We start from the raw sequence: 111,414 nt of genomic DNA, 5'->3' as shown, positions 1-111,414 counted from the left end.
CAAGTCGCTGGTGGAGTTGGTCGATATTGCGCGGCGGCATGACCTGATCGAAGGGGAGAGCACCAAGACAGAGGTCGCCCAGATCGAGTTCGATGAGGAGCAGCAGAAAGAGCTGTCGCTTCTCAGGCACATAATTGACGGTATTCCATACCCGGTTTCCCTTCGCGCGCTCGATACCCGCGTTCTGTTCTGTAATCAGGCTGCGGTGGACTTTCTGGGCGTGCCGATGGAGGGGATTATCGGCAAACGGGTTGGTGAGATGGGGGAGTTTCTTGATCCCAATGAAGCGGAACTGCTGAAGAACAATCTGATTGCTGCCATCAGGGAAGGCGAGGCTTTTGAAATTGATGTAGAGGTAAGGTTGAAGCAGGGGCGTTGTGTGCTTCGCCACTGGGGAAAACCTTATCGGGATAAGAACGGAACGTTGATCGGTGCCGTCTGTGGCTCAATCAATATTACCGACCAGGATGACGTGGTAAGGAGCCTGCGTAATACTAATGCCCGCATTGAAGTGATCAGCCAGGGCAAGACCGAATACCTCAGAGGCATCGCGGAAGAAATCCAGGGACCTCTTCAGAATATCATTGCAATGATCAATCTGCGGCTGAGCCAGTCCGAGTCCGACCCGCTCAACAAGCCTCTGCTGGTAGCCCGCTCGGTATCTTCGAACCTTCTGCGCGTTCTGGATGATGTGCAACTGCTCTGCCGCGCAAAGGCCGGGCGTGTGCAGCTCATCAAGCAGGAGATCGATTTGCGAGAGCTGGTTGCACGGCAGTTGGATGCTGTCAGTGAGAAGGCCAGATCAAAGGGGTTGGAATTGAATTCCAACTTCGACCTGGCACTTCAGGCGAACGTCTGGTGTGATTCCCGGTGTCTCGAGCAAATCATCCAGATCTTGCTCGACAATGCGATCAGCTACACCGATGAAGGTTCCGTTCTTGTCCGGCTTAGCGCCAGGGGACAGGGCAAGGGATTGGTCGAGGTGCAATTTGAGGTGGTTGATACGGGCGTTGGTATTTCCGCATCGGATCAACGGAATCTCTTTGAGCCCTTCTCCTATGACATTGATGGCACGCGCATAGGGCAAGGAAGGTCAAGTCTGGGGCTTGCCTTGTGCAAGAGCCTGGTTTCGTTGATGGGTGGGAGCGTTTCTGCGCAGAGTCAATTGGGGGTTGGCACTGAGATTCGAGTAAGTCTGGTTGTTCCTGATGCTGCCCGCTAATCAAAAGACTGGATTGTTCCGGAGTTGTTCAGCAAGTGGAGGGCTCCGGCTCTGCTGCGAGAGCGTCGAGCGATGCCGCCAGTTGTTGATCAGGTGCGCCTGGGCCGGGAATGGAAGCTGTACTCGATTTAACTGACGTGTCACCCGAACATGCGCTTCAGGTCGTTATTTCATGGCGCGTACAACATGAAAAATGGGCGCTCCAGGCGCCCATGTCTCATCCAACCGAAAACTGCCGGGACGATGGATCAGCCCGGCACGTCCACAAGGTCAACGCCAGTCATCACACCAGATTGACCTGTACTCCCTGCTGTACCAGCAGCTCTGCATCCATTGTGGAGTACTGGTAGCTGATGTACGTGACGCCCTCCACCGTGATCGTGCCGCCTGTACCCCAAACCCCCGGCGTGATGCCATTGGACAACTTGTCCTCCAGCATGACGCTATCGCCGGCGTTGCCCTTGATCATCATTTGTACATCGCCATTGGTATGGAACAGATCCATGCTGCCTTGACCCAATACATCGCTCAGGGACAGTTTGAGCGTGTTGTTACCCGTGCCGGTGATGTCGACCACTTCGACCGAGCTCATCTTGTTGCCCAGTGCTGTCAGATCAAAAATTTGCCCGGCCCCGGTCAATTTCAGGATATCCGTCCCGTTGCCTCCGACTATCGAACCGGTGAAGCCGGTGAATACCGAGGTATCTGCTACAACGAAGGTGTCAATGCCAGCATTGCCGACATAGCTGAAGCTCTTGACGACTTCGTGAGTGCTTGGATCATGCACGACCGGCACGAAATCGACGGTCATCTGGCCGATACGGAAGCCGTCGGTTTCATTTGTCACCACGATCTTCATATAAGCCGCGGGCGCGCCAGTACCTGCCTTGAAGGCTATGCTGGCGCTATTGCTATTGGTGTGAGCCATATCCGCCAGGAGATTATTATTCGCATCGTAGAACTGGAATCGTACCTTGCCCAATTGTGCGTTATATAAGAAGGCCATGTTGAAGTTCTGGACTTCATACCTGAAGTCGATCTGTACCGTACCGTTGTTGGTGCCGTATCCGCCTATGATGAGGCCTTCAATATTTCCTACCTCTTGGCTCGTGTACGCGTTCATTGCGGCCAGCCCAGGAGTGGCCGTTATCTTGCCAATGGCAATCTGGGTTTCAGTGAATTTGTACGAGCCATATCCGCCGGTGAAAATATTGTCGACCACGCCAACCTGCTGAGCATGGGTATAAGCGGACATGCCCCCGGCGTTGCTTTCAATAGCAGCGTAAGCGGTGATCGCCCGGTAGGGCAGTGTAAATTCCACATAGCCAAGGCTGATATCTCGCGTCGTCAGCACATGCTCGGCACGCTGCAGGTCGGAAACCAGCAGCACCTTGTCTCCTGCTACGGAACCCTGCAAATTAACGGTCACTTTCTTGTCACTGATCGACAATGATTTTGGCGCAGCAGGAGCTGAGGCCCCCAGCGTGACCGCATGGGAGTCCGTAACGCCCACATTGCCAGCCCTGTCGACTACACGGGTCTGAATCGTCCAGCTCGCGCTATGGGCATTGTTGTCCTGAAAGGCCCAGTCAGTGCCATTCACCAACGCGTTCAGCCAGGTGGTGCCACCATCTGTGGAAACCTGGAGCCGTTCATCCCAGGAGAGGGCCGAACTGAGGTTTCCCTGCACCAGGCGTCCAGCACCACCATCATTGGTTATCAGGTCCGATTGGCTGAACCCCGTGTCCTTGGTCATGTAGGTGACCGTTGTCCGCTGCGTCGGCGCAATGCTGTCCACGAACATGATGCCCGGTTCGGACGGCACAGAGGCGTTACCGGCAGCATCCACCACGACGATGGTAATGGTGTGTTTGCCTTCGGCCATCGGCTCGGCTGGCGTATACGACCAGTTTCCATTCCGGTCCGCGACGACACTTCCAATCTGGATGCCGTTATCGCGGATGATCACACGCTCGCCTGGTTCGATGCCGCCGCCATTCAGAGTGGGTGTGGTGTCGGCGGTTACGTCGGGCACTTCGAGCGTCGGGCGATCTGGTGGCGTGATGTCGATGATGATGACCTCCGGCTCCGACGGTACCGATGCGTTGCCTGCCTGATCCATCACCACGATGGTAATGGCATGCTCGCCTTCGCTCATCGGTTCGGTCGGCGTGAATGACCAGCGACCACCGCCATCGACGATCGTGAAGCCGATCTCGATACCGTTGTCATAGACGATCACTCGCTCGCCGACCTGCAGACCGCTGCCACCGAGTGTTGGCGTGGTGTCGTTCGTGGCATCGACCAGGCTCAGCACCGGTTGGTCCGGCGCTGTGGTGTCGATCAGGACGACCCGTGGCACCGACGAAATGGAGACGTTGCCCGCGGCGTCCACTGCCTCCGCAGTCAGGCTGTGCTTGCCTTCACTCAGGGCTGGGGAGGGAGTGAAGGACCAGATGCCATTTGCATCGACGACGGCGGTACCGATTTTGTTGCCATTGTCACGGATGACGATGGTATCGCCGGCGGCGCCGGTGCCGCCCAGGGGTGGGTTCTTGTTGGTGGTGCCTGGCAGGGCATTGAGGGTCGGGGCATCCGGTGCGGTGGTATCGATCAGGACGATGCCTGGTGCCGACGGCGTGGAAACGTTTCCTGCAGCATCGGCAGCTTCTACGGTCAGGCGATGCTCGCCTTCCTCCAGCGCCGGGTTCGGGGTAAACGACCAGGTTCCGTCTTCGCGTACCACGGCGGAGCCAATTTCAGTGCCATTGTCGCGGATCACGACGGTATCGCCTGCCGTACCGGTGCCTCCCAGGATCGGGTTTTCATTGGTGGCGCCAGGCAGGGTATTGAGGGTCGGAGTCTCCGGGGCGGTGGTATCGATCAGGACGATACCTGGTGCCGACGGCAGGGAAACGTTGCCCGCCTCATCCACAGCCTCTGCCGTCAGGCTGTGTTCGCCTTCACCCAGTACGGGATTCGGGATGAACGACCAAGCGCCGTCTTCACCCACGATGGCGGTGCCGATCTCCTGGCCGTTGTCGCGGATGACAATGGTCTCGCCCGGCGTGCCGGTACCGACCAGGGTCGGGTTCTCGTTGGTCGCGTCCGGCAGGGGGGCGAGGGTCGGGGCATCTGGGGCGGTGGTGTCGACCAGGATGACGAAATCCTTGCTCTTGCTCACCAGCGTCGAACCGTTCATCAGCTCGACACTGACGGCGTGCGAGCCCTCGCTCAGCCCGCTGAGCCTGTAGCTCCAGTTTCCCGAGGCGTCGGTTGTGGCGTCGCCTTGCCAGACATTGTCGACATAGACCTTCACGATGCCCTTGGGCGCGGCCTTGCCGTGCAGTGTCGGGTTGACGTCATCCACCGGCTCACCGCTGGTGAAGGTGCCGACGATACGGCCCTCGCTGTCGTAGCCATGGGTGATGCTGGGTGGAGCGACAACGGTGACAACCCAGGGGCTGCTCATGGCGCTCACATTGCCCTGCGCATTCTCGGCCTGGGCCACCAGGTTGTGCGTGCCCAAGCCCATGTCCGCCTTGGGCGTGAAGCTCCAGACGCCCGCCGAGTCGGCCACAGTACTGCCCAGCAGGGTGGCGCCGTCGTAAATCTTCACTACGTGGCCCGCTTCAGCCGTCCCCCTGATTTCCGGACGTGTGTCGTCGGTCCAGCCATTCTGGCCCACGGGCCCTGTCATCACGCCTGCGCCATCCAATACCGTGGTAATCGACGGGGCCGCGACTCCCACGTTGATGATGAAGTTCTCGCTGACGGCGTCCTTGGCCCAACTGTTCAGTAACTCGGCCTTGATGGTGTGCGATCCGGAACTCAGCGTTTTCAGCGTGAAACTCCAGTTCCCCGAGGCATCCGCCGTGACATAGCCCTTGGCAAAATTGTCCACGTAGATCCTGACGTAGCCATTGGGGACAGTCTGGCCGTACAGCGTTGGCGTGGTGTCATCCACGGTTTCGCCGCTGAAGAAATTGCCGACGGTAGTGCCTGCGTCGTCATAGCCATGGGTGATGCTGATGGTTGGGAGCGTTGCGGTTGCCGCCATCTGCAGGGGCTCTGTTTGCAGCAAGCGGATATTGTCGCCGTGGGAGAGGTTTGAGGAAATTTCGGAACTCATTTGTGCTTACCAGAAGAGTGTAGAGAAATACCAAGTGATGCGCGCCCGCAGGCACGCTTGGTCTTGCTTCTGGCCAATGGATCTATTTGGGTATTGGCCACGACGGCGAACCCTATTGAGAAACAGGTTTTCGTGGCATTGCCCAACGACGTTTTAGCGATACGCGGAATGAAAGTGAGAGCTAAGTTCGCAATCAGCTCGGATGGATATAACCAGAATAGTCCTGCGTTAACGGTAGATTTGTCTGGCGGTGCTACGCGCTCCGATTAACTAAATCTCCAGAAATTAAATCTGTCTGAATATTACCTATCAATGGCCGAATACTGCTCGTTGAAAGTAGCGCTCCAGGTTCCGGTAGGCCGAAATCGCAGGAGCTGCGCTGCGGCCAGCGTGCTAGTTCCGGGCTCCGGGACGCAGTTTGGTCTGCTCAGCCCTTAACAAGAGTGAGGGGGAGGTGCTTGTCGCTACGCCTTGGTGGCCTTTTCGTTGTGGGTATCTTCTGACAGTGGTTGGGAATAGTCCTATGTCGAGTGGCGCGGGTAGGTTTTAGCCTACACGGGTTCAAATCGTAACTGTCCTGGCGAGTCCGCCGGCTCTTTCCTTGTTTGGGCTGTGACGGACACCCGGCGCCACGTCGAAAAGGTATTTCAGTGATGACGACCAAAGTTAGTGTTTCTGTAATTGGCAATTCCGCGGTCACATTAACGCGTGATCTTTCTCAGCAGTCCGATAAACCTGTTCGGATCCAGGCGATCAAGGGCAGCCAGTACGTTCTTGCTGCCGGCGATCATGGTTTTGCGCCTGACAATATTGTGGCCAAGCGCGTAGGAAAGAGCCTGCAGGTATCGTTCCAGGGCGAAGATCACGAAACCCCTCGACTCATCATCGAGGACTTCTTCGAGCATGAAGGCGAACTCGTTGGTCTGACTCAGGATGCTACTTATCATCAGTATATGGTGGCCGGTGCAGAGCGGGGGAGTGAGGTGGTCTTCCTGCCGGAAGGCGTTGCTTCGCCGCTTGCCTTGAGCGACGTGAGTACTGCCGGTATTGAACCGGGCTTGCTGAACACGCCTGACGACTTCTTCTCCACCTTTGCCCCTTGGCTTGGTGGTCTGGGTGGCTTGCTGGGGCTCGCTGCCGCAACGGGTGGCGGCGGCGGTGGTGGTGGCAGTACTAGCAATGACGCCAGATTGCCCGCTGAGCCGACGTCGCAGCCTCCCGTTCTCCCGACCACTCCGGGAGCGGTGAACATCAGCGATGCCTCAGGTCGCAGTAACCAACCGGTTCTGAGCGGAAGCGGTCGCCCAGGCGACATCGTGCAGATCCGTGATAATGGTGTGGCGATTGGCGAAGTGGTGATCGGCGAGTCGGGCGACTGGAGCTTTATGCCTCACCCTGCACTGGGCGATGGCGAGCATCGTCTTTCCGTCATCATCAGGGGCCCGGCGGGTAATGTCAGTGTCGAGTCCGATCCGGTTGTGCTGATTGTCGATACCGTTGCCCCGAATGCACCGACGCTCAACGACCTGCCAGCGGCTACCAATGGGAACCCTACCCTGGGCGGCACTGGCACGCCGGGTGAGACCATCATCATCCGTGACAATGGTGAAGTGATTGGCTCCGTCGTGGCCGGCGAGGATGGCACTTGGTCGTTCACGCCGAACCCGGCGCTTGGCGAAGGCGCACACCGCTTGACCGTGGAATCGGTGGACAAGGCGGGCAATGCCTCCGAGCCGTCGGCGCCGATTACCATCGAGGTCGACACTGAAGCGCCGGAAGCTCCTAGCCTGAACGAGCTGCCGGGTGCGTCCAACGCTAACCCGAATCTGAGTGGCTCCGGGAAGGCCGGCGAAACGATCGTCATCCGTGACAATGGCGAAGAAATCGGCACCGTTATCGTTAGCGAAGATGGTACCTGGTCGTTCACCCCGAAACCCGCGCTGGGTGAAGGCCAACACAGCCTGACCGTGGAGTCTGTCGACGCTGCGGGCAACATTTCCGAACCGTCAGCACCGAGTGTGATCGTGATCAGCACTGCCGCACCTGATGCTCCGACACTGAACGAGCTGCCGGGTGTTACCAACGAAAACCCGACCCTCAGCGGCTCCGCCACTCCGGGCGAGACCATTGTCATTCGCGATAATGGTGAAGAAATTGGCTCTGTCATGGTCGGCGAAGATGGCACCTGGGCGTTCACCCCGAACCCTGCGCTGGGGGAAGGTGAACACCGCTTGACCGCAGAGGCGCTGGACAAGGCGGGCAACACTTCCGAGCCGTCGGCGCCTAATATCATCGTGATCGACACTGCTGCTCCAGATGCACCGAGCTTCAACGAACTGCCGAGCGCCGCCAACGAAAACCCGACCCTCAGCGGCTCCGGTACTCCGGGTGACACCATCATCATCCGAGATAACGGCATCGAGATTGGCTCCGTGGCCATCGGCGAAGACGGCATCTGGTCATTCACTCCGGCTCCGGAACTGGGTGAGGGCGAGCACAGCCTGACCGTGGAGTCTGTGGATGCGGCAGGCAATGTGTCCGAGCTTTCGGACTCGCAGATCATTGTCATCGACACCGACGCACCGGCGGTTCCTGGTACGGTGCACATCAGCGATCTCTCAGGTAGTAACAATCAACCAATCCTGAGTGGCCATGGCCAGCCAGGCGACACTGCGCAGATCCTCGACAACGGCGTGGTGATTGGCGAAGCCGTGATCGATGAGAGCGGCGTATGGTCGTATATGCCGGAGCCTGCCTTGGTCGACGGTGATCACAGCTTGACCGTGGTGATCAAGGATCCGGCTGGTAACGTCAGTGTCGAATCCGACCCGGTTGAACTGGTGATCGACACAGTTGCCCCTGATGCTCCGGTGTTCAATTCCCTACCGGGCGCAACCAATACGCTTCCGACCTTGAGCGGCACTGGTACGCCTGGCGACACCGTTGTCATCCGTGACCGCGGCTTTGAAATCGGCAGTGTGGTGGTGCTGCTGGATGGCACCTGGTCATTCATCCCCGAACTGGGTGAAGGTGAGCACAGCCTGACCGTAGAAGCGGTCGATGCGGTTGGCAACGTGTCCGGACTTTCGGGCCCCCAGGTCGTTGTCATCGACACCGAGGCTCCGGCAACACCTGATGCGGTGAACATCAGTGATCTTTCGGGCAGTGATAACAAGCCAGTGATGAGTGGCCATGGCCAACCTGGCGACTCCGTACAGATCCTCGACAACGGCGCGGTGATTGGCGAAGCGGTCATCAATGAGTCCGGAGAGTGGGCATTTACCCCCGAGCAGGTGCTCGCGGAGGGTGAGCACAGTCTCAGTGTGATCCACAAGGACCCGGCTGGTAACGCCAGTGTCGAGTCCGATCCGGTTGAACTGGTGATTGTACCGGCTCCGCCTACCATTGATTCTTTTACCGATGATGTTGCCAACGCCACCGGAGTAATGTTCAGTGGCAGTCATACCAACGACACTACGCCAACATTTTCAGGCACTGCGTCGGCAAACAGTACGGTGGTTTTCAAGCGTAACGGCGAAGAAGTTGCACGCTTCTCGGCAGACGGCGAAGGCAAGTGGAGCTATACCCCAAGCGCCATGGCTGACGGTGAATATTGGTTTACTGTCACCTCAATCGATGCTGACAGTCGCGAGCTTACATCCGAAACCTTTAGCCTTACTGTGGATACCGTACCGCCGCCCTACGCACCCACGGTCGTGATCACGGATGACGTGGGTGAGGTCAAGGGCGCTGTATTGGATGGTGCGATCATTGATGATAATACGCCGACTTTCAGCGGGGCTGCGGTCCCAGGCACCACTATCCGTATTCTTGATGTAGAAAACTTTGAGACTCTTGGCGAAGCAAAAGTTAATGAGGACGGAACCTGGTCATTTACGCCAAGAACTCCGCTGGTTGACGGAAATTACAACTTCCTCGTTTATTCCATGGATGAGGCGGGTAATAGTAGCGCCATGACCCAGACCGTTTGGTTTACGGTTCAAACTCCAGTCGCTCATGCTTTCACAATTGTGGAGGAAGAGCCGAGCATTCCTGGTGTTAACTGGGTTCTTACCGAGAGTGATGGGGGTATTGAGACTTTACAATTGATTGGCGGAGAGCAACTTCTGGATGTTTCGGCACTGGTTGATTTGAACAAATCAATTGAGGTATTCGATATTTCCGGTAACGGTGATAACACATTGGAGTTGTCACTGGGCGATGTGCTGGGTCATGGCGCCATGGACTTGTTCCATACCAGCGGTGATGTCCAGATGATGGTCAAGGGTGATGCCGGCGACGTGGTCATCCTCGACGGCATGCTGGCGAATGACATCACTCCGGGTCAGTGGGCCAGCGGTAGTGCGGTGGAGGTAGAGGGGGTCATGTACACCAGCTTCCAGCACTCCACCATGGATGCAGAATTGCTGATTCAGCAGGGAGTACAGGTCAACCTGGTCTGACGATTGAGGTTGACCCTGAGAGGTATCGGGCTGGTTCGCCAGCCTGGTACTTCTCGCACATAAACAAGGGCGCCTCGAGCGCCCATTTTTTTGCCGCGCGGGCTGTTCGTGACGGACCGGCTTCGGCGGCATGGCGCGCATTACCGATCCGTCAGACCGGTGTGATGTCGCGTCCAACCGCTGAGCGAAGCCGATGAGCCAGCGTGTCAGGATTTAACAAGTATTTGTCGTGCTTCGTCAGACTCGCCGGGTTGGCTATCGCAACCATAGATCCGGATTCCCCGTTGGCCAACCTCCCCAGTCGGCGCCAGTTCTTTCCTGAGGGCGCGCGGCATTGCCGCACGGCCTGCTCGGTGTGCAGGTATTGCACGCATCGATGCGTGGAGGCCGAGGGAAGCGTTGCGTGCACGCCCATACCAGCAAGGACATAAACCTAGTGAGACCTATCAGAGCGTTCCTGTTATTGAGCGGCGGGTTGGCGTTTGCACCGCTTGCTTCTGCGGCCGAGGACGGCGAGTGGCACGTCACGGCGTCGACCTACGGTTGGTTCGCGGATACTACCAGCCGCGTCGATACGCCCTTTGGAGCGGCCAGAACCGAACTGAGCGCGTCGGATGCCGTGGACTCGCTCGAGGGGGCGCTCATGGGCTCGATAGCGGCCAGCAAGGGGAAGTGGTCGGTGGTGGGCGACCTGTTCTACCTGGATCTGTCGCTGAAGAACGACACGCCATACGGGCGCCTGTTCTCGGGGGTGACGACCCGTACAAGGCTGGTCTCGCTGGCGACCTTCGGGCTCTACAGCTTCTATCAGGGCGAGCGGCTGGCTCTGGATGCCGGCCTGGGTGCGCGATTGGTCTCCGGTGATCTGGATGTCACCTTCGAGGGCGTATCGCGACGGGATCGCGAATTCAGCGTGAGCGACACCTGGGTCGACCCCCTGGTTGCCGTTCGTGCGAGCGTGGAGATGAGTGAACGCTGGCGGATGGTGTTATGGCTGGATGGCGGGGGCTTCGAGATAGGGGATGCTTCGAAACGAACCTGGCAGGTTGCTTCGACCTTGACCTATGCGCTGAACGATAAATGGTCGCTCAGCGGCGGATACCGCCAGATCTATCTGGATCGCGAGACGGATGGAGCGCCCTACGACCTGCGCCTTTCCGGACCATTGGCGGGGCTGAGTTACCGCTTCTGAGGCGGGTCATCACCTGGGCCTGCGTGAGGCGCGTGGCACGCCCTGCCGGACCGTTGCCCGGCAGGGCGTGGCTGATCAGAGGACCGGCTTGACCGGCGGAGCCGTCCAGCGGCCGTCAAGTGCGTTGCTGTCTGGCCAGTACAGGCGCAGGTTCATGGAGAAGTTGCCTTGTGCCGGCGTGGGAAGCCAATTGCTCTCCTTGTCCCTGCCGGGTGATTCGCGCTGGATATACAGGTCCAGCGAACCATCGCTGCCGTACTTCAAGGTGTCACGATCGCCCAACGCGTACCGACCAATCGGATTCGCGCTGAAAACCTGCTGCTCGTTGTACATGGTGAGCGACCAGAAGGCCCGGACCGGTGGCAACTGCTCCTTGCTGAAATGCAGGGTGTAGCGACGATCGCTACGTAGCGGTTTGCCCTCGGCGTCGGTGAAGGCGGTGGGATAGGTGGCGTCTTCGATGACGTTGGCACCCAGTCCGGCGTAAGCCACGCCTGCGCGGTGCAGGTAGTCTGCGCCATAGGTGCCGATGGCCGTCATGTTGGTCCGCCAGCCATTGGCCACGCTACCGGAACTGCGAAACGCGCTCTTGATCTGCTTCAGGGCAGCCTCGGGCGCACTATCGAGCGCCTGCTGGATGGCGGGCGGCGCTTTGGCATAGGAGAAGGCCTGCCCTGGCACAATACCAATCCGCTTGAGACGATCGAGCATGGGGTAGTCATTGGCGTGGGGTGGGTTGTCTTTCATCAGATCGGTGAACAGTTCGAAGTAGGCGGCGGCGCTCATCTTCTCGATCTGGTCCGGCGGTGGTGTCTTGTCGAGATTGGGATTCGCAATCCCCTTGGGCGGCACGTAGGCGGTGCCTTCGGCGCTAAGTGGATAGGCGCGCATGGCGTTCTGGAAAGCATGCACTGCCGCGTAGTCCGCAGGGCCGTTGGTCTGTACCCGGCCAATCAGCAGCCCATTGGCGGTCGGGCTGCGGTATTCGGTGATGCCGGCGGGGAGAGTGCCCTGCCAGTGAGGGCCGACGATAGCGAACTTCTGCGCGGCGCTGCCGGTGGTGCGAGTGCCGGGGGAGGCGAAGACGTCTGTCCAGGCGTCCAGCCAGGGCATCAGGTAGTAGCGGTTCGCCGATTCAGGCACTTCGACCACCAGCGGCTCCTTGGCCACGTCGAAGCTCAGGGCGGAGTAGAGGGTGTCCGCGTTGGGCCGTACGACGACGGTGAAGCTCGGGTCCGGGAATGCGCGGGAGTGGGCCAGTTGGTTGATCGGGGCCTTGAGGCCGATGGGGCGTTCGACCTGGGTGCTGGCGTCCTTGGTCATCTTCATCAGCACAAGTGGATAGGCGTAGATATAGGCTTCGCGAGCGATCTCGCGGGCCTCGTCAGAACTCAGTGATTGCTCGGCTTGGGCGGCCAGCGGCAAGGCCAGGCCCAAGACTGCTACGGTTGCGAAAATGCGCATGCTTTCGTCCTAAGTACGTCAATCGGTTCTTGTATCAATCAAGGCGGCGAATGGCCGGTGGCTGCCATTTGCCGGTCAGGACTTCGGTCAGCGGCGAGTACATGCGCAGCATGACCTGGAGCCCGTCACTGGGTGCCGGCAGCCAGTTAGCCTCGAACTCCTTGCCCGGGGAGTCTTTCTGAATACGGATTTCCAGGGCGCCGTCGGCGGTGTACTGAAGCGGGGAGTGGCTGCCGAGGGAGAAACGCTCCAGGGGGTTGTCGACCTGGAAGCCGTCCTTGTCGTAAAGCGTCAGCGACCAGAAGGCCCCCACGGGTGGCAGTTGCCCTTTCTCGAAACGCAGGACGTAGGCATTCTTGCCGGTCAGAGGCTTGCCGTCGGCGTCGGTGATCGCATTGGAGTAGAGGGAGTCTTCGGGCAGGTTCGCGCCGAGCCCGGTCAGGGCGACCGCCGCCCGTCTGCGGTATTCGGTGCCGTAAGTGCCTAGTGAGTTGCTGCTGTTCCAGCCATTGCGCAATGTGCCGATCGAACCGCTGCGGATGGCCTGGACCATGTCGTCGAGCGCTTGCGGCGTGCTGCTGTTGATGAGCGTCAGTTGCTCGGCGCTCAGCGCGCTGGGGTTGAAGGATTTGCCGGGCTCCAGTCCAAGGCTTCGCATGCGCTGGAGGATGGGGTAGTCGTTGGCGTGGGGAGGGTACTTCCTGAGCAATTCAGCAAAGCGCGTGAGTACCTCCACGCCGGTCATGCGGTTGATCTGCTGAAGCGGAGGTGTCGTGTTGTCCACCGTCGGATCGACCAGAAGCCCACCAGGTGGTTGGTAGTTCTTTCCCCACTGGCTCAGGGGAGTGAGGCGGAATTCGTCCTGAACCTTGTGCACCGAGGCATAGTCGGCTGCACCGTTGGTCTGTGTGCGCCCGATGAGCCAGATGACTGGCGTCGGTGTGCGAATGAGCTCCACTCCCTCGGGCAGTGTTCCATTCCAGTCAGTGGCGGCGAGCGCAAAGTGGCCTGCCTTGCCGCTTGTGGTGCGGCTGCCGGGGACGGCGAATACATCGGTCCACATGTCCAGCATGGGTACGAGGTAGTAGCGCCCAGCGCTGTCGGGGACCGTCAGGACTTGTGGTTCCTTGCTGACATCCACCCAGGCCATGCTGTAGAGCGTGTCGAAATTGAAGCGGACCACTTCGCGGGAATGGCTGTCCGGGTAGGCGCGGTAATGCGCAAACTGATTGATGGGCGCGCGCTGCGGCACACTGGTGGCGTCGGGCACGTTGGTCATCTGCTGGCGCGTGATGTCCATCAGGATCAACGGGTAGGCGTATTGGTAGACATCCCGGACCAGCGCCCGGAAGGCTTCCGTCTGGTCCTCCTGAGCAGCCGTGGGAGCGGGCGTTGCAGCCTGGGTTGCGAGTGCGGGAAGCAGGGCCAGCCCACCCAGCAGTACGGCACGCGCGATCGTTGTGCGATGCTTGGAGTTATCGCGGAGGTTCATGGTCGCTCCTGATCTTGTTGTTCTGGTTTTTCCCCCAACGTGAATGGCGATGCCGCGTGGCGGCCGTGCGAGCGGACCATTCATGGCAAGGCGATATGTGTTGTGGCAGACCAATGGGGGAGTGGTGGCGTCAAGGTTGCCCGACGCAAAAGCGAGCCTATGCGACGCGCTAGGTGCTGATTTGACTTTATATGACAGAAAATTGATATTTCACGACTGGTTGCTACGCCCTGCCGTGTTCAGGACGGGAGGTCTGCTGATTGTGAATAGCGGCTGAACTTGACAGATAACGTCGCGGGATTATCAATTCGCGATATGGCTGCCACCGACATGAGGGGCTGCCGGATTCCACCAAGAGCCTGATAACAAGATGAATCCAACAGCAGGTTTTGTGCGGGCCTCTGCGCTGCATGGTCTGGCCGAGTTCGCTGCCAGCCAGCGTCTGAGTGCGCAGGAGCTGATCAGAGCGACCGGGCTGCCGGGAGATGTACTCGATCACCCGGAGAGCTTCATTCCTTACCGTAAATTTGCAGCGCTACTGGCCCTTGGGACGCAGCGCTCCGGTAATCCGCTGTTCAGCATGCGCTTCGGGCTGCATCAGGGGGTTGGCGCCCTGGGGCCGCTGCTCTACCTGATCCGCAACGCCGACAGTGTTGGCACCGCCATTCGGGAGTTGAGCCACTACTTTCATCTGCATGCCAGCGTCGCTCGGATTCGCCTGGAGGTGGAGGGTGAGCATGTGCTCTTCCATTACGATCCGGAGACTTCCAAGGACGTCATCAGCCACCGCCTGATCGTGGAGCTTGTCGTTGGGGCGGCGATGCAGTTGATGCGCACCATGCTCGGCAGCCGGTGGCAGCCGCGTGCCTTGCTACTGCAGGCCGCTCCGTTATGCGATGTACAGGCCTATACCCGTTTGTTGGGGCTGACACCCCAGTTCAACGCCAGCTGCAATGCCTGGATCTTTGATGCCCGTCTGTTGGAGACGCCGATCAGCTCGGGTGATCAGGAGTTGCACCGCTTGATCCAGCAGCACCTGGATTCCCTGGATCAGATGTCGATTCAGGAGCTCCCGGCACATGTGCGCCAGCTGTTGGGCAACCTACTGCCTAGCGGGCGGACTACCATCGAACAAATTGCGGACTTCATGGCACTCCACCCCCGCACCCTGCAACGTTATCTGGCGGACGAGGGTACGTCGTTCCAGGCGCTGCTCGATGAAACCCGCCAATCCATGGCGCAGCGCTATCTGGGGGATTCCACGCTCAGCCTGACTCAACTGGCGGCCATGCTGGGGTACTCGGAGTTGAGCGCGTTTTCGCGCGCCTTTCAGCGCTGGTTCGGCATGAGTCCGCGTGAGTGGCGTGCGCAGCAGTTCCCCGAGAGTAAGTCCCGACAGCGGCTGCGCACCCACCTGCTGCGTTCCCGCTGAGACGCTATCGAACTTGCGACTGTGATGCCGTGTCGATCCACTCCAGCACTTGATCGACAAGTGCTTGCCAGCCTGGCTCGCCCAGCACCCAGTGTCCGTGCCCGGGAAGCTCGCGGTACTCCAGGCGCTGACCATACCAGCGCGCCATGTGGCGGCTTACCGAGCGGGGAATGATGCGGTCGCTGGCGCCTGCCAGTGCCAGCATCGGACACGTGATGAGTTCCTTGCGGACATCATTGGAGCCTGACAGGTTGAGCACGCCGAAGCCCACTTCATAGGCCACTTTCCCCGATTCGGCGATCAGTAGGTCTCGGCACGCCGGGCGTTGCTCAGGCGGAAGGCGATTGAAGATCAGATAGTCCGCTTCCCAGTTGGACAGCCTGAATGTTCGCCGCCATAGCCCCCACCGGGAGAAGTGGCGGGCGAGCCCCGGCAGCATCGCGGGCCGGAGTGGGAATACCTGCCTGGGGGCCGCGCTGTTCACCAGTACCACTCCCCCAAGATCCAGGTGCTGGGCGGCAAGCTGGGCGAGCAGGCCGCCAAGCGAGTGGCCAACCAGGATCGGTCGCGTGAACTGGCGGGCTACCGTGAGGACTTCGTCGACATAGCTTTGCAGTGTCGCGCCGGCCAGCAATGTGTCCGACCCCTGCACCCGATGCCCTGGCAGGTCGAATGCCAGGCAGCGGTGCCCTCTGGCCTCGAAGGCCTGCTTCCAGTCATGCCAGACCGTATGGCGCGACCACATTCCGTGGATGAAGATGATGTCTGCTTTCATGGCTTGTTCTTTCCGCCGCGAATCCATCGAAAGTGCCCGCCGCGCCGATCGAGCGGGGCGGGCTCCATGAGTCCCCAGCGGGCTTCAAGCGCCGGTGAATTCCAGGTTTGGATCCTCGATGGACTGCTTCAGAAGCATGTGTCGGTCTTTCTCGACGTTATGCAGGACTCGCCACGGCAGGCCGCGCCCCTGTCGCGGGAGTACGGCGGCGCCTCGCTGGATGTAGCCGGATTTCATCGAGCCCAGGACGGTCTCGTCGTTACAGATTTCTCCCACGGGCGCACGCGGTACGACGACGGCGAAGTTGTTCTGCTTCATATGGTTGAAGAGGCGACAGAGAAAGTTCGCGGTCAGGTCTACCTTCAGCGTCCATGGCGCGTTGGTGTAGCCAAAGACGAAGCCCATGTTGGGGACGTCCTGAAGCATCGAGCCCTTGTAGGTCATCAGCTTGTCCAGGTGCTTCTGCTCGCCGTCCACCAGTAGCTCCATGCCGCCGCAGGTCTGCAGCGTCAGGCCGGTCGCGGTGACGATGATGTCTGCGAACAGCTCCTTGCCGGATTTGAGGCGGATGCCTGTCTCGGTGAAGCTGTCGATGTGATCGGTGACGATCGACGCCTTGCCGTCCCTCAGCACCTTGAACAGGTCGGCATCCGGAACGGCGCAAAGGCGTTCGTCCCATGGCTGGTAGCGCGGCGTGAAGTGGTGCATATCGACATGCCCGTCGAGTTGCTTGCGCACGCCGGAGAGCAACCAGTTGCGGACAGGTCCAGGCCAGCTCTTCGCCGCCTTGTAGATGAGTCGCTGCAGAAAGATGTTGCGTTTGCGGGCGAGGGAGAAGACCAGACTCTTGGGTAGAAAATGTTGGAGGAATGCCGACAGCTTGTCGTATCCGGGCACGCTGAAAACATAGCTGGGCGAGCGCTGGAGCATGGTGATGTGAGCGACCTGCGGCGCCATGGCCGGTATCAGGGTGACGGCGGTTGCGCCGCTGCCGATCACCACCACTCGCTTGCCACGGTAATCCAGGTCTTCCGGCCAGTGCTGTGGGTGCACGCGTACACCCTTGAACCGCTCTTCGCCAGGGAAGCTGGGCAGGTAGCCCTGGTCGTAGTCGTAGTAGCCGGTGCAACTGATCAGGTAGCGGCAGGTGAGGGAGATGGTGTTGCCGGTGTCCTCTTCCAGGCAAGTCACGGTCCAGCGCTGGCCTTGACTGGACCAGGCTGCCTTGGTGGTCTTCAGGCCGAACTGGATCTTCTTGTCGACGCCGTATTCCCGGGCCGTATCGGCGACGTAGCGTCGGATCGACGGGCCGTCTGCGAGCACCTTGAGCTCATGCCAGGGGCGAAAGGAATAGCCGAAACTGAACATGTCGGAATCGGATCGGATGCCCGGGTAGCGGAAAAGGTCCCAGGTGCCGCCAATGGCCTTGCGCCGCTCGATGATGGCGAGACTGGCATCGGGCATTTCCACGGCCATTCGGCAGGCGGTGCCGATTCCCGAAAGGCCGGCACCAATGATGAGGACGTCGTAGTGATTCTGCATGGGGCAATCTCGTTGGTTTTGTTATGTGGCCACGAGTATTGCGGAATGCGATGCATGAAATTTGACTGATCATGATCAGTGGTTGACATTTTGCGACAGCGATTTCACGAGGTGTCCCGTGCTGAACAGAGCACGCCTGAAGAGCGACGGCCGGGCCCGGAATGGCTTCGGGCCCGGCCGTCGGTTTGAGGCTCAGCGTACGCCTGAGGTGCGCAGTGCGGCGGGGGTATAGTCATTCACCGAGGCCGGAACGCCAAATTTCACCCAGCTCTTTTCTTCGTTCATCAAGCCGTACACACCGTAGCGACCGGAGACCAGGTCATAGAGCGCCTCGAAGGCGTACCAAGGGGTCTGCGCGTGGTATTCGTCCAGTAGCATGGCTTGACCGACCCGCCAGAGCTGGCCACGGCCGTCGTACAGTTCCGAGCCTGCGATGGTCCAGGAGTCCTCGTCCACGTAGAAACGGCGCTTGGCGTAGATGTGGCGCATGCCTTCCTTGAGCGTGCCTTCGACGACCCAGACGCGATGCAGCTCGTAACGCGCGAGATCCTGGTTGGTATGTCCGGCTTTCAGAATGTCCGCATACTTCACCTGCGGCGAGGCCAGCCGGTAGTTGTTATAGGGAATGTACATCTCCTTCTTGCCGACCAGTGTCCATGTGTAGCGGTCCGGGGAGCCGTTGTACATGTCGTAGTCATCGGAGGCACGAGTGCCGTCGGCATTGCTTCCGGGGCTGTCATACGCCACTTGCGGAGCCCTGCGCACCCGGCGCTGGCCAGGGTTGTACTGCCACGCCATGCGCGGTTCCTTCACCTGGTTGAGCGTGTCGTGAACCAGCAGGACGTTGCCGGCCAGGCGCGAGGGGGCGGTGGTCACCGACTTGAACATCAGCAGGATGTTTTCCGCCTGGTCCTTGACCAAGTCGGGAATGAAGGCCGGAAAGGCAACCTGGTCCTCCATCTGCACCAGGGTGTAATCGCCATTGCGTTGGGGGAAGGCGTTAGCCGATGCGCGGAATACGTTTCCACCCTTGTAGCGTGTGATGTGATTCCACACGACCTCCAGGCCGTTCTTTGGAAGGGGGAAGGCGATGACCCGGGAGTTGGTGAATCCCTGCAGGCCGTTTCCGCCTTCGATGAGGCTGACCTTCTCGGCGCTGGTGCGGATGGCGCCGTAGATGTCCTTGGGCATGCCCACCGTCCGGTGAGTAGCGTACACCGGCATGCGATAGCTCTCCGGGTAACGCTTGAACATGGCCAGCTGACCTTCGCTGAGACGCCCCTTGTACTGCTCGGCGTTGGCGGCGGTGATGATGAACAGCGGCTTTTCACTGGCGAACGGGTCGCTGAGGAAACCTTTGCCATCCACGGTGCCGGCGTCCTGCGGCAGGCCGCCGGTCCATTCGGGGATACTCCCGTCGGCGTTTGCGGATTTCTCCGCGCCCACGGGCGTCAGGGTGCTTCCGAGGCTGGACAGTTCCTGCGGCGTGGCGGCGGCGAACACACTGGCGCTCAACAGGGTAAGGGCGAACGCCCCGAGGATATGTTTGGTTGTTTTCATCAGTGACAATCTCTTAGAAGTTCACGCCGAAGCTGAGCGCCACGAAGTCGCGGTCGATCTGGTTGTTGTAATCACCGCCAAAGAAATTGGTGTACGACAGGCTGGCGGTGTAGGTACTGCGGTAATCGGCATCCAGGCCGAGACTGATGGCCTTGGCGCCTTCGTTGAAGGTGGGGCCATAGCCTTCCACGTCGTGTGACCAGGCGAGGTTGGGTTTCAGGTTGACGCCCGCGATGACATCGCTGTATTCGAGGATGCTGCGTGCGCGGTAGCCCCAGGAGGTGGCGGTGTAGAACCCGTCGTCATTGCTCGGGCTGTAAGGCCCGACTTCGTTGATACGGCCATAGCGCTGCTCGCTGCGGCTTTCCAGTCCGCCCAGGTGGGTCACTCCGAACTCACCTACCAGCGTCAGGCGGTCGGCACCGAGCACGCGCTCGAAGAAGTGCGTGAGGGTGGTCTGCAACTGGGTCATTTCCTTGCGCTTGTAGCCCCTGATGTCGGTGTCGGCGGTAGCGAGTGCCCCGTTGAGACCGCCTGCTGCCGCGGCGCCGATCACCTCGATGACCGGTGCATTGGTTTCATCAATGGCGTTAAAGATCAGCGGCATGTTGGGCCGATAGCTGACCTCTCCCGCCCACGCCGTGCCCGTGGGCAAGGTGGTCGCGAAGCTCAGGCCGTACAGCCGGATGTCCTCGGGGTAGTCCATGAAGTAGTGGCTATTGCCCAGCAGCGAGGTCTGGCTGAGCAACCCGGCGGGGCCGCCCGGCAGGGAGAGGGCTCGCTGGATGCTGGCAGCGTCGGGGGTTGTCATGCTCAGGTAGGGCAGGCGGCTATGGAAGTTCATCGCGTAGGCACCGTACTCGGTCTCGTCGCCCATCCAGCGCAGTGCCAGGCCCCATTGGCCGCTGTCGCGCGCGTCGTTGTCCTTGGCGCGCGGCACGATCAGACCTTCGGGAGCGAGGGTGACGTCCATCAAGTCGGCATAGGGCGTCAGCCCCTTGACTGCGGCCGGCGCCCCGACGGTGAAGTTGGTGTCGCACCCCGGTGCGAGCGCATCGGAGCCGAAGAAGGTGCCGCAGTTGTCCAACACGGTCTGTTGCCATTCGAGTTGGTAGAACATCTCGGCCGACAATTGTTCGGTAATGCCCTGGGACGCAAAGATCATGCTGACCGGCAGAAGGCCTTCCTTGATCTCGGCGCCGGGACGTCGGAGGGCGGATACGTCGACGGGGTTGATGCTGTTGATACTGTTGGCAATGAAGGTGCTTTCGCCCCAACTGACCACCTGTTTGCCCAGGCGTACGCTGCCCGGCTGACTGCCGATGGTGTAGTTCTGGTAAATGAACGCGTCGAGAAGCTGTGCCCCGGAAGACTTCGCACCTTCTTCGCGGCCCTTGTCGCTGATCTGCTTGAATGGGCGGCTTTCGTCCTTGAGTTCGAAGTCGTACCAGTACTTGCCGCGCAGGAACACGCCCGTATCGCCGTACTTCAGTTCAAGGTCATGGGTGCCCTTGAACAACTTGGAGAAGGTCTCTCCCTTCTTGAAGTTCAGGCGTCCGTCATCGTTGGCAGATGCTGTGCTGTTGCCGCCATTGGTGGCGCCAATCAGATCCTGGGAAGCGCTTTGCGTGGACCAACTGGCACCGATGGATAGCGAAGAGTCGAACTGACCTTCGATTTCGCCGATGTTGAAGTTGGCCGCCTGTGCCGTCGGGATGAAGTTGGCCAAGGCTGCAGCCAGGGGGAGGAGGCAAGGCTGAAAGCGTCCGAGCCCTATTGTTGTTGTCATTCGACTCTCCGTTGAGGTGGGGGGACCTGCCCCAACCTTAATCAGCCAGTCGATCCCTCCAAACAGACGAAGGTTGCGATTTTCCTTCCATACCAAAGTGTTAGGCGGGGAGGCGGATCCCCGTTCCCGCAGGTCTGCGCCCGGACAAACAGCCTGGTTTGCCACGACAGGTGGCCGTGCGCCGATGGCGAGCACCCGACGAAAAGGCCGAAAGGTAATAGCTGTCGTGATATGTCAACTATTGGTCGTGGAATGTCGATGAGCGAGATCGGCTCCAGGGCGACACTTTTGCCGCAGAGACTTGCCGATGAGGAAGCTCTTCGTTGTGTATTTGCCGAGATCACCAGCATGCCCAGCCTGTTTTCAGAATCACTGCTTTGCAATCCTCCTGCCGGAGTCACCGTTGTCCCGCCCGCCGTGCCTGGCTCTATACCCCGTCCGGCCTTGCTGCGGCGTCTGGCATGCGCGCAGAACCGACTGACCCTGAGTTTTACACCCGCCGGCTTTGGCAAGAGTGCGTTATACAGCGAGTGTGCACGCCTGGCGCCCAGCCGCATCCGGGTCGTCTGGCTGGAGCTTTCAGGGCTGGCGCTAACGCCAGCGGAGCTCACGACGCGGATTGCGGAGGCGCTGGGTATAGAAGTTGATCTGAATGAGCCGAAGGGGACCCTCTACCGATCGCTGGGACGGGTTGGTCAGCCGTTGTGGCTGGTACTGGATGATTATCCGCGTGATGCATGCCCAGAGCTGGACGCCTACCTTGAGGATCTGGTCGAGCGCACGCCACAGAGTGTGCGCTGGTGGATCAACGGGCGCCGCAGGCCAGCATGGAGCCTGCCGCGCCTGGTGCTGCAGGACGCGGTGCTGGAGCTTGATGCGCAGGACCTGGCCTTTGGTGCTGACGAGCTCAACAGCTTGCTGGAGGAGCATGACGTCGCCTTGTCGATCGAGTTGCGTGAGCGTTTGCTCGAGGCCTGCCAGGGGTGGCCCGCACTGATCCGTCTATTGCTGCGGGAGACTACGGCCCAGACGCTGGAAGAGCGCCTGAGCATTGGCACACCATTGCTGTTGAATTATCTGAAGCGCGAGGTCGTGCTTGAACCGACAGAGGACTGCGTGCCGCTGACGGCGTTGCAGCGCCGTCACCCGCAGTGGTTCGCCGAGTGGAGCACCGTTCGCGCGTCGCCCTTTCCGGTACCGCCGCCGTCGTTGAGTTCGCTGCTGAGTAAACGCGAACTGGTCATTCTGCAACTGATCGCTTCTGGCTGTTCCAACCGGGAAATCGCCGACCGGCTCTACCTGTCTGTGAACACGGTGAAGTCTCATGCCTGGAGCATCAACGGCAAGCTGGGGACTGAGCGGCGTACTCAAGCGGTTGCGCAGGCGAAGCTGCATGGCTTGCTGAATTGAAATAGCATCCGGCCGACGCTGGGCCTGTCGCTGAATCAGGAGGGCAAGGCAATCTTTCATGGCATGGAAGCTGCTTGGCTTGTCCGAATGCCGGCTTTTCGTCGCCGGCACCGGAGATTTCCCATGCGCTACCTGATGTTGATCCTTGCCTTCGCTGCCCTGGGCGGCTGCATGAATCCCAGTGACCTGGCCGACGGCACGGACTATTACCTGCGTGATTCGGGCTTCCTCGATCACAGCCAGACTCGCCGCACGTCGAACTGGCGCCTGCAGCAGGATTCCTTCATCTACATAGCCCAGGGGCCGTTCGTACCGCCCGGTCATCCCTATGCGCGGCCCAACGTGGTAGCGGAGGAGGCGTTCAAGGGCTTCGTCCAGTACTTCCCGCTGGTACGCCGGGCCAAGAGCCCACTAGGTCTCGAAGGGGCCATGCAGGAGGCGCGTGCGGCAGGCGCCAATTATCTGCTGTATACGCGCTTTGCCCGTGGAGAGGACAATGCCGGTACCTACGAGCAGTACGAAGACACCGATAATGCCGTGGGCCGTGACCGCAGCGTGATCCAGGTGATGTTGATCGAGACCGACAACCGCTACCTGGTGGACAGTGCGACCATCCGCAGCCGCGGCGGTTTTCTGACATTCTATGATGCCAGCCCCGAAGACCTGATCGGACGACCGCTGGAAGACTATGCCCGCAGCCTGCTGGGGGTGAAGACGCGAGAGGAGTACCAATGACTGATCCACAGACCCAATCGGACCGGGCCGGCAATCTGCTGGCGCAGATCCCCGCCAGCAAGGACAAGGGGCTGCCGCCGGTACATCTGTGGAATCCGGATTGCTGTGGCGATATCGACATGCGTATCGCCCGCGACGGCACCTGGTATTACCTGGGTACGCCAATTGGACGCAAGCCGATGGTGCGGTTGTTCTCCACCATTATTCGCCGCGATGGCGATGACTACTTCCTGATCACGCCGGTGGAGAAGTGCGGCATCACCGTCGATGACGCGCCTTTCGTCGCGGTCACCCTGGCTGTCGAGGGGGAGGGCGAACAGCAGGTACTGCGCTTCACCACCAACGTCGAGGACGAGGTGGTGGCCGACGCCGCGCATCCGATCCGTGTCGAGTTGGACTCGCAGACTCAGGAGCCGTCGCCCTACGTGCTGGTGCGTGTGAACCTGGAAGCGCTGATCCACCGCAACGTGTTCTATCAGTTGGTGGAGTTGGCAGTTCCGCGCATGATCGACGGCGTTGAATGGCTGGGTGTCTGGAGTTCGGGGGAGTTCTTCCCCATCGCGCCGCAGCCGTGACCTTTCGGTCGGAACCCGTCCGGTAGTTCGGTTATGTCTTCGCTACAACTTTTTCGAACCTGCAAAAAAAGGCTCCCGAGGGAGCCTTTTTTGTTATCGCCAACGCATTACATGTTGGGGTAGTTCGGGCCGCCGGTGCCCTCGGGGGCAACCCAGGTGATGTTCTGGGCCGGGTCCTTGATGTCGCAGGTCTTGCAGTGTACGCAGTTCTGGGCGTTGATCTGGAAGCGCTTGCTGCCGTCGTCGTTGCTTACCACTTCGTACACGCCGGCTGGGCAGTACCGCTGCGCAGGCTCGTCGTAGAGCGGCAGGTTCTTCGTGATCGGGGTGTTCGGGTCGGTCAGCTTCAGGTGGATCGGCTGGTCTTCCTCGTGATTGGTGTTGGACAGGAACACCGAGGAGAGCTTGTCGAAGCTGAGTTTGCCGTCCGGCTTCGGATAGTCGATCTTCGGCGCTTCGCTGGCCTTCTTCAGGGTCGCGTAGTCCGGCGTCGTATCGTGCAGGGTGAACGGAAGTTTGCCGCCGAAGATGTTCTGGTCGATAAAGTTGAACGCACCGCCACCGATGGCGCCGAACTTGTGCATTGCCGCGCCGAAGTTACGGCTGCGGAACAGCTCGTCGTACAGCCAGCTGCCTTTGAAGGCATCGACGTAGTTGTTCAGCACGTCACCGCCTTCGCGGCCGGCGAGCAGGGCTTCGGCCACGGAGTCGGCGGCCAGCATGCCGGACTTCATCGCGGTGTGGCTGCCCTTGATCTTGGCGAAGTTCAGGGTGCCCAGGTCGCAACCGATCAGTGCGCCGCCCGGGAAGACCATCTTCGGCAGCGAGTTCAGGCCGCCCTTGCAGATGGCGCGAGCGCCGTAAGCCACGCGCTTGCCGCCTTCCAGGTACTGCTTGATCACCGGGTGGTGCTTGTAGCGCTGGAACTCGTCGAACGGCGACAGGTGCGGGTTGGTGTAGGACAGGTCGATGATCAGGCCGACCACCACCTGGTTGTTTTCCAGGTGATAAAGGAAGGAGCCGCCCGGGTTGTCATCGTTCAGCGGCCAGCCGGCGGTGTGCACCACCAGGCCCTGCTCGTGCTTGGACGGATCGATATCCCAGATTTCCTTGATGCCGATGCCGTAGTGCTGGGCGTCGGCTTCGCTGTCGAGCTTGTACTTCTTGATCAGTTGTTTACCGATGTGGCCACGGCAGCCTTCGGCGAACAGGGTGTACTTGGCGCGCAGTTCCATGCCCGGGGTGTAGTAACCCTCTTTCGGATTGCCTTCGCGGTCGACGCCCAGGTCACCGGTGACAATGCCGCGCACCACGCCATTCTCGTCGATCAGCGCTTCCTGGGCGGCGAAGCCCGGGTAGATCTCGACGCCCAGGCCTTCGGCCTGCTGGGCCAGCCAGCGGCACAGGTTGCCCAGGGAGATGATGTAGTTGCCTTCGTTGTGCATGGTCTTGGGCACGAAGAAGTTCGGCACCTTGGCCGCCGCTTCCGGGCTCTTCAGCACATAGATGTCGTCGCGCTTGACGGGGGTGTTGAGCGGCGCTTCGAGTTCCTTCCAGTTGGGGAATAGCTCGTTCAGCGCGCGGGGCTCGAACACGGCGCCCGAGAGGATGTGGGCGCCCACTTCGGAACCCTTCTCGACCACACAGACGCTGATTTCCTGACCGGCGTCGGCGGCCTTCTGTTTCAGTCGGCATGCGGCGGACAGACCGGCAGGGCCGGCGCCGACGATGACGACGTCGAATTCCATAAATTCGCGTTCCACTATCGATCTCTCCTGAATCAAGGCTCTGGGCATTTTGTAGGTATTGGGATGGGCGTGCCCCCACCCAGTAAGAGCGGGGCGCATTATAGCTAGACCTGTTGCTATATCTAAACCCTTTATCGAGCGCAATACAAACGTTTGTTTGAATCGCGCGTAGCCCTGATAGAATCGGGGTCCGCGGCTTATGAAGGGGTATTTTCGTGTATTGACCCGCCCGGTCGATGCGGTCAAGATACCTGCGGTTTTGCGGTCGCGTTGCGCTGGATGTAGTCGCAGATGGCGTGCACTACCGGCCAGGCCTGTCTGGCGACATTCCTATTCACCGGAGAAAAACGAGGAATCCATGAAGGTTCTTGTAGCTGTCAAACGAGTGGTTGACTATAACGTCAAGGTCCGCGTCAAGGCGGACAACTCCGGCGTCGATCTCGCCAACGTCAAGATGTCCATGAACCCCTTCTGCGAAATCGCCGTGGAAGAGGCAGTACGCCTGAAAGAGAAAGGCGTCGCCACCGAGATCGTTGCGGTCTCCGTCGGCCCGACCGCTGCCCAGGAGCAACTGCGTACCGCGCTGGCTCTGGGTGCTGATCGCGCCATCCTCGTTGAAACCAACGAAGAACTGAGCTCCCTGGCCATTGCCAAGGCGCTGAAAGCCATTGTCGACAAAGAGCAGCCGCAGCTGGTGATCCTCGGCAAGCAGGCCATCGACAGCGACAACAACCAGACCGGCCAGATGCTGGCTGCGCTGACCGGCTACGCCCAGGGCACCTTCGCCTCCAAGGTCGAAGTCGCTGGTGACAAGGTCAACGTCACCCGTGAAATCGACGGCGGCCTGCAGACCGTTGCCCTGAACCTGCCGGCAATTGTCACCACCGACCTGCGCCTGAACGAGCCGCGCTACGCGTCGCTGCCGAACATCATGAAGGCGAAGAAGAAGCCGCTGGACGTGGTGACCCCGGACGCCCTGGGCGTTTCCACCGCTTCCACCGTGAAGACCGTGAAAGTCGAAGCTCCGGCTGCCCGTAGCGCTGGCATCAAGGTCAAGTCCGTTGCCGAACTGGTCGAGAAACTGAAGAACGAGGCGAAAGTAATCTGATGGCTATCCTGGTAATCGCTGAGCACAACAACGGCGCACTGGGCGCTGCCACCCTGAACACCGTCGCTGCCGCGCAGAAGATCGGTGGTGATGTCGTTGTTCTGGTCGCTGGCCAGAATGTCGGTGGCGTGGCCGAAGCCGCTGCCAAGATCGCCGGTGTTTCCAAGGTACTGGTCGCCGACAACGCTGCCTACGCTCATCAGCTGCCGGAGAATGTGGCTCCGCTGATCGCTGAGCTGGGCAAGGGTTACAGCCACGTGCTGGCTGCCGCCACCACCAACGGCAAGAACTTCCTGCCGCGCGTTGCCGCCCTGCTGGACGTCGACCAGATTTCCGAGATCACCGACGTGGTTAGCGCCGACACCTTCAAGCGCCCGATCTACGCCGGTAACGCCATCGCGACCGTGCAGTCCTCGGCTGCCGTCAAGGTTATCACCGTGCGTGGCACCGGCTTCGACGCCGTCGCTGCCGAAGGTGGTTCCGCCGCTGTTGAAGCCGTTTCCGGCCCGGCTGACGCCGGCAAGTCTGCCTTCGTCGGCGAAGAGCTGGCCAAGTCCGACCGTCCGGAACTGACCGCTGCCAAGATCGTCGTTTCCGGCGGGCGCGGCATGGGCAATGGCGACAACTTCAAGATCCTCTACGCCCTGGCCGACAAGCTGGGCGCTGCCGTCGGTGCTTCCCGTGCTGCCGTGGATGCTGGCTTCGTGCCGAACGACATGCAGGTCGGCCAGACCGGCAAGATCGTCGCTCCGCAGCTGTACGTGGCGGTCGGCATCTCCGGCGCCATCCAGCACCTGGCGGGCATGAAGGACTCGAAAGTGATCGTTGCGATCAACAAGGACGAAGAGGCGCCGATCTTCCAGGTCGCCGACTACGGCCTGGTTGCCGATCTGTTCGAAGCTGTACCGGAGCTGGAAAAGGCCGTCTGAGCCCGATCCGCTTGCTGAAGGAACCCGCCCCTTGTGGCGGGTTCTTTCATTTCAGGTCCCTGATTTTCCTCGGGAAATGATCATTTCGCCGCGCTGACGACCCATTGGTCACGAATCTTTGCCGAGAAGTCCACGGGTGAAGGTGTCTCATCTACAATGCGCGACGTCTCCAGTTCCTGAATGTGTTCAATCGACACCTGGCTACCGAGGTTTTCATGATCATCAAACCGCGCGTGCGTGGCTTCATCTGCGTCACTACCCACCCGACCGGCTGTGAAGCCAACGTCAAGGAACAGATCGAGTACGTCGAGGCGCACGGCCCCATCGCCAACGGTCCGAAGAAGGTCCTGGTCATCGGTTCCTCCACCGGCTACGGCCTTGCCGCGCGCATCAGCGCTGCCTTCGGTGCCGGCGCCGACACCCTGGGCGTGTTCTTCGAGCGCCCCGGCAGCGAGACCAAGGCAGGCACCGCCGGCTGGTACAACTCGGCTGCCTTCGAGAAGTTCGCCAAGGCCAAGGGCCTGTACGCGCGCAGCATCAACGGCGATGCTTTCTCCGATGAGGTGAAGCAAGTCACCATCGACACCATCAAGCGGGACCTGGGCAAGGTCGATCTGGTCGTCTACAGCCTGGCCGCTCCGCGCCGTACCCATCCGAAGACCGGCGAGGTCTTCAATTCCGTGCTCAAGCCGGTCGGCAAGGCCGTCAACTTCCGGGGTCTGGATACCGACAAGGAAGTGATCAAGGAAAGCGTGATGGAGCCGGCTACTGTCGAGGAAATCGCCAACACCGTTGCGGTGATGGGCGGTGAAGACTGGCAGATGTGGATCGACGCCCTGCAGGAGGCCGGTGTACTGGCCGACGGCGCCAAGACCACCGCCTTCACCTACCTGGGCGAAGAGATCACCCACGACCTGTACTGGAATGGCTCCATCGGCGCCGCCAAGAAGGACCTGGACCAGAAAGTCCTGGGTATTCGCGAGAAGCTGGCTGCCACTGGCGGTGACGCTCGCGTCTCCGTGCTGAAGGCCGTGGTCACCCAGGCCAGCTCTGCCATCCCGATGATGCCGCTGTACCTGTCGCTGCTGTTCAAGGTGATGAAGGAGAAGGGCACCCACGAAGGCTGCATCGAGCAGGTCGACGGCCTGTTCCGCGAGAGCCTGTACGGCGCCGAGCCGCACCTGGATGCCGATGGCCGCCTGCGCGCCGACTACAAGGAGCTGCAGCCGGACGTGCAGGACACCGTGAAGGATCTGTGGGACAAGGTGACCAACGAGAACCTCTACCAGCTGACCGATTTCACTGGCTACAAGTCCGAGTTCCTGCGTCTGTTCGGCTTCGAGATCGCCGGCGTGGACTACGAGCAGGACGTCAACCCGGACGTGCAGATTCCGAACCTGATCCAGCTCTGAGTTCGACGCTCGTTAAAAACAGAAACGGCGCCCTGAGGCGCCGTTTCTGTTTTCCTGCGGGGCTTAGTGCGCCGCGGAGACGGGCGTGTGGTTCTGCTGGAGAAAGTCCAGGTAGAGGCGAGCGGTTTCCTCCGGACGTTCGATCATCGGCACGTGGCCGCAATCACGCAGGATTGCCACGCTGGGCTTCTTCAGAAGCGGCTTCATCACGTCGATGCTGGAAATATCCAGCACGCGGTCGCGGTCGCCCCACAGCAGCAGGGTCGGCGCGGTGATCTTCGGCAGCTCCGGCTCCAGTGGAATGTAGCGTTCGCGCAGTTGCTGGAAGATCATGCCGTTGAAAGCACTGCGCTCCAGCGCGCGCTCGGCAAGATAATCCCGCAGCCGCAATGGTACTGGCGGCTTCTGTACGAAGACGAAATCCAGAAGGGCCGGGAAGTCGTCCACCGAGCGCACGACCAGCGGGTTGTTCTCGCCCTTGAGCAGGCGTTCGAACAGCTCGCTCTGGTGCGGTGCGGTTACCCCGGCGTTGTCGAACAGGCCGACTGACAGCACTTCCTGCGGATGCCGCGCAGCCAGCAGGGCGGCAATGTGCCCGCCCATGGAGTTGCCCACCACATGGAAGCGGCCGATACCCAGCTCGCGCATGAAGTCGGCCAGGCGCTCGGCCTGGGTGCCGACGTCGTAGCTGATGTTCGCGGGCTTGCTGCTGTCACCGAAGCCCGGTAGGTCGACGGCGATGACGTGATAATCCTTTGTGAGGAAACGGGCGAAGCGCGGCCAGTTGCTCTTGTCGGCCCCGAAACCGTGGATCAGCAGAATGGTCTGCGCCTTTTCCGGTCCGCCCTCGTAATAGGTGATGTCCAGGTCGTCGACCTGAAGGCTGTTGGTCGAGAGCCTGGCGTGTGCGCTTTCGACGTATTGTGCCGTGGCCAGCAGGGTGGAGGGGAACGCATACAGGACGCCAGCGGCGACGGCTATCAACAGGAGAAGGGCCAGAAGGGCTTTCTTCATGAGAAGTCCTTATTACCAAATCGGGTCGGTGTGCTTTACGCTAGCATTTTGCGGCTCTAAGCATGGCCGTTCTTTCTTCTGGCGAGCGAGACTACCGATGCCTGATTGCTCCACGATGATCCGTGCGGCGCTGTTGCTGGTGACTTTCTCCATTCCCATGGCTGGTGTGGCGGCTGGCAAGTGCGAGCGCCTGGTGGCCACCGGCAATCCCGAGTACCCGCCTTACCTGTGGCGCGATCCGGCGCAGCCGGAGCGATTGATCGGCGCCAATGCCGATCTGCTGGAGCAGATCGGCAAGGCCGTCGGCGTCAACGTCCGGGTGATCTATTCGGGCTCCTGGGCGCGGGCCCAGGAAGAGGCGCGGCTGGGGCGAGTGGACCTGATCGCCGGCGCCTTCCTTACGCCCGAGCGTCTGGAAACCATGGACTACATCCATCCGGCCTTCCTCACCACCGACAATGTGGTGTGGATGCGCAAGGATGCGGTGTCTCCCTACAAGAGTCGGGACGACCTGAAAGGTCTGAAGGGCGGCACCCTGGTGAATAACAGCTTCGGTCCGGACTTCGACGCCTTCGCCAAGCAGGAGCTGACCCTGGAAGAGGTGCCCAGCCTGACCCAGGCGTTCCAGAAACTGTTGCTCAAGCGTTCTGATTACGTGATCTACGAGCACTATCCCGGCCTCGCCGTCGCCGATACCCTCGGCATGGCCGATGACCTGCAGCCGCTGGAACCGCCGATCTCCAGCGAAGGTCTGTACCTGACGGTTGCGCACAACTCGGCCTGCAATGACCCGTGGCTGCGCGGACAACTGGCTAAAAAGATGACAGAATTGACGGCCGCCGGAGTTCCGCAGCGCCTGCTGCAGGACAACCTGGCCCGCTGGAAGGCGCAGCAGTTGCAGCCTGCCGGCACTCCCACCCAGTAGGACAACAGATTTCGTGATCAATCGACGGATGATGGTCGCCGGCCTGGCTTTGTTTGCATTGGCCGGCTGTGCGACGAACGACCCGGCACCCAACGAGCAGATGCGCCTCACCGAGCAGGCGCTGGAACAGGCAAAGGCCGTGGGTGCGACCGATGATGTGGCCGAGTTCAAGCTCGCCGAAGACAAGTACCAGGCGGCCAAGGGTGCCCTGGCGGTTGGCTCGCACAAGAAGGCCCGGCAACTGGCCGAACAGGCCGAGCTCGATGCCCGCCTGGCCGAAGCCAAGGAACTGACGCGCAAGAGCGCCGAGCAACTGGCTGAACAGAGCAAGAGCATCAACCGACTGCGTAAACAGTTGGGAGAAGTGCAATGACTCCCGCACAACTGTTGCGCCGTGGTTCCTCGTGGGCGGGGGCGCTGGGCGCCCTGGCGCTGCTGGCCGGTTGCGCCAACAGCCACCTCAGCGACAAGTCTCTGGAGCAGGCCCGCAGCCAGTTTCAGGCGGTGAAGGAAGATACGTCCGTGCTGCGCAGCGCGCCCAAGGACGTGATCCGCGCCGGCGAGTCGCTGGCCCGTGCCGAGCGCCTGTCCAACTACTGGGGCAGCAGCGATGACGTGCTGCAGTATTCCTACCTCAGCCAGCGCTACAGCGAGATCGCCCGCGAGCACAGCAACCTGGCATTGAACCAGGAACGCCTCGGCAAGCAGCAGATGGAGCGCGAGCGCCTGCAATTGGCAATGCGCGAAGCGCGCCTGCTCAACGTGCAGGAGCAGAGCAAGTGGCTCGAGCAGCAGATGGTCAGCCTCGCGACCAATGAAACCGAGCGCGGCCTGGTGTTGACTCTGGGCGACGTGCTGTTCGACAGCGGCGAAGCGGACCTGAAGCCTGCGGCCAACCGCACCGTGCTCAAGCTGGTGCAGTTCCTCCAGCTCAACCCGCGGCGGGTGGTCCGTATCGAGGGTTACACCGACGCCGAAGGTGAGCGCGAACAGAACCTGCAACTGTCCAGGGATCGCGCCCAGGCCGTGGCAGATGCGCTGACTGACCTGGGTGTGGACGAGAAGCGCGTCCAGGTGCAGGGCTATGGCGAGGCCTATCCAGTCGCGGACAACGCCTCGTCCCTGGGGCGTGCGCAGAACCGTCGCGTGGAAATCGTCTTCTCCGACGAGAAGGGCCAACTCGGCGCCGAACGCTGATTCCCCGCGCAATATCTCGACACAGGAAAACCCCGGCAGCCTCGGCTCCGGGGTTTTTCGTTAGGGGGATCTCGAAATCTTTCGAGTGGCAGCTTGGCGAAAATGACCAGGTGCGACTAATCCCCTCAGGGGAGCTGCAAACGAGAGAACGTGATGTCATCGGAAAAGAAGCTTTTCAATGTAATCGTGGCGGATCCGCAGCCGATGATCGGTTGGGGTCTGGAGCGCTATCTGCTGGAGCGCGAACTGGCGCAGGTGAAGGCCTTCGTGAGCGACACCGACAGCCTGCTGGATGTACTGGCTGCTCATCCGGAGGTTGATTTGGCCATCGTCGAGCTGGCGCTGCCCGGCGCCCGTGGGCGTGACGGCGTGCACCTGATCGAATGGCTGCAACGCCATCATCCGGATGTCCCTGTACTGGTCTATTCGGTGATGGGGGCGCCGCTGCTGGCGAGCGCTGCGGTGAAATGTGGTGCGGTGGGCTACGTCTGCAAGCGCAACCCGTTATCCCTGCTGGACGAAGCCATCGCCCGGATACGCAAGGGCGAGACCTACATCGACCCGATGCTGCGGCCACCGCGCCATACGGGTAAGCCGCTGAGTCCGACCGAGGTTGATATCATCCGCCGACTGGCCCATGGCGCCACGGTGGGCGAGATCGCCGAGCGCACCAACCGCAGTGTCTCCACCATCAGCACACACAAGCGCAACGCCATGCAGAAGCTCGGCCTCACCACTGATGCACAATTGGTGGTGGCGGGGCTGCTGGACTGGCTCGGGGAGATCTGAGCGGGCAGGGCGGCGCAACTGTATCGGACGGAATGTTTCGGACTGTTCTGGAACAGTTTGTACTTTTTGGCTACTGTTTCGGTTCAATGCCCGAGAGATGGCCGTCATGTCCAATCTGCTGTTGTATCAGCGCATCGCCCAGCAACTGGCGGAAGACATCCGTCGAGGTGTCTACCAGCCGGGCGAGCGTGTGCCATCCGTGCGCAAGCTGAGCACACAGCTCAATGTCAGCCATGCCACGGTGCTCCAGGCCTATGCCACCCTTGAAGACCAGGGGCTGATCCGTGCGCGTCCGCAGTCCGGCTTCTATGTGCACCGCACGCCGGCGCTGACCGCCTCGACGCCGGACATCGCCCGCGTCGAGCGGCCCGGCCTGGTCACCCGCAGCAGCATCATCAACCAGGTGCTCGCCGAGGCACGCCGTGAAGGTGTGTTCCCGCTGGGCGCTGCCGTGCCGCATGTGGACTACCTCCCGGTCCGCGCGCTGCACCAGCAGTTGGCCAAGGTCACACGGTTCTCCAGCCCGCGGGCCTTCAGCTACATGTTCAGCCCCGGCTACGAGCCGCTGCGTCGCCAGGTGGCGATCCGCATGCGCGATGCCGGCGTGGTGGTTGATCCGACCCAAGTGACCATCACCCATGGCTGCGTGGATGCCATCCATATGGCCTTGCGCGTGATGACCCGCCCGGGCGACCTGATCGCTACCGAGTCGCCGAGCTACTATGGCCTGCTGCAACTGGCCGACATCCTCGGCCTGAAGGTCATCGAGATTCCCAGCGACCCGCTGACCGGCATCAGCCTGGAAGCCCTGCAACTGGCCGCCAACCAGTGGCCGATCAAGGCGCTGGTCCTGACCGCGCGCCTGAGCAACCCGCTGGGCGGTACCATCCCGGAAGACCGGCAGAAAGCGCTGCTCAAACTCACCGCCGAGCACAACATCGGCGTGATCGAGGACGATATCTACGGCGAGCTGATGTTCGACCAGGGGCAGACCAAATCGCTCAAGGCCCACGACCGTGACGGCCGCGTGGTCTACTGCTCGAGCTTTTCCAAGACGATTTCCCCCGGCGTGCGCATTGGCTGGATCATCACCGAGCGCTACCAGGAGGAGATCCGCCGCCTGCAGACCTTCACCACGCATTCGGCCTGCACCGTCACCCAGATGGGCGTGGCGGCGTACCTGGAGAACGGCGGCTATGACCGGCACCTGCGCTACATCCGCCAGGAGTACCGCAAGAACATGACCGCCTACCAGTTGGCGGTGCAGCAGTACTTCCCCGAAGGCACGCAGATGACCCGGCCGAAGGGCGGCTTCATCCTCTGGGTCAGCCTGCCGGCGAAGGTGAATACCAAGGAACTGCACGTGCGCGCGCTGGAGCAGGGCATCAGCATCGCGCCGGGGCTGATCTTCAGTAACACCGAGCAGTTCAACAACTGCCTGCGCCTGACCTGCGGCATCCCGTGGGACCGTGAGGCGGAGCGGGCGATCATGACCCTCGGCATGCTGGCCAACCAACTGTGCCAGGAGGAGCTGATCGCAGCCTGACAGTTGTTCGGTGTATCCGCACAGCGTGTGCCATGGACATACGACCGCGAACGGTCGTGCGGCCCGTGACGTTTTCGTCGGTGGAATCGACCCGTTTGCTTCGGGTTTCTCGTCCAAGGATGAATGAATCCTCGACGAGACCGACGCCGTGCCGCTCGACAGTCAGCCCTTCCTGCCATCAGGCCCCTGGAAATCCAGTGCTGCGCCGGCCTGCGCGACATCGGCGATACCGGATGGCTGGCGCACTGCCTGCAGACACCCGTACCGACACGGATCGAGAGCGTTGAAGATATCCACCAGGGATGAAAGCGACGCGGCATTGCTGCGGCGTTACCGACAAGGCGACGCCGAGGCCTTCGGTGAGCTCTATGCTCGCCATCGCCTCGGCCTCTTCCGCTTCCTCTGCGGGCTGTGCGGCGACCACGCCCAGGCCGAGGAAGTTTTTCAGGAAACCTGGCTGAGCCTGATCCGCAGCGACAGCCAGCCGCTGGGCGCCGCCAGCTTCAAGACCTGGCTGTACCAGATTGGCCGTAACCGTCTGATCGATCACTGGCGCAAGCTGGGGCGGCACCAGGGCCGCCAGGAAAGTTTCGACGAGCAACTGCACGGCGAGGCGCTGGCGGGCGAGAGTGTCGATCCTGAGCGCGAGCTCAGTCTGTCCCGCGACCAGCAGCGTCTGCAGGGGGCTCTGGAGGCGCTGCCGGAGGAACAGCGCGAGGTATTTCTGCTGCGCACCCACGGTGACCTCGAGTTGAACGAGATTGCCGAGCTGACGCGAACCCCGGCTGAAACGGTGAAGAGTCGGCTCCGCTATGCGATGCAGAAACTACGTCGGTTGTTGTCCGATCCGTCGGTGACCGAGGAGGTGAACCCATGAACCGCGATTCGCATGAGCAGGAACTGCTCGAGCACTATCGCCGGCATAGCGACGAGCAGCCGTCGGCGCAGCTGGACGCGCGAATCCTCGCCGCCGCCCGTGCTGCCGTGAAGGAGAGGCAGCCCGGTTTCGCCCAGCGCCTGCACCACTGGCTGCTGGGCGCCGGCAGCCGACAGCGCTGGGGCGTCGCCGTCGCTGGCCTGGCGACCCTGGGGATTGGCCTGAGCCTGACCCTTCGCACCTTCGAGGAGGCGCCGAATCGCTTCGATGCGCCCGTCGCGCCGGCGATGATGCGCGCGCCAGCTCCCGCGCCTGTCATGGCGCCACCGGCCGCTCCGGCTGCCGCACCCTATGCGGCGGAACCGAGCATGGCTGCGCCGCCGATGGACAGTGCCGCGAACGGCGCGGCGCCTGACGAGCTCGCCAAGCCTGCGCCGATGAGCAAGAAAATGGCGGTGGAGAGTGCGAAGGCAGAGGCTCGCGCGCTGACTGACGCCCCGTTGCAGGCTGACGGGAAGGCCCAGGGGATGTTGCAAGCATTCGCAGAGCCGAGCGACGAGCCGCGCGCCAGCCTGCTGCGTCTTCGGGACTTGCAGGACAAGGGGCGGAAGGAGGAGGCTGAACGTGTGCGAGCGAGTCTCCGGCAGCGCTTTCCGACCCTGGAAATCGACAAGGCTCTGAAGGAACTGCCTGACAAGCCTTGATCAATGACAGGCCGGGTTCAGTGCCGGTCTGTCAGACTTGTCCTCAGTAATGCCTTGTCATGGCAAGACTCTTGCTCTGCCACGCAGCACGCGCCAGCATTGCGCGGTTTTTCTGACGGTCCGCTCCATGAAGAAGTCCCGAATCCTTGTCATTGCCAGTCTGTCCCTGCTGCTTGCCGCCTGTGGCGATGAGCACAAGGACAAGGCTGCCACTCCGGCTACCGCTCCAGTTCCGGCGCCCAGCCCGGCCGCCGCACCCGCAGCGGTGACTCCGGCACCGGCGCCGAAACCGGCCGCTGAGCAGCCACGTGAGTCGGAGGCCAAGCCGGCAGCGGCCAAGGTGGTCGCGTCCCCCAAGGCTCCTGCGGTCGAGGCGTCCATCAAGCCCGAAGCCAAGGCACCCTCGAAGACACCGGCGCAGGTGAAGAAGCCAGTCGATCCCGTCGTCAAGCAACCCTTGCCGCCGGTGAAACTTGACCTGCGTCTGCCTAAGGAAATGGTCCACCAGCTGGAGCCGGACAGATCGGTGACCGAGCTGGAAGACAAGCCGTTGCTGCCGCAGATGTTCGGCGAGAAGACCGGAGAAAGTCCGTTCCAAGTGGGTGGCCGGCTGATTCAGCGCGAGCCCAACGAGCGCGAAACCGGTGACGACAGTTGGCATTCGGACATCCGTGGTGCCGAGCTGCAGTTCAAGTTCCGAAATTAGACGTCCGGACATCCTGTAGGAGCGCGCCGTGCTTGCGATCGTGTGCGAGGCGCACTCCTACAGAAAGTTCTTCCGGGCTTAGAAGCGGTGTACGCCCCCGCGAATCGCCTCGAACAGTGTCCCGTCCAGTGGCCGGTAGACCGCTTCGCCGGGCAGTCGCACGAACAGCGCTTCGCTGACGGCTGACGGGTCGTAGGCGTTGCGCTTGAGGTCGGTCTTCTTGTACTTGAAGGTCCCGGTGGTCTCCACCTGGGCCAGCAGGCGCAGGAACAGGGGTACGGCGTAGGCCGGCAGCTCACGATCCAGGTGTGCTGCCAATTGCGCGGCGTCGAAGTTGGCGTCGTCGGCGAGGCGCAGCGCGGCCATGCCGCAGCGGCCGTTGGTGCCGGGAATCTCCACGCCGTAGACCACCGCATCTTCCACGCCGGGGAAAGCACCCAGGGCGTTTTCCACCTCGGTGGTGGAAACGTTCTCGCCCTTCCAGCGGAAGGTGTCGCCCAGGCGGTCGACGAACTGGGTGTGCTTGAAGCCGATGTCGCGCATCAGATCGCCGGTGTTGAACCAGGTATCGCCTTCCTTGAACACGTTGCGATAGATCACCGCCTCGCTCTTGGCCGGATCGGTGTAGCCATCGAACGGCCACTTGTCGCTGATCTCGCTGATCAGCAGGCCGGCCTCGCCCTTGTCGACCTTCTCCATGAAGCCCTTGGCGTTGCGCACCGGCTGGTCGTTCTCCAGGTCATAGCGCACGATCGCGTAGGTTGCTGGCGAGAAGCCCACTGTATTGTCGAAGTTGAATACATTGGTGAAGCCGATATTGCCTTCGCTGGAGGCGTAGAACTCGGTGATGCGCTCGATGCCGAAGCGCTCCTTGAACTCGTTCCAGATCGACGGACGCAGCCCGTTGCCGATCATGCAGGTCAGGCTGTTGCCACGTTCTTCCGCGCACTGCGGCTGGTTGAGGAGGTAGCGGCATAGCTCGCCGATATAGCCGAAGCAGGTCGCCTGGTAGGTCTGTACGTCCTTCCAGAAGGCGCTGGCGGAGAACTTGCGGCGCAGGGCGATGGCCGCGCCCCCGGCCAGCACGGCGCTCCAGCAGACGGTCACGGCGTTGTTGTGGTAGCAGGGCAGGGTCAGGTAGAGCACATCGCTGTTGGTCAGCCCGAGCCCGGAATGGCCGAAGCCGCCATAGGCCTTGATCCACTTGCCGTGGCTCATGATCGAGGCTTTCGGCAGGCCGGTGGTGCCGGAGGTGTAGATGTAGAAACACGCGTCCTTGAGGCGTACCCGCGCGGTTTCCGGCAGGTTGTTCGAATCCTGCTCCTGGGCCAGGCGCATCAGACTGTGCCAGCCGGCTGGCGGCTGCGCGGAGTCATCGTCGTCGGCGATCCAGTAGCAGTGACCGCCGCTGTTCTCCAGGGCCGGCCGGACGTCTTCGAAGGCCTCGCGCAGCTCCTCGCCGACCACGAAATGGCTGGGCTTGACCAGGTTGAGGCTGTGGCTGAGCACCTGGCCGCGCTGGGTGGTGTTCACCAGCGCGCCGATGGCGCCGAGCTTGGCCAGGGCGGCGAGCACTACCATGAGTTCGGCACGGTTCTCCAGCATCACCGCGACCACGCTGGCGTGGCCGACGCCCTCGGCCTGGAAGGCCCGCGCCAGGCGGTTGGCCCAGCCGTTGAAGAGGGCGTAGGACAGTCGCCGGCGTTCATCGATCAGTGCGGGACTGTCCGGGTAGAGGCGCGCGGCGCGTTCCAGCGCCCAGCCCAGGGATAGGTTCTTCTCGCGGTTGCGGATGCCGGTGTAGTACAGGCCGCGCAGCATGCGGGGCACGCGGCCCAGGGTAGCCGGCAGGTGGGCGAGAAATCGGGTCGGGGTGATGATATCGGCATGAGACATTGACGCGTGCCCTTGTTGTCATTGTTGTCCGTGGCGTGCAGACATTTCTGCGCGACTCTAGGTCGCTCCCTGACGCTCGGCTATGGCCCTGGTGCGCACGGCGCAAGTCAGATCGGCAAACCTGCCGATAAGCGTTCATCGCAGTCTAGGGAAGGTTGGACTGACGGCCAGGGCGGGATTGTGTCGATTGGTAAGCGGCGCGGGCGGCTGCAGGAGAGGGGCAGGGCGGGCCGGTGCGGTGATCCGCCCTGCAGTGTCGCGTCAGTCGAGGAACAGGTCGGGCACCAGGCTGCCGCCGTTCGGGTCGAAGCGGTAGTGCTCGAAGTCGGTCTGGCCCTGTTCGCGCAGGATGTCCTCGTCGATCAGCAGGCGGCCGCTGATGGCACGTTCGCTGCTGGAGAGGATGGCGTAGGCGGCGTCGGCCATGATCGCCGGCGTGCGTGCGCGCTTGAAGGCATCACGGCTGCCCAGTTCGAACTCGATGGCGGCGGTGGCGATCATCGTCTTCGGCCACAGGGCGTTGACGCTGATGCCGTACTTCTTGAACTCCTCGTGCATGCCCAGGGTGAGCATGCTCATGCCGTACTTGGTGACGGTGTAGGGACCGTGCTGGGCGAACCACTTGCCGGCCAGGTTGATCGGCGGCGAGAGGCTGAGGATGTGGCCCTTGCTGGCTTTCAGGTAGGGCAGCGCGGCCTGGCTGCAGACCATCACGGCGCGGGTGTTGATCTGGTACATCAGGTCGAAGCGCTTGGGCTCCAGGCGCTCCACGCCCACCAGCTTGATGGCACCGGCGTTGTTCACCACCGCGTCGATCCCGCCGAAGTGTTCGGCGGCGCGGGCCATGGCGTCGCGTACGGCATTCTCGTCGCGCACGTCCAGTTGCAGGGCCAGCGCCTTGCCGCCCGCGGCCTCGACTTCCTCGGCGACGCTGAAGATGGTGCCCTCGAGTTTCGGGTGGGGCTCGGCGCTCTTGGCGGCGATGACGATATTGGCGCCGTCGCGAGCGGCGCGCAGGGCGATCTCGCGGCCGATGCCACGGCTGGCGCCGGTGATGAAGAGGGTTTTGCCGGTCAGGGACATGATTGGGGCTCCGTGTTCTTGTGGTCTTGTTCTGACGGATGGGGCTTGTAGGCGCGAGCTTGCTCGCGAACCCGGGCCCCGCAGCGGGGAGTGTTCGCGAGCAAGCTCGCTCCCACGAAATAGCGAAAAGCGGTTCAGGCGGACTCCAGCGCTTCAACCTCCACCAGCAACTGTCGGGATTTCACCTGTTCGCCCTTGCTCACCTGCACGCGGCGGATCACGCCGTCGACGCCGGCCTTGAGCGGGTGCTCCATCTTCATCGCTTCGAGCACCAGCAGTAGCTGGCCCTTGCTGACCCGCGTGCCTTCGGCCACCAGCACGTCGACGATGGCGCCATCCATCGGTGCCTTCACGGTGCCGGAGCCGGCGCCGGCGGCGATGCCAGCCGGTTCGTGGGTGACGTCCAGCAGCTCCAGGTTGCCGTCTGCGCCGTACAGCCAGAGGTGTGCGCCTTCACGATGGAAGGGCAGGCGGCGGCGGATGCCGTCGGCTTCCAGGATGGCGTCTCCGTTCTCCTCGCCCAGCAGGCGCAGGGTGATCTCGCTGTCGCCGATGCGGGCCAGCAGCGTCGGCCGGGGACCATGCTCGCGGACGTGCAGTTCGACGACGAATTTCTCCTCGCCGTGCTTGAGCGCGAAGCGCCACGGCGCGCTGCCTGCACTGCGCCAGCCGGACAGACCCGGCTGGTGCGCACGGTCACTGGCCGAAGCCTGGTAGAGCAGGGCGGCGGCGCAGGCCAGTTCCAGCGCTTGCGGCTGGCGCGGGGCCAGGCTCGGGTCGCCGGCGAACTGCTCGCCGATGAACGCAGTGGTGGCCTTGCCGGCAGCGAACTCCGGGTGCTTGAGCAGATTGGCGAGGAACCGCTGGTTGCCGGTCACGCCCAGCAGCACGCAGTCCTCGACGGCGCGGACCAGCTTGCGCCGGGCCTCGTCGCGGGTGGCGCCATAGGCGATGACCTTGGCCAGCATCGGGTCGTAGAACGGTGTCACTGGCTGGCCTTCGCGCAGGCCGTGGTCGATGCGGATGCCGTCCAGCTGCGGCGGCGTCCAGCGCAGCACCTGGCCGGTCTGCGGGAGGAAACCATGGCCGGCGTCCTCGGCGTACAGGCGCACTTCGATGGCGTGGCCCTTGAGCTGAATCTGCTCCTGAGTCAGTGGCAGCGGGTGGCCTTCGGCGACGCGGATCTGCCAGGCCACCAGGTCCTGGCCGGTGACCAGTTCGGTGACCGGGTGCTCCACCTGCAGGCGGGTGTTCATTTCCAGGAAGTAGAAGGCGCCGCTGGCATCGAGCAGGAACTCCACCGTGCCGGCGCCCAGGTAGTTCACCGAGGCAGCGGCCTTCACCGCGGCCTCGCCCATGGCGGCGCGCAGTTCCTCGTTCAGCACCGGGCAGGGCGCTTCCTCGATGACCTTCTGGTGGCGGCGCTGCACCGAGCAATCGCGCTCGCCGAGGTAGACGATGTGGCCGTGGCTGTCGCCGAACACCTGGATCTCCACGTGGCGTGGCTGCACCACGGCTTTCTCCAGGATCAGCTCGCCGCTGCCGAAGGCGTTCTGCGCTTCCGAACGCGCGGTGCGCAGCTGTTCGGCGAGGTCTTCGCTGCGGGTCACCAGGCGCATGCCGCGCCCGCCACCGCCGGCGCTGGCCTTGATCATCAGCGGGTAGCCGATGCGCTGCGCTTCGCGGGTCAGCGTGGCGTCGTCCTGCTCGGCGCCTTCGTAGCCGGGAATACAGGGTACGCCGGCTTCGAGCATGGCGATCTTCGACAGGCGCTTGCTGCCCATCAGGTGGATGGCTTCCACGCCGGGGCCGATGAAGGCGATGCCGGCGGCCTCGCAGGCGCGGGCGAAGTCGGCGTTCTCCGAGAGGAAACCGTAGCCGGGGTGGACGGCGCCGGCGCCGGTGCGCTTCGCCGCGTCGAGTATCGCTTCCGGCTTCAGGTAGGACTGGCCCACCGGGGCTGCGCCGATGCACACGGCCTCGTCGGCCAGTTGCACGTGGCGGGCGTTGGCGTCGGCCTCGCTGTACACGGCCACGGTGCGGTAGCCCAGGTCGTGGGCGGTGCGGATCACCCGGCAGGCGATCTCGCCACGGTTGGCAATCAGGATCTTGTCGAAGCTGGGCATGGTGGCTATTTCCCTCTCCCCAGCCCTCTCCCTGAAAGGAGAGGGGGTTGTCTGGCGTGCGCGCTGAATCACTGCGCCCAGTTCGGTTTGCGTTTCTGCACGAAGGCCAGGGTGCCTTCGGCGCCTTCCGCGCCAGTCACCGCGGCGGCGAACTGGCGGGCCGCGTCGTCCAGCAGCGGGCCGAGTGCGTCGGTCTCGGTGGCCAGTAGCAGGGCCTTGGTGGCGGCGTTGGCGCCGGGAGCGCAGCGGCGGACCTGGTCGAGGCTTTCTGCCAACTGCTCGCCAAGGCTCTCGGCGCTGTCAGCACAGACATGCACCAGGCCCAGGCGCAGCGCCTCGCGGCCATCGAAGCGGGCGGCAGTAAGGGCCAGGCGGCGTGCCTGGGTCAGGCCGATGCGCTTCACCACGAAGGGCGCGATCTGCGCCGGCAGGATGCCGAGGCTGGTTTCCGGCAGGCCGAACTGCGCGTCCACCGCCGCCAGGGCGATGTCCGAGACGCAAGCGAGACCGAAGCCGCCGCCGAGCACCGCGCCTTCCAGCACGGCGACCAGCACCTGGGGCTGCGCCTGGGCTTCCTCCAGCAGGCCACCGAAGGCGCGGTTCAGCGCGGCGTAGGCGTCGGGACCGGCGGCGCGGGCGCCGGCCATGTCCTTGATGTCGCCGCCGGCGCAGAAGTGCCCGCCAGCGCCGCGCAGGACGATGGCGCGCACCGCGCGGTCGTCGCGCACGGCGGCGAACACCGCGCGCAGTTCGCTGACCATCGCCAGGCTCATGGCGTTGCGGCTGTCCGGGCGGTTCAGGGTGACGTGCAGCACGCCGCTGTCCCGTTCCAGCAGCAGGGTTTCGCAGTTCGGCAGGGTCATGGTCTCAGCCCTTCTTCTTGCCCGGCAGGGTGCCCATCAGCTTGCAGATGATGCCCAGCATGATTTCGTCCGCGCCGCCGCCGATGGACACCAGGCGAGTGTCTCGATAGGCGCGGGCAATCGGGTTTTCCCACATGAAGCCCTGGCCGCCCCAGTACTGCAGGCAGGCGTCGGTGACTTCGCGGGCCAGGCGGCCGACCTTGAGCTTGGCCATGGAGGCCAGGCGGGTCACGTCCTTGCCGCGGATGTACTGCTCGGTGGCCTGGTAGGTGAGGGCGCGCAGGCACTCGATCTCGGTCATCAGCTCGGCCATGCGGAAGTGGATGACCTGGTTGTCGATCAGCGCCTGGCCGAAGGTCTTGCGCTCCTTGCAGTAGTCGATGGTGGCGTTGACGCAGTACTCCAGGCCCTTGATCCCGCTGGCGGCGCCGAACAGGCGTTCTTCCTGGAACTGCAGCATCTGCATCATGAAGCCCGCGCCCTCGGCGCCGATGCGGTTGCGCTGTGGGACGCGCACGTCGTCGAAGAACACCTGGGCGGTCTCCGAGCTGCGCATGCCCAGCTTGTCCAGGTGCGGGCTGACGCTGATGCCCTTGGACTTCATCGGCACCATGATCAGCGACTTGTTGACGTGGGGCTTGTCGTCGGAGGTGTTGGCCAGCAGGCAGATGAAGTCGGCAGACGGCGAGTTGGTGATCCACATCTTGCTGCCATTGATGATGTAGTCGTCGCCATCCTTGCGCGCGGTAGTCTTGAGGCCCGCCACGTCGGAGCCGGCGCCGACTTCCGAGACGCCGATGCAGCCGACCATCTCGCCGGCAATGGCCGGGCGGAGGAACTCCTCGCGCAGCTCGTCGGAGCCGAAGCGCGCCAGGGCCGGGGTGCACATGTCGGTCTGCACGCCCAGGGCCATGGGCACGCCGCCGCAATGGATGGTGCCGAACTCTTCGGCGGCCACCACCGAGTAGCTGTAGTCCAGGCCCATGCCGCCGAATTTCTCCGGCTTGGAGATGCCCAGCAGGCCCAGGTCGCCGGCTTTCTTGAAGACCTCATGGATCGGGAAGCGCCCGGCCTTTTCCCACTCGTCGACGTAAGGATTGATCTCGCGTTCGACGAAGTTGCGGACGGTGCGGCGGAGTTCTTCGTGTTCCTGGGTGAAGATCATTGTTGTTGTTCTCCTTTAGCCTGAGTTGTTCCCTTGCCCTCTCCCCAACCTTCTCCCTGAAGGGAGAGTGGGCTGTTCGGCGCGGGCTGGAAATTCGCTTTACGCCGGGTTGCTTTGGCTCCCTCTCCCTTCAGGGAGAGGGCGGGGGGAGAGGGGCTCTTGCCCGCCTTCCCGTCAGAACCTCGCTACCCCAAAACTATTTCCCTTCAGCGGCCGCACGGCCGCCTCCGCGCAGATGTCCAGCAGGTAGCCGAGCAGCACGCGGGTGTCGCGCGGATCGATCAGCCCGTCGTCCCACAGGCTCGCCGTGCCGTAGAGCGCGGTGGACTGGGCGTCGAGCTTCTGCGCGGTCATCTGTTCGAGCATGTCGAGCATCTTCGGGTCGGGTTCCTTACCCTCCTTGGCGTGCTTCTCCTCGGTGACGATGCGCAGCACCTTGCCGGCCTGTGCGCCGCCCATCACGGCGGTGCGGCTGTTGGGCCAGGCGAAGATGAAGCGCGGGTCCAGCCCGCGGCCGCACATGGCGTAGTTGCCGGCGCCGTAGGAGCCGCCGACCACCAGGGTGAGCTTGGGCACGGTGGCGTTGGCCACCGCCTGGATCATCTTCGAACCGTGCTTGATCACGCCCAGGCGCTCGGATTCGGTGCCGACCATGAAGCCGGTGGTGTTATGCAGGAACAGGATCGGCGTGTTGCTCTGCTCGCACAGCTGGATGAACTGCGCCGCCTTGGCCGCGCCCTGCGGGGTGATCGGGCCGTTGTTGCCGATCAGGCCGCAGGCATGGCCTTCGATGTGCAGGTGGCCGCAGACGGTCTGGCTGTCGAATGAGTGCTTGAAGTCGAGGAAGCGCGAGCCATCGGCGATGCGCGCAACGATCTCGCGCACGTCATAGGGCTTCTTCGGGTCCGCCGGAACCACGCCGAGCAGCTCCTCGGCCGGGTGCAGCGGGGCGTCCCAATCCGTCTTCGGGCGCGCCGGCAGCTGGGCATTCCACGGCAGCGAGGCGAGGATCTCGCGGGCCAGGCGCACGCCATCGGCGTCGTTCTCCGCGAGGTACTCGGCCGTGCCGGCGACCTCGGCGTGCAGTTCGGCGCCACCCAATTCTTCATCGGTGGCGATTTCGCCGGTGGCGGCCTTGAGCAGCGGCGGGCCGGCGAGGAACATCTTGGCCTTGCCGCGCACCACCACCACGTAGTCCGACAGCCCCGGCTGATAGGCGCCACCCGCGGTGGACGAACCGTGCACCACGGTGACCTGCGGAATACCCATCGCCGACATGCGCGCCTGGTTGGCGAAGCCGCGCGCGCCCTCGACGAAGATGTCCGCCGCATAGTTCAGGTTGGCGCCGCCGCTCTCGGTCAGCGCTACCACCGGCAGCTTGTTCTCGAAGGCGATCTGCTGCAGGCGCAGGGTCTTCTTCAGGCCGGTGGGGGAGATGGTCCCGCCCTTGATCGCGCTGTTGCTGGCGGTCACCAGGCAGCGCACCCCGGCGATGTAGCCGATGCCCGAGATGATGCCGCCGCCGGCCTGGGTGCCGTCCTTGTCGTCGTGCAGCTTGTAGCCGGCCAGCGAGGCGATTTCGAGGAACGGCGCACCGGGGTCCAGCAGCAGGTTCAGGCGTTCGCGCGGCAGCAACTGGCCGCGCTTGTCGAACTTGGGCTTGGCCTCGGCGGCCTTGTCCAGCACCTTCTGTTCGACCTCGCGGAAACTCGCCACGGCAGCCAGCATGGCCTCGCGGTTGCGGGCGAAGTCCTCGCCCTGGGGATCGACTTCGGATTGGATGACCGGCATCGCTTACTCCTGATCCTTCAGTACATCGGGCAGGTAGGCACGGTGGAAGCCGTTGTAGGAACGGCTCTGCCCCGGCTTGCCCTTCGCCAGCGGGAAGGCGCGGCTGCCCTGGCTGGCGCCGCCGTCGATGCGGATGGTATTGCCGCTGATGAAGGCAGCGCCGGGGGAGAGCAGGAAGACGATGGCGGCGGAAACCTCCGATTCGGTACCGATGCGTTTGAGCGGCACGTGCTCGCGCAGGGTCGGGATCACCGCCTTGAACGCGCCTTCGTAGGTGTCCATGCCGCTGGACGCGACCCAGCCCGGCGCCACGGCGTTGACCCGCACGCCCGCGTGGCCCCACTCGATGGCGGCGGTCTTGGTGAAGTTCTCCATGCCGGCGCGGGCGGCGCCGGAGTGACCCATGCCGGGCATGCCGCCCCACATGTCGGCGAGCATGTTGACGATGCTGCCGCCGGTCTTGCTCAGGCTCTGGTTGAACACTTCGCGAGCCATGAGGAAGCCGCCGACCAGGTTGGTGCGCACCACGGCCTCGAAGCCCTTGAGGTTGATCGAGGCGAGCGGCGCGGGGTATTGCCCGCCGGCGTTGTTGACCAGATGATGGATCGGCCCGCGCTCGGCGATGACCTGCGCCACCAGCGCCTTCACCGCATCCTCGTCGCGGATGTCGCAGCTGTGCCAGCTGGCGCTGCCGCCGTCTTCGATGATTTCGCCGGCGCTCTTCTCCAGCTTCTCCGCCTTGCGCCCGACCAGCACCACGTGGGCGCCGAGTGCCGCCAACTCATGGGCGGTGCAGCGACCGATGCCGCTGCCGCCGCCGGTGACGATAATGGTCTGGCCGTCGAACAGACCGGGTTTGAAGATCGAGTCGTAGCTCATTGTTGTTGTCGTCCTACTGGCTCAGTTCATCGGCGATGTGCTGCGGCACCGCCACCGGGAATTCCAGCAACTGCTGGGCGAAGGCCTTGCCCTGCGGGTCGATGCGCAGGCTGGCGACACCGCCGCCGCCCAGGGCGTTCTCCAGCAGGAAATTCAGGCTGTGGGTGCCCGGCAGGTGCCAGCGGCTGACGCGGCCGAGCTGCGGGTCGAGCACGTGCTGCATCCATTCGGCTACCGAGCCTTCGCTCAGCGCCTCGGCGATCCATGGCAGGTACTCGGCCTTGCGTGCCATGACGCCGATGTTGCTGTGGTTGCCCTTGTCGCCAGAGCGGGCCACGGCCAGTTTCACCAGCGGCACGCTGGCCTGGGCCGGGCCAGTGGCCGCCGACACGGGGGTGTCGTCGGCCAGTGCGGACGGGTCGAAGCGATCGAGGGCGGGCAGAGTGACGCGCTGGCGCTGGCCATCGATCTCCACGGCCAGCTCGCAGCTGTCCTTGTCGATCAGGAAGGAGAACAGGCGAATCACCGGGTACACGGTGGGGCGGCCGCCGACGATGCCGGTCAGCCCCGGCGCCATGCCGGTGGCGGCCTGGGCGATCTCGCGGGAGAACAGCACCAGGGCTTCCTTGCGGCTGTGGCGCACGGCGAGCTTCACCACGATCTCGCGGTTGTCGCTGCGACGCCCGTGCGGACCGTAGGTGGCCTCGCTGCCGAGCAGTTCGATGCTGACCTCGCGGTACGGGCCCCAGCCACGTTCCATGAGGATTTCCTCGGTCTTGGCGATGATCGCCCGGCTGACCCGCTCGGCCTTCTTCACGGCGTCGATGCCGGCGATCAGGCAACTGGCGGTGCAGCGGAATCCATCCGGGTAGGTCGCGCTGACCTTGTACTGCCCGCTTGGCGGCAGGCCGCGGGCGCCGCTGACGGCCACGCGGTTGTCACCCACCGGGGCGAGTTCGACCTGGGTGAAGTCGCAGACCACGTCGGGCAGCAGGTAGGCGCGCGGATCACCGATCTCGTAGAGCATCTGCTCGCCCACCGACAGCGGTGTCACCAGCCCGCCGGTGCCCTGCGGCTTGGTCACGACGAAGTCGCCGCTGGCCTCTACTTCGATGACGGGAAAACCGATGTGCTCGTAGTCCGGCACGCTTTCCCAGTCGGTGAAGTTGCCGCCGGTGCACTGCGCGCCGCATTCGATGATGTGCCCGGCCAGTGCGGCCTGGGCCAGCTTGTCGTAGTCGTTCCAGGCCCAGCCGAATTCATGCACCAGGGCGGCGCTGACGACCGCGCTGTCGACCACGCGACCGGTGATGACGATATCGGCGCCAGCCTTCAATGCTTCCACTATGCCGGGAGCGCCGAGGTAGGCGTTGACCGACACGCACATCGGCGGCATCGGCGCGCCTGAGAACATCTCGCGGATGCCGGCCTTGGCCAGTTCGCCCAGGCGCGGCTGCAAATTGTCGCCATGCACCACGGCGATCTTCAGCGCTACGCCGGCCTTCTCGCAGGCCGCGGCGAGGGCGCTGGCGCAGGCCTGCGGGTTCACGCCGCCGGCGTTGCTGATCACGCGCACCTGTTTCGCCGCAAGGTCGCCCAGCAGCGGTGTCATCACCTCGACGAAATCGGTGGCGTAGCCTGCCTCGGGATTCTTCAGGCGGGCGCCGGCCATGATCGACATGGTGATCTCGGCGAGGTAGTCGAATACCAGGTAATCCATTTCCGCGCCGCGCACCAGTTGGGCGGCGGCGGTGGACGTGTCGCCCCAGAAGGCGGAGGCGCAGCCGATACGTACGGTTCTAGTCATTGTTCTGCCCGTGACGCTGAGTGATGGATCGACATTACCAAGCAAGCGCTTGGTTGAAAAGCCCCGAAAGTACGACAACCCCAACCATTGGATGGCCAAGCGCTTGCTTGGTTGGGGTTCGCGGGCTTACATTTCGTCAGACAACACAAGCACTTGCAGGGCGTTTCGATGAATCGCCCTGAGCAGATCGGCCGATGAGGCCAATGGGGAGAGAACAGCGTGGATGACCGCAAAGCTCGCGAAGTCATGCTGGAGCTGGTCGGGACCGGACAGATCACCGACCCGGAAAGCGCCCGCGGCAAGCTGTTGCACACGGCCGCGCACCTGTTCCGCAGCAAGGGCTACGAACGCACCACGGTGCGTGACCTGGCCGGCGCGGTGGGGATCCAGTCCGGCAGCATCTTCCACCACTTCAAGAGCAAGGACGAGATCCTGCGCTCGGTGATGGAGGAAACCATCCTCTACAACACCGCCCTGATGCGCGCTGCGCTGGCCGATGCCACGACACTGCGCGAGCGCCTGCTGGCGCTGATTCGCTGCGAGCTGCAGTCGATCACCGGCGGTACGGGCGAGGCGATGGCAGTGCTGGTCTACGAATGGCGCTCGCTGTCCGAAGAAGGCCAGGCCTACATCCTCAGCCTGCGCGACATTTACGAGCAGATGTGGCTGGAAGTGCTGGAAGAGGCGCGGGTTGCCGGTTTCAGCCAGGGCGATCCGTTCATCCTGCGGCGTTTTCTTACCGGGGCGCTGTCCTGGTCCATCACCTGGTTCCGCCCGCAAGGCAGTCTGACGCTGGACGAGCTGGCTGAGCAGGCATTGCTGCTGGTGATGCGCGAATAAGTTCGCCGTGGGCGGGAAACCGATCGCGGACTCCGTCCGCGATCGCTCAAGGCAGGTGCCGCGCTGATCAGATAATCCGCAGCGGATAACTGAACAGCAGCAGGTGCAGGCAGTTCACTGAGGCATGCAGCAGCACCGCCACAGCCAGCCTGCCGCTGAAGTGGAAGGCCAGGCCGTAACCCAGGCCGGCGATACCCGCAACCACGGCGAACAGCGGATTGATCGGCCAGTGCACCATGCCGAACAGCACACTCGCGGCCGTCACCCCGGCGATGGCGCCGAAGCGGCGCACCAGTTCGCTCTGCAGCAGGCCGCGGAAGAAGGCTTCCTCGGTCAGCGAGATCACGCAGACGTTGACCAGCATCCACAGCCAGAAACCGGGCGGCCATTTCGGGTTCCAGACCACCAGGCCACCGGCCACCGCGACCAGCGGCACGGCGAACAGCGTGGTGACGATGACGATGGCGGCGAAGTCCGGCGAGCGTCTTTCCGTCGGTACCGGGTCGCGGCGCAGCCACCAGGCGAGCAGCGTGGCGCCCACCAGTGCCTTGTCCCAGGACAGGTGCAGGGCATAGACGGGGGCGTCCGGGCTGAGCTGGCGCACCGGCCATAGCGTCCACGAGGTAGTGCCCGGCAGCAGGTGCGCGGCCAGGGCGACACTGAGTACGAGGCAGACGAGCCACCAGAGCAGGCGCGGCAGGCGATGCTCGCCGTAGAGGGTCCAGGCGACGTAGACGGCGCCGATCAGCAACCCCAGCGGCTGGACGAATCCCAGCGCGAATCCGCAGAGCAACAACACGCTTGGCAGCAGCGGCAGGAGTTTCCTGAGCATTCTTTCCTCCATCAAGGGAGGCGCAGTCTAGGCAATTTCGACCGCCGCTGGCCATCGCCGTGGCCAGTTTTTGACTGAAGCGTCAGTCAGTTAGGCAATTCTCACCGCTTGTCATCGGCTTCCTTGGCATCCATTTCGACATTGCGTTCGTGGATTCGCTTGAGCTGTTCCTCGGTGAGCGGGAGCTTTTTTGCGGTATCGCGCAGCATCATCAGTGCGCCGACGATGGAGCCCAGAGCTAGGGCGATGATCAACCAGGCATACCAGGGCATGGTCCCGTCTCCGACAGTGGTAAAGGAAAATCACGATACGCTGTGATTCAGACCTTGTCAGGCGCGTGGCGGTTCAGACTGTTCGTTTCAGGGAGGTCGCTGTCGTCCTTGAGCCTCACCCCACTCACCCGCAGGCGCAGCGCCTGCTGCAGCAGATGGGCGAGCTTGTATGCGGCCAGCGCGTACGGCAGGCCTTGTGGGCGGACGTTGGAGAGGCAGTTGCGCTCGCTGTCCATACGCCCCACACGCGGCTGCCAGGTGAGGTAGAGGCCGAGGCTGTCCGGCGAGCTGAGGCCGGGGCGTTCGCCGATCAGGACCAGCGCGAGTTTCGCCCCCAGCGCTTCGCCGATGCCGTCGCCAATGGCTACGCGGCCCTGCTCTGCGAGTACCACGGGCGTGTGCTGCCAGTCGGTGACGAAGCGCTCGCGCAGCGCGCTCAGCAAAGGCAGCGCGTGCTGCTGGACGGCGAAGGAGGAGAGGCCGTCGGCGATCACGATGACCAACTCGACCGTGGCCTGCTCACCTTTGAGGTGCCACTGGCAGTCCGGGTGCAGCGCGCGCCCCAGGTCCGGGCGCAGCAGATAGGTCTGGCGGTCCGGCGCCTCGCTGCGCGCACGCAGGACACGGAAGCCCTCGTGGGCCAGTGACTGCTGCAGCGCCTCGAAGTCCAGGGGGTGATGCACCGCGTCGCGCGCCTGCGCGTGGGCCAGGCCGAACTTGAGCACCTCGCGGGTCGGCAGGCTCGAGCCGACGCGGCCCAGCGCGATGCGCGCGGTGGTGTGCGCGCGCAGTTCGTCCCAGGGGTCGTTCTGGATCAGGTCCATGCGTTCCGGTTCCTCAGAAGGCCCGCAGCAGATCGTGGCCGGGGCCGATGGAGCGCAACTGGCCGGAGGGTTCGGTGATCGCCATCTTCGCCAGCCAGGCATCGAATTCCGGGGCGCGCTTCAGGCCCAGGGTGCTGCGCAGGTAGAGCGCGTCGTGGAAGGAGGTGCTCTGGTAGTTGAGCATGATGTCGTCGGCGCCGGGGATGCCCATGATGAAGGTGATGCCCGCCGCGCCCAGCAGGGTCAGCAGGCTGTCCATGTCGTCCTGGTCGGCTTCGGCATGATTGGTGTAGCAGACGTCGCAGCCCATAGGCACGCCCAGCAGCTTGGCGCAGAAGTGGTCCTCCAGCCCGGCGCGGATGATCTGCTTGCCGTCATACAGGTATTCCGGGCCGATGAATCCGACCACGCTATTGGTCAGCAGCGGCCGGAACTCGCGGGCCACGGCATAGGCGCGGGCTTCGCAGGTCTGCTGGTCGACCCCGTGATGACCGTTGGCTGAAAGCGCGCTGCCCTGGCCGGTCTCGAAGTACATGACGTTGTCGCCCAGGGTGCCGCGATTGAGCGACAGCGCCGCCTCGTGTGCCTCGCGCAGCAGGGCGAGGTCGATGCCGAAGCTCTCGTTGGTCTTCTGCGTACCGGCGATGGACTGGAACACCAGGTCGATCGGCGCGCCCGCCTCGATGGCCTGGATCTGCGAGGTGACGTGGGTGAGCACGCAGCTCTGCATGGGAATCTCGAAGCGCTGGCGCAGCTCGTCCATCATCCGCCACAGCTGCATCAGGGTGGCCTGCGAGTCGCTCGCCGGGTTGATGCCCACGACCGCATCACCGGCCCCGTAGAGCAGGCCGTCGAGCATGCTCGCGGCGATACCGCGCACGTCGTCCGTGGGATGGTTCGGCTGCAGGCGTACCGAGAGGTGGCCGGGCAGGCCGATGGTGTTGCGAAAGCGCGTGACCACGTGGCACTTCTTTGCCACCAGGATCAGGTCCTGATTGCGCATCAGCTTGCACACCGCGGCGGCCATCTCCGGCGTGATGCCCTTGGCGGCACGGGTGAGCGCGGCGCTGTCGGTGCTGTCCAGCAGCAGCCAGTCGCGGAAGTCGCCGACGCTGAGATGGCTGATCGGCGCGAAGGCGGCAGCGTCGTGGCCGTCGATGATCAGCCGGGTGACTTCGTCCTGCTCGTAGGGAATCAGCGCCTCGTCGAGGAAGCGCTTGAGCGGCACGTCGGCGAGGGCGATCTTCGCTGCCATGCGCTCTTCGTAGCTGTTGGCGGCCAGGCCCGCGAGGGCGTCGCCGGAGCGCGCCGGACTAGCCTTGGCGAGCAGGGTCTTCAGGTCGGCAAAGTGGTAGGTCAGGTGACCGATGGTAGTCTCGTACGGCATGCGAACATCCCGGTGACTGCACGCCGGCCGCGAAAACCGGCGCGCAGTGGGTGGCTGTCAGGCTCCTGTCAGCATAGCGTCCGCCGGGGCGCTGGCGCGATGGGCGGCGGTGAGCTGGAAGTAGACGAAGCCGGCGGCCATGAATGCCAGGAAGATCCCGGCGATCTGCAGGTTGAACCACACCATCGCTGCCAGGCACAGCACAGCCAGCGCCAGGGCAATGCCCGGCACCAGAGGGAAGCCCGGCGCGCGGAAGCTGCGTTCCAGGTCGGGCTCGCTGCGGCGCAGCTTGAACAGGCTGAGCATGCTCATGATGTACATGACGATGGCGCCGAATACGCTCATGGTGATCATCGCCGCGGTGAGGCTCATGCCTTGCAGGGCGATCAGGCCGTCGCTGTAGATCGCCGCGATGCCGACCAGCCCACCGGCGATGATGGCCCGGTGGGGCGTCTGGAAGCGCGAGAGTTTTGCCAGACCGCGCGGCAGGTAGCCGGCGCGGGCCAGCGCGAAGAACTGCCGCGAGTAGCCCAGGATGATGCCGTGGAAGCTGGCCACCAGGCCGAACAGGCCGATCCACACCAGCATGTGCAGCCAGCCGGAGTTCTCGCCTACCACCATCTTCATCGCCTGTGGCAGCGGGTCGTTGATGCCCGAGAGGGCCTTCCAGTCGCCCGCGCCGCCGGCGAACAGCATCACGCCGATGGCCAGCACCACGAGGGTCAGGATGCCGCTGACGTAAGCCTTGGGAATGGTGCGTTTCGGGTCCTTGGCTTCCTCGGCGGCCATGGCTGCGCCCTCGATGGCGAGGAAGAACCAGATGGCGAAGGGAATCGCTGCAAAGATGCCGCCGACGGCCGCGCCGCCGAAGCTGTCGGAGCCGGCCCAGCCATTGAGCACGAAGTTGCTGAAGCTGAAGCCCGGCGCCACCACGCCCATGAACACCAGCAGTTCAGCCACGGCGAGCACGGTCACCACCAGTTCGAAGGTCGCGGCGATGCTCACGCCGAGGATGTTCAGGGTCATGAAGATCAGGTACGCGCCGACTGCCGCGTGCTTGGGGTCGAGGGAAGGGAACTGCACGTTGAGGTAGGCGCCGATGGCCATGGCGATGGCCGGCGGGGCGAAGACGAACTCGATCAGCGTGGCGAGCCCGGCCACCAGCCCGCCTTTCTCGCCGAAGGCGCGGCGGCTGTAGGCGAAGGGCCCGCCCGCGTGGGGAATGGCGGTGGTCAACTCGGTGAAACTGAAGATGAAGCAGGTGTACATGGTCGCCACGAGCAGCGTGGTGACCAGGAATCCGAGGGTGCCGGCTACGCCCCAGCCATAGCTCCAGCCGAAATATTCACCGGAAATCACCAGGCCCACGGCGATACCCCAGAGATGCAAGGTGCCGAGGGTGGGTTTGAGTTGCGTGCTCATGCGAGGTCTCCAGGACAGAGGATGAAAGACACGACCCCGGCGTTCGTGCAGTGGTCGTGCCATTCGCCGGAACTCGGTCGCAAAGTGCCAGTTCGCGTCGTTTCGTGAACATTCGCCACCTGATTGCCTGCTTCGAGGCGGTGCGGCGGCGTTTCGCACGTCCCGTTCGGGTGCATCGCATCGGCGCTTGTTGCAGCGCGATGACCGCTCCGTGAAGCTTCCTGGCCGCGCGACGGCTGTCACAGGATGGCAATCTGCCGCTGGTCTACTGGCGCCCATCCCAGCGACCGGAGATTCGCCGATGACCACCCGCGCCCTGCACGAGCTGTTGCGCCAGGTAGCGCCCTTGGCACCGGAACTGAGCATCAGTGACGTGGCTGAACGCTTCCTCGACGCCGAGCACCGTTCCTTCCTCTCGCTGCCGGTGGTGGACGCCACCGGGATGCCGCTGGGACTGGTCAGCCGCAACGGCCTGCAGGACATCTTCATGCAGCGTTTCGGCCGGGACCTCTGGGGGCGCCGCCCGGCCAGCGACGTGATGAACGCGCAGCCGCTGAAGGTGCGCGCCGACCTCAGCCTCGAAGAGGCGTCGCAGCAGGTCACCGCGCAACTGAGCTACCCGATCACCGAGGATTTCGTCCTGGTGGACGAACAGGGACGCTACCTCGGCCTCGGCACGGTGCTCGACCTGCTAAAGGCCATGGAACAGCGGGTCGCCCAGCGCAACCGCGTGCTCAACAAGACCCTGCAGGACCTGCGCGAATCCCAGGCGCAACTGGTGCAGTCGGAGAAGATGGCCTCCCTCGGCCAGATGGTGGCCGGCGTCGCCCATGAACTGAATACCCCGCTGGGCTACGTGAAGAACAACGTCGCGCTGCTGCGCGAGCTGCTGGTCCCGCTGCTTGGCCTGACCGAAGCGCAGAGCCTGCTCAACGAGTGCCTGGACGATCCGGCCTGCGAACCCGGGCAACTCACTCGCGCCCGTGCTGCCTTCGAACAGGCCCGCGACGAGGCTGCGCTGGAGCAACTGGTGGGCGATCTCGACCAGCTGTTCGGCGACACCGACTTCGGCCTGGCGCAGATCGGCGAACTGGTCGGCGGCCTGAAGGACTTCGCCCGACTGGACCGCGCCCGCAGCGAGGAAGTCGATCTCAACGACTGCGTCCGCAGTGCACTGCTGATCGCTCGCAACAGCATCAAGGAAAAGGCCGAGGTCGCCACCCAGCTCGGCGTGCTGCCCAAGGTCGCCTGCGCCGCCAGCCAGATCAACCAGGTGTTGCTCAACCTGCTGACCAACGCTGGCCAGGCCATGGAGACGTTCGGCCTGATCCAGGTGAAATCCTGGGCGGACGAAACCCACGTGCACCTCTCGGTCCAGGACAACGGCAAGGGCATGGACGAGGCAGTGCGCGCGCGCATCTTCGATCCCTTCTTCACTACCAAGCCCGTGGGGCAGGGCACGGGCCTTGGCCTGTCGATCAGCTACAAGATCGTCCAGGACCACGGCGGCCGCATCCGCGTAGCGTCCGAACCCGGGCGCGGTACGCGATTCCTCATCAGCCTGCCGATCCAGCAGGCCAGCGAACTGAAACGGAGCGCCTGAACATGAGCCAGCCTGTCCGCATCCTCTTCGTCGACGACGAGGAACGCATCCTGCGCAGCCTCGCGATGCAGTTCCGCCGTCACTACGACGTGCTGGTGGAGACCGATCCGCACAGGGCCCTGCAGCGCCTGCGCGAGGAGCGCATCGATATCCTCGTCAGCGACCAGCGCATGCCGCAGATGACCGGCGCCGAGCTGCTGGCCGAGGCCCAGGAGATCGCCCCGGATACGCTGCGCATCCTCCTCACCGGGTATTCCGACCTGGACGCCGCGGTGGATGCGCTCAACAGCGGCGGCATCTTCCGCTACCTGACCAAGCCCTGGGACCCGCAGGAAATGGCCTTCACCCTGCGCCAGGCGGCCGAGATCGCCCACCGCCAGGCCCCGGCCGAACCCATCGATACCAAGGCGATCAGCCGCGTCGTCGCGCCGCTCAACGTACTGCTGCTGGACGAGGACACCGAAACCCTGGCCTGCGTCGGCGAGTTCTGCAGCGCCGGCACCCACCAGCTGCACCGTGCGCGCAACCTGGCCGAGGCCATCGTGCGGCTGAACAGCGAGCCGATCGACATCCTGATCAGCGACCTGAAGCTCGCCGGCGAGGACACCGCACCGCTGCTCAAGTCCCTGGCCCAGGCCCACCCGCGCCTGCTGAGCATCGTCGTCACGCCGTTCCGTGACACCCAGGACCTGCTGGCACTGATCAACCAGGCGCAGATCTTCCGCTACCTGCCCAAGCCGATGCGCCGCGGGCTGTTCGAGAAGGGCCTGAAGGCCGCCGCAGAGCAGGCACTGCTGTGGCGCGCGCAGCCCGAACAGAAGGTCGCACGCATCGCCGAGGTGCCGCGCGAGGAGCGCGAGCGGGAGAAGGTCGGCAGCCTGCTGGGCATGCTCGGCCGCCTGCGCGAGCGGCTGAGTGCCTGATCGCCGCCGGCGACGCAGCATTCCTGCCGGGCGGGCTACGGAAGTCGGCGCGTTTCTGCGACAATGCGCGCCGATTTTTTCGAACCCCGCGAGAGAGCCCATGTCCGCCTGCCAGACCCCGATCATCGTCGCCCTGGATTTCCCCACCCGTGAAGCCGCGCTGGCGCTGGCTGACCAGCTCGATCCGAAGCTGTGCCGGGTGAAGGTGGGCAAGGAGCTGTTCACCAGCTGCGCCGCCGGTATCGTCGAGACCCTGAACAGCCGCGGTTTCGAAGTCTTCCTCGACCTCAAATTCCACGACATCCCCAACACCACGGCGATGGCCGTGCGCGCCGCCGCCGAAATGGGTGTGTGGATGGTCAACGTGCACTGCTCCGGCGGCCTGCGCATGATGAGCGCCTGCCGTGAGACCCTGGACGCCTTCAACGGCCCGTCGCCGCTGCTGATCGGCGTGACCGTGCTGACCAGCATGGAGCGCGAGGACCTGGCCGGTATCGGCCTGGATGTCGAGCCCCAGGAGCAGGTGCTGCGGCTTGCCAGTCTCGCCCAAAAAGCTGGCATGGACGGCCTGGTCTGTTCCGCCCAGGAGGCGCCGGCGTTGAAGGCCGCGCACCCGGCGCTGCAACTGGTCACCCCCGGCATCCGCCCCGCCGGCAGCGCCCAGGACGACCAGCGCCGCATCCTTACCCCGCGCCAGGCGCTGGACAATGGCTCCGACTACCTGGTAATCGGCCGCCCGATCAGCCAGGCCGCCGACCCGGCGAAGGCCCTGGCCGAGATCGCCGCCAGCCTGGCCTGAGGCGCTTCTCCGTACTGAGACGCCGCCCCTAAAAAAAGCCCGCATCGCTGCGGGCTTTTTGGTTTCTGCTTTTCGTAGGAGCGAGCAAGCTCGCTCCGCCATTGCGCGTCGGTCGTTTAATCAGTTCGCTTGCACTACTGGTTCCCGACCAGTCCAACGCTCACGCAACACGTCGTACACCCAGTTGAACACCAGCGCGTAGGGCAGGAAGAACAGCACCAGGCCGATGTCGAGGATGAAGGCCTGCAGCAGGCTCACCGACAGCCACCAGGCGGCCAGCGGCACCAGCAGGATGATCAGGCCCAGTTCGAACAGCGAGGCGTGCAGCACGCGCACCGACAAGGTCCGGCTGAAGCCCATGCGGTTCTGCGCGCGGTCGAAGGCGGCGTTGAACAGCATGTTCCACACAGTGGCGATGGCCGAGAACATCAGGGTCATGGCGCCCATGTGGCCCAGCGGTTTGTCCATCAGCCAGGCCAGGGTCGGTGCGCAGATGACGACCGCCAGCAGTTCGAAAAGGCCGGCGTGGAACATCCGCTCTTTCAGGGTTTTAGTGGGAGTCATGGGGTATCTCCAGGCATCAAGCTCTCAATTCACGAGAAGGCCGACTCCGTCGGTCCGGCGCCATTATCATCGGTCGACCGGCTGGATATAAGTTGGATACCATCGGCTTAACCGATGGAAGAGGGCGCCGTGATGCAATATTCCCCCGAGTCCCTGCAGGCGTTCGCCGAGGCTGCCTGCCTGGGGTCGTTCAGTGCTGCCGCGCGCAAGCTGGGCAAGAGCCAGTCCACCGTCAGCGAGGCCATCGCCCGCCTGGAGATCGACCTCGGCCTGACCCTGTTCGACCGCAGGAGCCGCCAGCCACAACTGACCGAGGCCGGCCATGTGCTGCTCGGGCGCGTGGAGGAAGTGCTGATGGCCAACGACCGCCTCGGCCAGCTCGCCCATCAGCTCGTCGGCGGATTGGAGTCGCGGGTGACCCTGGCGATGTCGGACACCTACCAGTCCGCCGAATTCGAGGCGCGGCTGGCGGAGATCGACGCGCGCTACCCGGACCTCGAGTTCGAATGGCTGATCGCCGAGGACAGTGACGTGCTCGACCTGGTCGTCCAGGGGCGTGCCAGCCTGGGGTTGCTCGCGGCGCAGAAGGATTACCCGCCGGACATCAGCTCGGCGACCCTGAGCGAACAGGCCGAGTTCGGCCTGTTCGTCAGTCGCGATCATCCGCTGGCTGGCCGTGCGCAGGTGGAACGCGAGGACCTGCTGGCCTATCGTGCGTTGCGCCTGAATACCTACCTGGACGACGCCGCGCCAATGCTTGGCGGCCGCTGCTGGAGCGCCCCGAACTACCTGCTGTTGCTGGACATGGCGGTACTGGGCTTCGGCTGGATCGAACTGCCCAGTTGGATGGTCGGTCGCTTCGCCAGCGGTCGCATGCAGGAGCTGACGGTCGCTGGCTGGCCGCGGCGGGTGGCGGTTGACGTGATCTGGTCGCGGCAGCGCAGGCTGGGGCCGGCCTCAAGCTGGTTGATGGAGCGTCTGCTGGGGCGCTGAGGCGCTCTGGATCGCAGCGCTACATCACAGATTCCGGACTAAATGTGTCGAAGCCTTTGATGCTCCCTCCTGGACCAGTAGGATCGGAGTTTTCCGGGGAAGAGAGGGTCAGGATGCACGCCAAGCTGGAGAATTGTCTGAAGGCAGTCGATCAGGTTCTGCTCGGCAAGGATGTGCAGGTGAGGCTGGCGATGACCTGCCTGCTGGCCCGTGGTCACCTGCTCATCGAAGACCTGCCCGGCATGGGCAAGACCACCCTGAGCCACGCCCTGGCGCGGGTGCTGGGACTGAGCTTCCAGCGTATCCAGTTCACCTCCGACCTGCTGCCCGGCGATGTGCTGGGCACCTCGGTGTTCGACAAGGACACCGGGCAGTTCGTCTTCCACCCGGGGCCGATCTTCTCCGAGCTGGTGCTGGCCGACGAGATCAACCGCGCCACGCCCAAGAGCCAGAGCGCGCTGCTCGAAGCCATGGAGGAGGGCCAGGTGACCATCGAGGGCGCGACTCGCCCGCTGCCCGAGCCCTTCTTCGTCATCGCCACGCAGAACCCGGTGACCCAGGGCGGCACCTTCGCGTTGCCCGAGTCCCAGCTCGATCGTTTCCTCATGCGCCTGTCCCTGGGCTACCCCGGTCGGGCCGCCGAGAAAGCGTTGCTGCTGGGCGAGGCGCGCCGCGACCTGCTGCCGCGGCTGGAGCCGATGCTCGATCCGAAGGAGCTGCAGGCGCTGCAGGGCGAAGTGCTGGCGGTGCGCGCCAGTGATGCCCTGGTGGATTACGTGCTGCGCCTGGTGGAAGCCACGCGGACCCAGCCGGCCTTCGCTCTCGGCCTGTCGCCGCGCGGCAGCCTGGCGCTGCTGGCAGCGGCTCGGGCCTGGGCACTGCTGGCTGGGCGTGACTACGTGATTCCCGAGGATGTGCAGGCCGTCCTGCCGTCCGTGGCGGGGCACCGCCTGCGTGACCAGGCCGACCCGGCCGGGCATGGCGGCGGTGCGTTGGTGCAACAACTGCTGCGCTCGGTCCCGGCGCTCTGATGTCGTTCCTGCCCGCCTGGGTCAGGCCCCGCTGGCAGGGCTGGATCGCCCGGCGGATTCCGCCGGCCGCGACCCAGCAACTCAATCAGCGGCGCATTTTCATCATCCCGACACGCCAGGGCCTCGCGTTTGGCGTCGCCCTGCTGCTGATGCTGCTCACCGCGATCAACTACCAGAACAGCCTGGCCTACGGCCTGACCTTCCTGCTGCTGTCGCTGTTCATCGTGGCCATCCTGCACACCTACCGTAATCTCGGTGGCCTGCGTCTGACGGCGTTGGGCGCGCAGCCGGTCTTCGTTGGCGAGCAGGCCGTGTTCCGCGTGCGACTGGAAGGCGAGGGGCGCGCGCGTCAGGCGGTTGGTATTGGCTGGGACGCCGAGCAATTGCAGTTTGCCGATGTCCTGTCCGATGGCGCCCAGGAAGTGCTGCTGGCGCTGACCGCGGAGCGTCGCGGATGGCTGCGACCCGGGCGATTGCGGGTGGAGAGTCGATTTCCGCTGGGCCTGCTGGTGGCCTGGAGTTGGCTGGACCTGCAGCAGTCGGCGTTGGTCTATCCCCGCCCGCTGCCGGGCGATCTGCCTCTGGAAAGCGGTTCGGCCGAGGTTGATGACGAAGGTGTGCGGCCCAGCGGCCGGGGTGTGGATGATTTCCAGGGGCTGCGTCCCTACCAGCCGGGTGACTCGCGGCGGCGCCTGCACTGGAAGGCCTACTCACGTGGCCAGGGCCTGTTGGTGAAGGATTTTGCTGCGCTGAGTGGGCGCAATGTATGGCTGGAATTCAACGCGCTTGGCGGCGATGCCGAGGCGCGTCTGTCACGGCTGTGTCATTGGGTGCTGGAGCTGTCGCAGCGCCAGGAACCGTTCGGCCTGCGGCTGCCTGACGGGCAGATTCCGGTCGCTGAAGGCGACGCCCACCGCGAGGCCTGCCTGCGTGCGCTGGCGCTGCATGGGGTGCGCTCATGAACAGCGCCGCGACCCTTGCCGCCCAGCCTATTCCCAGGGTGGCGCTGACCTGGCTGCTGGTGGCCCAGGCCGTGGTGATCATTCCTCATCTGGAGCACCTGCCGATCTGGATCGTGGTCCTCTGGCTGGGTTGTGCGCTCTGGCGTGTGCAGGTCTACCGCATGCGGGCGAGTTTCCCCAGCGGCGTCGCCAAGCTCGGGCTGGTAGCAGTCGCCGGCTTGGGCGTGTGGTTGTCGCGGGGTTCGGTGATCGGACTGGATGCCGGTGTCGTTCTGCTGATCGCCGCTTTCGTCATCAAGCTGGTGGAGCTGCGAACGCGGCGAGACGCCTGGGTACTGATTCTGTTGGGCTTCTTCGCGGTGACCACCAGCTACCTGTTCCAGGACGACATCATCGCCGCAGCGTTCAGCCTGCTGCCGGTGCTGGCCCTGCTGGCGGCCGCGATCGGCCTGCAGCAGAGCGGCTTCGCCGCACGTCCCATGCCCACCCTGCGCCTGGCCGGTGGTCTGCTGCTGCAGGCGTTGCCACTGATGCTCCTGATGTTCCTGCTGTTCCCGCGAATGGGGCCGCTGTGGTCGCTGCCGATGCCCGGAGATCAGGCCGTCACCGGGCTGAGCGACTCGATGGCACCGGGGGACATGGTTTCGCTGAGCCAATCGCCAGCCCTGGCGTTTCGCGTGAGCTTCGACGGCCAGCCTCCACCGCATTCGCAGCTGTACTGGCGGGCCCTGACACTGGAGCGTTTCGATGGTGTGCGCTGGGCGACAGCCTTTCAGCGTGGCGATGTCCCACCCCAATGGCGTGAGCACGGCGAAGCCGTGGAGTACCAGGTGATCATGGAGCCTAACGGCCGGCCCTGGCTGTTCGCCCTGGACGTCGCGCGGAGTTCACTGGGCGACGCACGGTTGATGAGCGATTTCCACCTGGAGCGTCGCGCACCGGTACGCCAGGCGCTGATGTACCGTGCCACCTCCTGGCCGCAGGCCCTGCTCGAGCCCACCGATGGCGCCCGCGCGAAGCGGGTGAATCTGGCGCTGCCCAGGGCAGGAAACCCGCAGGCGCGTGCCTGGGCGCAGGAGCTGCGCGAACGGTATCCGCAGCCCGGCGATCTGGTCCAGGCGATGCTGCGGCACTTCCGCGAGCAGCCCTTCCGCTACACCCTGCGGCCACCGGAAACGGGGCCGGAGCGCATCGACGGTTTTCTCTTCAGCACGCGGGCCGGTTTCTGCGAGCACTATGCCGGTGCGATGGCCTTCGTCCTGCGCTCGGCCGGCATCCCGGCGCGTGTGGTCACCGGCTATCAGGGGGGCGAGACCAGCGCTTCGGGGAGCTATCTGAGCGTGCGCCAGTTCGATGCCCATGCCTGGGTCGAATACTGGCAGGATGGCGCAGGCTGGACGCGAGTGGATCCCACTGGTGCGGTGTCGCCCGAGCGTATCGAACAGGGACTGGAAGCGGCCATGAGCAGCGAGGGGAGCTTCCTCGAGCAGGACCCGTTCTCGCCGCTGCGCTATCGCAACATTTCGATCATCAACGATCTGCGCGCTGCCTGGGATAACCTCAACTACGGCTGGCAGGCCTCGGTGCTTGGGTACCAGGGCGAGCAGCAGGGCGACCTGTTGCGACGCTGGTTCGGCGATCTCGACCGGCAGTGGCTGGGCGCCTTGCTGGTCGGCGGCGGCGCGGTGCTGCTGGGCCTGCTGGCGCTGCTGCTGTTCAAGCCCTGGCGGCGCCCCCTTGACCCGCAGTTGCGCAGTTTTCAGCGCTTCGAGCGGTTGCTGGCGCCGCTGGGTGTGCGCCGCGAGCCGGGCGAGGGCGCGCGCGACTTCTGCCGGCGGGCGATCAAGGTCCTGCCGGCCCATGCGCAGGCTATCCGCGGTTACCTGGATGCTTTCGAGCAGCAGCGCTATGGCGGCGCGGCAGTCTCGTCGGCAGAGCTGCACGCGCGTCTGGTTCGCCTGCGCCGTGAGTTGCCCTGGCGGCTGCGGTTCTCGCGCGGAAACGGAACGTGACATCGCGACCCTTGCCGCTGCGTCGGCGGGGGCTACCCTGATATTTCACCCCCTGGAGTGGAGCCTGCCGTGACCTCCTTCTGCGATTACCTGGTAAGCCATCTGATCGAGCAGGAGGTCGCGTTGTTCTCCGCATCCTCCCGTCTGAAGGCCGAGTCTGATCCTGAGGCGCTGCACGATCTGCGCATTGCCGTGCGCCGCCTGCGCAGCCTGCTGCACCCGGTGCGGGGCATGCCCGGCATCGATGAGCTGGAGCAGTCGCTGGGCGAGATGGGCCGGCTCAGCGGTCCGCTGCGCGACCTGGAGGTGCTGCTGCCGGTGCTGGAAGCCGAAGGCTACGAGCGCGCTGCCGCGCTGCGTCGACCGGCGCTGATTTCCGGCTACGCCACGTTGCTCGCCAGTCCGCAGTGGGAGCGGCTGATGATGCGCCTGGATGGCTGGCCGCAGTTGTGGCGTACTTCCGAGCGGCACGGCGTGCTGAAGGGGTTGCACGGCAAGGTGGAAAAGCGCCTGGCCAGGGAGTGGCAGAAGCTGCGCGATGCCCTGAAGGACCCGGCCCACGACCGCCATCGTCTGCGCCTGCTGATCAAGCGCGTGCGCTATTCGCTGGAGGCCTATCCGAAGGAGTCCGCCGTGCCCCAGCGTCTCCTCGTGCCGCTCAAGGATGCGCAATCGGCGCTGGGCGACTGGCATGACTACGAACAATGGCTGATCCGCAGCGAGCGCGAGCTCGACCTGATGCCGCTGCAACCGCACTGGAACGCCCGCCACGACCTGGCCGAACGCCTCGCCGACGAGAGCCTGCAGGTCCTGGAAAAGGCGCTGCATAGAGCCCATTGATAACAAGGCATTTGCTGCAAGGGACAAGGCTTTGGATGGTTTGCCGGGGCTGCCGGTGCCCCTAAGATCGCAACCAGTTCCATTTTCCAGCCAGTAGCCCCAAGGAAGTCGACCATGTCCTTCAGCGAAATGCTCCAGGCAGTGCGCACCGCGCCGCTGTCCATCGTCATCCCCGTCAGCTGGGCCCAGGGCCGGGCGAGTTTCGGCGGCCTGGTGGCGGCGCTCGCCTACGAGGCCATGACGGCCGTGGCCGAGGCAGGGCGGCCGGTGCGTTCGCTGGCGATCACCTTCGTAGGTCCGATCGAGGTTGAAGTGCCGGTGAGCTTCGAGGCGGAGGTGCTGCGCGAAGGGAAGTCGGTCAGCCAGGTATTCTGCCGTGCCGTGCAGAACGGACAGGTCGTGCTGCTGGCCCAGGGCAGCTTCGGGGTGGCGCGGGAGTCCAGTGTTCGCATGGATGGCCTTCCGCCGCCGGCGTTCAAGGCCATCGAGGACTGCCAGGAACTGCCTTACATCCGCAAGCTGATGCCGGCTTTTACCCAGAACATCGCCATGCGCTGGGCGGTGGGGCATATGCCGTTCTCGTCCAGCCGCGAGCGCGAGATGGGCGGCTGGATGCGCTTCCGTGGGGATGACGTGGGCGATGAGCCGATGGAGATCAGCCACCTGCTGGCGCTGATCGATGCCTGGCCACCCGCCAACCTGCCGCACCTGAAATCCCCGGCGCCGTCCAGTTCGCTGACCTGGACCGTGGAATTCGTCCAGCCGCTGCCGTCGATGCCGGCCGACGGCTGGTGCCAGTACCTGGCAACCATCGAACATGCCCGCGATGGCTATGGCCATATCGCGGCGCAGACCTGGTCGGCCGATGGCCAGCTCCTGGCGATCGGTCGGCAGACCGTGACCATCTTCGGCTAGCGAAACTCCAGCTAGAGGCCGGGCGCGGTTTCCGTGCGGTTGCGCCCGCCGGCCTTGGCCCGGTAGAGCGCGCGGTCCGCGCGGGCGAGCAGGTCTTCAAGGCGCAGTTCGCCCTCGCGTCGGGCGGCCACGCCGATGCTCAGGGTCAGGCGGACGCGATTACCGTCCTCGCTGGTGAAGGACAGCGCCTGCACACTGTGGCGTACCCGCTCGGCGACCTGCAGCGCCTGCTGCAGGTCGGTCTCCGGGAGGATCGCGGCGAACTCCTCGCCACCCAGGCGACCAAGCAGGTCCACCTCGCGCAGGCCCTGCGTCAGCTCCTTTGCCACGGCCTGCAGCACCGCGTCGCCGAACGCATGGCCGTGGGTATCGTTGATCGGCTTGAAGAAGTCGATGTCCAGCATCAGCGCCGCGCACTGGCGGTCATAGCGCTGCGCGCTCTTGAGCAGGGCGACGCCGCGTTTGACGAAAGCGTGGCGGTTCTGCAGGCCGGTCAGCGGGTCGGTGGTGGCGAGCAGGCGTAGCTCCTGCTCCATGGTCTTGCGCTGATTGATGTCGAAGCTCCACACCAGCGAGGCGGGGCGGCCGTCCACCTCCATCTTGCGTGCCCAGACGATTGCCCAGTACGCCGGATTACCGGCCAGGCGGGTCTCCCAGCTGTCCAGTTGGCCGTTGTCGGCCAGGGACTGGCGAAAGCGCGACTCCTCGTCGGGGTCGTCGAACAGCCGGTGCAGGGTGAAGGGTTCGTCCGGGTGGATGCCGGTACGTTGCAGCAGGCGCGGGCTGACGTAGTGGGCGCGGGAGTCCTCGTCGCTGAGCAGCGCCACGTCGCTGGGGCTGGTGTCGAGGATGTAGCGCAGCAGTGCCTTGCGTTCGCTCAGTTCCTGGGTGCGCTGTTCGACGCGCTGTTCCAGGGACTGGTTGAGGTCATGCAGGCGCTGGGTCAGCAGCAGTTTGCGGCGTGAGTTGGCGATTACCCGCAGGGCCAGCAGGACGCTGCACAGGCCGAGGCCGAAGAGCACCCAGGCCAGCCGGTTGAAGGCGCGCTGCAAGTCCTGGCGCTCCGCGTCCATGTAGTTGGTCAGGGCGATGTTGGTGGCGACCACCAGTTCGTGGGCAGGTTCGAGCAGCGGTGGCAACTCGCGCAGCATCTCGCCGGCGAGGGCCTTCGCCGCTGCCGGCTGGCCCCAGGGGGCGCGCGTGAGCCAGGCATCGCTCAGGCGCTGGATCGTCTCCAGGGTTGCCTGCACTTCCGGGCGTGGCACGACCAGATAGCCGTAGACCGGCGTGTTGCGCAGCGGCGGCAGGAGGCTGGCGAGCACTTCGATGCGGGTCGCCAGGACGTCGCTGTCGCTTTCGCCAGCGAGCACCTGCCGTGCGCTGTTCAGCGAGCGTTCCAGCTCGGCACGCAACTGATAGGCCTGCCACAGCTCGCTGTGGGCATCGGGGTGGGCCAACTGTCGGACGTGCTGGTGCACCATCAGCAGCGCCGCGCCGGCGCCGGCGGTCAGCGCCGCGATCAGGCCGCTGAGGATGATGACGGTCAGGCGGCGATAGCGGCGCCTGGGCGGTCTCGGTGGCACGGCGATCACTCCAGGATAATGCGGCTTACCTGCCAGACGGTGCGGTTGAAGTAGACCTGGGTGCGCAGTTCCGGGTGATCGAGCATCGGGTAGATGACGAACAATGGGCCGCGTTCGGCGATACCAATGGTTTGGCCGTCGCGAGCATAGGCGAGGATCGGATCAAAGGCGTCGAGGTCGCTCAGTGGAATCAGGGCGGAGTAGTCGTTCAGCGCCTCCACCCGCAGGCGCTGGGTGTCGCCGCGTTCGAAGCCGGCGAGCAGGGCGCTCAGGCGAACGCCCTGCCAGGCATAAACATGAGACTCCTCCGGGAGCATGGCGCGTCGCTCGGTCTGCGGCAGCGCCTGCAGGTCGCGAAGGCTGAAGTGGCGCAGGAACTGGGGCTGGCCCTTGACTGCGATGGTCAGCACGGTGCGCTCGGCCGCCTTTTCCGGGGCTGAGTACGCGGACGTGACAAGAAACAGGCAGGTCAAAGTGCCAATAAAATGACGAAAAGCCGACATCTCAACAGCTCGTGACGAAATCTCGACGATTATATCGGCGAACCTGCCGGGTACTTGAATGGCCGAATTGCCGCGCCCGCACTTCAGCGCCTGCGATTGCGCCATGCGCGCCACCAGGCGCCGCTCAGGAGGAAGCGCGGGAAGGTGACGAACTGCTCAGCGAGCAACCGCGTCACGGCATCCTTGCGGTCGCTGAAGGGCTCGGGTGCCTGCTCCTCGAGTTTGTGTCCACGGCCCTGGATGGCCAACGAGGCGACCATGCCGATGACGCCCAGCAGGATCGCCGACAGGCTCAGGTCGAGGAGTCCGTCGAGCAGCGTCAGGGCGCCTAGGATGAACAGCGGCACGGCGATGATGTGCAGCGCCAGGTTGGTCGGGTTGCGGTGGTTGGCGGCGTAGCCCTGCCACTGCCAGGCGAGGAGAGTGGGGTGACGTTTGCCCATGAGGGAAGCTCCCGAGACTGAGAAGCCCGCCTGAGCGCAGGCGAGCGCGATATCAGCAGTCTAGGTGGAGCCCCGAAGCCTGTGCCAATGGGCACAGGCTATGCGGGCGATAGGGATTACAGGCGCAGCTGGCGGATGGCGCGGCTCAGTTCGCCGGCGAGGTCCGCCAACTGGTGGCTGGTGCCGGCCGAGTCGACGGTCTGCTGCACGGTGTGCTCGGTGACATCGCGGATGCCCACGACCGAGCGGGTCATTTCCTCGGCCACCTGGCTCTGCTGCTCGGCGGCCACGGCAATCTGGGTGTTGCTCTCGCGCATCAACGCCACCGCCGAGGCAATTGCCGCCAGGGCTTCGCCTGCTTCCCGGGCTTCCTCGACGCAGCCGTCGGCCTTGATCGAGCTTTCCTGCATGAACTCCACGGCGTCGCGGGTGCCGGACTGCAGCGCGTTGATCATCTGGGTGATTTCGTCGGTGGAGTCCTGGACCCGCTTGGCGAGGTTGCGGACTTCATCGGCGACCACGGCGAAGCCGCGGCCCATCTCGCCGGCGCGCGCGGCTTCGATGGCGGCGTTGAGGGCAAGCAGGTTGGTTTGCTCGGCGATACCGTGGATCACGCTGACCACGCTGCTGATCTTGTGGCTGTCCTGGGCCAGCTGCTGGATCATCTCGGCGGTCTGCTGCACGCCCTGGGACAGCCCGGCGATGGACTGGCCGACGCGGCCGACGACCTGCTGACCATTCCCGGCGAGGCGATCGGCTTCCTGCGACTGGTCACGGGTGTCGGCCGCGTGCTGGGCGATGTGGTGAACAGTGGTGGACATCTCGTTGATGGCGGTGGCGGCCTGGTCGGTCTCGCTCTGCTGGCCGAGCATGCCCTGGCGCACCTGGCCCATGCTGGTGGCGAGGCTGCGTGCGCCTTCGTCGAGGCGGCCGGCGGCCTGGGCAACGGTGCCCACCACCCGCTGGTAACCGGCCTGCATGGCGTTGAAGGCCGTGGCCATCTGGCCGACTTCGTCGCGGCTTTCCAGCGGTACGCGGGCGGACAGGTCGCCACTCTTCTCCACGTGCAGCATCACGTCACGCAGGGTCAGCAGGTGAGTGAGGATGAAACGGATCAACAGCTGCGAGGCGGCCAGCAGGGCCAGCATCAGCACCAGCACGGCGCCGGCGAAGGGCAGGGCGCGGTCCTCGAAGACACTCCAGAAATCGGCGCCGTGGGCGAGCACCGCGACACGTTGGCCATTGCCGATGTCCTGCACGTAAGCGCCTGCCAGGGCGCCATTGCGGGTCTGGGCACCCTGCAGGTCGACCCAGCCGTTGGCGCGGGCGAGGGTGGACGCATCGATGCCGGCAATCTGCGGCGCGCTGCCGCTGGCGAAGCTGACGAGGTTCGAAGCGGTCGGCAGTGCCGCGCCCGCCGGCCAGCCCTTGAGCAGCTGCGCCTGGGCTTCGGCACCCTGGCGTGCCTGCTGGTTGCGCCCGTCGAGCTCCTGGTGCATGGCAAACAGCACCAGCAGCAAGGTGGTGACGAAGGCGACCGCGTTGACGGCCCAGAATTTGTACTTGAGGGAAATATCGCGGATCCAGGCGGCCATAAATCTCTTCTTGTCGGTCGAATAATGGCGAGGCGCCATCATTGTCATGAAAAGGGTGACGGTGGCCATTGATGGGAATCAAGCCACCTGCTGCTCCCGACTTATCGGCCGATGAAGGGCAATCTTGAGAGCCGGTTCAAATTTCCGGCAGGTCAAAGAACCGTCGCGCGCACGCGGTGGTGTGAGCCGCTACCTGCTCTGGTCTCTCGCCTCGGTGTTGTGCCACGCAGGCGAGCACTTCGGGCAGGTAGGCCGGGTGGTTGCGGCCGCTCTTGGGCTTCGGTCGCAGCGTGCGCGGCAGGAGGTAAGGGGCGTCGCTTTCCAGCATCAGCCGGCCTTGGGGAATCTCCTGCACCAGTTCCTGCAGGTGGGTGCCGCGGCGCTCGTCGCAGATCCAGCCGGTGATGCCGATGTGCAGGTCGAGGTCGAGGTAGGAATAGAGAGTGCGACGCTCTCCGGTGAAGCAATGCACCACGGCGGCAGGCAACTGGTCGCGGAACCCCTTGAGAATCGCCAGCAGGCGCTCGCCCGCGTCGCGCTCGTGGATGAACACCGGCAATTGCAGTTCAACCGCCAGGCCTAGCTGTTCTTCGAAAGCCTTCTCCTGTTGCGGACGTGGCGAAAAGTCGCGGTTGAAGTCCAGTCCGCATTCGCCCACGGCCTTTACCCGGTCCTCCGCCAGAAGACTGCGCAGCACCTTGGCGCTCCCGCTGTTCCAGTGGCTGGCTTCGTGCGGGTGAACGCCAGCGGTGCAGTAAAGACGCTGTTCTTCATCCAGTTGCCGGCACAGTCCCAGGGCCTGTTCGCTGTCGTCCAGGCTGGTTCCGGTGAGCACCATCTGCACGACGCCGGCCTCGATTGCGCGAGCGAGTACAGCTTCACGTTCCGAGGCAAAGCTCGGGTGGGTGAGGTTGACGCCGATGTCGATCAGTTGCATGGTTCTTCCCTTGGTTCGGGCGAGCAGCATAGCAGAACCTCTGTTTTTCCATAAAAACCCTTTTAAAACAGATAGTTGAAGCCACTTCTGAAAGTGCTTCCGGAATTTTGGGTTGGCATTCGGCCCGTGCTGTGAGAGTCTCGCGCGCCCTCGGCGGCCGGGAACTCGCGGCCAAAACCGTGCTCTGACTGGGCCGGTGCCGTGTGCAACCCCCCTGGAGAGCTGGATGACGCGACTGTTGCTGCTACTGCTGTGCCTTGTGGCCCTGACGCCACTGCCGGCGGCTGCGCGCCTGACAGCCCAGCCGGAAAGCTGGGAACAGGAAAGCAGCGACGCCCGCGATCTCGCCTCCATCCGCTCCGGTGGCACCCTCCGCGTTCTGGTCAACCAGAGCCGCAACAGCTCCGGCGAAATCAAGGGCGAACCCATCGGTATCGAATATCGCCGACTGCGGGCCTTCGAGCAGTACCTCAACGACAGCGCTCCGGGGCGCAAGCCGCTCACCATCAAGTTCATTCCCAAAGCCAAGGATCAGTTGCTCGGTGCGCTGCAGCGCGGCGAAGGCGATCTGGTCGCGCCGGGGGAAGTCCTGTTGGCCCGCGATGGCCAGAACGTCAGCCCCAGCCTGCCGTGGAAAGCCGACGTGCCGCTGGTGCTGGTCACCAAACAGGGCAACCGCAAGTTCGTGCGCCTGGAGCAGCTCGCCGGCCGCACCATCACCCTGCCGGCCGGCAGCGCCGCTGGCGAGGCTGTGCGCAAGGTCAACGAGCGCCTGGCGCAGAAGCGACTGGCGCCGCTGGTGCTGGAGTGGACCGATTCCTCTCTGGCCGTGGAAGACGTGCTGGAGATGGTCCAGGCTGGCATCTTCAACTACACCGTGGTCGAGCAGCCCATCGCCGAGCGCTGGAGCAAGGTCTTCACCAAGCTGCGCGTCGATCGTCATCTGGTGCTGGACAACAGCGAGCCGATGGCCTGGTACGTGCGACGTGATGCACCGATGCTGCGCGCCAGCGTCAACCGCTTCCTCAAGGACTACCGCGCTCCGGCCGATCAGGACGTCGCCTTCCAGCGTCTCTACCGCCGCGCCTATCAGGTTCGCAATCCGCTGGTGGTCCCCGACCGCAAGCGCCTGGAAGCCGTGCGCCCCACGCTGCAGCGCTTCGCCGAGCAGAGCAAGGTGGACTGGCTCGCCTTGGCCGCGGTCGCCTTCAAGGAATCCAATCTCAATGCCGGCGCGCGCGGCGCCGGTGGCGCCAGCGGCCTGATGCAGATCACCCCGGCGGCGGCTCGCGCCGTGGGCGTGGATACCGTGCACCAGAAGGAGAACAATGTGCAGGCGGCCAGCCGATACATGGCCATGCTGCGCAAGCGTTTCTTCGCCAGTCCGCGCATCAACGAACGGGACCGCATGGCCTTCGTTCTTGCTGCCTACAATGCCGGTCCCGAGCGGGTGCAAAGCCTGCGCGCGGAGGCCAAGCGCCAGGGCCTGAACCCCAACCAGTGGTTCTTCCAGGTGGAGCGCGTGGCGGCCGAGCAGATGGGCATGGGCGTGGTGAACTATGTCAGCAGCGTCAACAAGTACTATCTTGCATATCAGCGGGAACGTGATGGCCTCGAGCCACGTGAGAGCGTGGCGGCAATCAAGAAGTAATCAGTTTTTTCGATAGTAATCAGCGCGATTTTGCGCTTTTGATATCGGAAAAATTGGATATATTGGTCGCCAAGCAACCACGGTTGTCACCCACTTCCTACGCAAACCCGCTCTCATACGAGCTGCCCACAAGGACGCATCATGAACTCGCTGATCAAATCCATCCTGACCACCAACGCTGGCGCTGGTATTGCTGTCCTGCGCATCACCACCGGCCTGACCTTCATGGCTCACGGCTCGCAGAAGCTCTTCGGCGCCTTCGGTGGCCCGGGCCTGCAGGGTATGGCGGGCTGGCTGGAATCCCTCGGCGTGACCCCGGGCTACCTGATGGCCACCCTGGCCGGTAGCGCTGAATTCTTCGGAGGCCTGGCCCTGGTACTCGGCCTGCTGGTGCGCCTGGCGAGCATCCCGCTGATCGTCGCCATGCTGGTTGCGGTGTTCAGCGTGCACCTGGCCAACGGCTTCTTCATCACTGCCAACGGCTTCGAGTACGCCTTCACCCTGATCATGATCAGTGTTGCGCTGCTGATCAGCGGCGCCGGCCCGTTCTCCCTGGACCGCAAGCTGTCCAGCTGATCGCTGACCCGGTTACGAAAAAGGGCGGACACCTGCGGTGTCCGCCCTTTTTGTTTGGCGACGTGTATCAGTGGAGCGCAGCTCAGTGGAAGAGGAACTGCACGCCGCCGTTGATCAAGCCGCCGCCCACCAGCAGGAAGACGAAGAGGCCGGCGCCCAGCAGCAGCGGTTTGGGGCCCTCCTTGCGCAGGTCACCCAGGCGCGTTGCCAGGCCGAGGGCAGCCATCGCCATGCCCAGCATCACGTCGTCCAGTTGCTGCAGCGGGGCCAGCCAGCTTTCCGGGACCCAGCCCAGCGAGCGCAGACCGGTCACCAGCAGGAAGAACACGGCGAACCCGGGGATGTGCAGCTTGCGGCGCGTACCCGGCTCGGCGGCTTCGGCACAGCCAACGCGGCCGAGAATCAGCAGGGCCGGGGCCAGCAGAAGGACACGCAGCATCTTGCTGATCAACGCGGCATCGGCGGCCGCCGGGTCCATGGCGCGTCCGGCGGCGACTACCTGGGCGACCTCGTGGATGGTCGACCCGGTGAACACACCAAAGGCCTGCTCGCTGCCGAACAGATGGGGCAGTGCGGCATAGATCATCGGGTGAAGCAGCATCGCCAGGGTGCCGAACAGCACCACGGTAGCCACTGCGACGGCGGTGTGTTCTGCGCGGGCCTTGAGTACCGGGCTGCTCGCCATCACCGCTGCCGCGCCGCAGATGGCGCTGCCGGCGCCGATCAGCAGGGCGCTTTCGCGCGGCAGCTTGAGCCAGCGTTCGCCGATCCACCAGGCGACGGTCAGGGTGCTGGCAACCATCAGTACGTCGATGATCAGGGCGGCCGGGCCGAGGGCGGCGATGTCCTGGAAGGTCAGGCGCAGGCCATACAGCACCACGCCCAGACGCAGCAGTTGCTGGCGCGAGAGGTCGATGCCGGGACGGATGCTGCCGAAGCGGGCCAGACCCAGGTTGCCGGCCAGCAGGCCGATCAGGATTGCCAGGGTCAGGCTGCCGAGCCCCAGATGCTGCAGGGCGGGGATTTCCATGAGCTGGCGGGAGCCGAAGGCGATGGCCAGGCAGAGCAGGGCGCCGGGAAGGTAATAGGGCAGGCGGCGGAGGGCGTTCATTGCAGGCTCCTTGTGTAAGGTGAAGCCATGGTGCCGCGAGCCTGCTTAGTGTAAAAACGGATTGTTCTTATTGGGTTGACCGGTTTTATCGATATGGGGCCACGCATCACCCTTCGCCAACTGGCGACTTTCACCGCCATCGCCGAACTGGGCAACGTGACCCAGGCGGCGGCGCGCATAGCGCTGTCGCAGTCCGCCGCCAGCCAGGCCCTGCAGGAACTCGAGCGCGCCCTCGGCACGCGCTTGTTCGACCGCAGCGGCAAGCGCCTGGCGCTGAACGACAACGGTCGCGCCTTTTACCCCAAGGCCAGTGCGCTGCTGGCACAGAGCGCGGAGCTGGAGAGCCTGTTCGAGTCGGCGCCGGTGCAGCTGAGTCTCGGCGCCAGTCGCAGCATTGGCGGCTATCTGCTGCCGCAGGTGATGGCGGGCTTCCTTGCGGAGCTGCCCGAAAGCCACCTGCAGCTACAGGTGGCCAATAGCGGCGGCGTGATCGAGGCGCTGGCCGAATTCAGACTGGACGTAGCCTTCATCGAGGCGCCGATCCAGCATCCGCAGATCCAGCTGACACCCTGGATGGCGGACGAGCTGCTGTTGGTGGTGGCGCCGGACCACCCCCTGGCAGTGGCCGATCGCATCTCCCTGGAGGATCTGGCGGCGGCGCGCTGGGTGCTGCGGGAGGCTGGTTCGGGCACGCGAGTGACGTTCGAGCAGCAGGTGCTGCCGCGTCTGGGCAGCGTCAACGCGCCCCTGGAGGTCAGCAACGCCGAGGCGATCAAGCAGCTGGTGGGCAGCGGTTTTGGTATCGGCTGCCTGTCGCAGCGCGTGGTACAGGCGGAACTGGAGCGAGGCGAGCTGGTGCGTCTGGACAATCCGCTGGGGCCGTTGCGGCGAACCTTCTTCCGCGCACTTCACATCGACAAGTACCCAACGGCGGGACTGCGCCGCTTTCTCGATTATGCCGAGGGCTGGGCAGTTCGCTCAGGCGCCCTGTAGCGGCCACTCGCCGATGGAGCGGTAGCGGACGCCGGTGGGGCTGTTCTCCGAGCTGAACAGCGTAACGGCCTGCGCTGGCAGCAGGAAGGAGGCACTGGCGGCCGGCGTGTGACGGGCGTGGCGGGCGAGGGTGATGTGCGGATGGAACGGACGATGCTCGACTTCGAATCCACCCGCACGCAGCTCCTCTCGCAGGGCGTGCACCAATTCGTGCAGGGCAGCGGGCACGGCGCGCGGGGCCAGGTGCAGGATGCCGTTGTTCCAGCGTGCGACGTGATCCAGCTCCAGGCTGAATCCCTGGCGCGGCAGGCGTTCGCCGATGTCGCGCAGCTCCGCCTTGCGGCCGCGCGGTACCGAACCCAGAAAGGCCAGGGTCAGGTGAAGGTTGGCTTGGGCGACAGGCTGGCCGTCGAGGTGCAGGCCGTCGCGCCAGGTGCAGATCTGCGCCGCCAGTTCCGGCGGGCAGGGCAGGGCGAAGAACAGCCGCAGAGGGGGTGTAGTCATCGACTGAAGTCTCCTTGACAGCGTTGCCGGGGCTTCTCTAGGATGCCGCACAGCGCCGATTTAAGTAGCAACTTGCGGGGCGCGGATGCAGCGATGGCTGACATCGAAATACCGCTAAAGCGCTGGTTCGGTGTGCCTCTCGCCGCGTCCAGCAGGACCCCTGAGGCGGAGACGTGACACCATGACCTGTCCCAACCCGCAAGTACGCCTGGCCCCGATCACCACTGGCCTGGTTCGCCGCAATCCGAAGATTCTCCTGGGCGGCAATCATCAGCCCACCCTTGTCCGTTACCTCGATGGCTGGCCCAAGCGCTGGAACGGCTCGCGCACCTTACTGATCCAGTTCGCCGAGACTTTTGCCGATCTCAAGCGCTTTCCGAGCGACAGCTTCGACTTTGCGGTGGTCCAGTCGCCGGTGGCCGAGCAACTCGAATCGGCCATTCACGAGCTGACCCGCGTCGCCCGGCAGGGCCTGATCACCCGGCGCCCATCGTCGTTCTGATCGTGTGGGGGTGAGCAAGCTCGCTCTGACAAGGAAAGTCATTCGCTGGCTGGCGTTCAGGGATAGTCGATTTCCACCACAAACCACAGTTTCTCGCCGGAGGGGCTGCGCACCATCACCTCGGCGTCCAGCTCCTTGCCCACCAGGGCGCGGGCGAGTGGCGAGTCGATGCTGATGTGGTTGTTGCGCAAATCCAGTTCATCGGGGCCTACGATGCGGTAGCGAGCCTGTTCGCCATCCTCGTCTTCCAGGGTGACCCAGGCACCGAAGTAGACCTTGTTCGGATCGGCCGGGCGCTCGCTGACTACCTTGCAGTTCTCCAGGCGTTTGCGCAGGAAGCGCACGCGGCTGTCGATTTCCCTCAGCATCTTCTTGCCGTAGGTGTACTCGGCGTTCTCCGAGCGGTCGCCCTGTGCTGCGGCCTCGCTGACCGATTGGGTCACCTGCGGCCGGCGCACATTCCACAGTTCATGCAGTTCGGCGCGCAGGCGCGCCTCGCCTTCGGGGGTGATCAACGGGGTACCGGCGGGGCGGGGCGGACGATAACGGCTCATGGCATCCAGTGCGGCGAGAGTGATTGGGGCAGTCTACCCGATCAGCCCTCGCGCAGCAGGCGCAATGGACTCACGCTGAGCGCACGGCGTGTGCCGAGCAGCCCGGCGCCCCCCACCAGCAGCGCACCCAGGACTGGCAGCGCCAGCAACCAGGGATGCGGGCTCCACGGCAGATCGAAGACCAGCCGGTAGAGCAGGTAGCTGATCAGCTCGCAGCCCAGCGCTGCCAACAGGCCGCTGACCGCGCCGAGCAGGGCGAACTCGCTGCGTCGTGTGCGCATCAGCAGGCGGCGTTCGGCGCCCAGGGCGCGCAGCAAGGCACCTTGCCGCAGGCGTTCGTCGAGGGTCGCCTGCAGGCCGGCGAACAGCACCACGAAGCCGGCGGCGAGGACAAAGACCAGCACGTATTCCACGGCCAGGGTGACCTGATCGAGGATGCTGCGCAGTTGTGCCAGCAAGGCATCTACCGGCAGCAGCGTGACGGTGGGGTAGGCGCGGGCCAGTTCGATCAGTTGGCGTTCCTGGCTGGCTGGCAGGTAGAAGCTGGTCAGGTAGGTCACCGGCAGGTCGGTTAGGGTGCCGGGTTCGAAGACCATGAAGAAGTTGGGCTGAAAATTGTCCCACTTCACCGAGCGCAGGCTGCGGATCTGCGCTTCGCGGGTCTGCCCGGCGACGGTGAAGCTGAGGTGGTCGCTAACCTTCAGGCCGAGGTTGCCGGCGAGCTTCTCTTCCACTGAGACGCCTGGCAGCTCGTTCTTCTCGCCAGCCTTCCACCAGTCGCCGGCGACAATCTGGTTGCCTGCTGGCAGGCGTGCTGACCAGGTCAGGCCGAGGTCGCGATGCAGGGCGCGTTCGCTGCGGACATCCTCGTTCATGGCATGGACGGGCTTGCCGTTCACTGCTACCAGCCGGCCGGGCACCATCGGGTAGAGGTCTTCGGCGTTGGGCGACAGCGCTTTTACGCGCTGCTCGAAGCCGGCTTTCTCCGCCGGCAGGATGTTCAGCGCGAAGTGGTTCGGTGCGTTGGGTGGCAGTTGCGAATGCCAGGTGTCCAGCAGTTCGCCGCGCAGCAGGGCGATCAGTGCCATGGCCAGCAGGATCAGGCCGAAGGCCAGGCTCTGTCCGGCGGCGGCCAGCGGGTAGCGCAGCAGCTGGCCAAGACCCAATCGCCACGGCAGGCTGGCGCCCTGGAGTGCGCTGCGCAAGCCGCGCAGTGCCAGCAGCAGAATGAAGCCGAGAATGACGGCCGCGATGGCGCCGCCGCCGAGCAGGGCGAGGGTAAGTTTCAGGTCGAGACTGAGCCGCCACATGATCAGGCCGAGGGCGAGCAGCGCGCAGCCATAGGCGGCCCAGGTGCGCATGGGCACCGGCAGGAGATCGCTGCGCAGGACGCGCAGCGGCGGCACGCGACCGAGCGCAGCCAGTGGCGGCAGGGCGAAGCCAGCCAGCGCGACGAGTCCGGTCGCCATGCCGGCCAGTGCGGGGACGATGCCGGCCTCGGGGATTTCCGGCGGCAGCAGGTTGCCCAGCAGGCGCATCAAGCCGAGCTGCGCGAGCCAGCCGAGAAAGGCACCGCAGACGCTGGCGACCAGTCCCAGTGCGAGCAACTGGCTGCCGTACAGCAGCAGCGCTTCGCGGCGCGACAGGCCCAGGCAGCGAAGCAGTGCGCTGGCGTCGAAGCGGCGGGTGGCGAAGCGGTTGGCGGAGAGTGCCACCGCCACGCCAGCGAGCAGCACCGCGGCGAGGCTGGCGAGATTCAGATAGCGCTCGGCACGCCCCAGGGCGTCGCCGATTTGCCGGTTGCCGTGGTGGGCGTCCTGCAGTTCCTGGTTGGCAGAAAGGTTGCCCTGGGTCGCCTGTCGGTAGGTTTGCAGCGCCTCGTGCGGACCGCCCCAGAGGTCGCGATAGCGCACACGGCTGCCGGGCTGCACCACGCCGGTGGCGTCCAGGTCCTGCAGGCTCATCATCACCCGCGGGGTAAGGCTGTAGAAGTCGCCGGCGCGGTCCGGTTCGTAGGTCAGCACGCGGGCGATGCGCAGGGATTTGCGACCGATGTCGATGCTGTCGCCGATCTTCAGGTCGAGGCTGGCCAGCAGGCGTGATTCGACCCAGATGTCGCCCGGCGCCGGGCGACCGCCTTCGACTTCCGGCTGCAAGGGAGCAGGCGCACTCTTCAGTTCGCCGCGCAGGGGGTAGCTGTCACCGACGGCCTTCACGCTGCTCAGTTGGATACCGTTGTCGGTGGCCACCACGCTGGAAAACTCGACGCTTTGTGCGTGCTGCAGGCCAAGTTTGAGCCCGCTGTCGATCTGTTCCGGGCGCGGCGGTTGGGTGCCGGTGAGCACCAGGTCCGCGCCGAGGAACTCGGCAGCGCGCACCAGCATCGCGCCGTTCAGTCGCGCACTGAAATAGCCGATGGCGGAGCTGGCCGCGACCGCCACCAGCAGGGCGAAGAACAGCACGCGCAGTTCGCCGCTGCGGCCTTCGCGCCACAGCTGGCGCAGGGACAGGCGGAACAGGTTGGGCAGCGACAGTGGTTTCATCGGCTCTCGTCCGTCAAGGTTCGACGTGGTCGATCAGGTGGCCGCTTTCCAGGCGGATGTGACGCTGGCAGCGGTGGGCGAGGCGTTCGTCGTGGGTCACCAGGACGAGGGTAGTGCCGCGCTCGCGGTTCAGCTCGAAGAGCAGGTCGCTGATGCGCTCGCCGGTGTGGGTGTCGAGGTTGCCGGTGGGTTCGTCGGCAAACAGCACGTCCGGCTCGGCGGCGAAGGCGCGGGCGATGGCAACCCGTTGCTGTTCGCCACCGGAGAGTTGGCGCGGGTAGTGGGTCAGGCGCTGGCCGAGACCGACCCGCTCGAGCAGTTCGCGGGCCCGTTGCCCGGCATCCTTTCGGCCGTCGAGCTCCAGCGGCAGCATGACGTTCTCCAGTGCAGTGAGGCTGTCGAGCAACTGGAACGACTGGAAGACGAAGCCGACATGGGCGGCACGTACGCGCGCGCGCTGGTCTTCATCAAGGCTGCCGAGGGTGTGGCCGAGCAGGACGATCTCGCCGCCGCTGGGCAGGTCGAGCCCGGCGAGCAGGCCGAGGAGGGTGGATTTGCCCGAGCCGGAACTGCCGACGATGGCGAGGCTGTCACCGCGGGCGAGGTCGAGGGAGAGGTCGTGCAGGATGGTTAGCTTGCCTTCCGCGCTGGAAACAACCTTGCTAAGGTTTCGCGCGGTGAGAATGCGTTCGCTCATGGAGAATCCGATGCGTGCATGGCTAATGGGCGGCTGCCTGGCGTTGCTTCTGATCACGCAGCAGGCCGCGGCGCAGACGCTGTTGGTCGTCGGCGATAGTATCAGCGCCGGTTTGGGGCTGGATACCAGCCTGGGGTGGGTCAGCTTGCTGGACAAGCGTCTGAAGGAGCAGGGATTCGACTACACGGTGGTGAATGCGTCGATTTCTGGCGACACCACGGCGGGAGGCCTCGCGCGGCTGCCGGCGCTGCTTTCGGAGCAGAAACCGACGCTGGTGGTGATCGAGTTGGGCGGCAACGATGGCCTGCGCGGAATGGCGCCGGCGCAATTGCAACAGAATCTTAGCGCGATGGTTCAGCAGTCGCGTGAGTCGGGCGCCAAGGTGGTCCTGCTCGGCATGCGCCTGCCGCCCAACTATGGGCAGCGCTACACCGACGCGTTCGCCAAGGTGTTCGAGAGCGTGGCGAGCGAGCAGAAAATTGCCTTGGTGCCGTTCTTCCTTGAAGGAGTGGGTGGCGTGCAGGGCATGATGCAGGCTGACGGAATCCATCCGGCTGTGGTGGCGCAGCCTAAGCTGCTCGACAACGTGTGGCCGACGCTCAAACCTCTGCTGTAATAGCCTGTAGCTGCGAGAAACCACAGAATCGAGGCTTCCACGCGCCCGGCCTTTCGGCTATGTTTGCGCACCCTTCTGGAACCCCCTATGTCGCGCCCCGCCTGGACCCTCTTCGCCTATCAACTGATCGAGCCCGATGAGCAGCTGGATCTGTTCGCCTGCCGCGAGGTTCGGGTACATCTCGTTGCGCGCCAGCTGGAGCTGGGAACCCCGGCCGATCGTACGCTGTGCGGCAGCCTGCTGCCGGCGCAGCCGTTGTGGCGCGGAGCAGAGAAGCCGCTGCTGCGCGATCGGCGTATTTGCGCGGCCTGCCTGAAACAACTGGACGAGGAAAAGCGCGGCGCACGGAGCTCCTGGCTCGTCTGATATCTCCCGTTGACGGGGCTTGCGGTGTTAAACTGATCACCCTTTGCTCATTGCCCACGTCAAGGATCCTCGGATGTTGTCGCGCGTCATTGCCGCCTGCTCGCTGTCCCTCGCCGCGCTGCTCTCGGCCGGCCCCGTTTCCGCCATTGAATTGCCGCTGCCGGCGCCGGGTGACGATATCGTCGGCCAGGTCCAGGTGATCAAGGCCAAGTACGAAGATACCTTCGCCGATCTCGGCGAAAAATACGGCCTCGGCTACTCCGAGATGATTGCCGCCAACCCGGGCGTCGATGCCTGGCTGCCGGGCGTGGGCACCGAGATCATCATTCCGACTCGCTTCGTCCTGCCGGCTGGCCCGCGTGAGGGTGTAGTGATCAACCTCGCCGAGTACCGCCTGTACTACTTCCCCAAGGACAAGAACGTCGTCTACACCTACGCGCTGGGTATCGGTCGTGAGGGTTGGGGCTCGCCGGTCGGTAGCACGACCGTTATCGCCAAGACCAAGGACCCGGCCTGGTATCCGCCGGCGTCGATTCGTGCCGAGCACGCCGCCGATGGTGACCCGCTGCCGAGCGTGGTTCCGCCGGGTCCGGACAACCCGCTGGGTCCGTACAAGATGAGCCTGGGCTTTCATGGCTACCTGATCCACGGCTCGAACAAGAAGTTCGGCATCGGTACCCGTACCAGCCACGGTTGCTTCCGCATGTACAACTGGGACGTGACCCAACTGTTCTCGATGATTCCGGTGGGCACCAAGGTGCGCATCATCAACGAGCCGTACAAGTTCGGTCGCAGCGAGGGCAAGATCTACCTCGAAGCCCACGCACCGATCGATGACAATGGCGATCCGTCCGTGGTCGACAAGCACACCGCGGTGATCAATGCCCTGCTCAAGCGCGAAGACATCGCCAGCCAGATGCAGATGGATTGGAACGTGGTGCGCGAAGTAGTCGCCGCCGAAGACGGCCTGCCGGTTGCCATTGCCCAGCCGCAGCAGGTGCAGCAGGGTGGTTCGGTCGCTGCTACCGTCGACCAGGACGCCGCGCCACTTCAGTAATACGCAGGGCACCATCAGAAAGCCCGCCGACCATTACCGGTCGAGCGGGCTTTTTGTTGCCAGCGTACTTTGCCGAGGGCAAGTTGCAGGCATAAAAAAACCGACCCCGAAGGGTCGGTTTTTTCGAACAGATCCGAAGATCTATTACTTGCGGCTGGCTTTGTCCAGCATACGCAGGGCGCGCTCGTTAGCCTCGTCAGCGGTCTGCTGGGCTTTCTGAGCAGCGGCCAGAGCTTCGTCAGCCTTGCGATAGGCTTCATCGGCACGGGCTTGAGCGCGAGCAGCGGCGTCTTCAGTAGCGGTCAGACGTGCTTCGGTTTCTTTCGAGTGGCTGCTGCAACCGGTGGCCAGAACAGCAGCCAGAGCCAGAGCAGAGAATTTCAGAACGTTGTTCATCGTGTTCCCCTTAAGGTGGACATTTCCATTAAAAGCAATCTCCCATGACTGGGAAATTAGCCGGACTACATAGTACTCATTACTTGTAGTAAGTAAACTGACCAAGCGCAAGTACGGCACTTTTTTTTCATGTTACGCACGCTCTTCGCAGTTGTCCGAGGCCGATTTGGGCAAAAACTGTCCAATCTGGCAAAGGAGTGTTTCCAACAGGTGTCAGGCGAGGTCTGGGACGGCTTTGCGGCCTGTGGAACCAAGCTGTCAGATGACTGTCGACAATGGTCGGAGAACTGTTTAATCGCCGTTGTGCATTTGTCGTACTGACAACTTGCAACTCGGTCGAAACGGGTGAAGAAAGTGTGAAGCGGAAAACGAAAAAGCCCGGCTAATTGCTTAGCCGGGCTTTTTCATGAATCTGGCGGTGAGGGAGGGATTCGAACCCTCGATACGATTTCTCGTATACACACTTTCCAGGCGTGCTCCTTCAACCGCTCGGACACCTCACCAGATTTCTCGACAGCGCTGTGTCTGTCGAGGCGCGCACTTTACTCAAAGGTTTCTTCCTTGGCAAATGTTTTTTGAAAATTTTTTCCAAGGGATTCATCGGCTTAAGGAGCACGGGCTGGATCGCGGGTACACTGGCGCCATCTGATCCTCGAGAAAGCGCATGGCCAGCTGGGACATCTTCTGCAGCGTAGTCGACAACTACGGCGATATCGGCGTCACCTGGCGGCTGGCTCGCCAGCTGGCGAGCGAACACGCGCAGCAGGTGCGGCTATGGGTGGATGATCTGGCGGCCTTCGTGCGCATCTGCCCGGGCGCCGATGCGGCCGCCAATGTGCAGCGGCAGTCCGGCGTGGAAGTGCGCGTCTGGCCGAGGCGCTGGCAGGCGACTGCTGCTGCCGACGTGGTGATCGAGGCCTTCGCCTGCAAGATGCCAGCCGCTTATATAGAAGCGATGGGGCAACGCCGAACACCATCGCTGTGGCTGAACCTGGAATACCTCAGTGCCGAGCCGTGGGTGGAGTCCTGCCACGGATTGCCGTCGATGCAGGCCAGCGGCTTGCAGAAGTACTTCTATTTCCCGGGTTTCACGCCGGCGACTGGAGGTTTGCTGCGTGAGGGTGATCTGATCGCCCGGCGCGATGCCTTCCAGGCAGACCCGGCATCCAGTCTTCGCTTCCTCGACCGTCTCGGTGTGCAACCGCTCGCCCATGAGCGACGCATCTCGCTGTTCGCCTATGAAAACGACGCAATGGGTGGCTGGCTCGACGCACTGGCCGGCAGTACCGCTGCCACCTTGTTGCTGGTTCCGGAGGGCAGGGTGCTCGCGGACGTCGAACGCTGGGTCGGGAAGCGTCTGGCGGTAGGAGAGTCTTACCAGCGCGAGTCGCTGCGCTTGCAGGTGCTGCCGTTCGTTCGTCAGGAGGACTACGACCTGTTGCTGTGGAGCTGTGATTTCAACGCGGTGCGCGGCGAGGACTCCTTCGTGCGGGCGCAGTGGGCGGGGCGGCCATTCGTCTGGCATATCTACCAGCAGGAGGAGGACGTCCACCTGGAGAAGCTGGAGGCCTTCCTGGCGCTCTTCGTTGAGGGATTGGACAAGACGCTGAGTTCGGATCTGCAAGCGTTCTGGATGGCCTGGAACGGACGGGGTGACACGGTTGAAACCTGGCGAACGTTGGAAAGACGCTTGCCGGAGTGGTCGGCGGGGATTGGCGATTGGCAGCGCCGATTGAGCGAACAAACCGATCTTGCTGCGGGGCTGGTGCGTTTTTATACAAATTGGCTATGATATGGCCCCTGATTTTTGTCTCCAATCCAATCGGATAATCGTATGAAAACCGCACAAGAGTTCCGCGCTGGCCAGGTTGCCAACATCAATGGCGCCCCCTGGGTCATCCAGAAGGCCGAGTTCAACAAATCCGGCCGTAACTCCGCGGTCGTCAAGATGAAGCTGAAGAACCTGCTGACTGGTGCTGGCACCGAGACCGTGTTCAAGGCCGACGACAAGCTGGAGCCGATCATCCTCGATCGCAAGGAAGTTACCTACTCCTACTTCGCGGACCCGCTGTATGTCTTCATGGACACCGAGTTCAACCAGTACGAGATCGAGAAAGACGACCTGGAAGGCGTGCTGACCTTCATCGAAGACGGCATGACCGACGTCTGCGAAGCGGTCTTCTACAACGAGAAAGTCATCTCCGTTGAACTGCCGACCACCATCGTTCGCGAAATCGTCTACACCGAGCCGGCTGTCCGTGGCGACACCTCCGGTAAAGTGATGAAGACCGCTCGCCTGAAGAACGGTGCTGAAGTCCAGGTTTCCGCGTTCTGCGAAATCGGCGACTCGATCGAGATCGATACCCGCACCGGCGAGTACAAGTCCCGCGTCAAGGCCTGAGCCTGATACGAGACAGAAAAAAGCCCGGCTGATGCCGGGCTTTTTCGTTTCTGCCGTTCTGAAAGATGAGCGCTGAATCAGACGCTGACGTTCAGGCGCACATCGATGTTGCCGCGGGTGGCGTTGGAGTAGGGGCAGACCTGGTGGGCCTTGGCGACCAGCTCTTCGGCCTCGGCCTGGTCCAGCCCTGGCAGGTTGATGTTCAGTTCCACTTCCAGGCCGAAGCCGCCGGGGATCTGGCCGATGCCGACCTTGCCGGTGATCGAGGCGTCCGCCGGGATCTGTTTCTTGCTCTGACTGGCGACGAACTTGATGGCGCCGATGAAGCAGGCCGAGTAGCCGGCGGCGAACAGCTGTTCCGGGTTGGTGGCTTCGCCGCCCGCGCCTCCCAGCTCGCGCGGAGTGCTCAGTTTCACGTCGAGGATGCCGTCCGAGGAGACGGCGCGGCCATCACGGCCTCCGGTGGCGGTAGCGGTGGCGGTGTAGAGGGCTTTGATGGTTTGCATGGTGGTCTCCGATTAGGTGTCAGGTAGGTCTGGTTGGGAATGTCTTGCTGCTTAATGTTTTGTGCGCTAAGCAGTTCGTGAGGAGAAAGTTAGTTCTATTTAATTTAGTGCGCAAGATAATTATTGGAAGATTTCTGACTAAGGAACCCGCAGCTTTGGCATAAGCGCCGGATTACGGGGCTTGTAGATGTCCGCGCAGGTCCACGAGCTCCTCCTGGAGGCGCTTCAGACTGTCCAACGTTAGACCGCTACTGGCCAGGATGCAGGCTGGGATGCTCTCCGCCTGTCGGCGCAGCTCACGACCTTTGTCGGTCAGGCGCAACTGCACCACGCGCTCGTCCGCCTGGCTGCGGGTGCGGGTGATCAGGCCCTCGGCCTCCAGACGCTTGAGCAAGGGGGTGAGCGAACCGGGGTCGGTGAGCATGCGCGAGCTGATCTCGCCCACGGTGATGCCGTCCTCCTCCCACAGCACCAGCATGGCGATGTACTGCGGGTAGGTGAGGCCAAGCTCCTGCAGTAATGGCTTGTAGACCTTGGTCATCTGCAGGGAAGTGGAGTAGAGGGCGAAGCACAGCTGGTTATCCAGCTTGAGGGCTTCGCAGGAGGGTTCTTGCTGAGTCATGGCGTGCTCCTGGCTGGGCGCTCGAAGCGAAGAGGTGATTGCGCATTAATTTAGCGCGATGGTTAATTCTTGAACAGCGCTTCCGCAAGGGCCGCATCCCACGGCGGCGGGAAACCGAAGCGTTCCAGCAGGAATGCCAGCAGGCGTTCGCTGCGCGGGTGGGTGCCGCGCTCCAGCCGCAGCGCATGGATGACGCCAGGCTCGGGTTCGGGAAGACCGTTCTCGCAAAACAGCGGCAACAGCTGGCCGTTGATCAGGTACTCGCTGCACAGCCAGGTGGGCAGGTGGGCCAGACCGATCCCTTGCAGCGCGCCTTCCACCAGCGTTTCGGCATTGTTCGCGGTCATGCGCAGCCGGCGCGGGCGAAGGTGCTGCAGCTTGCCGTCGATGAGGAAGCGCCAGGCCAGCGGCGGCGCCAGGCCCTCCCAGTCGAGGCCGATGTGCTCCGGCAGCTCCAGCGGAGAGGCCGGCCTTCCCTGTTGCTGCAGGTAGCCTGGGCTTGCGCAGACGATCCGCCGCATGGGCGCCAGGCGCGTGGCGACCAGACGACTGTCGGGCAGTGTGCCGATGCGCAGGACCAGGTCGACCTGGCCGAGGTTCTCCCCGCGGGTGTCGGTGAAGCTGTCGATCAGCCGCAGTTGCACGTCCAGGCCGGGATTGGCCGTGAGGAAGTCGGCCAGCGCCGGGGCAAGATGGCGGCGGCCGAAGGGTACCGGTGCGTCGATGCGGATCAGGCCTTCTGGCGCAGTGCTCAGGGACACCGCTTCTGCTCGCGCCTGGCGCAGCTCGCCGACGATCCGCCGCGCCCGTTCGGCGTAGGCCAGGCCAGCGGGTGTGGCACGCACGTGGTGGGTGCTGCGCACCAGCAGGGTCGAACCCAAACCCTGCTCCAGGGAGTCCATGCGTCGTGCCACCGCCGACGGCGTGAGCTGGCGGAGGCGACCGGCTGCGGAAAAGCTGCCGTTGTCGAGTACGTCCAGGTAGAGGTCGAGCTGATCTTCGAGGCTGGAAGGATTCATGGGGGTATGGCTATGCAGAAATGGCAAAGCCATTGTGCTGCGCTTTGCGTTTCCCATCCAGCCGGGGTTTTCTAGCATGGGCGCATTGGTGTGGAGGTGCGTCATGTGGGATCTGGTGGTGGACGTTTTGCTCGGCATCGTCCTGGGCAGCCTGGGTGGGCTGTTCGGCATCGGTGGCGGGCTGCTGGCGATTCCGGCGTTGGGCGTGCTGTTCGGGCTGGATCAGCAACTGGCGCAGGGCACCGCGTTGGTGATGGTGGTGCCAAACGTGCTGCTGGCGATCTGGCGTTATCACCAGCGCAACCGTATCGATTTCGCCCAGGCCGGCGTGCTGGCGCTGACCGGCCTGGTCTGCGCGTTCTTCGCGTCGAGCATTGCGGTGAACCTGGATGCCCGCAGCATGCGCACGGCCTTCGTGGTGTTCCTGGTGCTGCTGGCGCTGTATCTGCTGGTGCGGTTGTTCCAGCGCGTGCCACAGGGTGGCAGCACGCCGCGTTACGGCCTGCCGTGGATGGGCGTTCTGGGGCTGGGCGCGGGATCTCTCGGCGGCCTGTTCGGCGTAGGCGGTGGAGTGCTGGCGACGCCGGTGCTGACGTCCGTCTTCGGCCTGACCCAGGTGATTGCCCAGGGCCTCGCGCTGGCGCTGGCAGCGCCCAGTACAGGGGTGGCGCTGGCGACCTACGCGCTGCACGGCCACGTGGACTGGCGCATGGGTGGTGCGCTGGCGCTGGGCGGGCTGCTCAGTATTTCCTGGGGCGTTCGGCTGGCCCATGCACTGCCGGAGCGTCAGCTGCGGATGGCCTTCAGTGCCTTCCTGATCGTCTGTGCGGTACTGCTGGCGGTGCGCTGAGCCGACTTATGAGCGGAAGCCTTCGATGATGTACTCGGCCAGCTTGTCGGTCACCGGCGTCATCTTCTGCCCGCGCAGCAGCACGATGCTGGCGTTGGGCAGCGCCGGCAGGCCTTCGTCCTCGCCGATGATCCGCAGATTGCCGGTGAGCAGGCTGCGCAATTGCGCGGTCACCGCCAGTCCAGCGCTGGCCACGGCGAACAGGGCCGACAGGCTCGGGCTGCTGTAGGCGATTCGGTAGTCCACCTCCATCGCTTCCAGTGCGTTGCAGGCCCAGGCGCGGCAGAAGCAGGCGGTGTTGAACATTGCCAGCGGCAACGGGCGTTGATCCTGCGGGCAGAAGCTCTCGGCGGCCATCCAGACGAAGGATTCCTGGCGCAGCAGTTGGCCGATCTCGGTGCCCGGCTCGCGGGTGACGATGGACAGGTCCAGGTCGTTGCGCATCAGCAGTTGGGCGGACGAGTCGCAATGCACTTCCACCTGGACCAGCGGGTAGGCTTCGGCGAATCGCGAAAGGATGCTGGGCAGGAAGCGCATCACATAGTCGTCCGGCGTGCCAATCTTCACCGAGCCGACCATGTGCGGCTGGCGGAAGGTGTTGAACACCTCGCCCTGCAACCGCAGGATGCGCCGCGCGTAGCCCAGCAGAATCTGTCCTTCCGGTGTCAGGCGGACCTGGCGGCCGTCGCGCTCGAACAGGCTGCGCTCCAGCACGTCTTCTTCCAGGCGCTTCATCTGCATGCTCACCGCCGACTGGGTGCGGTTGACCATCTCGGCCGCGCGGGTAAAGCCGCCGTGGTCGGCGATCGCGACGAAGGTGCGCAGCAGTTCGCTGTCGATGCTGGGGAAGCTGCTCATTCATCAATCTCCGAGATGGGTCGCATAAGAATGATTCGTTGGATTGATCTTAGCGCGAGCCTGAAACTGCATCCAACCCCACAGGGAGGGAAGCATGATGAAAGGTCAACTCGGTTTCGTAGCAGCGTCCTACCATGTCCATAAAGTCTCCGCTGTGCCGCTGTGGAAGCGCGCCCTCCAGCGTGTCCAGCATTGGCAGAAGCTGGCCCGCCAGCGCCGTGAACTGGCGACCATGAGCGATGAGGCGCTCAAGGACATCGGCTTGAGCCGCGCCGATATCCAGCAGGAGGTCGAGCGCCCGTTCTGGATCGATCATGCCGGTCGTTGAGCCTGTCGGGCGGCACGAAGCCACGCCGTGCCGCCCGACTTCGTGACCATGGAAACACTGCAAGGAAGACCATGACCGCTCGCTATCATCTCGCCCAGGTCAATATCGCCAAGGCCCGCGCCCCGCTGGACCATCCCCTGATGAAGGGCTTCGTCGACCAGCTCGATCACATCAATGCCCTCGCCGAGCGCAGCCCCGGCTTCGTCTGGCGCCTGCAGACGGAGGAGGGCGATGCCACTGCCATTCGCGTCTTCGACGACCCGCTGATCATCGTCAACCTGTCGGTGTGGGAGTCAGTGGAGGCGCTCAAGGACTACGTCTATGGCGGCGAGCACCTGCAGGTGCTGCGCAGCAAGCGTGACTGGATGGAGCGTCTGCCTTCGCCGAGCCTCGCGCTCTGGTGGCTGCCGGCTGGCGAGCTACCGGACGCGTCCATGGCCCGTGAGCGCCTGGAGCATCTGCGGCTGGAAGGGCCTTCGAGCGAGGTCTTCACCTTCGCCCGTCCCTTCCCGATGCCCGAGCGACTCGGCGAGCCGGCCTGATGCGGCGGCGCAGCGCAATTGGCGTTAGGCTCTAGGGCTTGCCCAGCCCTGGAGCCCACGATGCCGACCGCCGAATCCTTGTCCCTCAAGCAAGCCCGTCGACTGGCCCTCGCCGCCCAGGGCTTCACGCTGCGCAAGCCGGGTGGCGAGGTGCAGCGGCGTCATGTGCGCAGCCTGCTGGAGCGCCTGGGTGTGCTGCAGATCGACTCGGTGAACGCGCTGGTGCGCTCGCACTACCTGCCGCTGTTTTCGCGCCTGGGCAACTACTCGCCGACGTTGCTGGAAGAGGCTGCGTGGAGCGGTGGGCGGCATCGTCGGTTGTTCGAGTACTGGGGGCACGAGGCTTCGCTGTTGCCGCTGGAGCTCTATCCGCTGATGCGCTGGCGCATGCGCCGGGCTGCGGAGGGGCGAGGCATCTACCAGCAACTGGCGCGCTTCGGGCGCGAGCAGCAACCGGTGATCCGGCGGGTGCTCGACGCCGTGCGCGAGCAAGGTGCGCTAGGCGCTGGCAGCCTGACGACCCGCGAGGAGCGGGCTGGCCCCTGGTGGGACTGGAGCGACGAGAAGCATGCGCTGGAGTGGCTGTTCGCGGCCGGCGAGGTGACGGTCGCCGGGCGGCGCGGTTTCGAGCGCTTGTACGACTTGCCCGAGCGGGTACTGCCCGTCGAGCTGTTGCGACAACCCGAGCTGGACGAAGACGAGGCGCAGCGCCAGTTGCTGCTGCGTTCGGCGCAGGCGCTGGGGGTGGCGACCGAGAAGGACCTGCGTGATTACTTCCGCCTGGATCCCGCTGACAGCAAGGTGCGGTTGGCCGAGCTGGTGGAGGCGGGGGAACTGCTGCCGGTGAAGGTCCAGGGCTGGCAGGCGCCGGCGTACTGCCTGGCGGACCCGGTGATTCCGCGCAAGGTGCGCGCCAGTGCCTTGTTGTCACCCTTCGATTCGCTGGTCTGGGAGCGCGCCCGGACCGAGCGGCTGTTCGATTTCCGCTACCGCCTGGAGATCTACACGCCGCAGCACAAACGCGTTTACGGCTACTACGTGCTGCCGTTCCTGTTCGACGAGCATCTCGCCGCACGGGTCGACCTGCGTTCGGATCGTGCGGCGGGCAGGCTGGTGGTGCATGCCGTGCATGAAGAGGAAAAGGGCCTGAGCGAGGCGGGACACGCCGCGCTGGCGCAGCACCTGGCGGAGATGGCGAACTGGCTCGGGCTGGAGCGGGTGGCCGTGAACTGCCGGCGACCGTCTGGTGAGCGTCTGCAGGGATTGCTGGCGCAGGCCTGAAAGAAAACGGGCCTCCGAAGAGGCCCGTCTGGCATTACTTGCCGCTGGCGATGCGCTGGCGGATGTGGTCCGCGCGCTGCTGCGAGCCCGGGTGCGAGTCGAACATGCTGCTCTCCTTGCCGCCGCTGAGCTTGGCCAGCTTGTCGAAGGCGGTGGCCAGGCCTTCCAGTTGGATGCCGCGCTTCTTCAGCAGGTCGAAGGAGTAGTCGTCCGCCGCCGACTCCTGGGATTGGGAGAACTGCGCGTTGACCAGTGCTTCGCCAATCTCGCCCAGTTGCGACTGCGACAGCGCAGCCACGGTGGCATTGCCCGAGGCGGCCGCGGCGTTGCGTGCGGCGGCGGTGGCGTAGGCGGTCTGGGTGGCTTTCTTGATATGGCCGAGGGCGACGTGACCGATTTCGTGGCCGAGCACACCTTCCACTTCGTTGTCGTTCATCAGGTCCATCAGGCCCGAGTACACGCGCACGCAGCCGTTGGCCATGGCGAAGGCGTTGACGTCGTCGGTGAGGTAGACCTTGTAGTTGACCGCGGTGCCGGTAAGCGGATTGCCCAGGGCGGCGGCGATCTTGTCCAGGCGCTGGGTGTAGGGGCTGGAGGCCGGGGCGATCTGCGCTTCGGCGTCCTGCTTGGCACAGGCCTCGTCGGCGACCTGCTTGATCTCGGCGTCGCTGAGGGTGGCGGCCTTCATCGCCATCATGCCGGACTGCATGAGGCTGTCGGTGTTCACGTTCTGGCAGCCGGAGAGGGCGGCGCTGGCGCCGATCAGCAGGGCGAGCAGGGAGCGGTGCAGTTGCATCGAAATCTTCCTTGGTTGACGGTTTCCATGGCGCGGCGGCTGCCGCGCGGGGCGCCACTCTAGGTAGACGCCCCGGCACCGTCAATTGCGGGAAGCGATTTCAGGCCTGTGCTGAGACGTCTGTCAGGTTCAGCGACGGACCTGTTTCAGCGTTTCCGCGATCAGGAAGGCCAGCTCCAGCGACTGGTCCGCGTTCAGGCGCGGATCGCAGTGGGTGTGGTAGCGGTCGCTCAGGCCATCCTCGGTGATCGGCCGCGCACCGCCGATGCACTCGGTGACGTTCTGCCCGGTCATCTCGATGTGGATGCCGCCGGCATAACTGCCCTCGGCCTGGTGCACCTCGAAGAACTGCCGGACCTCCGCGAGGATGCGCGCGAAGTCGCGGGTCTTGTAGCCGCTGGAGGCCTTGATGGTATTGCCGTGCATGGGATCGGAACTCCACAGCACCTGCTTGCCCTCGCGCTGCACGGTCTGGATCAGGCGCGGCAGCCCGTCGCCGACCTTGTCCGCGCCCATGCGCACGATCAGGTTGAGGCGACCGGGCTCGTTGGCCGGGTTGAGGATGTCGATCAGGCGGATCAGCTCCTCGCTGTCCATGCTCGGGCCGACCTTCACACCGATGGGGTTGCCGACGCCACGCAGCATTTCCACGTGCGCACCGTCGAGCTGGCGGGTACGGTCGCCGATCCACAGCATGTGCGCCGAGCAGTCGTACCAGCCCCCGGTGAGGCTGTCGCGACGGATGAAGGCTTCCTCGTAGTTCAGCAGCAGTGCTTCGTGTGCAGTGAAGAAGCTGGTCTCGCGCAGCTGCGGGGCGGTATCCAGGCCGCAGGCGCGCATGAAGGCGAGGGTCTCGTCGATGCGGTCGGCCAGTTGCTGGTAGCGCTCGGACAGCGCCGAGTTGGCGATGAAGTCCAGGTTCCACTGGTGCACCTGGTGCAGGTCGGCGAAGCCGCCGCCGGCGAAGGCGCGCAGCAGGTTCAGCGAGGCGGTGGACTGGTGGTAGGCCTGTAGCAGGCGCTCCGGGTCCGGCACGCGGCTCTTCTCGTCGAAGCCGATGCCGTTGACGATGTCACCCCGATAGGCGGGCAGGGTCACGCCGCCGATGGTCTCGTCGCCGGAGGAACGCGGCTTGGCAAACTGGCCCGCCATGCGGCCGACCTTCACCACCGGACAGCCGGCCGCGAAGGTCATCACCACGGCCATCTGCAGCAGCACCTTGAAGGTGTCGCGGATCTTCGCCGCGGAGAACTCCGCAAAGCTCTCGGCGCAGTCGCCGCCCTGCAGCAGGAAGGCACGGCCGGCGGTGACCTCGGCAAACTGCCGGCGCAGCTCGCGCGCCTCGCCGGCGAACACCAGCGGCGGGAAGCTGGCCAGGGTGCGCTCGACTTCGCTCACGCGGTTGGCATCGGGGTAAGCGGGCTGTTGCTGGATCGGCTTGCTTCTCCAGCTATCGGGGCTCCAGGGCAGGCTCATCGGCGGCTCTTCGCGGCTATGGACGGTATCCGCCCATGGTATCAGCTCGGCTTTTTCCCCGCGCGTGGCGGCGGGTGTGCAGAAGAAGGGGGGACATCCTTGTCCAGGGGAAACTCTGTGATGGAGGTGACTGTGCTGCGCGCGATCAGCCGTCCGCGCAGCACGCGAAGGCGTACGGGCGCTGAAAAGTCGGCGGGAGATGGTGTCGTTCGGCGGGATCGCGAAGGGCGTTGCGCTGGCGCATGCTCGGTTGTGCCTCGTGGGCTGTTATTCTTGCGGCCCGGCGGTCGTGGCTGGCCGTCTTGTTTTGAAGGATTATTGCGTGCGCGAGCCCCTGTATTTCAATGGCAATCCGTGCCGTTCGCCGTTCCTGGCGGACCGCATTGTCACGTCCGCTTCGGCCTGGAGCGGGCGATGAGCGAGGAGTTGCTGAGCGAAGAGCTGCTGATCGTCGAGGAACGCGATGACTTCGGCGTGATTCGCATCGTGGAAAGCGGCGCTTTCCGCTACCTGGAGTTCGGCGATGAGGTCGAGCAGAGCTGTGTGCTGAAGGGCGATCCGAGCTGGCTGGAGTACGACTACTCGCGCGCCATGCTGGTCGGCGCGCTGTGCCACTCGCGTCCGCGCCGTGCGCTCTTTCTCGGCTTCGGTGCGGGCAGCCTGACCCAGGCCTGCCTGAAGCATCTGCCGCTTGACGAAGTGGAGGCCATCGAGCTGCGCCCGTCCATCCCGCGCCTGGCCCGCGAACACCTTGGCCTGGTGGACGATGCGCGCCTGACTCTGCGTATCGGCGATGCCGTGCAGGAACTGTCAGCATGCGAGCCGGCGGACCTGATCTTTCTCGATCTCTACACCGATACCGGGCCCGCGCCGGCACATATCGGCTGGGATTTCCTGGGGACCTGCCGCGAGCGCTTGCGGCCGGGCGGCTGGCTGGTGATCAACCAGTGGAGCACCGACGATGGCCGGCCGCTGGGCGCCGCTCTGCTGCGTGGGCGCTTCAACCGACACTACTGGGAGTGCCCGGTGCCCGAGGGCAATGTGATCGTCTTCGTGCCCGCCGAACTGGACCAGACGCTGAACCTGCGTGGCCTGAAGAAGCGCGTCGGTCAGCTCGAGCCGAAGCTGGGCTATTCGCTGCGCACCTATATCGAGTCACTGCGCCCGGCGCAGTGACTCTCTGCCAGCGAGCCCGTCAGGGGAACTGGTAACTGAAGGTGAAGTTCAGCCGTGGACTGCGTTCGTTGTTGTCCAGCGCGCGGTCGCCGAAGGGCTTGGCCACTTCCGCCGATACCAGGTAGTGCTTGCGGTCGGAGAGGCGCACGCCGATTGCCGCCGAGCCGAGCTTGGCTTCCGTCAGCCCGTCCTGGTTGTAGTGGGTGCGCGCGGTGTCGGCGACCACGTAGGGCTGGATCTGGCTGAGCAGCGTGCTTTGCCGCAGGAAGGAATAGTTCACCTCATAGGAGGCGCCCCAGCCCTTGTCGCCAGTGGCCTGGTCGTCGGGGTAGCCGCGACCGAAGTTGGCGCCACCGTACGTGACCTGCTCGGAGTCCGGCAGCACGTCGTCGCTCCACTGGAATGCGGCGGTCACCACGCCCTGCCAGTTGGAGCCGAACTGATCCTGCTGCGCACCGTAGCCAAGCAGGCGGGTGAAGTCCTTCTTCACCGGTTCTGGCGTTTCAGCGCCCATGCCGCTGAGACCCTGGTAGACCGCCATGCTGCCGGCGCGCACGCGCTTCTCGGCGAACTGCTGGACGACCGTTTCTACGCCGACCACCCGCAACTTGCTCTTCTGCTCGATGCGGTAGGGGATGTCGGGATAGACCAGGTCGTAGCGGCTGGAGTCGTTCACCGTATAGCCGCGCAGGGTAACGTCCCAGGTCAGGTCACGGCGCAGCATCAGTGGCAGGCCGAGGCCGGCGCTGACCCGCTCGTTCTGCCGGTGCCGCTCGAACTCCAGGCCGTTGGCCAGGCGCAGGTTGTCGCCCGGGCGCGAGTTGTACTTGGAGTAGCCGGCCTGCAGCTGAACACCGTTGTCGCCCAGCAACTGGCTGTAGTTCCAGGCGCGGTAGTACTCGTGGTCGTCGCCCGGCGGATACAGGTAGCTGTACTGCAGTTGCTCGCCCCAGCCGAGCATCGACATCACCTCGGCATTGAAGATGCCGCGCTGCTGGTTGCGCCGTGAGTCCAGGTTCATGCCGGTGTCGAAGCGCTTCTGCTTGCCGGCCAGCTCCAGCACCGCGCCACCGTCGCTGGTGGTGGGCGGGTTGAGCGCCATGGCCATCTGCAGGCCGGGCACTCGGCTCATCAGTACGCTGAAGCGCTCGAAGCTCTCGCGGGTCAGCGGTTTCTCGGACTTGAGCCTGTCGATCCAGCGGTCCACCCGCGCCTGGTGTACGCCCAGATCGCCGTTGCTGCGGACCTGGGCGATGTGGCCTTCGACCAGAACGATGCGCGCAACACCGCCGCTGAAGTCCTGGTTTGGCACATAGGCGAAGGAGATGAAGTAGCCGTCGTCCTGGTAGCGCTGGGTGATGGCCTTGGCTGCCGCCACCAGCTCGCTGACCTGGATGCTGCGTTTCGTCAGCGGCTCCAGCAGTGGTTTCCAGGTTGCGACCGGGTAGTGCTTGCCGCCGGCCAGCTCGATGCGCTTGATGCGGATGTGTTGCTGGAGAATCTGCACCGGTTGGCTGGCCGCAGGCTGTGGCGTGGTGACTTTGGGGGCCTTGGGGCGAAGCTCGCCGTCGGGAAGGTTGGGGCGGGGGAGGGTCTGTTCGATATCGGAGCCGGGAAGCTGGATCGGGCGCTCGGCCCAGGCGAAAGGTGCAGCCAACAACAGGGGCAGGACAGCAAGTTTGCGCATCTGGCTCCTCCATGAGACCGACTTCGGAAAGGGACCAGGAGCCGTGGGTGGCTCCTGGTTACCACAGTATGGGTGGAAATCGGATTATTGCTTGGGCGTACCGATCGCCAATCCACCACCCAGTCCGCCGGTCACACCACCCAGCGCGCCACCCACGGCGCCCAGCGTATTGCCCAGCAGGCCTCCCTGACCGCTGGTGCCGCCAGTCGTCCCGGCGCCGGCCCCGACTGCCACACCCGAGCCCTGGGTGTTGCTGCCGATGCCAACGCCTGCTCCTGCAACCAGGCCGCCGCCACCGGTGAGGCCGCTGGTGACGCCGCCAAGGGTGCCGGCCACACCATTGACCAGACCGCTGACCGGGTTGCTGCCGCCCGTGGTGCCACCCAGGGAACCGGTGAGACCGCCGACTGCCCCGGTCACGCCGCTGACCAGGCCGCCCACCGGATTGCTGCCGCCCGTAGCTCCGCCCAGAGAACCGGTGAGACCGCCGACTGCGCCGGTCACTCCGCTGACCAGGCCGCCGACCGGATTACTGCCGCCGGTGGCGCCGCCCAGGGAACCGGTGACGTTGCCGAGCAGGCCGCCGCCCGGGTTGCTGCCATTGACCAAGCCGCCGGCCGCGCTGACTGCCTGACCCGTATTGCTGACGATTCCGCCGACCGGAGCGAGTGCCGGATTCGCACTGGCTACCTGGTTGCCTGTCTGGGTCACAACGCCGCCGACGGTGGTCAACAGGTTGTTCACCGGCGTTCCCAGTCCGGTGGCGGCGCCGACGCCGCGAGTGGTTCCTTCGACCGTGCCGACCAGCCCGGCGGTGGTGCCGCTGAGCTGGGTGGTCAGCTGACTCAGCGGGCCGGTGGTGACTGCGCCGGAGAGAGAGTCGCCGAGCATGGTGATCTTGTTGCCCACGCCGTCCACCAGACCGCCGACCTGGCCGGTCACGCCATTGAGCGGGGTGTTGGCCAGTATCGGGGCATCGCCGATGGCGGCCACGGTATCGCCCAGGCTGCTGACTGCGCCGCCGGTGTGGCTGACCAGGCCGGTAGCGCCGGCAACGGTAGTGCCCAGTGCGTTGGGGTTGTTGCCCAGTTGGCCGAGGCCGTCGGTGACGCCCTTGCCGACGCTGTCGACACCCGCACCTACCTCCTGCACCACGTTGCCAGCGTTGTCGGTGACGCCGCTGCCGAGCACGGGGACATTGAGCGTCTTGACCACGGCGCCCACGGTGGAGACTGTACCGCCAACACTGGAGACCGCTTCGCCGGTGTTGGTCAGTACGTTGCCCGTGGTGCTGGCCGGCGGTGTGGTGGTGCCGCCGTCAGTACCGCCGTCGCCGCCACCGTCAGTGCCGCCGGTACCACCCGTTCCTCCGGTGCCGCCCGTCCCTCCAGTGCCGCTGCCGGAACCATCGCTACCGGTACCGCCACTGCCGCCGCTTCCGGATCCGGACCCGGAGCCATCGTCGGTGGTACTGCTGTCGGAAGAGCGGTGATGACTGCTGCCGCCGTGGCTGCTGCAACCTTGCAGCGACAGGGCAACGACGAGAAGGGAAAGGGCGAAGACGCGGATCGGACCAGACATGAGAAGTTCCTCCATGAGAACGTCAGTCAGCTGGCTATCCGGTCGGTATCCGGCGAGTCGCTGAGCTGCTCTGGAGTCAGTTCTAGAGGTTTGTTTTCAGGCGCGAAATTGGAACTTGTATATAGTCGTTTTGTGACTTTCAAGTATTTGATTTTTAAGTAAAAACTAAAGGATTATGACCGCCTTTTCGGCGTTTCTAATACCTTGGATATAGCGCTTTTCGCACGATGGTTCCGCTTTGTGTTTTTCGGGGTTGCTCATTTGCCCTGGAAGCGGCCTTCGCGGCGCTCGATCATGGCATTCAAACCCTCTTTCGCGTCCTCGGTGGACAGCAGCTCACTGGCCATTGCCGGCAGCAGTTTCGCCGCCGCTTCCTCCCCCTCATCGAGGCTGCGGCGCGCCGAGGCGAGCGTGGCGCGGATGCCCAGCGGCGCCTGGGCGGCAACCCGCTTTGCCAGCCACAGCGCTCGGGGCATCAGCTCTTCCGGTGCGGTGACTTCCTGCACCAGGCCGATGCGGTAGGCCTCGTGGGCGTCGAACGGATCGCCGGTGAGCAGCCAGCGCATCGCATTGCCCCAGCCCGCCACCTGGTGCATGCGCAGGGTGGCGCCGCCGAAGGGGAAGATGCCGCGTTGCACTTCGAGCTGGGCGAAGCGCGCGTTGCTGGCGCACAGGTTGATATCGGCGGCGAGCATCAGCTCGATGCCCAGGGTGAAGCAGTAGCCTTGGGCGGCCACCAGCAGCGGCTTGGTCAGGCGCCGGCCGCCGAAGGTGCCCCAGGGGTCGGCTGAGCCTTCAGGCATCGTCCAGCCGGAGCGGAAGGTTTCGCCAATGCTGGCCAGGTCCAGGCCGGCGGTGAAGTGGTCGCCATGGGCGAACACCAGTGCGCAGCGCAGCTCGTCATCGCGCTCGTATTCGCCGAAGGCCAGGACCAAGTGGGTGAGCATCTCCAGGTCGAAGGCGTTGCGCTTGTCGACCCGATTCAGACCGAGCAGCAGGACGTGGTCCTGTCGTTCGACGGTGATGCGCGGTTCGCTGCTGGCGGTCATCGGCGGGCTCCGGTCAGGTGGCTTGCACGGTATAGCCGGCAGGGACGGGCTTGTCCACGGTATGACCGTTCGCCGGGCATGTTCCGAAAAGAAACACATTGGTCAGGATTTTCCGGTATGATACGCGCCGGCCAAACGCTGGCCTCGTTTCGGATCCCGCATTTTTCCGCAGCTTTGACGCTCGGTCTGTGTGTCCGCAGTGCGGACTTCCTTGACGCATTCTTCCAATCTTCATTTCGCAAATCCCCGCTTCCAGCTGCCTGGGTGACTTCATTGTCGTACAGGGCATGCGCAGCTCGGCTATTGGGTCTTTGCGGATGTACTTAGAGGCAAAACCCATGACCCAGGAAACCGCCGGCTTCGCCGCGCTCGGTATTCATCCCAGTATTCTCGCTGCCATTGCCGCTGTCGGTTATGAAGAGCCGTCGCCGATCCAGGCCCAGTCGATCCCGGTGATCCTCGAAGGCCACGACATGATCGGCCAGGCCCAGACCGGTACCGGCAAGACCGCTGCCTTCGCGCTGCCGCTGCTGTCGAAGATCGAGCCCAGCCGCCGCGTTCCGCAGGTGCTGGTACTGGTACCGACCCGCGAACTCGCGCTGCAGGTCGCTACCGCTTGCGAAACCTACGCCAAGCAGATGCCGGGCGTCGGCGTCGTTGCCGTCTACGGCGGCGCCCCCATGGGCCCGCAGCTGAAAGCCCTGCGCCAGGGTGCCCAGGTTCTGGTCGCCACTCCGGGCCGTCTGTGCGACCACCTGCGCCGTGACGAGAACCTGCTGTCCACCGTCGAGCGCCTGGTCCTCGACGAAGCGGACGAGATGCTCAAACTCGGCTTCATGGACGACCTCGAAGTGATCTTCGAAGCCATGCCCGCCAGCCGCCAGACCGTGCTGTTCTCCGCGACCCTGCCGGCCTCGATCCGCAGCATCGCCGAACGCCATCTGAAAGAGCCCAAGCACGTCCGTATCGCTGCGAAGACCCAGACTGTCGCCCGCATCGAGCAGGTCCACCTGATGGTCCACGCGGACCAGAAGCCGGCCTCGATCCTGCGCCTGCTGGAAGTCGAGCAGTTCGACGCGCTGATCGGCTTCGTCCGTACCAAGCAAGCCACCCTGGATATCGCCGAGCTGCTCGAGCGCCAGGGCTACCGCGCCGCCGCGCTGAACGGCGACATGCCGCAGGCCCAGCGTGAGCGCGTGATCGAGTCCCTGAAGGATGGCTCGCTGGATATCGTCATCGCCACCGACGTCGCCGCCCGCGGCCTGGACGTGGCGCGCATCACCCACGTACTGAACGTGGACATGCCCTACGATCCGGAATCCTACGTGCACCGTATCGGCCGCACCGGTCGTGCCGGCCGCGAAGGTCGTGCACTGCTGCTGGTGACTCCGCGCGAGCGCCGCATGCTGCAGGTGATCGAGCGTGTGACCGGTCAGAAGGTTGGCGAAGTTCGCCTGCCGGATGCCGATACCGTCCTCGAGGCACGTCTGAACCGTCTGGCCACCGGCCTGCAACCGCTGCTGGCCAACGCCGTAGCCAGCCGTGGCGCCGTGCGTGACGAACTGTGCCGTCGCCTGGGTACCGACATGGACACCCTGGCTGCCGTGCTGCTGGCCAAGCTGACCGAAGGCAAGGCGCTGGACCTGGAGTCGGTCCGCCGCGAACAACCGCTGACCCCGGCCGCTCCGCGTGAGCGCAGCGACCGTTACGAGCGCAGCGAACGCGGCGATCGCCCCGAGCGCGGTGACCGTCCCGAGCGCAGCGGCGCCCCCCGCACGATGGCTCCGCCGTCGGAAGGCAAGGCCCGTTGCCGTACCGCCCTGGGCGCCCGTGACGGCGTACAGGCGAAGAACCTGCTGGGCGCCATCCTCAACGAGGGCGGTCTGTCCCGCGAGGCCATCGGCCGCATCCAGATTCGCGAGACCTTCAGCCTGATCGAGCTGCCGGAAGAGAACCTCGACCGTCTGCTGACCAAGCTCAAGGACACCCGCGTTGCCGGCAAGGCCCTGCGCCTGCGCCGTTATCGTGAAGACTGATTCGTCAGTCTCTCGCGCATGAAAAAGCCCCGCCTTGGCGGGGCTTTTTTGTTTCCGGCATCCCTGCCGGGGCGGGCTTTGCCCGCGATCACGCCCATGGGGCGCTGCTGGCATTCAGCTTTTGCAGAAGCGGACTTTGTCCCTGGTTCGCGGGCGCGGCTATCTCCTGCAAGGGCTGGGAGCTTCAACCGAAGCGGTAGATATCCATCCCCAGCGCGCCCAGGGTAAAGCCGGCGTGCTCCACCGTCATCGCCGAGCCGCCGGCGCCACGGGCGAAATACAACGGCAGCAGGTGCTCGTCGCGCGGGTGGTTACGCACCGCGTGGGGCGCCTGTTGGCGATAGTCGAACAGGGCGGCTTCGTCGTCGGCCTCCAGGTGCTCCACCATCCAGTCTCGGAAGGCCTTGGCCCAGGGCGTAATCACTTCAGGACCGGCGCGCCAGTTCAGCTCACCCAGGTTGTGGGTGATGCTGCCCGAGCCGATCAGCAGGATGCCCTCCTCGCGCAGCGCGCGCAGGGCCTGGCCAATGCGGTGCTGCATGGGGGCGCCGAGGCGACTGGGCAGGGACAGTTGCACGACAGGGATGTCGGCTCCGGGGTACATCAGGCTTAACGGGACCCAGGCGCCGTGATCCAGCGGACGCTCCGGGTCGAGGGTGGCCGGGAGGCCGTCCTCGGCCAGAAGCTCAACCACCCGCTTGGCCAGCTCCGGCGAGCCGGTGGTTGGGTATTGCACGGCGTAGAGCTCCGGCGGGAATCCGTAGAAATCATGCCAGGTGTCCGGCTTGGACGATGCGGTGACGCGCAGGTCCGGGGTTTCCCAGTGCGCGGAAACCACCAGGATGGCTTTGGGGCGTGGCAACTCTCGGGCCAGGCGCTTGAGGGGCGCCTCGCTGGCACCCGGGTCCAGGGCCAGCATGGGGGAGCCGTGGGAGATGAACAGGGCAGGGAGCATGGCGAACCTCGCTACTTGAATGCCTCTATGTTCACGCGCTCAAAGATCGAAATCCAGCATGGGTTTTTGACAAGAATGATCGTAATAGTAGATGTATTTCCGGCATTGGGTGGATTGAGATGCATCGCTTCAGAACTGCCAACCGGGTTGCAGAGTCGGAATGTCAGGCGAAATAGAGCGCCTGAGCGGGTTGTATATAGGATGATGCGTTAGAGTTTGCGGAAATTTCCCAAGCAATCGGCGAAATCAGTTATCCAGTCAGTCTGACAGGTCCGGAGACAGCTGGTACGAGTGGTGCCGTCTCCGTTGGTGCTGGCTGCTGGTCGCCCATTGCGGAATGTTTGAGCAGGTGATGTATGCAGCATGAATTCTGGCAGTCGCGCTGGGCGCGCAATGAAATCGGCTTCCACCAGCAGTCGGTGAATCCTAGTCTGCAACGGCATTGGCCAAACCTAGGGTTGCCCGAGGATTCGCAGGTGCTGGTGCCGCTCTGCGGCAAGAGCCTGGACATGCTCTGGCTGGCGCAATGGGGCTACCGCGTGCTGGGTGTTGAGTTAGCCGAGCGTGCTGCCGTCGACTTCTTTGCCGAGCTGGGGGTCACCCCGCAGATCATCGAGGAAGGCGCGCTGCGTCGTTACAGCTATGAGCGCCTGGAGATTCTCCAGGGCGACTTCTTCGACGTGACGGCTGAGCAGGTGTCCGGCTGCAGCGGTCTGTACGACCGCGCCGCGCTGATTGCTCTGCCGTCGGATCTGCGCGCTGACTATGCGGTTCATTTGCAGCAGATTCTGCCGCAGACGGTGAGAGGGCTACTGGTCAGCCTGGAGTACCCGCAGGCGGAAATGGACGGCCCGCCCTTCGCCGTGCTGGCGGATGAGGTGCGCGGGCTTTTCGCCACGGGCTGGGGCGTGGAGGAGGTGGAGCGCCTCGACGTGCTGGCGGAGAATCCGAAATTCCTCAAGCGCGGCGTCGGCCGCCTGGACGAGGTGGTCTTCTCGCTGAACCGTGGCTGAGCGCATGTCCAGCCTGCAGGAGTGCCGGCCATTTCCGCGACCGCTCGCGTAACCCGCGAATGAAAAAAGGCGACCCGAGGGTCGCCTTTTTCTATCGTCTGGATATTCAGCGGCCAGCGGCGCGCAGGGCTTCGATGCGGTCTTCCAGTGGCGGGTGGCTCATGAACAGGCCGGCGAGGCCATGCTTGAGGTTGCCATTGATGCCGAAGGCCTGCAGCGAGTCCGGCATCTGCACCGGCACACCCTGTTCGGCGCGCAGACGTTGCAGCGCGGCGATCATTGCGCCTGTGCTGGCGAGGCGGGCGCCCGCCTCGTCGGCACGGTATTCACGTTTGCGCGAGAACCACATGACGATGATGCTGGCGAGAATGCCCAGAACCAGTTCGGCAAAGATGGTCGCGACGAAGTAGCCGATGCCCGGGCCGTCTTCGTTCTTCAGGATCACCTTGTCGACGAAGTTGCCGAAGATGCGTGCGAAGAACATCACGAAGGTGTTCACCACGCCCTGGATCAACGCCAGGGTAACCATGTCGCCGTTGGCCACGTGGCCGATCTCGTGGGCCAGCACGGCTTTCACTTCTTCAGGCGAGAAGCGCTCCAGCAGGCCCTGGCTGACCGCGACCAGGGCGTCGTTGCGGTTCCAGCCGGTGGCGAAGGCGTTGGCCTCGTAGGCGGGGAAGATACCCACTTCCGGCATCTTGATACCGGCTTCGCGGGACAGTTCTTCCACGGTCTGCAGCAGCCACTGTTCGTGGCGGGTGCGCGGTTGGCTGATGATCTCGGTGCCGGTGCTCATCTTCGCCATCCACTTGGAGATGAACAGCGAAACCAGGGAGCCGGCGAAGCCGAAGACGGCACAGAAAATCAGAAGGCTACCGTAATTCTGGCCGGTGAAACGGTCCACGCCGAGCAGTTTCAGGGTGATGCTGGCGATCACCAGAACTGCCAGGTTGGTGGCCAGGAACAACAGGATGCGCATCATGGCGTAAAGCTTCTCCTCACGGTGACATTGCGGAAAACCGCCTGGGATTGCGGCTTTCCGGATCGACGGGCACAGGCGTGCCCGGGATCGCTAGATAGTATGCGGGGTATATACGGTTGGCCCCCAGGCGATTCAACTCGGGGACTATTTCAACTTGTGTCGCCTGCCTCGGTTAAGGGTGCCCGGGGGCGCTCTCGAAGAGTAGACGGGTCAGGCGCGCGATGCGTTCCCCGTGTCGGCTGGCCAGGGCTTCGCGCAGCTGGTTGGCCAGCGTGGCCTGCTCGCGGCGCACGCTGGGCGGCAGTTCCTCGGCGTCGCGCACGGCGTGGGGAACGATGCGGGTCAGGCGCATGAAGGCCTTTTCGCTGAGTACCGCCTGGTCCAAGGCTTCGTAGCGAATGGTTGCCTCGAAGCGCAGATAGCCTTCATCGGCCAACCACAGCAGCGCCCCTAGGCAACTCTGGTGGCGGGTGCTGGGCAGGCCGAACTCGTCGGGCTCTTCCCGGCCGATCAGGTCCTCGATGTAGAGGGCGATCTTGCGCGGGAAGGCCTGGTAGAGCGTCAGCAGGCCGGCAGCGGCATCCTTGTAGAAATCGTCGATCTGCAGGTCCATTTATGCGCTGGGATTCACTGGCGATGGTTTACTGGCGATAGCTTTTCAGGAAGTTACCGATGCGGCCGATGGCCTGCTCCAGGTCATCGACACGCGGCAGGGTAACCACCCTGAAGTGATCCGGCCAGGGCCAGTTGAAAGCAGTGCCCTGAACGATGAGCAACTTCTCGGAAAGCAGCAGGTCGAGGACGAATTTCTCGTCGTTGTGGATCGGGCAGACCTTCGGATCGATGCGTGGGAAGGCATAGAGCGCGCCCATGGGCTTCACGCAGCTGACGCCGGGGATGTCGTTGAGCAGCTCCCAGGCACGGTTGCGCTGCTCAAGCAGGCGTCCGCCCGGCAGCACCAGGTCGTTGATGCTCTGGTAGCCGCCCAGCGCGGTCTGGATGGCGTGCTGGCTCGGCACGTTGGCGCACAGGCGCATGTTGGCGAGGATGTCCAGGCCCTCGATGTAGCTCTGCGCCTTGTGCTTGGGGCCGGAAATGGCAATCCAGCCGGAGCGGAAGCCGGCCACGCGGTAGGACTTGGACAGGCCGTTGAAGGTCAGGCAGAGCACGTCCGGCGCCAGCGACGCGGTGGAAATGTGCTGGGCCTCGTCGTAGAGAATCTTGTCGTAGATCTCGTCGGAGAAGATCACCAGGTTGTGCTGGCGCGCCAGTTCGACGATATCCAGCAGCACTTCCTTCGAATAGACCGCGCCGGTGGGGTTGTTCGGGTTGATCAGCACCAGGGCCTTGGTGTTGCTGGTGATCTTCGCCTTCATGTCGGCGACGTCAGGGAACCAGCCGGCCTGTTCGTCGCACAGGTAATGCACCGGCTTGCCCCCGGAAAGGGCGACCGAGGCGGTCCACAGCGGGTAGTCGGGCGCCGGGATCAGCACCTCGTCACCGTTGTTGAGCAGCGCCTGCAGGGCCATGACGATCAGCTCGGATACGCCGTTGCCCAGGTAGATGTCCTCGATGCCGACGCCTTCCACCTGCTTCTGCTGGTAGTACTGCATCACCGCCTTGCGTGCGCTGAACAGGCCCTTCGAATCGCTGTAGCCCTGGGCGGTGGGCAAGTTGCGGATGACGTCCTGGAGGATTTCGTCCGGCGCCTCGAAACCGAACGGCGCCGGGTTGCCGATGTTCAGCTTGAGGATGCGGTGGCCTTCCTCTTCCAGGCGCTTGGCGTGCTTGAGCACGGGCCCGCGAATGTCGTAGCAGACGTTGGCGAGCTTGTTCGATTTGGTGACCTGCATGATCTGGGATTCCGAAATAGTCCGCGGCCGGCGACTTGGCAGGCTGTAACGCGGGTGACAGACTGGCGTCAAATGATGAGTTCGGAAGTGCTTTTCCCTGGTGTCGACCCTGAAAATCGACAGGAAAACAGTGAATTTCTCGAAAAAGCAGATTTTTTAAGGCTTTTCTATCGCGAGAATGTCTCTGTGCGGCAGATTCTGAACCTGACGTTAACCACGCGCATCATACGTGCGGCCCGATTCCCGGAAAAGGAGGCATCGGGCATTTTTTCCATTAATGGAGGCAGATCGATGGAAAAGCTGGAAAAGCCCCTGGATTCCTGGCGTGACGAACTCACCGACGAACAGTTCCATGTTTGCCGCCTGGGCGGCACCGAGCGCGCCTTCACCGGCGAATACCACGACACCAAGACACCCGGCATCTACCACTGCGTGTGCTGTGGCACCGCGCTGTTCGACTCCGACGCCAAGTACGACTCGGGCAGCGGCTGGCCGAGTTACTTCCAGCCGGTGAATGGCGAGGTGGTCAAGGAGCTGGAAGACTTCAGCCATGGCATGCACCGCATCGAGGTGCGCTGCGGCAAGTGCGATGCGCACCTGGGCCATGTCTTCCCCGATGGCCCGCGACCGACCGGGCTGCGTTACTGCATCAATTCGGCATCGTTGAAGCTGGTGCCGAAAGCATGATTCCTGGGCCCGCCATCGAGCGGGCCTTTTCTTTATTAACGGTCAGGGCGGGAAATCCTGTATTGCGGCATCTCATTTGGTGATTCGTGATCAATTAAATTGCACGCAATTCAATTGATCACTATTCTTCTGTTTCCCACTTCCTCCGGAGCCATGTCCGATGAGCGATGCACTGCTGAACATTCCCGTGACCACCATCAAGGGCGAACAGAAGACCCTCGCCGATTTCGGTGGCAAGGCCCTGCTGGTGGTGAATACCGCCAGCCAGTGCGGCTTCACCCCGCAATACAAGGGGCTGGAGAAGCTCTGGCGCGAGTACAAGGACAAGGGGCTGGTGGTGCTTGGCTTCCCCTGCAACCAGTTCGGCAAGCAGGAGCCAGGCAACGAAGGCGAGATTACCCAGTTCTGCGAGCTGAACTTCGGCGTGAGTTTCCCGCTGTTCAAGAAGATCGACGTCAATGGCTCGGACGCCCATCCGCTCTACGTGCAATTGAAGAAGCGCGCGCCAGGCGTGCTGGGCAGCCAGGGCATCAAGTGGAACTTCACCAAGTTCCTGATTGGCCAGGATGGCAAGCTGGTGAAGCGTTTCGCGCCGACCACCAAGCCCGAGCAACTGTCCGCCGAGATCGAAGCGCTGCTGTGATGAAAGACGCTGTCGCCCTGCCGGTTGAGCTGCAGCTGGACAACCAGTTGTGCTTCCGTCTGTACGCCGTGTCGCGCGCGGTGATCCGTGGCTACCGGCCGATGCTCGAGGCACTTGGCCTGACCTACCCGCAGTACCTGGCCATGCTGGTGCTCTGGGAGTGGCAGGCCGAGCCACCGGAGCAGCCGTCGGTGAAGGCGCTGGGTGAGCGCCTGATGCTCGATTCTGGCACGCTCACACCGCTGCTCAAGCGCCTTGAGCAGCTTGGCCTGGTGCTGCGCCGCCGTGCGCAGCATGACGAGCGCGAGGTGCACCTCGGCCTGACGGCGGATGGCGTGGCCTTGCGCGAGAAGGTGCTGCCGCTGCGTGAGGAATTGCTATGCCGCAGTGGCATCGATCTGGGTGTCACCGATGGTCTGCGCGAGCAGCTTGATGGCTTGTTGCGGCAGTTGGCTAAGCTGGACGCCTGAGTCAGCCGCGTAGCCGGTGCCCTGCCCAGCGTTCGAGGATGGCTGCCAGCTCGTCGCGGTGGAAGGGCTTGGCGAGGTAGTCGTCCATGCCGGCGGCGCGGCAGCGCTCGCGCTCCTCCGGCAGGGCGTTGGCGGTCAGGGCAACCACCGGCAGGTCCGGCCAGCGGCCGCTCTCGCGGATTTCGCGGGTGGCCTGGTAGCCGTCCATCACTGGCATGTTGCAGTCCATCAGCACCAGGTCGAACCCGGCGGCATCGAGCTGTTTCAGCGCTTCTTCGCCGTTGGTGGCGATGGCCACCTGGCAGCCCAGCTTTTGCAGCAGCCCGCGCGCGACCAACTGATTGACGGGGTTATCCTCGACCAACAGCACCCGGGCGGCGAATTGCTCCTGTGGCGCAGCTCCGGAGGACTTCGACGCCGGTAGAGGCTGGTGCTCGAACGCCTGCTTCAGCGCCTGGTAGAGAACCGTCCGGGACAGCGGCCGTGCGAGTTGGCGCAGCGGGGTGAGACGCTGTGCCAGTTCGGGGTCGAGGAAGTTTCCGTAGGCCGTGACCAGCAGTACCGGTTTGGTGACGTTCTGGCGCAGCACGACCAGGCAATCCGGGCAGTCCGAGAGCAGTGCGTCCAGCTCGGCGCCAGCCAGGCTCTCGTCGATGTCCAGGCGCTGGTAGTCCACACCCCATGCCGGCAGCCAGTTCTGTAGCAGCGCCGCCAGCCCGCTGCTGGCGGCGCATTGCACGATCAGCTTGCCGCCCAGTTTCGCCGGCGGATGGGCTGGCTCCAGTGACGGCAGCGGCAGGGTGACGACGAATTCGCTGCCCAGGCCGGGTTCGGAGGTCACGCTCAGCTCGCCCTGCATCGCCTCGCAGAGCTTGCGAGTCAATGCCAGACCCAGTCCGGTGCCGCCGTACTGGCGCGTGATGCCGGCGTCGGCCTGGGTAAAGGGCTGGAATATCTTCTGCAGGGCTTCGGGTGCCACGCCGATACCGGTGTCGCGCACGCTGATGCGTACCCCGTGGTCCAGTGGCTCGACGCATACATCGACGCGGCCGAAACGGGTGAACTTGAGGGCGTTGGACAGCAGGTTGCTGACCACCTGGCGTACCCGTGTCGGGTCGCCGGAGAGCTGTGCCGGCAACTGCGGGCTGATCAGGCAGGTAAGTTCTACCGCTGGGCCGGCGTTCTGCGAGAGCAGGCTGGCGGTGTCTTCCACCAGGGTGCCGAGATCGAAGGGGATCTGCTCGAGCTCCAGCTGGCCGGCCTCGAACTTGGAGAGGTCGAGCACGTCGTTGAGCAGTTCCACCAGCACCTTGCCCGAGTCGTGGGCGATGGACAGCTGCTGGCGTTGCTCGGCCGTCAGCGGGCCGTCCAGCGCCAGGCCGAGCATGCCCAGCAGGCCGTTGAGCGGGGTGCGTATCTCGTGGCTCATGTTGGCCAGGAAGCTGCCGCGCGCCTGAGCCATGGCGAGGGCGGTCTGCCGTGCCTGCTCCAGTTCCTGGTTGGACAGAGTCAGGCGAGCGTTGGCTGCCTTCAGTTCGGCAGTGCGTGCGGCGACGATGCTTTCCAGCTCTTCCAGATACTGGGTCAGGCGATCTTCGGCTTCGCGGCGCTGTTCCATCTCCACGGAAATCCGGTTGAGCTGGCGGTTGGTGACCTCTACCAGGACGCCGATCTCATCGCGCTCATGGCCGCGCGGGCAGGGCAGGCGCAGGCGCGAAGGCGAGCGCGGGTCGTGGCGCGACAGGGCGTCGATCAGGGCCACCAGCGGCTTGGTCAGCAACGCGTAGAAGAGCACCAGCAGGATCAACGACAGCATCAGGCTGCGTACGAAACCGGAGATGAACGTCATCCCGGCTCGGCGGAGGAAGTCATTGCCGAAGACGAAGGTATCGATCTCCAGGCGCAGCACGCCGAGGGATTCGGCCGGCGCGTGCTCGACAAATAGCGGCTCCTCATAGGTGCGCTGCTGGCCGAAGAGGAAGTCGCTCAGGCCGCGCAGGTGGCTTTCTGCCGGCGGTCGGTCGGCGCTGGCCAGGGGCACGTTGGCGTTGTCGATGATTTCGGCCCGAATCACGGCGGGCGAGCGCAGCAGGCCGACGACCAGTTCCTGGGCGAGTTCAGCGTCGATGTTGTAAGCGATTCGCGCGGCGGGGTTGTGGCTGACGTCCAGCAGCGCGCGCACTTCGCGGTTGATGGAGGCGTCCTGGCTGGCATAATCGACGCCTACCTGGATGAGGCTCAGCAAGGTGCCGAGGATGAACGCCACCAGCACCGTCAGGCTGGCCTGCTTGAACGAGAGGCGATGTGTGAGCGCAATATCCATGGTTGCGGAGCGTCGCCTCGCAGAAGCTTTCCTGCGGCGTAGCATAGCCCATCAGAACCGTCTGTCGGGATAGCCCGAAGGCGAAGAAATTTCCCGCGTCGCGCCTGAAGAGTGGCACTCGGAGAACATGGAGACTCGCGTGGATTCTCGTCTGAATGATTTTCTCGCCCGCGCCGAAGCGATGATGGCGCGCCTCGAGCCTTTGCTGCCGGCCGTTCGCGAAACGGTGGACTGGGAGCACAGCCTGGCGGCTCGCTGGCACCGCGACGGCCGCAGTGGGTACCTGCAGCCACTGCAGGTCCGTCTCGACCTGCGCCTGGATGATCTGCTGGGCGTTGACAAGCAGCGCGAGCAACTGGCGCGCAACACCCGCCAGTTCGTCGCTGGTCAGCCGGCCAACCACGCGTTGCTGTGGGGTGCCCGGGGTACCGGCAAGTCGTCGCTGGTGCGCGCGTTGCTGGCCGAATTGGCTGGCGAAGGACTGCGCCTGATCGAGATCGAGCGCGACCACCTGGCCGATCTGCCGCGTGTGGTCGAGCAGGTCCAGGGCTTGCCGCAGCGCTTCGTGCTGTTCTGCGATGACCTGTCGTTCGATGCGGGCGAGGGCGATTTCCGCGTTCTCAAGAGCGTGCTCGACGGCTCGCTCGAGCAGGCGCCGGACAACGTGCTGCTCTATGCCACTTCGAACCGCCGCCATCTGGTCTCGGAGAAGCAGAGCGACAACGAGAACTGGAAGATGGTCGATGGCGAGTTGCATCCCAGCGAAGCCGTCGAAGACAAGATCGCCCTGTCCGACCGATTCGGCCTGTGGCTTTCCTTCTACCCCTTCACCCAGGAGCACTTCCTCAGCGTTGTGCGCCACTGGATCGAGGTGCTCGCGCAGAAGTCCGGGCTCGCGGCCTGGGCCTGGGACGAGGCGTTGGAGAAGGAAGCCATCCGCTGGGCGCTCGGACGCGGCAACCGTAATGGCCGCTGTGCCTATCAATTCGCCCGCTACTGGGTGGGCAGACAATTGCTGGAAGGAGAGTCACCATGATCGATCTGCAACAGGCTGGCGCCGGCCTTGGCGGCTACGCGCTGCTGGCCGCCCAGGCGGAGTCGCTGTTCGCCGACGAGCGCGACTTCATCGCCAACGCCTCGCAGTTTTCGGCGTTGCTGTTCAACGAGCTGCCGGACCTGAACTGGGCCGGCTTTTACCTGAACCGCGACGAAGAGTTGGTGCTCGGCCCGTTCCAGGGCAAGGTCGCCTGCGTGCGCATTCCCTTCAGCAAGGGCGTGTGTGGCGCAGCGGCGCGTACCCGCGAAACCCAGCGTGTCGAAGACGTGCATGCATTTCCCGGCCACATCGCCTGCGACAGCGCTTCCAACAGCGAACTGGTCGTGCCGCTGGTAAAGGAGGGGCGCCTGATCGGCGTGCTGGACCTGGACAGCCCGAGCCTCGGTCGTTTCAGTGCGGAAGACCAGGCAGGCATCGAGCGCCTGGTGGAAATCTTCCTGCGCCTGTCCGACTGCTGATTCGCGACCATGAAAAAGCCCCGCCTAGGCGGGGCTTTTTCTTTATCGGCGCAGGTTCAGCGCTTGGCCATGATCTTGGTGATGATCTGCAACTCGCCCTGGACGATCGCGGCCAGGGAAGGGCGGGCGAGGGTGCGCTCGAAGTGTGCGGCCAGCGCCGGCCAGCGCTGGTTGTTCAGTTCTTCCCCGCCGTGGCGCAGGTTGACCAGTTGGCAGGCGATGGCGATGTCGGCCAGGCTAAAGCGGTTATCGACGAACCACTGCTGTTCGCCCAGGCATTTCTCCAGGTAGTCGAAGTGCTCGGGGAGCTTCTCCTGCATGGCGCCCTTCACCGCGACTTCATCGCAGGTCTTGCCCATCAGCGGCTTGAGCAGGCGGTTGCGGAACACGGTAAAGGTGGTCAGCGGCGCCAGCTCGTAGTCGGCGTACTTCTCCAGCCAGTTGATCCGTGCGCGGGATTGGGCGCCTTCCCCGCACAACGGAGCACGCTGCGGGTCGCGGTCTTCCAGGTAGTGGCAGATGACACTGGAGTCGGCGAGGGTGAAGTCACCGTCGCGGATCGCTGGCACGCGGCGCAGCGGGTTGAGATCGCGGTACCAGTCCGGCTGGTTGAACGGGTTGACGTTCTCCAGTTGGTAATCGAAGCCTTTCTCGGCCGCGAACAGGCGGACTTTGCGTACGAAAGGGGACAGCGGGGCGCCGAAAACGACGAGGCTCATGCAAGGCTCCTGGGGCGAAGGTGGCCGGGGTAGAGGTTCAACGACGGATCAGTCGTACAGGTTCTTCTTCTTCCAGATATCGTCGTCATCCAGTGCCTTTAGACCGTCGCCCAGTTCGCTCTGTTCATCGGTTGCGGGTTGGGAAGATTCCAGCACCAGGGCGTTGGCGCGGGCCAACTGGACTTCCATCTGCTTGAGCTGCGTCTGGTAGCGGCCGATTTCCGGCTGCTTCTGCAGGTACTGAGCCCCGCGCTCGAAGGCCAGGCGTGCCTGGCGGGGTTGGCCTTGCTGGAGCGCCTGCTGGCCGAGGTTGCCGAAGAACTCTATGTGGAGGAGGGTGAGCAGGTGGCGGATTTCCTTCACCCACCTCTGCGCCTCGACCCGCGGCAGCATGTTGTCCTGGGCGCAGCGGGTCAGTTGGGCGTGCAGGGCTTCGAAGAGGAAGCGCACGTCCTTGGCCTTGGCCTCGGTGAGGATCGGCTGCGGCGCATTCTTCACTGGAATGGCTTCGCCCTTGGCGACCAGGCCGCGCAGCTCTTCCATACGCTGCTTCAGCGCAGTGTTCTGTTTATCGACAGAAAGGAGGCGCTCGCTGAGGTTCAGCTCGAAGCCGCTGAGCAGCAGCTTCAGCGCCGGCGACATGAACTGGCCGGGTAGAGATTCGGAAACATCGGCGCAACGCCGGCAGCGGTCGGACAGATCGGCCTTCAGACGCGCCTGTTCCAGCTTGCGGTTTTCCACCAGATGGTTGATGTAGCCGATGGCGACCAGCAGGGCGATACCGACGAGAACCAGGACCGTAATGACGATTGGCGACACCGTGGAGTGCTCCGGATGTTTTTCCGCGAGTGT

Annotated in this window: 99 protein-coding genes, 1 tRNA gene and 1 pseudogene (1 of these 101 running past the window's edge); 50 read left to right on the top strand and 51 right to left on the bottom strand. The window is 64.1% G+C overall.

Going from position 1 to position 111,414, the window contains the following annotated elements; genetic code table 11:
• Both AC1ZV1_RS20240 and AC1ZV1_RS20235 read left to right on the top strand, forming a co-directional pair.
• A pseudogene (locus AC1ZV1_RS20240) lies at window positions 1-49 on the top strand (response regulator) (its annotated part extends 560 nt beyond the left edge of the window); the annotation flags it as partial.
• Window positions 26-1,222: a PAS domain-containing sensor histidine kinase gene (locus AC1ZV1_RS20235; RefSeq protein ID WP_484297592.1), complete on the top strand. Its 1,197-nt coding sequence runs from the start codon at window positions 26-28 to the stop codon at window positions 1,220-1,222. The pseudogene AC1ZV1_RS20240 and the gene AC1ZV1_RS20235, both read left to right, overlap by 24 nt.
• A gap of 283 nt (window positions 1,223-1,505) precedes the next feature.
• On the opposite strand, the gene AC1ZV1_RS20230 is transcribed toward AC1ZV1_RS20235, so the two are convergent.
• The gene (locus AC1ZV1_RS20230) at window positions 1,506-5,354 is read right to left on the bottom strand and encodes an Ig-like domain-containing protein (RefSeq protein ID WP_484293321.1); all 3,849 of its coding nucleotides are present in this window, start codon (window positions 5,352-5,354) and stop codon (window positions 1,506-1,508) included.
• 653 nt (window positions 5,355-6,007) lie between these two features.
• Here AC1ZV1_RS20230 and AC1ZV1_RS20225 point away from each other — a divergent pair.
• On the top strand, window positions 6,008-9,817 hold the full coding sequence (locus tag AC1ZV1_RS20225) for an Ig-like domain-containing protein (RefSeq protein ID WP_484293320.1): 3,810 nt from the start codon (window positions 6,008-6,010) through the stop codon (window positions 9,815-9,817).
• Window positions 9,818-10,220: 403 nt separating this feature from the next.
• Window positions 10,221-11,009 (top strand): hypothetical protein, encoded by a 789-nt coding sequence (locus tag AC1ZV1_RS20220; protein ID WP_484293319.1) that lies wholly within the window; start codon window positions 10,221-10,223, stop codon window positions 11,007-11,009.
• Window positions 11,010-11,084: 75 nt separating this feature from the next.
• On the opposite strand, the gene AC1ZV1_RS20215 is transcribed toward AC1ZV1_RS20220, so the two are convergent.
• Entirely contained in the window at window positions 11,085-12,473 is a 1,389-nt protein-coding gene (locus AC1ZV1_RS20215) for a DUF1254 domain-containing protein (protein ID WP_484293318.1), read from the bottom strand.
• A gap of 34 nt (window positions 12,474-12,507) precedes the next feature.
• The gene (locus AC1ZV1_RS20210; RefSeq protein ID WP_484293317.1) at window positions 12,508-13,965 is read right to left on the bottom strand and encodes a DUF1254 domain-containing protein; all 1,458 of its coding nucleotides are present in this window, start codon (window positions 13,963-13,965) and stop codon (window positions 12,508-12,510) included.
• 370 nt (window positions 13,966-14,335) lie between these two features.
• Here AC1ZV1_RS20210 and AC1ZV1_RS20205 point away from each other — a divergent pair, with 370 nt between their 5' ends.
• Window positions 14,336-15,397: an AraC family transcriptional regulator gene (locus AC1ZV1_RS20205; RefSeq protein WP_484293316.1), complete on the top strand. Its 1,062-nt coding sequence runs from the start codon at window positions 14,336-14,338 to the stop codon at window positions 15,395-15,397.
• 4 nt (window positions 15,398-15,401) lie between these two features.
• Here the strand turns inward: AC1ZV1_RS20205 and AC1ZV1_RS20200 are convergent, their stop codons facing one another.
• The 4 genes from AC1ZV1_RS20200 to AC1ZV1_RS20185 form a co-directional block, all read right to left on the bottom strand.
• Window positions 15,402-16,172 (bottom strand): alpha/beta hydrolase, encoded by a 771-nt coding sequence (locus AC1ZV1_RS20200; RefSeq protein ID WP_484293315.1) that lies wholly within the window; start codon window positions 16,170-16,172, stop codon window positions 15,402-15,404.
• An 84-nt stretch (window positions 16,173-16,256) separates the two neighbouring features.
• The gene (locus tag AC1ZV1_RS20195; RefSeq protein WP_484293314.1) at window positions 16,257-17,714 is read right to left on the bottom strand and encodes a flavin-containing monooxygenase; all 1,458 of its coding nucleotides are present in this window, start codon (window positions 17,712-17,714) and stop codon (window positions 16,257-16,259) included.
• 192 nt (window positions 17,715-17,906) lie between these two features.
• Window positions 17,907-19,274: a DUF1329 domain-containing protein gene (locus AC1ZV1_RS20190; protein WP_484293313.1), complete on the bottom strand. Its 1,368-nt coding sequence runs from the start codon at window positions 19,272-19,274 to the stop codon at window positions 17,907-17,909.
• Window positions 19,275-19,287: 13 nt separating this feature from the next.
• On the bottom strand, window positions 19,288-21,063 hold the full coding sequence (locus tag AC1ZV1_RS20185; protein ID WP_484293312.1) for a DUF1302 domain-containing protein: 1,776 nt from the start codon (window positions 21,061-21,063) through the stop codon (window positions 19,288-19,290).
• A gap of 258 nt (window positions 21,064-21,321) precedes the next feature.
• On the opposite strand from AC1ZV1_RS20185, the gene AC1ZV1_RS20180 reads away from it, so the two are divergent.
• From AC1ZV1_RS20180 to AC1ZV1_RS20170, 3 genes are all read left to right on the top strand, one after another.
• Window positions 21,322-22,473 (top strand): helix-turn-helix transcriptional regulator, encoded by a 1,152-nt coding sequence (locus tag AC1ZV1_RS20180; protein ID WP_484293311.1) that lies wholly within the window; start codon window positions 21,322-21,324, stop codon window positions 22,471-22,473.
• 123 nt (window positions 22,474-22,596) lie between these two features.
• Window positions 22,597-23,208 (top strand): DUF4823 domain-containing protein, encoded by a 612-nt coding sequence (locus AC1ZV1_RS20175; protein ID WP_484293310.1) that lies wholly within the window; start codon window positions 22,597-22,599, stop codon window positions 23,206-23,208.
• Window positions 23,205-23,783, top strand: a complete 579-nt coding sequence (locus tag AC1ZV1_RS20170) for a DUF1285 domain-containing protein (protein ID WP_484293309.1) — start codon at window positions 23,205-23,207, stop codon at window positions 23,781-23,783. Before AC1ZV1_RS20175 ends, AC1ZV1_RS20170 begins: the two co-directional genes overlap by 4 nt.
• Before the next feature lie 107 nt (window positions 23,784-23,890).
• On the opposite strand, the gene AC1ZV1_RS20165 is transcribed toward AC1ZV1_RS20170, so the two are convergent.
• Complete coding sequence (locus AC1ZV1_RS20165) at window positions 23,891-25,579, bottom strand: electron transfer flavoprotein-ubiquinone oxidoreductase (RefSeq protein WP_484293308.1); 1,689 nt, start codon at window positions 25,577-25,579, stop codon at window positions 23,891-23,893.
• A 310-nt stretch (window positions 25,580-25,889) separates the two neighbouring features.
• On the opposite strand from AC1ZV1_RS20165, the gene AC1ZV1_RS20160 reads away from it, so the two are divergent.
• From AC1ZV1_RS20160 to fabV, 3 genes are all read left to right on the top strand, one after another.
• Entirely contained in the window at window positions 25,890-26,639 is a 750-nt protein-coding gene (locus AC1ZV1_RS20160) for an electron transfer flavoprotein subunit beta/FixA family protein (protein ID WP_484293307.1), read from the top strand.
• Complete coding sequence (locus AC1ZV1_RS20155) at window positions 26,639-27,568, top strand: electron transfer flavoprotein subunit alpha/FixB family protein (protein WP_484292794.1); 930 nt, start codon at window positions 26,639-26,641, stop codon at window positions 27,566-27,568. Before AC1ZV1_RS20160 ends, AC1ZV1_RS20155 begins: the two co-directional genes overlap by 1 nt.
• A gap of 215 nt (window positions 27,569-27,783) precedes the next feature.
• Window positions 27,784-28,980: an enoyl-ACP reductase FabV gene (fabV, locus tag AC1ZV1_RS20150; RefSeq protein ID WP_484293306.1), complete on the top strand. Its 1,197-nt coding sequence runs from the start codon at window positions 27,784-27,786 to the stop codon at window positions 28,978-28,980.
• Between the two features lie 63 nt (window positions 28,981-29,043).
• Here fabV and AC1ZV1_RS20145 read toward each other — a convergent pair whose 3' ends face one another.
• Window positions 29,044-29,994: an alpha/beta fold hydrolase gene (locus AC1ZV1_RS20145; RefSeq protein ID WP_484293305.1), complete on the bottom strand. Its 951-nt coding sequence runs from the start codon at window positions 29,992-29,994 to the stop codon at window positions 29,044-29,046.
• Between the two features lie 97 nt (window positions 29,995-30,091).
• On the opposite strand from AC1ZV1_RS20145, the gene AC1ZV1_RS20140 reads away from it, so the two are divergent.
• The 8 genes from AC1ZV1_RS20140 to AC1ZV1_RS20105 all read left to right on the top strand — a co-directional run bounded on the left by AC1ZV1_RS20140 (window position 30,092) and on the right by AC1ZV1_RS20105 (window position 36,738).
• Window positions 30,092-30,919, top strand: a complete 828-nt coding sequence (locus AC1ZV1_RS20140; protein ID WP_484293304.1) for a substrate-binding periplasmic protein — start codon at window positions 30,092-30,094, stop codon at window positions 30,917-30,919.
• Between the two features lie 28 nt (window positions 30,920-30,947).
• Complete coding sequence (locus tag AC1ZV1_RS20135) at window positions 30,948-31,292, top strand: DUF4398 domain-containing protein (RefSeq protein WP_484297591.1); 345 nt, start codon at window positions 30,948-30,950, stop codon at window positions 31,290-31,292.
• On the top strand, window positions 31,289-32,116 hold the full coding sequence (locus AC1ZV1_RS20130) for an OmpA family protein (RefSeq protein WP_484293303.1): 828 nt from the start codon (window positions 31,289-31,291) through the stop codon (window positions 32,114-32,116). The genes AC1ZV1_RS20135 and AC1ZV1_RS20130 overlap by 4 nt, the downstream gene beginning before the upstream one ends.
• A gap of 153 nt (window positions 32,117-32,269) precedes the next feature.
• On the top strand, window positions 32,270-32,905 hold the full coding sequence (locus AC1ZV1_RS20125; protein ID WP_484293302.1) for a response regulator: 636 nt from the start codon (window positions 32,270-32,272) through the stop codon (window positions 32,903-32,905).
• A gap of 106 nt (window positions 32,906-33,011) precedes the next feature.
• Window positions 33,012-34,451, top strand: a complete 1,440-nt coding sequence (locus AC1ZV1_RS20120) for an aminotransferase-like domain-containing protein (RefSeq protein WP_484293301.1) — start codon at window positions 33,012-33,014, stop codon at window positions 34,449-34,451.
• Between the two features lie 283 nt (window positions 34,452-34,734).
• The gene (locus AC1ZV1_RS20115; RefSeq protein WP_484293300.1) at window positions 34,735-35,328 is read left to right on the top strand and encodes an RNA polymerase sigma factor; all 594 of its coding nucleotides are present in this window, start codon (window positions 34,735-34,737) and stop codon (window positions 35,326-35,328) included.
• Window positions 35,325-36,032, top strand: a complete 708-nt coding sequence (locus tag AC1ZV1_RS20110; protein ID WP_484293299.1) for a hypothetical protein — start codon at window positions 35,325-35,327, stop codon at window positions 36,030-36,032. The genes AC1ZV1_RS20115 and AC1ZV1_RS20110 overlap by 4 nt, the downstream gene beginning before the upstream one ends.
• Before the next feature lie 127 nt (window positions 36,033-36,159).
• Window positions 36,160-36,738 (top strand): translation initiation factor 2, encoded by a 579-nt coding sequence (locus AC1ZV1_RS20105; RefSeq protein WP_484293298.1) that lies wholly within the window; start codon window positions 36,160-36,162, stop codon window positions 36,736-36,738.
• A gap of 78 nt (window positions 36,739-36,816) precedes the next feature.
• On the opposite strand, the gene AC1ZV1_RS20100 is transcribed toward AC1ZV1_RS20105, so the two are convergent.
• The 8 genes from AC1ZV1_RS20100 to AC1ZV1_RS20065 all read right to left on the bottom strand — a co-directional run bounded on the left by AC1ZV1_RS20100 (window position 36,817) and on the right by AC1ZV1_RS20065 (window position 48,348).
• The gene (locus AC1ZV1_RS20100) at window positions 36,817-38,634 is read right to left on the bottom strand and encodes a long-chain-acyl-CoA synthetase (RefSeq protein WP_484293297.1); all 1,818 of its coding nucleotides are present in this window, start codon (window positions 38,632-38,634) and stop codon (window positions 36,817-36,819) included.
• 261 nt (window positions 38,635-38,895) lie between these two features.
• Window positions 38,896-39,717 carry an SDR family oxidoreductase gene (locus AC1ZV1_RS20095; protein WP_484293296.1) on the bottom strand — a complete coding sequence of 274 codons (822 nt, stop codon included), beginning with the start codon at window positions 39,715-39,717 and terminating at the stop codon, window positions 38,896-38,898.
• 134 nt (window positions 39,718-39,851) lie between these two features.
• Entirely contained in the window at window positions 39,852-41,843 is a 1,992-nt protein-coding gene (gene atuF, locus AC1ZV1_RS20090) for a geranyl-CoA carboxylase subunit apha (protein WP_484293295.1), read from the bottom strand.
• A gap of 68 nt (window positions 41,844-41,911) precedes the next feature.
• Entirely contained in the window at window positions 41,912-42,706 is a 795-nt protein-coding gene (atuE, locus tag AC1ZV1_RS20085) for an isohexenylglutaconyl-CoA hydratase (RefSeq protein ID WP_484293294.1), read from the bottom strand.
• Window positions 42,707-42,710: 4 nt separating this feature from the next.
• On the bottom strand, window positions 42,711-43,871 hold the full coding sequence (atuD, locus tag AC1ZV1_RS20080; RefSeq protein ID WP_484293293.1) for a citronellyl-CoA dehydrogenase: 1,161 nt from the start codon (window positions 43,869-43,871) through the stop codon (window positions 42,711-42,713).
• A 174-nt stretch (window positions 43,872-44,045) separates the two neighbouring features.
• Window positions 44,046-45,662, bottom strand: coding sequence for a geranyl-CoA carboxylase subunit beta (gene atuC / locus AC1ZV1_RS20075; protein WP_484293292.1), 1,617 nt, complete (start codon window positions 45,660-45,662; stop codon window positions 44,046-44,048).
• A gap of 3 nt (window positions 45,663-45,665) precedes the next feature.
• Window positions 45,666-46,541: an SDR family oxidoreductase gene (locus tag AC1ZV1_RS20070; RefSeq protein WP_484293291.1), complete on the bottom strand. Its 876-nt coding sequence runs from the start codon at window positions 46,539-46,541 to the stop codon at window positions 45,666-45,668.
• Window positions 46,542-46,554: 13 nt separating this feature from the next.
• A complete protein-coding gene (locus AC1ZV1_RS20065) occupies window positions 46,555-48,348 on the bottom strand; it encodes an acyclic terpene utilization AtuA family protein (protein WP_484293290.1) in 1,794 nt (597 codons plus the stop codon).
• Window positions 48,349-48,567: 219 nt separating this feature from the next.
• Here AC1ZV1_RS20065 and AC1ZV1_RS20060 point away from each other — a divergent pair, with 219 nt between their 5' ends.
• Window positions 48,568-49,188 (top strand): TetR/AcrR family transcriptional regulator, encoded by a 621-nt coding sequence (locus AC1ZV1_RS20060; protein WP_484293289.1) that lies wholly within the window; start codon window positions 48,568-48,570, stop codon window positions 49,186-49,188.
• A gap of 67 nt (window positions 49,189-49,255) precedes the next feature.
• On the opposite strand, the gene AC1ZV1_RS20055 is transcribed toward AC1ZV1_RS20060, so the two are convergent.
• The 5 genes from AC1ZV1_RS20055 to eat form a co-directional block, all read right to left on the bottom strand.
• Complete coding sequence (locus AC1ZV1_RS20055; protein WP_484293288.1) at window positions 49,256-50,020, bottom strand: lysostaphin resistance A-like protein; 765 nt, start codon at window positions 50,018-50,020, stop codon at window positions 49,256-49,258.
• 101 nt (window positions 50,021-50,121) lie between these two features.
• A complete protein-coding gene (locus AC1ZV1_RS20050) occupies window positions 50,122-50,292 on the bottom strand; it encodes a DUF2897 family protein (RefSeq protein WP_484293287.1) in 171 nt (56 codons plus the stop codon).
• Between the two features lie 47 nt (window positions 50,293-50,339).
• A complete protein-coding gene (eutC, locus tag AC1ZV1_RS20045; RefSeq protein WP_484293286.1) occupies window positions 50,340-51,116 on the bottom strand; it encodes an ethanolamine ammonia-lyase subunit EutC in 777 nt (258 codons plus the stop codon).
• A 13-nt stretch (window positions 51,117-51,129) separates the two neighbouring features.
• Window positions 51,130-52,503 carry an ethanolamine ammonia-lyase subunit EutB gene (locus AC1ZV1_RS20040; RefSeq protein ID WP_484293285.1) on the bottom strand — a complete coding sequence of 458 codons (1,374 nt, stop codon included), beginning with the start codon at window positions 52,501-52,503 and terminating at the stop codon, window positions 51,130-51,132.
• Between the two features lie 57 nt (window positions 52,504-52,560).
• Entirely contained in the window at window positions 52,561-53,925 is a 1,365-nt protein-coding gene (gene eat / locus AC1ZV1_RS20035; RefSeq protein ID WP_484293284.1) for an ethanolamine permease, read from the bottom strand.
• A gap of 301 nt (window positions 53,926-54,226) precedes the next feature.
• Between eat and AC1ZV1_RS20030 the strand changes: the two genes are divergently transcribed.
• The 3 genes from AC1ZV1_RS20030 (at window position 54,227) to pyrF (ending at window position 57,250) form a co-directional block, all read left to right on the top strand.
• A complete protein-coding gene (locus AC1ZV1_RS20030) occupies window positions 54,227-55,528 on the top strand; it encodes a sensor histidine kinase (protein WP_484293283.1) in 1,302 nt (433 codons plus the stop codon).
• A 2-nt stretch (window positions 55,529-55,530) separates the two neighbouring features.
• Complete coding sequence (locus tag AC1ZV1_RS20025; protein WP_484293282.1) at window positions 55,531-56,451, top strand: response regulator; 921 nt, start codon at window positions 55,531-55,533, stop codon at window positions 56,449-56,451.
• A 100-nt stretch (window positions 56,452-56,551) separates the two neighbouring features.
• Window positions 56,552-57,250, top strand: coding sequence for an orotidine-5'-phosphate decarboxylase (pyrF, locus tag AC1ZV1_RS20020; protein WP_017517590.1), 699 nt, complete (start codon window positions 56,552-56,554; stop codon window positions 57,248-57,250).
• A 120-nt stretch (window positions 57,251-57,370) separates the two neighbouring features.
• Here pyrF and AC1ZV1_RS20015 read toward each other — a convergent pair whose 3' ends face one another.
• Window positions 57,371-57,814 carry a multidrug/biocide efflux PACE transporter gene (locus AC1ZV1_RS20015; protein WP_484293281.1) on the bottom strand — a complete coding sequence of 148 codons (444 nt, stop codon included), beginning with the start codon at window positions 57,812-57,814 and terminating at the stop codon, window positions 57,371-57,373.
• A 132-nt stretch (window positions 57,815-57,946) separates the two neighbouring features.
• On the opposite strand from AC1ZV1_RS20015, the gene AC1ZV1_RS20010 reads away from it, so the two are divergent.
• The 6 genes from AC1ZV1_RS20010 to AC1ZV1_RS19985 all read left to right on the top strand — a co-directional run bounded on the left by AC1ZV1_RS20010 (window position 57,947) and on the right by AC1ZV1_RS19985 (window position 64,567).
• The gene (locus AC1ZV1_RS20010; RefSeq protein WP_484293280.1) at window positions 57,947-58,807 is read left to right on the top strand and encodes a LysR family transcriptional regulator; all 861 of its coding nucleotides are present in this window, start codon (window positions 57,947-57,949) and stop codon (window positions 58,805-58,807) included.
• Window positions 58,808-58,920: 113 nt separating this feature from the next.
• Window positions 58,921-59,838, top strand: coding sequence for an AAA family ATPase (locus tag AC1ZV1_RS20005; RefSeq protein ID WP_484293279.1), 918 nt, complete (start codon window positions 58,921-58,923; stop codon window positions 59,836-59,838).
• Window positions 59,838-60,800, top strand: coding sequence for a DUF58 domain-containing protein (locus tag AC1ZV1_RS20000; protein WP_484293278.1), 963 nt, complete (start codon window positions 59,838-59,840; stop codon window positions 60,798-60,800). The genes AC1ZV1_RS20005 and AC1ZV1_RS20000 overlap by 1 nt, the downstream gene beginning before the upstream one ends.
• Window positions 60,797-62,812: a transglutaminase TgpA family protein gene (locus tag AC1ZV1_RS19995; RefSeq protein ID WP_484293277.1), complete on the top strand. Its 2,016-nt coding sequence runs from the start codon at window positions 60,797-60,799 to the stop codon at window positions 62,810-62,812. Before AC1ZV1_RS20000 ends, AC1ZV1_RS19995 begins: the two co-directional genes overlap by 4 nt.
• A gap of 69 nt (window positions 62,813-62,881) precedes the next feature.
• Window positions 62,882-63,652 (top strand): CHAD domain-containing protein, encoded by a 771-nt coding sequence (locus AC1ZV1_RS19990; protein ID WP_484293276.1) that lies wholly within the window; start codon window positions 62,882-62,884, stop codon window positions 63,650-63,652.
• A 114-nt stretch (window positions 63,653-63,766) separates the two neighbouring features.
• Complete coding sequence (locus tag AC1ZV1_RS19985; protein ID WP_484293275.1) at window positions 63,767-64,567, top strand: acyl-CoA thioesterase; 801 nt, start codon at window positions 63,767-63,769, stop codon at window positions 64,565-64,567.
• A gap of 11 nt (window positions 64,568-64,578) precedes the next feature.
• Here AC1ZV1_RS19985 and AC1ZV1_RS19980 read toward each other — a convergent pair whose 3' ends face one another.
• The 5 genes from AC1ZV1_RS19980 to AC1ZV1_RS19960 form a co-directional block, all read right to left on the bottom strand.
• The gene (locus AC1ZV1_RS19980; protein ID WP_484293274.1) at window positions 64,579-66,150 is read right to left on the bottom strand and encodes a GGDEF domain-containing protein; all 1,572 of its coding nucleotides are present in this window, start codon (window positions 66,148-66,150) and stop codon (window positions 64,579-64,581) included.
• A gap of 5 nt (window positions 66,151-66,155) precedes the next feature.
• Window positions 66,156-66,758, bottom strand: a complete 603-nt coding sequence (locus tag AC1ZV1_RS19975) for a putative pterin-binding protein (RefSeq protein ID WP_484293273.1) — start codon at window positions 66,756-66,758, stop codon at window positions 66,156-66,158.
• The gene (locus AC1ZV1_RS19970) at window positions 66,737-67,096 is read right to left on the bottom strand and encodes an Mpo1-like protein (RefSeq protein WP_484293272.1); all 360 of its coding nucleotides are present in this window, start codon (window positions 67,094-67,096) and stop codon (window positions 66,737-66,739) included. Before AC1ZV1_RS19970 ends, AC1ZV1_RS19975 begins: the two co-directional genes overlap by 22 nt.
• Window positions 67,097-67,212: 116 nt before the next feature.
• Window positions 67,213-68,691, bottom strand: a complete 1,479-nt coding sequence (locus AC1ZV1_RS19965) for a methyl-accepting chemotaxis protein (RefSeq protein ID WP_484293271.1) — start codon at window positions 68,689-68,691, stop codon at window positions 67,213-67,215.
• Between the two features lie 136 nt (window positions 68,692-68,827).
• Window positions 68,828-69,628, bottom strand: coding sequence for a TatD family hydrolase (locus AC1ZV1_RS19960; protein ID WP_484293270.1), 801 nt, complete (start codon window positions 69,626-69,628; stop codon window positions 68,828-68,830).
• 226 nt (window positions 69,629-69,854) lie between these two features.
• On the opposite strand from AC1ZV1_RS19960, the gene AC1ZV1_RS19955 reads away from it, so the two are divergent.
• Both AC1ZV1_RS19955 and AC1ZV1_RS19950 read left to right on the top strand, forming a co-directional pair.
• A complete protein-coding gene (locus AC1ZV1_RS19955; protein ID WP_484293269.1) occupies window positions 69,855-71,279 on the top strand; it encodes an MltF family protein in 1,425 nt (474 codons plus the stop codon).
• A gap of 141 nt (window positions 71,280-71,420) precedes the next feature.
• Window positions 71,421-71,855 (top strand): DoxX family protein, encoded by a 435-nt coding sequence (locus AC1ZV1_RS19950; RefSeq protein ID WP_045211483.1) that lies wholly within the window; start codon window positions 71,421-71,423, stop codon window positions 71,853-71,855.
• 82 nt (window positions 71,856-71,937) lie between these two features.
• Here the strand turns inward: AC1ZV1_RS19950 and AC1ZV1_RS19945 are convergent, their stop codons facing one another.
• Window positions 71,938-72,966 (bottom strand): YeiH family protein, encoded by a 1,029-nt coding sequence (locus AC1ZV1_RS19945; RefSeq protein ID WP_484293268.1) that lies wholly within the window; start codon window positions 72,964-72,966, stop codon window positions 71,938-71,940.
• A gap of 93 nt (window positions 72,967-73,059) precedes the next feature.
• Here AC1ZV1_RS19945 and AC1ZV1_RS19940 point away from each other — a divergent pair, with 93 nt between their 5' ends.
• Complete coding sequence (locus AC1ZV1_RS19940) at window positions 73,060-73,959, top strand: LysR family transcriptional regulator (RefSeq protein ID WP_484293267.1); 900 nt, start codon at window positions 73,060-73,062, stop codon at window positions 73,957-73,959.
• Here the strand turns inward: AC1ZV1_RS19940 and thpR are convergent.
• Window positions 73,945-74,463 (bottom strand): RNA 2',3'-cyclic phosphodiesterase, encoded by a 519-nt coding sequence (gene thpR, locus AC1ZV1_RS19935; protein WP_484293266.1) that lies wholly within the window; start codon window positions 74,461-74,463, stop codon window positions 73,945-73,947. The two genes, AC1ZV1_RS19940 and thpR, sit on opposite strands and share 15 nt — an antisense overlap.
• A gap of 181 nt (window positions 74,464-74,644) precedes the next feature.
• On the opposite strand from thpR, the gene AC1ZV1_RS19930 reads away from it, so the two are divergent.
• Window positions 74,645-74,965 carry a hypothetical protein gene (locus tag AC1ZV1_RS19930; RefSeq protein ID WP_484293265.1) on the top strand — a complete coding sequence of 107 codons (321 nt, stop codon included), beginning with the start codon at window positions 74,645-74,647 and terminating at the stop codon, window positions 74,963-74,965.
• 56 nt (window positions 74,966-75,021) lie between these two features.
• Here the strand turns inward: AC1ZV1_RS19930 and greB are convergent, their stop codons facing one another.
• From greB to AC1ZV1_RS19915, 3 genes are read right to left on the bottom strand one after another with little or no spacing between them, the layout of a single operon-like run.
• Entirely contained in the window at window positions 75,022-75,519 is a 498-nt protein-coding gene (gene greB, locus AC1ZV1_RS19925) for a transcription elongation factor GreB (protein WP_045211475.1), read from the bottom strand.
• Between the two features lie 41 nt (window positions 75,520-75,560).
• Complete coding sequence (locus AC1ZV1_RS19920) at window positions 75,561-78,062, bottom strand: ABC transporter permease (RefSeq protein WP_484293264.1); 2,502 nt, start codon at window positions 78,060-78,062, stop codon at window positions 75,561-75,563.
• A 13-nt stretch (window positions 78,063-78,075) separates the two neighbouring features.
• Window positions 78,076-78,759 (bottom strand): ABC transporter ATP-binding protein, encoded by a 684-nt coding sequence (locus AC1ZV1_RS19915; protein ID WP_484293263.1) that lies wholly within the window; start codon window positions 78,757-78,759, stop codon window positions 78,076-78,078.
• Between the two features lie 10 nt (window positions 78,760-78,769).
• Between AC1ZV1_RS19915 and AC1ZV1_RS19910 the strand changes: the two genes are divergently transcribed.
• From AC1ZV1_RS19910 to AC1ZV1_RS19900, 3 genes are all read left to right on the top strand, one after another.
• Window positions 78,770-79,375: an arylesterase gene (locus tag AC1ZV1_RS19910; protein ID WP_484293262.1), complete on the top strand. Its 606-nt coding sequence runs from the start codon at window positions 78,770-78,772 to the stop codon at window positions 79,373-79,375.
• 87 nt (window positions 79,376-79,462) lie between these two features.
• Complete coding sequence (locus AC1ZV1_RS19905) at window positions 79,463-79,741, top strand: hypothetical protein (RefSeq protein WP_484293261.1); 279 nt, start codon at window positions 79,463-79,465, stop codon at window positions 79,739-79,741.
• Window positions 79,742-79,814: 73 nt separating this feature from the next.
• Window positions 79,815-80,798: a L,D-transpeptidase family protein gene (locus AC1ZV1_RS19900; protein WP_484293260.1), complete on the top strand. Its 984-nt coding sequence runs from the start codon at window positions 79,815-79,817 to the stop codon at window positions 80,796-80,798.
• A 144-nt stretch (window positions 80,799-80,942) separates the two neighbouring features.
• On the opposite strand, the gene oprI is transcribed toward AC1ZV1_RS19900, so the two are convergent.
• Window positions 80,943-81,194, bottom strand: a complete 252-nt coding sequence (gene oprI / locus AC1ZV1_RS19895) for an outer membrane lipoprotei OprI (RefSeq protein WP_017517003.1) — start codon at window positions 81,192-81,194, stop codon at window positions 80,943-80,945.
• 413 nt (window positions 81,195-81,607) lie between these two features.
• A tRNA-Ser gene (locus AC1ZV1_RS19890) sits at window positions 81,608-81,697 on the bottom strand.
• Between the two features lie 161 nt (window positions 81,698-81,858).
• Between AC1ZV1_RS19890 and earP the strand changes: the two genes are divergently transcribed.
• Both earP and efp read left to right on the top strand, forming a co-directional pair.
• Window positions 81,859-82,986: an elongation factor P maturation arginine rhamnosyltransferase EarP gene (gene earP / locus AC1ZV1_RS19885; protein WP_484293259.1), complete on the top strand. Its 1,128-nt coding sequence runs from the start codon at window positions 81,859-81,861 to the stop codon at window positions 82,984-82,986.
• 42 nt (window positions 82,987-83,028) lie between these two features.
• Window positions 83,029-83,595 (top strand): elongation factor P, encoded by a 567-nt coding sequence (gene efp / locus AC1ZV1_RS19880; RefSeq protein ID WP_017517001.1) that lies wholly within the window; start codon window positions 83,029-83,031, stop codon window positions 83,593-83,595.
• A 77-nt stretch (window positions 83,596-83,672) separates the two neighbouring features.
• Here the strand turns inward: efp and AC1ZV1_RS19875 are convergent, their stop codons facing one another.
• The 3 genes from AC1ZV1_RS19875 to AC1ZV1_RS19865 form a co-directional block, all read right to left on the bottom strand.
• Window positions 83,673-84,101 carry an organic hydroperoxide resistance protein gene (locus AC1ZV1_RS19875; RefSeq protein WP_138214829.1) on the bottom strand — a complete coding sequence of 143 codons (429 nt, stop codon included), beginning with the start codon at window positions 84,099-84,101 and terminating at the stop codon, window positions 83,673-83,675.
• A gap of 172 nt (window positions 84,102-84,273) precedes the next feature.
• Entirely contained in the window at window positions 84,274-84,723 is a 450-nt protein-coding gene (locus AC1ZV1_RS19870; protein ID WP_484293258.1) for a MarR family winged helix-turn-helix transcriptional regulator, read from the bottom strand.
• A gap of 62 nt (window positions 84,724-84,785) precedes the next feature.
• Window positions 84,786-85,742 (bottom strand): LysR family transcriptional regulator, encoded by a 957-nt coding sequence (locus AC1ZV1_RS19865; protein WP_484293257.1) that lies wholly within the window; start codon window positions 85,740-85,742, stop codon window positions 84,786-84,788.
• A 103-nt stretch (window positions 85,743-85,845) separates the two neighbouring features.
• Here AC1ZV1_RS19865 and AC1ZV1_RS19860 point away from each other — a divergent pair, with 103 nt between their 5' ends.
• Complete coding sequence (locus AC1ZV1_RS19860; protein WP_484293256.1) at window positions 85,846-86,592, top strand: sulfite exporter TauE/SafE family protein; 747 nt, start codon at window positions 85,846-85,848, stop codon at window positions 86,590-86,592.
• Between the two features lie 6 nt (window positions 86,593-86,598).
• Here the strand turns inward: AC1ZV1_RS19860 and AC1ZV1_RS19855 are convergent, their stop codons facing one another.
• The gene (locus tag AC1ZV1_RS19855; protein ID WP_484293255.1) at window positions 86,599-87,450 is read right to left on the bottom strand and encodes a LysR family transcriptional regulator; all 852 of its coding nucleotides are present in this window, start codon (window positions 87,448-87,450) and stop codon (window positions 86,599-86,601) included.
• A gap of 94 nt (window positions 87,451-87,544) precedes the next feature.
• Here AC1ZV1_RS19855 and AC1ZV1_RS19850 point away from each other — a divergent pair, with 94 nt between their 5' ends.
• From AC1ZV1_RS19850 to AC1ZV1_RS19840, 3 genes are all read left to right on the top strand, one after another.
• The gene (locus tag AC1ZV1_RS19850) at window positions 87,545-87,778 is read left to right on the top strand and encodes a DUF1127 domain-containing protein (RefSeq protein ID WP_484293254.1); all 234 of its coding nucleotides are present in this window, start codon (window positions 87,545-87,547) and stop codon (window positions 87,776-87,778) included.
• A 71-nt stretch (window positions 87,779-87,849) separates the two neighbouring features.
• Window positions 87,850-88,320 (top strand): DUF3291 domain-containing protein, encoded by a 471-nt coding sequence (locus AC1ZV1_RS19845; RefSeq protein ID WP_484293253.1) that lies wholly within the window; start codon window positions 87,850-87,852, stop codon window positions 88,318-88,320.
• A gap of 60 nt (window positions 88,321-88,380) precedes the next feature.
• Window positions 88,381-89,601: a winged helix-turn-helix domain-containing protein gene (locus tag AC1ZV1_RS19840; protein ID WP_484293252.1), complete on the top strand. Its 1,221-nt coding sequence runs from the start codon at window positions 88,381-88,383 to the stop codon at window positions 89,599-89,601.
• A 34-nt stretch (window positions 89,602-89,635) separates the two neighbouring features.
• Here AC1ZV1_RS19840 and loiP read toward each other — a convergent pair whose 3' ends face one another.
• Together loiP and AC1ZV1_RS19830 are read right to left on the bottom strand one after the other, a co-directional pair.
• The gene (gene loiP / locus AC1ZV1_RS19835; RefSeq protein WP_484293251.1) at window positions 89,636-90,397 is read right to left on the bottom strand and encodes a metalloprotease LoiP; all 762 of its coding nucleotides are present in this window, start codon (window positions 90,395-90,397) and stop codon (window positions 89,636-89,638) included.
• A 129-nt stretch (window positions 90,398-90,526) separates the two neighbouring features.
• Window positions 90,527-91,873, bottom strand: a complete 1,347-nt coding sequence (locus AC1ZV1_RS19830) for a class II 3-deoxy-7-phosphoheptulonate synthase (protein ID WP_484293250.1) — start codon at window positions 91,871-91,873, stop codon at window positions 90,527-90,529.
• A gap of 414 nt (window positions 91,874-92,287) precedes the next feature.
• Between AC1ZV1_RS19830 and AC1ZV1_RS19825 the strand changes: the two genes are divergently transcribed.
• Window positions 92,288-93,049, top strand: a complete 762-nt coding sequence (locus AC1ZV1_RS19825; protein WP_484293249.1) for a spermidine synthase — start codon at window positions 92,288-92,290, stop codon at window positions 93,047-93,049.
• A 19-nt stretch (window positions 93,050-93,068) separates the two neighbouring features.
• Here AC1ZV1_RS19825 and AC1ZV1_RS19820 read toward each other — a convergent pair whose 3' ends face one another.
• The 3 genes from AC1ZV1_RS19820 to AC1ZV1_RS19810 all read right to left on the bottom strand — a co-directional run bounded on the left by AC1ZV1_RS19820 (window position 93,069) and on the right by AC1ZV1_RS19810 (window position 97,366).
• The gene (locus AC1ZV1_RS19820) at window positions 93,069-94,736 is read right to left on the bottom strand and encodes a ShlB/FhaC/HecB family hemolysin secretion/activation protein (protein WP_484293248.1); all 1,668 of its coding nucleotides are present in this window, start codon (window positions 94,734-94,736) and stop codon (window positions 93,069-93,071) included.
• 84 nt (window positions 94,737-94,820) lie between these two features.
• Complete coding sequence (locus tag AC1ZV1_RS19815; RefSeq protein WP_484293247.1) at window positions 94,821-96,317, bottom strand: collagen-like triple helix repeat-containing protein; 1,497 nt, start codon at window positions 96,315-96,317, stop codon at window positions 94,821-94,823.
• 257 nt (window positions 96,318-96,574) lie between these two features.
• Entirely contained in the window at window positions 96,575-97,366 is a 792-nt protein-coding gene (locus tag AC1ZV1_RS19810) for a crotonase/enoyl-CoA hydratase family protein (RefSeq protein WP_484293246.1), read from the bottom strand.
• A 338-nt stretch (window positions 97,367-97,704) separates the two neighbouring features.
• Here AC1ZV1_RS19810 and AC1ZV1_RS19805 point away from each other — a divergent pair, with 338 nt between their 5' ends.
• The gene (locus AC1ZV1_RS19805) at window positions 97,705-99,402 is read left to right on the top strand and encodes a DEAD/DEAH box helicase (RefSeq protein ID WP_484293245.1); all 1,698 of its coding nucleotides are present in this window, start codon (window positions 97,705-97,707) and stop codon (window positions 99,400-99,402) included.
• A 184-nt stretch (window positions 99,403-99,586) separates the two neighbouring features.
• Here AC1ZV1_RS19805 and AC1ZV1_RS19800 read toward each other — a convergent pair whose 3' ends face one another.
• Entirely contained in the window at window positions 99,587-100,357 is a 771-nt protein-coding gene (locus AC1ZV1_RS19800) for a DODA-type extradiol aromatic ring-opening family dioxygenase (RefSeq protein WP_484293244.1), read from the bottom strand.
• 356 nt (window positions 100,358-100,713) lie between these two features.
• Here AC1ZV1_RS19800 and AC1ZV1_RS19795 point away from each other — a divergent pair, with 356 nt between their 5' ends.
• On the top strand, window positions 100,714-101,370 hold the full coding sequence (locus AC1ZV1_RS19795; protein ID WP_484293243.1) for a thiopurine S-methyltransferase: 657 nt from the start codon (window positions 100,714-100,716) through the stop codon (window positions 101,368-101,370).
• Window positions 101,371-101,476: 106 nt separating this feature from the next.
• Here AC1ZV1_RS19795 and htpX read toward each other — a convergent pair whose 3' ends face one another.
• The 3 genes from htpX to AC1ZV1_RS19780 all read right to left on the bottom strand — a co-directional run bounded on the left by htpX (window position 101,477) and on the right by AC1ZV1_RS19780 (window position 104,205).
• A complete protein-coding gene (gene htpX / locus AC1ZV1_RS19790) occupies window positions 101,477-102,352 on the bottom strand; it encodes a protease HtpX (protein ID WP_054909673.1) in 876 nt (291 codons plus the stop codon).
• Between the two features lie 172 nt (window positions 102,353-102,524).
• Complete coding sequence (locus tag AC1ZV1_RS19785) at window positions 102,525-102,965, bottom strand: hypothetical protein (RefSeq protein ID WP_484293242.1); 441 nt, start codon at window positions 102,963-102,965, stop codon at window positions 102,525-102,527.
• Between the two features lie 28 nt (window positions 102,966-102,993).
• On the bottom strand, window positions 102,994-104,205 hold the full coding sequence (locus AC1ZV1_RS19780; RefSeq protein ID WP_259755988.1) for a pyridoxal phosphate-dependent aminotransferase: 1,212 nt from the start codon (window positions 104,203-104,205) through the stop codon (window positions 102,994-102,996).
• Between the two features lie 291 nt (window positions 104,206-104,496).
• Between AC1ZV1_RS19780 and msrB the strand changes: the two genes are divergently transcribed.
• The 3 genes from msrB (at window position 104,497) to AC1ZV1_RS19765 (ending at window position 106,005) form a co-directional block, all read left to right on the top strand.
• Window positions 104,497-104,892 carry a peptide-methionine (R)-S-oxide reductase MsrB gene (gene msrB, locus AC1ZV1_RS19775; protein ID WP_045211413.1) on the top strand — a complete coding sequence of 132 codons (396 nt, stop codon included), beginning with the start codon at window positions 104,497-104,499 and terminating at the stop codon, window positions 104,890-104,892.
• A gap of 160 nt (window positions 104,893-105,052) precedes the next feature.
• Entirely contained in the window at window positions 105,053-105,535 is a 483-nt protein-coding gene (locus AC1ZV1_RS19770) for a glutathione peroxidase (protein ID WP_484293241.1), read from the top strand.
• The gene (locus AC1ZV1_RS19765; RefSeq protein WP_484293240.1) at window positions 105,535-106,005 is read left to right on the top strand and encodes a MarR family winged helix-turn-helix transcriptional regulator; all 471 of its coding nucleotides are present in this window, start codon (window positions 105,535-105,537) and stop codon (window positions 106,003-106,005) included. Before AC1ZV1_RS19770 ends, AC1ZV1_RS19765 begins: the two co-directional genes overlap by 1 nt.
• Window position 106,006: 1 nt before the next feature.
• On the opposite strand, the gene AC1ZV1_RS19760 is transcribed toward AC1ZV1_RS19765, so the two are convergent.
• Window positions 106,007-108,373: an ATP-binding protein gene (locus AC1ZV1_RS19760; protein WP_484293239.1), complete on the bottom strand. Its 2,367-nt coding sequence runs from the start codon at window positions 108,371-108,373 to the stop codon at window positions 106,007-106,009.
• Between the two features lie 94 nt (window positions 108,374-108,467).
• Between AC1ZV1_RS19760 and AC1ZV1_RS19755 the strand changes: the two genes are divergently transcribed.
• Window positions 108,468-109,364, top strand: coding sequence for an ATP-binding protein (locus tag AC1ZV1_RS19755; protein WP_484293238.1), 897 nt, complete (start codon window positions 108,468-108,470; stop codon window positions 109,362-109,364).
• Entirely contained in the window at window positions 109,361-109,843 is a 483-nt protein-coding gene (locus tag AC1ZV1_RS19750) for a GAF domain-containing protein (protein WP_484293237.1), read from the top strand. The genes AC1ZV1_RS19755 and AC1ZV1_RS19750 overlap by 4 nt, the downstream gene beginning before the upstream one ends.
• Window positions 109,844-109,899: 56 nt before the next feature.
• Here AC1ZV1_RS19750 and AC1ZV1_RS19745 read toward each other — a convergent pair whose 3' ends face one another.
• Window positions 109,900-110,562, bottom strand: a complete 663-nt coding sequence (locus AC1ZV1_RS19745) for a glutathione S-transferase family protein (protein ID WP_484293236.1) — start codon at window positions 110,560-110,562, stop codon at window positions 109,900-109,902.
• A 48-nt stretch (window positions 110,563-110,610) separates the two neighbouring features.
• Window positions 110,611-111,381 carry a hypothetical protein gene (locus tag AC1ZV1_RS19740; RefSeq protein WP_484293235.1) on the bottom strand — a complete coding sequence of 257 codons (771 nt, stop codon included), beginning with the start codon at window positions 111,379-111,381 and terminating at the stop codon, window positions 110,611-110,613.
• Between the last annotated feature and the right edge of the window lie 33 nt (window positions 111,382-111,414).

Source organism: Pseudomonas sp. BB438, from assembly GCF_057180225.1.
This window is presented reverse-complemented; position numbering and strand designations above follow the sequence as displayed.

Coding starts and splice junctions, on each gene's coding strand:
- AC1ZV1_RS20230 (WP_484293321.1), bottom strand. CDS start 5,354: ATGAGTTCCGAAATTTCCTCAAACCTCTCCCACGGCGACAATATCCGC.
- AC1ZV1_RS20225 (WP_484293320.1), top strand. CDS start 6,008: ATGACGACCAAAGTTAGTGTTTCTGTAATTGGCAATTCCGCGGTCACA.
- AC1ZV1_RS20215 (WP_484293318.1), bottom strand. CDS start 12,473: ATGCGCATTTTCGCAACCGTAGCAGTCTTGGGCCTGGCCTTGCCGCTG.
- AC1ZV1_RS20210 (WP_484293317.1), bottom strand. CDS start 13,965: ATGAACCTCCGCGATAACTCCAAGCATCGCACAACGATCGCGCGTGCC.
- AC1ZV1_RS20205 (WP_484293316.1), top strand. CDS start 14,336: ATGAATCCAACAGCAGGTTTTGTGCGGGCCTCTGCGCTGCATGGTCTG.
- AC1ZV1_RS20200 (WP_484293315.1), bottom strand. CDS start 16,172: ATGAAAGCAGACATCATCTTCATCCACGGAATGTGGTCGCGCCATACG.
- AC1ZV1_RS20195 (WP_484293314.1), bottom strand. CDS start 17,714: ATGCAGAATCACTACGACGTCCTCATCATTGGTGCCGGCCTTTCGGGA.
- AC1ZV1_RS20190 (WP_484293313.1), bottom strand. CDS start 19,274: ATGAAAACAACCAAACATATCCTCGGGGCGTTCGCCCTTACCCTGTTG.
- AC1ZV1_RS20185 (WP_484293312.1), bottom strand. CDS start 21,063: ATGACAACAACAATAGGGCTCGGACGCTTTCAGCCTTGCCTCCTCCCC.
- AC1ZV1_RS20180 (WP_484293311.1), top strand. CDS start 21,322: ATGAGCGAGATCGGCTCCAGGGCGACACTTTTGCCGCAGAGACTTGCC.
- AC1ZV1_RS20175 (WP_484293310.1), top strand. CDS start 22,597: ATGCGCTACCTGATGTTGATCCTTGCCTTCGCTGCCCTGGGCGGCTGC.
- AC1ZV1_RS20170 (WP_484293309.1), top strand. CDS start 23,205: ATGACTGATCCACAGACCCAATCGGACCGGGCCGGCAATCTGCTGGCG.
- AC1ZV1_RS20165 (WP_484293308.1), bottom strand. CDS start 25,579: ATGCCCAGAGCCTTGATTCAGGAGAGATCGATAGTGGAACGCGAATTT.
- AC1ZV1_RS20160 (WP_484293307.1), top strand. CDS start 25,890: ATGAAGGTTCTTGTAGCTGTCAAACGAGTGGTTGACTATAACGTCAAG.
- AC1ZV1_RS20155 (WP_484292794.1), top strand. CDS start 26,639: ATGGCTATCCTGGTAATCGCTGAGCACAACAACGGCGCACTGGGCGCT.
- fabV (WP_484293306.1), top strand. CDS start 27,784: ATGATCATCAAACCGCGCGTGCGTGGCTTCATCTGCGTCACTACCCAC.
- AC1ZV1_RS20145 (WP_484293305.1), bottom strand. CDS start 29,994: ATGAAGAAAGCCCTTCTGGCCCTTCTCCTGTTGATAGCCGTCGCCGCT.
- AC1ZV1_RS20140 (WP_484293304.1), top strand. CDS start 30,092: ATGCCTGATTGCTCCACGATGATCCGTGCGGCGCTGTTGCTGGTGACT.
- AC1ZV1_RS20135 (WP_484297591.1), top strand. CDS start 30,948: ATGATGGTCGCCGGCCTGGCTTTGTTTGCATTGGCCGGCTGTGCGACG.
- AC1ZV1_RS20130 (WP_484293303.1), top strand. CDS start 31,289: ATGACTCCCGCACAACTGTTGCGCCGTGGTTCCTCGTGGGCGGGGGCG.
- AC1ZV1_RS20125 (WP_484293302.1), top strand. CDS start 32,270: ATGTCATCGGAAAAGAAGCTTTTCAATGTAATCGTGGCGGATCCGCAG.
- AC1ZV1_RS20120 (WP_484293301.1), top strand. CDS start 33,012: ATGTCCAATCTGCTGTTGTATCAGCGCATCGCCCAGCAACTGGCGGAA.
- AC1ZV1_RS20110 (WP_484293299.1), top strand. CDS start 35,325: ATGAACCGCGATTCGCATGAGCAGGAACTGCTCGAGCACTATCGCCGG.
- AC1ZV1_RS20105 (WP_484293298.1), top strand. CDS start 36,160: ATGAAGAAGTCCCGAATCCTTGTCATTGCCAGTCTGTCCCTGCTGCTT.
- AC1ZV1_RS20100 (WP_484293297.1), bottom strand. CDS start 38,634: ATGTCTCATGCCGATATCATCACCCCGACCCGATTTCTCGCCCACCTG.
- AC1ZV1_RS20095 (WP_484293296.1), bottom strand. CDS start 39,717: ATGTCCCTGACCGGCAAAACCCTCTTCATCACCGGCGCCAGCCGTGGC.
- atuF (WP_484293295.1), bottom strand. CDS start 41,843: ATGCCCAGCTTCGACAAGATCCTGATTGCCAACCGTGGCGAGATCGCC.
- atuE (WP_484293294.1), bottom strand. CDS start 42,706: ATGACCCTGCCGAACTGCGAAACCCTGCTGCTGGAACGGGACAGCGGC.
- atuD (WP_484293293.1), bottom strand. CDS start 43,871: ATGATCTTCACCCAGGAACACGAAGAACTCCGCCGCACCGTCCGCAAC.
- atuC (WP_484293292.1), bottom strand. CDS start 45,662: ATGCCGGTCATCCAATCCGAAGTCGATCCCCAGGGCGAGGACTTCGCC.
- AC1ZV1_RS20070 (WP_484293291.1), bottom strand. CDS start 46,541: ATGAGCTACGACTCGATCTTCAAACCCGGTCTGTTCGACGGCCAGACC.
- AC1ZV1_RS20065 (WP_484293290.1), bottom strand. CDS start 48,348: ATGACTAGAACCGTACGTATCGGCTGCGCCTCCGCCTTCTGGGGCGAC.
- AC1ZV1_RS20055 (WP_484293288.1), bottom strand. CDS start 50,020: ATGCTCAGGAAACTCCTGCCGCTGCTGCCAAGCGTGTTGTTGCTCTGC.
- AC1ZV1_RS20050 (WP_484293287.1), bottom strand. CDS start 50,292: ATGCCCTGGTATGCCTGGTTGATCATCGCCCTAGCTCTGGGCTCCATC.
- eutC (WP_484293286.1), bottom strand. CDS start 51,116: ATGGACCTGATCCAGAACGACCCCTGGGACGAACTGCGCGCGCACACC.
- AC1ZV1_RS20040 (WP_484293285.1), bottom strand. CDS start 52,503: ATGCCGTACGAGACTACCATCGGTCACCTGACCTACCACTTTGCCGAC.
- eat (WP_484293284.1), bottom strand. CDS start 53,925: ATGAGCACGCAACTCAAACCCACCCTCGGCACCTTGCATCTCTGGGGT.
- AC1ZV1_RS20030 (WP_484293283.1), top strand. CDS start 54,227: ATGACCACCCGCGCCCTGCACGAGCTGTTGCGCCAGGTAGCGCCCTTG.
- AC1ZV1_RS20025 (WP_484293282.1), top strand. CDS start 55,531: ATGAGCCAGCCTGTCCGCATCCTCTTCGTCGACGACGAGGAACGCATC.
- pyrF (WP_017517590.1), top strand. CDS start 56,552: ATGTCCGCCTGCCAGACCCCGATCATCGTCGCCCTGGATTTCCCCACC.
- AC1ZV1_RS20015 (WP_484293281.1), bottom strand. CDS start 57,814: ATGACTCCCACTAAAACCCTGAAAGAGCGGATGTTCCACGCCGGCCTT.
- AC1ZV1_RS20010 (WP_484293280.1), top strand. CDS start 57,947: ATGCAATATTCCCCCGAGTCCCTGCAGGCGTTCGCCGAGGCTGCCTGC.
- AC1ZV1_RS20005 (WP_484293279.1), top strand. CDS start 58,921: ATGCACGCCAAGCTGGAGAATTGTCTGAAGGCAGTCGATCAGGTTCTG.
- AC1ZV1_RS20000 (WP_484293278.1), top strand. CDS start 59,838: ATGTCGTTCCTGCCCGCCTGGGTCAGGCCCCGCTGGCAGGGCTGGATC.
- AC1ZV1_RS19995 (WP_484293277.1), top strand. CDS start 60,797: ATGAACAGCGCCGCGACCCTTGCCGCCCAGCCTATTCCCAGGGTGGCG.
- AC1ZV1_RS19985 (WP_484293275.1), top strand. CDS start 63,767: ATGTCCTTCAGCGAAATGCTCCAGGCAGTGCGCACCGCGCCGCTGTCC.
- AC1ZV1_RS19975 (WP_484293273.1), bottom strand. CDS start 66,758: ATGGCGCAATCGCAGGCGCTGAAGTGCGGGCGCGGCAATTCGGCCATT.
- AC1ZV1_RS19970 (WP_484293272.1), bottom strand. CDS start 67,096: ATGGGCAAACGTCACCCCACTCTCCTCGCCTGGCAGTGGCAGGGCTAC.
- AC1ZV1_RS19965 (WP_484293271.1), bottom strand. CDS start 68,691: ATGGCCGCCTGGATCCGCGATATTTCCCTCAAGTACAAATTCTGGGCC.
- AC1ZV1_RS19960 (WP_484293270.1), bottom strand. CDS start 69,628: ATGCAACTGATCGACATCGGCGTCAACCTCACCCACCCGAGCTTTGCC.
- AC1ZV1_RS19955 (WP_484293269.1), top strand. CDS start 69,855: ATGACGCGACTGTTGCTGCTACTGCTGTGCCTTGTGGCCCTGACGCCA.
- AC1ZV1_RS19950 (WP_045211483.1), top strand. CDS start 71,421: ATGAACTCGCTGATCAAATCCATCCTGACCACCAACGCTGGCGCTGGT.
- AC1ZV1_RS19945 (WP_484293268.1), bottom strand. CDS start 72,966: ATGAACGCCCTCCGCCGCCTGCCCTATTACCTTCCCGGCGCCCTGCTC.
- AC1ZV1_RS19940 (WP_484293267.1), top strand. CDS start 73,060: ATGGGGCCACGCATCACCCTTCGCCAACTGGCGACTTTCACCGCCATC.
- thpR (WP_484293266.1), bottom strand. CDS start 74,463: ATGACTACACCCCCTCTGCGGCTGTTCTTCGCCCTGCCCTGCCCGCCG.
- AC1ZV1_RS19930 (WP_484293265.1), top strand. CDS start 74,645: ATGACCTGTCCCAACCCGCAAGTACGCCTGGCCCCGATCACCACTGGC.
- greB (WP_045211475.1), bottom strand. CDS start 75,519: ATGAGCCGTTATCGTCCGCCCCGCCCCGCCGGTACCCCGTTGATCACC.
- AC1ZV1_RS19920 (WP_484293264.1), bottom strand. CDS start 78,062: ATGAAACCACTGTCGCTGCCCAACCTGTTCCGCCTGTCCCTGCGCCAG.
- AC1ZV1_RS19915 (WP_484293263.1), bottom strand. CDS start 78,759: ATGAGCGAACGCATTCTCACCGCGCGAAACCTTAGCAAGGTTGTTTCC.
- AC1ZV1_RS19910 (WP_484293262.1), top strand. CDS start 78,770: ATGCGTGCATGGCTAATGGGCGGCTGCCTGGCGTTGCTTCTGATCACG.
- AC1ZV1_RS19905 (WP_484293261.1), top strand. CDS start 79,463: ATGTCGCGCCCCGCCTGGACCCTCTTCGCCTATCAACTGATCGAGCCC.
- AC1ZV1_RS19900 (WP_484293260.1), top strand. CDS start 79,815: ATGTTGTCGCGCGTCATTGCCGCCTGCTCGCTGTCCCTCGCCGCGCTG.
- oprI (WP_017517003.1), bottom strand. CDS start 81,194: ATGAACAACGTTCTGAAATTCTCTGCTCTGGCTCTGGCTGCTGTTCTG.
- earP (WP_484293259.1), top strand. CDS start 81,859: ATGGCCAGCTGGGACATCTTCTGCAGCGTAGTCGACAACTACGGCGAT.
- efp (WP_017517001.1), top strand. CDS start 83,029: ATGAAAACCGCACAAGAGTTCCGCGCTGGCCAGGTTGCCAACATCAAT.
- AC1ZV1_RS19875 (WP_138214829.1), bottom strand. CDS start 84,101: ATGCAAACCATCAAAGCCCTCTACACCGCCACCGCTACCGCCACCGGA.
- AC1ZV1_RS19870 (WP_484293258.1), bottom strand. CDS start 84,723: ATGACTCAGCAAGAACCCTCCTGCGAAGCCCTCAAGCTGGATAACCAG.
- AC1ZV1_RS19865 (WP_484293257.1), bottom strand. CDS start 85,742: ATGAATCCTTCCAGCCTCGAAGATCAGCTCGACCTCTACCTGGACGTA.
- AC1ZV1_RS19860 (WP_484293256.1), top strand. CDS start 85,846: ATGTGGGATCTGGTGGTGGACGTTTTGCTCGGCATCGTCCTGGGCAGC.
- AC1ZV1_RS19855 (WP_484293255.1), bottom strand. CDS start 87,450: ATGAGCAGCTTCCCCAGCATCGACAGCGAACTGCTGCGCACCTTCGTC.
- AC1ZV1_RS19850 (WP_484293254.1), top strand. CDS start 87,545: ATGATGAAAGGTCAACTCGGTTTCGTAGCAGCGTCCTACCATGTCCAT.
- AC1ZV1_RS19845 (WP_484293253.1), top strand. CDS start 87,850: ATGACCGCTCGCTATCATCTCGCCCAGGTCAATATCGCCAAGGCCCGC.
- AC1ZV1_RS19840 (WP_484293252.1), top strand. CDS start 88,381: ATGCCGACCGCCGAATCCTTGTCCCTCAAGCAAGCCCGTCGACTGGCC.
- loiP (WP_484293251.1), bottom strand. CDS start 90,397: ATGCAACTGCACCGCTCCCTGCTCGCCCTGCTGATCGGCGCCAGCGCC.
- AC1ZV1_RS19830 (WP_484293250.1), bottom strand. CDS start 91,873: ATGAGCCTGCCCTGGAGCCCCGATAGCTGGAGAAGCAAGCCGATCCAG.
- AC1ZV1_RS19825 (WP_484293249.1), top strand. CDS start 92,288: ATGAGCGAGGAGTTGCTGAGCGAAGAGCTGCTGATCGTCGAGGAACGC.
- AC1ZV1_RS19820 (WP_484293248.1), bottom strand. CDS start 94,736: ATGCGCAAACTTGCTGTCCTGCCCCTGTTGTTGGCTGCACCTTTCGCC.
- AC1ZV1_RS19815 (WP_484293247.1), bottom strand. CDS start 96,317: ATGTCTGGTCCGATCCGCGTCTTCGCCCTTTCCCTTCTCGTCGTTGCC.
- AC1ZV1_RS19810 (WP_484293246.1), bottom strand. CDS start 97,366: ATGACCGCCAGCAGCGAACCGCGCATCACCGTCGAACGACAGGACCAC.
- AC1ZV1_RS19805 (WP_484293245.1), top strand. CDS start 97,705: ATGACCCAGGAAACCGCCGGCTTCGCCGCGCTCGGTATTCATCCCAGT.
- AC1ZV1_RS19800 (WP_484293244.1), bottom strand. CDS start 100,357: ATGCTCCCTGCCCTGTTCATCTCCCACGGCTCCCCCATGCTGGCCCTG.
- AC1ZV1_RS19795 (WP_484293243.1), top strand. CDS start 100,714: ATGCAGCATGAATTCTGGCAGTCGCGCTGGGCGCGCAATGAAATCGGC.
- htpX (WP_054909673.1), bottom strand. CDS start 102,352: ATGATGCGCATCCTGTTGTTCCTGGCCACCAACCTGGCAGTTCTGGTG.
- AC1ZV1_RS19785 (WP_484293242.1), bottom strand. CDS start 102,965: ATGGACCTGCAGATCGACGATTTCTACAAGGATGCCGCTGCCGGCCTG.
- AC1ZV1_RS19780 (WP_259755988.1), bottom strand. CDS start 104,205: ATGCAGGTCACCAAATCGAACAAGCTCGCCAACGTCTGCTACGACATT.
- msrB (WP_045211413.1), top strand. CDS start 104,497: ATGGAAAAGCTGGAAAAGCCCCTGGATTCCTGGCGTGACGAACTCACC.
- AC1ZV1_RS19770 (WP_484293241.1), top strand. CDS start 105,053: ATGAGCGATGCACTGCTGAACATTCCCGTGACCACCATCAAGGGCGAA.
- AC1ZV1_RS19765 (WP_484293240.1), top strand. CDS start 105,535: ATGAAAGACGCTGTCGCCCTGCCGGTTGAGCTGCAGCTGGACAACCAG.
- AC1ZV1_RS19760 (WP_484293239.1), bottom strand. CDS start 108,373: ATGCTACGCCGCAGGAAAGCTTCTGCGAGGCGACGCTCCGCAACCATG.
- AC1ZV1_RS19750 (WP_484293237.1), top strand. CDS start 109,361: ATGATCGATCTGCAACAGGCTGGCGCCGGCCTTGGCGGCTACGCGCTG.
- AC1ZV1_RS19745 (WP_484293236.1), bottom strand. CDS start 110,562: ATGAGCCTCGTCGTTTTCGGCGCCCCGCTGTCCCCTTTCGTACGCAAA.